Source organism: Escherichia sp. MOD1-EC6300 (assembly GCF_002965045.1).
Lineage (GTDB): Bacteria > Pseudomonadota > Gammaproteobacteria > Enterobacterales > Enterobacteriaceae > Escherichia > Escherichia coli_F.
In genome coordinates, this window is record NZ_PTRH01000005.1 from 173015 (window position 1) to 285982 (window position 112968).

Annotated in this window: 107 protein-coding genes, 1 tRNA gene and 3 pseudogenes (1 of these 111 running past the window's edge); 70 read left to right on the forward strand and 41 right to left on the reverse strand. The window is 52.7% G+C overall.

Annotated elements, in window-relative coordinates; all coding sequences use genetic code 11:
- The 3 genes from ybaK to copA form a co-directional block, all read right to left on the reverse strand.
- Nucleotides 1-228, reverse strand: partial view of a Cys-tRNA(Pro)/Cys-tRNA(Cys) deacylase YbaK gene (gene ybaK / locus BGE37_RS10335; RefSeq protein WP_000186628.1) — the beginning only. 252 nt of this gene lie to the left of the window's left edge; only the first 228 of its 480 coding nucleotides appear in the window; it begins with the start codon at nucleotides 226-228; its stop codon lies off the left edge, out of view.
- A 203-nt stretch (nucleotides 229-431) separates the two neighbouring features.
- Complete coding sequence (locus tag BGE37_RS10345) at nucleotides 432-1226, reverse strand: TraB/GumN family protein (protein ID WP_032183493.1); 795 nt, start codon at nucleotides 1224-1226, stop codon at nucleotides 432-434.
- Between the two features lie 428 nt (nucleotides 1227-1654).
- On the reverse strand, nucleotides 1655-4159 hold the full coding sequence (gene copA / locus BGE37_RS10355; RefSeq protein WP_105287997.1) for a copper-exporting P-type ATPase CopA: 2505 nt from the start codon (nucleotides 4157-4159) through the stop codon (nucleotides 1655-1657).
- A gap of 261 nt (nucleotides 4160-4420) precedes the next feature.
- Between copA and glsA the strand changes: the two genes are divergently transcribed.
- The 7 genes and pseudogenes from glsA to cueR all read left to right on the forward strand — a co-directional run bounded on the left by glsA (nucleotide 4421) and on the right by cueR (nucleotide 32970).
- Nucleotides 4421-5353, forward strand: a complete 933-nt coding sequence (gene glsA / locus BGE37_RS10360; protein ID WP_105287998.1) for a glutaminase A — start codon at nucleotides 4421-4423, stop codon at nucleotides 5351-5353.
- A 2-nt stretch (nucleotides 5354-5355) separates the two neighbouring features.
- Nucleotides 5356-6648: an APC family permease gene (locus tag BGE37_RS10365; RefSeq protein WP_105287999.1), complete on the forward strand. Its 1293-nt coding sequence runs from the start codon at nucleotides 5356-5358 to the stop codon at nucleotides 6646-6648.
- A gap of 337 nt (nucleotides 6649-6985) precedes the next feature.
- Nucleotides 6986-8341, forward strand: coding sequence for a TolC family outer membrane protein (locus BGE37_RS10370; protein ID WP_105288000.1), 1356 nt, complete (start codon nucleotides 6986-6988; stop codon nucleotides 8339-8341).
- A gap of 108 nt (nucleotides 8342-8449) precedes the next feature.
- A pseudogene (siiEA, locus tag BGE37_RS10375) lies at nucleotides 8450-29228 on the forward strand (BapA-related adhesin SiiEA).
- 3 nt (nucleotides 29229-29231) lie between these two features.
- Entirely contained in the window at nucleotides 29232-31394 is a 2163-nt protein-coding gene (locus BGE37_RS10380) for a type I secretion system permease/ATPase (RefSeq protein ID WP_105277215.1), read from the forward strand.
- Nucleotides 31391-32566: an HlyD family type I secretion periplasmic adaptor subunit gene (locus tag BGE37_RS10385; RefSeq protein WP_001014326.1), complete on the forward strand. Its 1176-nt coding sequence runs from the start codon at nucleotides 31391-31393 to the stop codon at nucleotides 32564-32566. The genes BGE37_RS10380 and BGE37_RS10385 overlap by 4 nt, the downstream gene beginning before the upstream one ends.
- Nucleotides 32563-32970 (forward strand): Cu(I)-responsive transcriptional regulator, encoded by a 408-nt coding sequence (gene cueR, locus BGE37_RS10390; RefSeq protein WP_001026747.1) that lies wholly within the window; start codon nucleotides 32563-32565, stop codon nucleotides 32968-32970. The genes BGE37_RS10385 and cueR overlap by 4 nt, the downstream gene beginning before the upstream one ends.
- 3 nt (nucleotides 32971-32973) lie before the next feature.
- On the opposite strand, the gene BGE37_RS10395 is transcribed toward cueR, so the two are convergent.
- The 3 genes from BGE37_RS10395 to BGE37_RS10405 are packed head-to-tail and all read right to left on the reverse strand — an operon-like array spanning nucleotide 32974 to nucleotide 34654.
- On the reverse strand, nucleotides 32974-33165 hold the full coding sequence (locus BGE37_RS10395) for a hypothetical protein (RefSeq protein WP_105288001.1): 192 nt from the start codon (nucleotides 33163-33165) through the stop codon (nucleotides 32974-32976).
- Nucleotides 33162-33584, reverse strand: coding sequence for a hypothetical protein (locus tag BGE37_RS10400; RefSeq protein ID WP_105288002.1), 423 nt, complete (start codon nucleotides 33582-33584; stop codon nucleotides 33162-33164). The genes BGE37_RS10395 and BGE37_RS10400 overlap by 4 nt, the downstream gene beginning before the upstream one ends.
- A gap of 53 nt (nucleotides 33585-33637) precedes the next feature.
- The gene (locus tag BGE37_RS10405; RefSeq protein ID WP_105288003.1) at nucleotides 33638-34654 is read right to left on the reverse strand and encodes a YadA C-terminal domain-containing protein; all 1017 of its coding nucleotides are present in this window, start codon (nucleotides 34652-34654) and stop codon (nucleotides 33638-33640) included.
- A gap of 366 nt (nucleotides 34655-35020) precedes the next feature.
- Here BGE37_RS10405 and BGE37_RS10410 point away from each other — a divergent pair, with 366 nt between their 5' ends.
- The gene (locus tag BGE37_RS10410) at nucleotides 35021-35383 is read left to right on the forward strand and encodes a hypothetical protein (RefSeq protein WP_001001644.1); all 363 of its coding nucleotides are present in this window, start codon (nucleotides 35021-35023) and stop codon (nucleotides 35381-35383) included.
- Nucleotides 35384-35485: 102 nt separating this feature from the next.
- Here BGE37_RS10410 and BGE37_RS10415 read toward each other — a convergent pair whose 3' ends face one another.
- Complete coding sequence (locus BGE37_RS10415; RefSeq protein ID WP_000970315.1) at nucleotides 35486-35944, reverse strand: NfeD family protein; 459 nt, start codon at nucleotides 35942-35944, stop codon at nucleotides 35486-35488.
- Nucleotides 35941-36858, reverse strand: coding sequence for an SPFH domain-containing protein (locus BGE37_RS10420; protein ID WP_000904502.1), 918 nt, complete (start codon nucleotides 36856-36858; stop codon nucleotides 35941-35943). The genes BGE37_RS10415 and BGE37_RS10420 overlap by 4 nt, the downstream gene beginning before the upstream one ends.
- 145 nt (nucleotides 36859-37003) lie before the next feature.
- On the opposite strand from BGE37_RS10420, the gene fetA reads away from it, so the two are divergent.
- Together fetA and fetB are read left to right on the forward strand one after the other, a co-directional pair.
- The gene (fetA, locus tag BGE37_RS10425; protein WP_001157551.1) at nucleotides 37004-37681 is read left to right on the forward strand and encodes an iron efflux ABC transporter ATP-binding subunit FetA; all 678 of its coding nucleotides are present in this window, start codon (nucleotides 37004-37006) and stop codon (nucleotides 37679-37681) included.
- Nucleotides 37668-38447 carry an iron efflux ABC transporter permease subunit FetB gene (gene fetB / locus BGE37_RS10430; protein ID WP_001353389.1) on the forward strand — a complete coding sequence of 260 codons (780 nt, stop codon included), beginning with the start codon at nucleotides 37668-37670 and terminating at the stop codon, nucleotides 38445-38447. Before fetA ends, fetB begins: the two co-directional genes overlap by 14 nt.
- A 134-nt stretch (nucleotides 38448-38581) precedes the next feature.
- Here fetB and cnoX read toward each other — a convergent pair whose 3' ends face one another.
- Genes cnoX through tesA form a run of 3 tightly spaced genes read right to left on the reverse strand, consistent with a single transcriptional unit; the run spans nucleotide 38582 to nucleotide 40919 of the window.
- Complete coding sequence (cnoX, locus tag BGE37_RS10435) at nucleotides 38582-39436, reverse strand: chaperedoxin (RefSeq protein WP_001295322.1); 855 nt, start codon at nucleotides 39434-39436, stop codon at nucleotides 38582-38584.
- A gap of 60 nt (nucleotides 39437-39496) precedes the next feature.
- The gene (ybbO, locus tag BGE37_RS10440) at nucleotides 39497-40306 is read right to left on the reverse strand and encodes an NADP(+)-dependent aldehyde reductase (protein WP_105288004.1); all 810 of its coding nucleotides are present in this window, start codon (nucleotides 40304-40306) and stop codon (nucleotides 39497-39499) included.
- Nucleotides 40296-40919: a multifunctional acyl-CoA thioesterase I/protease I/lysophospholipase L1 gene (gene tesA / locus BGE37_RS10445; protein WP_157944752.1), complete on the reverse strand. Its 624-nt coding sequence runs from the start codon at nucleotides 40917-40919 to the stop codon at nucleotides 40296-40298. Before tesA ends, ybbO begins: the two co-directional genes overlap by 11 nt.
- On the opposite strand from tesA, the gene ybbA reads away from it, so the two are divergent.
- On the forward strand, nucleotides 40890-41576 hold the full coding sequence (ybbA, locus tag BGE37_RS10450; protein ID WP_001110573.1) for a putative ABC transporter ATP-binding protein YbbA: 687 nt from the start codon (nucleotides 40890-40892) through the stop codon (nucleotides 41574-41576). The two genes, tesA and ybbA, sit on opposite strands and share 30 nt — an antisense overlap.
- A complete protein-coding gene (gene ybbP / locus BGE37_RS10455; RefSeq protein ID WP_105288006.1) occupies nucleotides 41573-43987 on the forward strand; it encodes a putative ABC transporter permease subunit YbbP in 2415 nt (804 codons plus the stop codon). The genes ybbA and ybbP overlap by 4 nt, the downstream gene beginning before the upstream one ends.
- Nucleotides 43988-44192: 205 nt before the next feature.
- Here ybbP and dinQ read toward each other — a convergent pair whose 3' ends face one another.
- The 3 genes from dinQ to allS all read right to left on the reverse strand — a co-directional run bounded on the left by dinQ (nucleotide 44193) and on the right by allS (nucleotide 46777).
- Nucleotides 44193-44348 (reverse strand): damage-inducible type I toxin DinQ, encoded by a 156-nt coding sequence (gene dinQ, locus BGE37_RS25960; RefSeq protein WP_001308457.1) that lies wholly within the window; start codon nucleotides 44346-44348, stop codon nucleotides 44193-44195.
- 339 nt (nucleotides 44349-44687) lie between these two features.
- Nucleotides 44688-45782, reverse strand: coding sequence for a tRNA 2-selenouridine(34) synthase MnmH (mnmH, locus tag BGE37_RS10460; protein WP_105288007.1), 1095 nt, complete (start codon nucleotides 45780-45782; stop codon nucleotides 44688-44690).
- A 68-nt stretch (nucleotides 45783-45850) separates the two neighbouring features.
- On the reverse strand, nucleotides 45851-46777 hold the full coding sequence (allS, locus tag BGE37_RS10465) for an HTH-type transcriptional activator AllS (protein WP_105288008.1): 927 nt from the start codon (nucleotides 46775-46777) through the stop codon (nucleotides 45851-45853).
- A 228-nt stretch (nucleotides 46778-47005) separates the two neighbouring features.
- On the opposite strand from allS, the gene allA reads away from it, so the two are divergent.
- The 9 genes from allA (at nucleotide 47006) to glxK (ending at nucleotide 57590) form a co-directional block, all read left to right on the forward strand.
- Complete coding sequence (gene allA, locus BGE37_RS10470; RefSeq protein WP_000776388.1) at nucleotides 47006-47488, forward strand: ureidoglycolate lyase; 483 nt, start codon at nucleotides 47006-47008, stop codon at nucleotides 47486-47488.
- A 77-nt stretch (nucleotides 47489-47565) separates the two neighbouring features.
- Complete coding sequence (allR, locus tag BGE37_RS10475) at nucleotides 47566-48381, forward strand: HTH-type transcriptional repressor AllR (protein ID WP_000141275.1); 816 nt, start codon at nucleotides 47566-47568, stop codon at nucleotides 48379-48381.
- An 89-nt stretch (nucleotides 48382-48470) separates the two neighbouring features.
- Entirely contained in the window at nucleotides 48471-50252 is a 1782-nt protein-coding gene (gene gcl, locus BGE37_RS10480) for a glyoxylate carboligase (RefSeq protein ID WP_105288009.1), read from the forward strand.
- 12 nt (nucleotides 50253-50264) lie between these two features.
- Nucleotides 50265-51041 (forward strand): hydroxypyruvate isomerase, encoded by a 777-nt coding sequence (hyi, locus tag BGE37_RS10485; RefSeq protein WP_000943561.1) that lies wholly within the window; start codon nucleotides 50265-50267, stop codon nucleotides 51039-51041.
- A 99-nt stretch (nucleotides 51042-51140) separates the two neighbouring features.
- Complete coding sequence (gene glxR / locus BGE37_RS10490) at nucleotides 51141-52019, forward strand: 2-hydroxy-3-oxopropionate reductase (protein WP_000765850.1); 879 nt, start codon at nucleotides 51141-51143, stop codon at nucleotides 52017-52019.
- A 169-nt stretch (nucleotides 52020-52188) separates the two neighbouring features.
- On the forward strand, nucleotides 52189-53643 hold the full coding sequence (locus BGE37_RS10495) for an allantoin transporter (protein WP_000401151.1): 1455 nt from the start codon (nucleotides 52189-52191) through the stop codon (nucleotides 53641-53643).
- Between the two features lie 60 nt (nucleotides 53644-53703).
- Nucleotides 53704-55065, forward strand: a complete 1362-nt coding sequence (allB, locus tag BGE37_RS10500) for an allantoinase AllB (RefSeq protein ID WP_000006898.1) — start codon at nucleotides 53704-53706, stop codon at nucleotides 55063-55065.
- A 56-nt stretch (nucleotides 55066-55121) separates the two neighbouring features.
- A complete protein-coding gene (locus tag BGE37_RS10505; RefSeq protein WP_032302608.1) occupies nucleotides 55122-56423 on the forward strand; it encodes a uracil/xanthine transporter in 1302 nt (433 codons plus the stop codon).
- A 21-nt stretch (nucleotides 56424-56444) separates the two neighbouring features.
- Nucleotides 56445-57590, forward strand: coding sequence for a glycerate 3-kinase (gene glxK, locus BGE37_RS10510; protein ID WP_105288010.1), 1146 nt, complete (start codon nucleotides 56445-56447; stop codon nucleotides 57588-57590).
- A gap of 129 nt (nucleotides 57591-57719) precedes the next feature.
- On the opposite strand, the gene allE is transcribed toward glxK, so the two are convergent.
- From allE to allD, 3 genes are read right to left on the reverse strand one after another with little or no spacing between them, the layout of a single operon-like run.
- Nucleotides 57720-58505: a (S)-ureidoglycine aminohydrolase gene (gene allE / locus BGE37_RS10515; RefSeq protein WP_000540959.1), complete on the reverse strand. Its 786-nt coding sequence runs from the start codon at nucleotides 58503-58505 to the stop codon at nucleotides 57720-57722.
- Nucleotides 58506-58515: 10 nt separating this feature from the next.
- Nucleotides 58516-59751 (reverse strand): allantoate deiminase, encoded by a 1236-nt coding sequence (allC, locus tag BGE37_RS10520; protein ID WP_105277225.1) that lies wholly within the window; start codon nucleotides 59749-59751, stop codon nucleotides 58516-58518.
- A gap of 21 nt (nucleotides 59752-59772) precedes the next feature.
- Nucleotides 59773-60822 carry an ureidoglycolate dehydrogenase gene (gene allD, locus BGE37_RS10525; RefSeq protein ID WP_105288011.1) on the reverse strand — a complete coding sequence of 350 codons (1050 nt, stop codon included), beginning with the start codon at nucleotides 60820-60822 and terminating at the stop codon, nucleotides 59773-59775.
- 316 nt (nucleotides 60823-61138) lie between these two features.
- Between allD and BGE37_RS10530 the strand changes: the two genes are divergently transcribed.
- From BGE37_RS10530 to BGE37_RS10545, 4 genes are read left to right on the forward strand one after another with little or no spacing between them, the layout of a single operon-like run.
- Nucleotides 61139-62806 carry an acyl-CoA synthetase FdrA gene (locus BGE37_RS10530; RefSeq protein ID WP_105288012.1) on the forward strand — a complete coding sequence of 556 codons (1668 nt, stop codon included), beginning with the start codon at nucleotides 61139-61141 and terminating at the stop codon, nucleotides 62804-62806.
- A gap of 9 nt (nucleotides 62807-62815) precedes the next feature.
- Complete coding sequence (locus BGE37_RS10535) at nucleotides 62816-64075, forward strand: DUF1116 domain-containing protein (protein WP_000495348.1); 1260 nt, start codon at nucleotides 62816-62818, stop codon at nucleotides 64073-64075.
- 10 nt (nucleotides 64076-64085) lie between these two features.
- Entirely contained in the window at nucleotides 64086-64901 is an 816-nt protein-coding gene (locus BGE37_RS10540; protein ID WP_105288013.1) for a DUF2877 domain-containing protein, read from the forward strand.
- On the forward strand, nucleotides 64898-65794 hold the full coding sequence (locus BGE37_RS10545; RefSeq protein WP_105288014.1) for a carbamate kinase: 897 nt from the start codon (nucleotides 64898-64900) through the stop codon (nucleotides 65792-65794). The genes BGE37_RS10540 and BGE37_RS10545 overlap by 4 nt, the downstream gene beginning before the upstream one ends.
- Before the next feature lie 334 nt (nucleotides 65795-66128).
- Here the strand turns inward: BGE37_RS10545 and purK are convergent, their stop codons facing one another.
- The 4 genes from purK to ppiB all read right to left on the reverse strand — a co-directional run bounded on the left by purK (nucleotide 66129) and on the right by ppiB (nucleotide 69038).
- On the reverse strand, nucleotides 66129-67196 hold the full coding sequence (gene purK, locus BGE37_RS10550) for a 5-(carboxyamino)imidazole ribonucleotide synthase (protein ID WP_105288015.1): 1068 nt from the start codon (nucleotides 67194-67196) through the stop codon (nucleotides 66129-66131).
- Nucleotides 67193-67702, reverse strand: coding sequence for a 5-(carboxyamino)imidazole ribonucleotide mutase (gene purE / locus BGE37_RS10555; protein WP_001295318.1), 510 nt, complete (start codon nucleotides 67700-67702; stop codon nucleotides 67193-67195). Before purE ends, purK begins: the two co-directional genes overlap by 4 nt.
- 116 nt (nucleotides 67703-67818) lie before the next feature.
- Entirely contained in the window at nucleotides 67819-68541 is a 723-nt protein-coding gene (gene lpxH / locus BGE37_RS10565) for a UDP-2,3-diacylglucosamine diphosphatase (protein WP_105288016.1), read from the reverse strand.
- A 2-nt stretch (nucleotides 68542-68543) separates the two neighbouring features.
- A complete protein-coding gene (gene ppiB, locus BGE37_RS10570) occupies nucleotides 68544-69038 on the reverse strand; it encodes a peptidylprolyl isomerase B (RefSeq protein WP_000256002.1) in 495 nt (164 codons plus the stop codon).
- Between the two features lie 173 nt (nucleotides 69039-69211).
- On the opposite strand from ppiB, the gene cysS reads away from it, so the two are divergent.
- Entirely contained in the window at nucleotides 69212-70597 is a 1386-nt protein-coding gene (cysS, locus tag BGE37_RS10575) for a cysteine--tRNA ligase (protein ID WP_000912345.1), read from the forward strand.
- Between the two features lie 35 nt (nucleotides 70598-70632).
- On the opposite strand, the gene BGE37_RS10580 is transcribed toward cysS, so the two are convergent.
- The 3 genes from BGE37_RS10580 to folD all read right to left on the reverse strand — a co-directional run bounded on the left by BGE37_RS10580 (nucleotide 70633) and on the right by folD (nucleotide 72342).
- Nucleotides 70633-71154: a metal-dependent hydrolase gene (locus BGE37_RS10580; protein ID WP_001143548.1), complete on the reverse strand. Its 522-nt coding sequence runs from the start codon at nucleotides 71152-71154 to the stop codon at nucleotides 70633-70635.
- A gap of 107 nt (nucleotides 71155-71261) precedes the next feature.
- Nucleotides 71262-71474: a ribosome-associated protein YbcJ gene (gene ybcJ, locus BGE37_RS10585; protein ID WP_000190288.1), complete on the reverse strand. Its 213-nt coding sequence runs from the start codon at nucleotides 71472-71474 to the stop codon at nucleotides 71262-71264.
- 1 nt (nucleotide 71475) lies between these two features.
- Nucleotides 71476-72342 (reverse strand): bifunctional methylenetetrahydrofolate dehydrogenase/methenyltetrahydrofolate cyclohydrolase FolD, encoded by an 867-nt coding sequence (gene folD / locus BGE37_RS10590; protein WP_000729155.1) that lies wholly within the window; start codon nucleotides 72340-72342, stop codon nucleotides 71476-71478.
- Nucleotides 72343-72813: 471 nt separating this feature from the next.
- Between folD and fimA the strand changes: the two genes are divergently transcribed.
- From fimA to sfmF, 5 genes are all read left to right on the forward strand, one after another.
- A complete protein-coding gene (gene fimA, locus BGE37_RS10595) occupies nucleotides 72814-73356 on the forward strand; it encodes a type 1 fimbrial major subunit FimA (protein WP_000776555.1) in 543 nt (180 codons plus the stop codon).
- A 219-nt stretch (nucleotides 73357-73575) separates the two neighbouring features.
- Nucleotides 73576-74268, forward strand: coding sequence for a type 1 fimbria chaperone FimC (gene fimC, locus BGE37_RS10600; protein WP_000988389.1), 693 nt, complete (start codon nucleotides 73576-73578; stop codon nucleotides 74266-74268).
- Between the two features lie 30 nt (nucleotides 74269-74298).
- Nucleotides 74299-76908: a fimbrial biogenesis usher protein gene (locus BGE37_RS10605; RefSeq protein ID WP_105288017.1), complete on the forward strand. Its 2610-nt coding sequence runs from the start codon at nucleotides 74299-74301 to the stop codon at nucleotides 76906-76908.
- A gap of 12 nt (nucleotides 76909-76920) precedes the next feature.
- Nucleotides 76921-77928 carry a type 1 fimbria D-mannose specific adhesin FimH gene (gene fimH / locus BGE37_RS10610; RefSeq protein ID WP_105277233.1) on the forward strand — a complete coding sequence of 336 codons (1008 nt, stop codon included), beginning with the start codon at nucleotides 76921-76923 and terminating at the stop codon, nucleotides 77926-77928.
- Nucleotides 77929-77938: 10 nt separating this feature from the next.
- Nucleotides 77939-78454 carry a fimbria assembly protein gene (gene sfmF / locus BGE37_RS10615; protein WP_105288018.1) on the forward strand — a complete coding sequence of 172 codons (516 nt, stop codon included), beginning with the start codon at nucleotides 77939-77941 and terminating at the stop codon, nucleotides 78452-78454.
- A 2-nt stretch (nucleotides 78455-78456) separates the two neighbouring features.
- Here sfmF and fimZ read toward each other — a convergent pair whose 3' ends face one another.
- Nucleotides 78457-79089, reverse strand: a complete 633-nt coding sequence (gene fimZ, locus BGE37_RS10620) for a fimbria biosynthesis transcriptional regulator FimZ (protein ID WP_000805428.1) — start codon at nucleotides 79087-79089, stop codon at nucleotides 78457-78459.
- Between the two features lie 242 nt (nucleotides 79090-79331).
- Between fimZ and BGE37_RS10625 the strand changes: the two genes are divergently transcribed.
- Nucleotides 79332-79408: transfer RNA gene (locus tag BGE37_RS10625), tRNA-Arg, on the forward strand.
- A gap of 15 nt (nucleotides 79409-79423) precedes the next feature.
- On the opposite strand, the gene BGE37_RS10630 is transcribed toward BGE37_RS10625, so the two are convergent.
- The 13 genes and pseudogenes from BGE37_RS10630 to BGE37_RS10700 all read right to left on the reverse strand — a co-directional run bounded on the left by BGE37_RS10630 (nucleotide 79424) and on the right by BGE37_RS10700 (nucleotide 86299).
- Nucleotides 79424-80587 carry an integrase gene (locus tag BGE37_RS10630; protein ID WP_052892382.1) on the reverse strand — a complete coding sequence of 388 codons (1164 nt, stop codon included), beginning with the start codon at nucleotides 80585-80587 and terminating at the stop codon, nucleotides 79424-79426.
- A 161-nt stretch (nucleotides 80588-80748) separates the two neighbouring features.
- A pseudogene (locus BGE37_RS25965) lies at nucleotides 80749-80814 on the reverse strand (helix-turn-helix domain-containing protein); the annotation flags it as partial.
- Nucleotides 80786-81064 carry a DUF4222 domain-containing protein gene (locus tag BGE37_RS10640; RefSeq protein WP_000488407.1) on the reverse strand — a complete coding sequence of 93 codons (279 nt, stop codon included), beginning with the start codon at nucleotides 81062-81064 and terminating at the stop codon, nucleotides 80786-80788. The gene BGE37_RS10640 and the pseudogene BGE37_RS25965, both read right to left, overlap by 29 nt.
- A 47-nt stretch (nucleotides 81065-81111) precedes the next feature.
- Nucleotides 81112-81330, reverse strand: a complete 219-nt coding sequence (locus tag BGE37_RS10645) for a TraR/DksA family transcriptional regulator (RefSeq protein WP_000763385.1) — start codon at nucleotides 81328-81330, stop codon at nucleotides 81112-81114.
- Between the two features lie 98 nt (nucleotides 81331-81428).
- Nucleotides 81429-81644 carry a hypothetical protein gene (locus BGE37_RS10650; RefSeq protein ID WP_000188859.1) on the reverse strand — a complete coding sequence of 72 codons (216 nt, stop codon included), beginning with the start codon at nucleotides 81642-81644 and terminating at the stop codon, nucleotides 81429-81431.
- A gap of 76 nt (nucleotides 81645-81720) precedes the next feature.
- Complete coding sequence (locus BGE37_RS10655) at nucleotides 81721-81912, reverse strand: DUF1382 family protein (RefSeq protein WP_000548537.1); 192 nt, start codon at nucleotides 81910-81912, stop codon at nucleotides 81721-81723.
- Entirely contained in the window at nucleotides 81885-82067 is a 183-nt protein-coding gene (locus BGE37_RS10660) for a DUF1317 domain-containing protein (RefSeq protein WP_000149544.1), read from the reverse strand. The genes BGE37_RS10655 and BGE37_RS10660 overlap by 28 nt, the downstream gene beginning before the upstream one ends.
- Nucleotides 82064-82744 carry a lambda exonuclease family protein gene (locus BGE37_RS10665; protein WP_047088572.1) on the reverse strand — a complete coding sequence of 227 codons (681 nt, stop codon included), beginning with the start codon at nucleotides 82742-82744 and terminating at the stop codon, nucleotides 82064-82066. The genes BGE37_RS10660 and BGE37_RS10665 overlap by 4 nt, the downstream gene beginning before the upstream one ends.
- Nucleotides 82741-83526, reverse strand: a complete 786-nt coding sequence (bet, locus tag BGE37_RS10670) for a phage recombination protein Bet (RefSeq protein ID WP_000100847.1) — start codon at nucleotides 83524-83526, stop codon at nucleotides 82741-82743. The genes BGE37_RS10665 and bet overlap by 4 nt, the downstream gene beginning before the upstream one ends.
- Before the next feature lie 5 nt (nucleotides 83527-83531).
- On the reverse strand, nucleotides 83532-83828 hold the full coding sequence (locus BGE37_RS10675; protein ID WP_000995433.1) for a host-nuclease inhibitor Gam family protein: 297 nt from the start codon (nucleotides 83826-83828) through the stop codon (nucleotides 83532-83534).
- Nucleotides 83829-83903: 75 nt separating this feature from the next.
- Nucleotides 83904-84110, reverse strand: coding sequence for a phage encoded cell division inhibitor protein (locus BGE37_RS10685; protein WP_000233576.1), 207 nt, complete (start codon nucleotides 84108-84110; stop codon nucleotides 83904-83906).
- A gap of 481 nt (nucleotides 84111-84591) precedes the next feature.
- Entirely contained in the window at nucleotides 84592-85533 is a 942-nt protein-coding gene (locus tag BGE37_RS10695; RefSeq protein ID WP_000338655.1) for a hypothetical protein, read from the reverse strand.
- A 73-nt stretch (nucleotides 85534-85606) separates the two neighbouring features.
- Nucleotides 85607-86299 carry an XRE family transcriptional regulator gene (locus BGE37_RS10700; RefSeq protein WP_000712396.1) on the reverse strand — a complete coding sequence of 231 codons (693 nt, stop codon included), beginning with the start codon at nucleotides 86297-86299 and terminating at the stop codon, nucleotides 85607-85609.
- Between the two features lie 110 nt (nucleotides 86300-86409).
- On the opposite strand from BGE37_RS10700, the gene BGE37_RS10705 reads away from it, so the two are divergent.
- The 17 genes from BGE37_RS10705 (at nucleotide 86410) to quuD (ending at nucleotide 94639) form a co-directional block, all read left to right on the forward strand.
- Entirely contained in the window at nucleotides 86410-86637 is a 228-nt protein-coding gene (locus BGE37_RS10705; RefSeq protein ID WP_000184665.1) for a helix-turn-helix domain-containing protein, read from the forward strand.
- A 30-nt stretch (nucleotides 86638-86667) separates the two neighbouring features.
- A complete protein-coding gene (locus BGE37_RS10710; protein ID WP_001182869.1) occupies nucleotides 86668-87207 on the forward strand; it encodes a toxin YdaT domain-containing protein in 540 nt (179 codons plus the stop codon).
- A gap of 86 nt (nucleotides 87208-87293) precedes the next feature.
- Nucleotides 87294-88223 (forward strand): replication protein, encoded by a 930-nt coding sequence (locus BGE37_RS10715; protein ID WP_001498951.1) that lies wholly within the window; start codon nucleotides 87294-87296, stop codon nucleotides 88221-88223.
- The gene (locus tag BGE37_RS10720; protein ID WP_047088570.1) at nucleotides 88220-88921 is read left to right on the forward strand and encodes a replication protein P; all 702 of its coding nucleotides are present in this window, start codon (nucleotides 88220-88222) and stop codon (nucleotides 88919-88921) included. The genes BGE37_RS10715 and BGE37_RS10720 overlap by 4 nt, the downstream gene beginning before the upstream one ends.
- On the forward strand, nucleotides 88918-89220 hold the full coding sequence (locus BGE37_RS10725; RefSeq protein WP_000145915.1) for a protein ren: 303 nt from the start codon (nucleotides 88918-88920) through the stop codon (nucleotides 89218-89220). Before BGE37_RS10720 ends, BGE37_RS10725 begins: the two co-directional genes overlap by 4 nt.
- A 67-nt stretch (nucleotides 89221-89287) precedes the next feature.
- Entirely contained in the window at nucleotides 89288-89620 is a 333-nt protein-coding gene (gene emrE / locus BGE37_RS10730; RefSeq protein WP_001070446.1) for a multidrug efflux SMR transporter EmrE, read from the forward strand.
- Nucleotides 89621-89684: 64 nt separating this feature from the next.
- Nucleotides 89685-89807 (forward strand): hypothetical protein, encoded by a 123-nt coding sequence (locus BGE37_RS25140; RefSeq protein ID WP_123004444.1) that lies wholly within the window; start codon nucleotides 89685-89687, stop codon nucleotides 89805-89807.
- A gap of 57 nt (nucleotides 89808-89864) precedes the next feature.
- Nucleotides 89865-91391 (forward strand): recombinase family protein, encoded by a 1527-nt coding sequence (locus BGE37_RS10735; RefSeq protein ID WP_001297093.1) that lies wholly within the window; start codon nucleotides 89865-89867, stop codon nucleotides 91389-91391.
- Between the two features lie 111 nt (nucleotides 91392-91502).
- Entirely contained in the window at nucleotides 91503-91826 is a 324-nt protein-coding gene (locus tag BGE37_RS10740) for a P22AR C-terminal domain-containing protein (RefSeq protein WP_042815056.1), read from the forward strand.
- A gap of 238 nt (nucleotides 91827-92064) precedes the next feature.
- Nucleotides 92065-92571, forward strand: coding sequence for a hypothetical protein (locus tag BGE37_RS25585; protein ID WP_042815059.1), 507 nt, complete (start codon nucleotides 92065-92067; stop codon nucleotides 92569-92571).
- Nucleotides 92572-92667: 96 nt separating this feature from the next.
- Entirely contained in the window at nucleotides 92668-92769 is a 102-nt protein-coding gene (locus tag BGE37_RS10750; RefSeq protein WP_072186465.1) for a hypothetical protein, read from the forward strand.
- Entirely contained in the window at nucleotides 92766-93221 is a 456-nt protein-coding gene (gene ybcN, locus BGE37_RS10755; RefSeq protein ID WP_001010744.1) for a DNA base-flipping protein YbcN, read from the forward strand. The genes BGE37_RS10750 and ybcN overlap by 4 nt, the downstream gene beginning before the upstream one ends.
- The gene (locus BGE37_RS10760) at nucleotides 93221-93391 is read left to right on the forward strand and encodes a NinE family protein (RefSeq protein ID WP_000224907.1); all 171 of its coding nucleotides are present in this window, start codon (nucleotides 93221-93223) and stop codon (nucleotides 93389-93391) included. The genes ybcN and BGE37_RS10760 overlap by 1 nt, the downstream gene beginning before the upstream one ends.
- The gene (locus BGE37_RS10765) at nucleotides 93384-93674 is read left to right on the forward strand and encodes a DUF1364 domain-containing protein (RefSeq protein ID WP_000774478.1); all 291 of its coding nucleotides are present in this window, start codon (nucleotides 93384-93386) and stop codon (nucleotides 93672-93674) included. The genes BGE37_RS10760 and BGE37_RS10765 overlap by 8 nt, the downstream gene beginning before the upstream one ends.
- Nucleotides 93671-94033, forward strand: a complete 363-nt coding sequence (gene rusA / locus BGE37_RS10770) for a crossover junction endodeoxyribonuclease RusA (protein ID WP_001297087.1) — start codon at nucleotides 93671-93673, stop codon at nucleotides 94031-94033. Before BGE37_RS10765 ends, rusA begins: the two co-directional genes overlap by 4 nt.
- Nucleotides 94030-94170 carry a YlcG family protein gene (locus BGE37_RS10775; protein ID WP_000971068.1) on the forward strand — a complete coding sequence of 47 codons (141 nt, stop codon included), beginning with the start codon at nucleotides 94030-94032 and terminating at the stop codon, nucleotides 94168-94170. The genes rusA and BGE37_RS10775 overlap by 4 nt, the downstream gene beginning before the upstream one ends.
- An 85-nt stretch (nucleotides 94171-94255) precedes the next feature.
- Nucleotides 94256-94639: an antitermination protein QuuD gene (gene quuD / locus BGE37_RS10780; protein WP_001204780.1), complete on the forward strand. Its 384-nt coding sequence runs from the start codon at nucleotides 94256-94258 to the stop codon at nucleotides 94637-94639.
- A 188-nt stretch (nucleotides 94640-94827) separates the two neighbouring features.
- On the opposite strand, the gene ompC is transcribed toward quuD, so the two are convergent.
- Nucleotides 94828-95910: a porin OmpC gene (gene ompC, locus BGE37_RS10785; protein WP_000737275.1), complete on the reverse strand. Its 1083-nt coding sequence runs from the start codon at nucleotides 95908-95910 to the stop codon at nucleotides 94828-94830.
- Nucleotides 95911-96499: 589 nt separating this feature from the next.
- On the opposite strand from ompC, the gene essD reads away from it, so the two are divergent.
- The 3 genes from essD to rzpD are packed head-to-tail and all read left to right on the forward strand — an operon-like array spanning nucleotide 96500 to nucleotide 97670.
- Entirely contained in the window at nucleotides 96500-96715 is a 216-nt protein-coding gene (gene essD, locus BGE37_RS10790) for a phage lysis protein EssD (protein ID WP_000839596.1), read from the forward strand.
- Nucleotides 96715-97212 carry a lysozyme RrrD gene (gene rrrD, locus BGE37_RS10795; RefSeq protein ID WP_001135277.1) on the forward strand — a complete coding sequence of 166 codons (498 nt, stop codon included), beginning with the start codon at nucleotides 96715-96717 and terminating at the stop codon, nucleotides 97210-97212. Before essD ends, rrrD begins: the two co-directional genes overlap by 1 nt.
- On the forward strand, nucleotides 97209-97670 hold the full coding sequence (gene rzpD / locus BGE37_RS25970) for a prophage endopeptidase RzpD (protein WP_001082739.1): 462 nt from the start codon (nucleotides 97209-97211) through the stop codon (nucleotides 97668-97670). The genes rrrD and rzpD overlap by 4 nt, the downstream gene beginning before the upstream one ends.
- Nucleotides 97671-97701: 31 nt before the next feature.
- On the opposite strand, the gene iss is transcribed toward rzpD, so the two are convergent.
- A complete protein-coding gene (gene iss, locus BGE37_RS10805) occupies nucleotides 97702-97995 on the reverse strand; it encodes an increased serum survival lipoprotein Iss (RefSeq protein ID WP_000738421.1) in 294 nt (97 codons plus the stop codon).
- A 360-nt stretch (nucleotides 97996-98355) separates the two neighbouring features.
- Entirely contained in the window at nucleotides 98356-98550 is a 195-nt protein-coding gene (locus tag BGE37_RS10810; protein WP_001307652.1) for a YlcI/YnfO family protein, read from the reverse strand.
- 388 nt (nucleotides 98551-98938) lie between these two features.
- Here BGE37_RS10810 and BGE37_RS10820 point away from each other — a divergent pair, with 388 nt between their 5' ends.
- The 18 genes and pseudogenes from BGE37_RS10820 to BGE37_RS25435 all read left to right on the forward strand — a co-directional run.
- Entirely contained in the window at nucleotides 98939-99484 is a 546-nt protein-coding gene (locus tag BGE37_RS10820; protein ID WP_000453611.1) for a DNA-packaging protein, read from the forward strand.
- Nucleotides 99459-101384, forward strand: coding sequence for a phage terminase large subunit family protein (locus tag BGE37_RS10825; RefSeq protein WP_001519677.1), 1926 nt, complete (start codon nucleotides 99459-99461; stop codon nucleotides 101382-101384). Before BGE37_RS10820 ends, BGE37_RS10825 begins: the two co-directional genes overlap by 26 nt.
- A complete protein-coding gene (locus BGE37_RS10830) occupies nucleotides 101381-101587 on the forward strand; it encodes a phage head-tail joining protein (protein ID WP_000198149.1) in 207 nt (68 codons plus the stop codon). Before BGE37_RS10825 ends, BGE37_RS10830 begins: the two co-directional genes overlap by 4 nt.
- Nucleotides 101584-103185, forward strand: a complete 1602-nt coding sequence (locus BGE37_RS10835; protein WP_001676384.1) for a phage portal protein — start codon at nucleotides 101584-101586, stop codon at nucleotides 103183-103185. The genes BGE37_RS10830 and BGE37_RS10835 overlap by 4 nt, the downstream gene beginning before the upstream one ends.
- The gene (locus tag BGE37_RS10840) at nucleotides 103166-104485 is read left to right on the forward strand and encodes a S49 family peptidase (RefSeq protein WP_000123317.1); all 1320 of its coding nucleotides are present in this window, start codon (nucleotides 103166-103168) and stop codon (nucleotides 104483-104485) included. Before BGE37_RS10835 ends, BGE37_RS10840 begins: the two co-directional genes overlap by 20 nt.
- A gap of 9 nt (nucleotides 104486-104494) precedes the next feature.
- Nucleotides 104495-104827 carry a head decoration protein gene (locus BGE37_RS10845; RefSeq protein WP_001299443.1) on the forward strand — a complete coding sequence of 111 codons (333 nt, stop codon included), beginning with the start codon at nucleotides 104495-104497 and terminating at the stop codon, nucleotides 104825-104827.
- Nucleotides 104828-104882: 55 nt separating this feature from the next.
- Nucleotides 104883-105908: a major capsid protein gene (locus tag BGE37_RS10850; RefSeq protein ID WP_000063272.1), complete on the forward strand. Its 1026-nt coding sequence runs from the start codon at nucleotides 104883-104885 to the stop codon at nucleotides 105906-105908.
- A 41-nt stretch (nucleotides 105909-105949) separates the two neighbouring features.
- Nucleotides 105950-106348 (forward strand): DNA-packaging protein FI, encoded by a 399-nt coding sequence (locus BGE37_RS10855; protein WP_000158862.1) that lies wholly within the window; start codon nucleotides 105950-105952, stop codon nucleotides 106346-106348.
- A gap of 11 nt (nucleotides 106349-106359) precedes the next feature.
- Complete coding sequence (locus BGE37_RS10860; RefSeq protein WP_021514936.1) at nucleotides 106360-106713, forward strand: head-tail joining protein; 354 nt, start codon at nucleotides 106360-106362, stop codon at nucleotides 106711-106713.
- 11 nt (nucleotides 106714-106724) lie between these two features.
- The gene (locus BGE37_RS10865; protein ID WP_096968257.1) at nucleotides 106725-107303 is read left to right on the forward strand and encodes a phage tail protein; all 579 of its coding nucleotides are present in this window, start codon (nucleotides 106725-106727) and stop codon (nucleotides 107301-107303) included.
- Nucleotides 107300-107695, forward strand: a complete 396-nt coding sequence (locus BGE37_RS10870; RefSeq protein ID WP_000683105.1) for a phage minor tail U family protein — start codon at nucleotides 107300-107302, stop codon at nucleotides 107693-107695. Before BGE37_RS10865 ends, BGE37_RS10870 begins: the two co-directional genes overlap by 4 nt.
- Before the next feature lie 7 nt (nucleotides 107696-107702).
- On the forward strand, nucleotides 107703-108443 hold the full coding sequence (locus BGE37_RS10875) for a phage tail protein (RefSeq protein ID WP_001345558.1): 741 nt from the start codon (nucleotides 107703-107705) through the stop codon (nucleotides 108441-108443).
- Between the two features lie 15 nt (nucleotides 108444-108458).
- On the forward strand, nucleotides 108459-108881 hold the full coding sequence (gpG, locus tag BGE37_RS10880; protein WP_000479153.1) for a phage tail assembly chaperone G: 423 nt from the start codon (nucleotides 108459-108461) through the stop codon (nucleotides 108879-108881).
- On the forward strand, nucleotides 108863-109297 hold the full coding sequence (locus BGE37_RS10885) for a phage tail assembly protein T (RefSeq protein ID WP_000459457.1): 435 nt from the start codon (nucleotides 108863-108865) through the stop codon (nucleotides 109295-109297). The genes gpG and BGE37_RS10885 overlap by 19 nt, the downstream gene beginning before the upstream one ends.
- Entirely contained in the window at nucleotides 109290-111869 is a 2580-nt protein-coding gene (locus BGE37_RS10890; RefSeq protein WP_105288020.1) for a phage tail tape measure protein, read from the forward strand. The genes BGE37_RS10885 and BGE37_RS10890 overlap by 8 nt, the downstream gene beginning before the upstream one ends.
- Nucleotides 111866-112195, forward strand: coding sequence for a phage tail protein (locus BGE37_RS10895; RefSeq protein ID WP_000847401.1), 330 nt, complete (start codon nucleotides 111866-111868; stop codon nucleotides 112193-112195). Before BGE37_RS10890 ends, BGE37_RS10895 begins: the two co-directional genes overlap by 4 nt.
- Nucleotides 112195-112893 (forward strand): phage minor tail protein L, encoded by a 699-nt coding sequence (locus BGE37_RS10900; RefSeq protein ID WP_061336346.1) that lies wholly within the window; start codon nucleotides 112195-112197, stop codon nucleotides 112891-112893. Before BGE37_RS10895 ends, BGE37_RS10900 begins: the two co-directional genes overlap by 1 nt.
- Nucleotides 112894-112897: 4 nt before the next feature.
- Nucleotides 112898-112968: pseudogene (locus tag BGE37_RS25435) on the forward strand (C40 family peptidase); the annotation flags it as partial.

The following is a 112968-nucleotide window of genomic DNA, read 5'->3' on the forward strand; positions in this document are numbered from 1 at the left end:
TGCTACTTTTTTAAGATCCAGTTGACCTGCGACCGGCGTAACGGCCACTGCAAGGTGCTTCATATCACCGTTCACTGCCACCAGCAGCGTTTTGTAGACCTGATCCGGATTCAAACCTAATTTTTTGACGACTTCATCGCCAAAATTGGTTTCAGCCGGATCGTGCTCGTAGGTGTGGATTTGAAACGAAATCTTGTTTTTTTCGAGTAATTTAACTGCGGGTGTCATGGTAATTTTCCTGCCTTAAACAAAAAAACGAAGCAAGCATACGCCTGATGGCGGTCCAAAAAAAAGAGTCATCTTGCCTAAGAGTATTGGCAGGATGGTGAGATTGAGCGACAATCGAGTTACACCGTCGCTTAAAGTGACGGCATAATAATAAAAAAATGAAATTCCTCTTTGACGGGCCAATAGCGATATTGGCCATTTTTTTAGCGCAACATCTGCGGCAAATTCCCTTCTCCATACAGATGTAAAGCTCCGACCGCGACCACATAGCGTCCCGGCGGCATGGCGCGTAATTTGTCCCGCCAGGCGAGATTTCGCTGATGCATCAGCACATCGTACAGCGACTGACTGAACGTATTGGGCAGCGTTATTTCATTATTTTGCGGCGGCGCATTCAGCCACCAGCTCATCATTTGTTGCAGCAAACGAGCGTTGGTGTGCCAGTGGGTCAGCGTATCGTCCAGCAGCGCCAGTCCTTTGTCAGGGAGCTGGAGCAACATGGCAATCTGGTTTTCTGCCCCTTCCAGTTCAATCACGGGTTTATGTTGTTGCTTCGCCACCTGCAATAGCTGGTAATCGATACCATATTCTGCCCGCAGCCCCAGTTTTTGCGCTTGCGTTGCCTGAAGAACCATCGCGATTTGCCACAGCGGTTGGGTAGAAAAGAGCGATGGAGAAATACCCATCTCCTGGCTTATGTTTTGCAGATTTTGTAATTGCTCCTCGCTAATGCGCTCTTCCAGCGCCTCGCAGGCAGGCAAATTGGCAAAAGGCGTATCGCTGGTGGAAACATCCGCCTCGACGATCAGCGCATCGGCGTTTTTGAGCTTTTTGAGCAAACGGGGGGGCAGGGGAGCCATATCGTGGCTGCCCATATGAATACTGCCAATCAGATGAAAATGGCGATTGCCGGGAAGAGAGATATCGATAGCAGGCCAGGTGTAATGATTGCCGCGCAGCGCGGCCCAAAGCGTTTTTACCCGGTACAACAGATCCATACGACCTCCCTTTGTGAAATATCATGCTAGCGCGCGGTGAGGGATGGCGCAAATGGAGTTATGAGGCTTGTTCAGTGGTAGCTTAAATATGATCGAAAAATTGTTTTTGCTTTGAAACGAAAGACTGCACGGGTGTTGGTGGCGTCAAAATCGCCGAGGCGTTCCCTGAAGGCCGGGGCAGCCCACATGGATGTGGGCTGAGGGCGCGTTTTACAGGGATGTTACCTCGCGCCCGACCCGGTAGCCGCAAGGGATAAGCCGAGGGTACCGCGCAGCGGCGATTTTGTTCGCCAGAGCCCGGGGGTGCAGGGGGCGGCGGCGATTGGCCGCCCCCTGCGCGCTCCTTGCGCCAGTCACTTTATATGGCATGACTCATAAAAGGAGCGCAACAAGAACTGGATCTCACAAACGCATTAAGTAAATAACAATCACTCTTTCGGTTTAAACCGCAGCAACCGGTTGGCGTTACTCACTACGGTAATCGACGAGAGTGCCATTGCTGCCCCGGCTACTACCGGGTTAAGCAGTGTTCCCGTGAACGGCCACAAAATACCGGCGGCGACCGGAATACCAATGCTGTTGTAGATAAACGCACCGAGCAGGTTCTGCTTCATGTTGCGCAGCGTTGCGCGGGAAATTGCGAGCGCATCCGCAACACCCATCAGGCTATGGCGCATCAGGGTAATCGCCGCGGTTTCAATGGCAACATCACTGCCGCCACCCATAGCAATACCGACATCCGCCTGAGCCAGTGCTGGCGCGTCGTTAATGCCGTCACCCACCATTGCCACCTGACGTCCTTCACTTTGCAGACGTTTGATCGCTTCGGCTTTACCGTCTGGCAGCACCCCGGCTATCACCTCATCAATCCCTGCCTCTTTGGCGATCGCATTGGCGGTGGTCGGGTTATCCCCGGTTAGCATCACCAGACGATATCCCGCTTTATGCAGACGTTGCAGCGCCGCCACGCTATCACTACGCAATGGATCGCGTACAGCCAGCAGGGCTACCGCTTTCCCGTCAACCGCCAGCAGCACAGGCGTTGCCCCTTGCGATGCCTGGGCTGAAATATCTGCTTCAATCGCTTTAGTATCGACTTGCTGGTCATTTAACAACGCCTGATTACCCAGCAATAACGCATGACCTTCTGCTTCACCGCTCACGCCCAGCCCACGCAATGTACGGAAGCTGTTGACCTGCGGCAGCTGCATATCGCCTGCTTTATCGAGGATCGCCCGTGCCAGCGGATGGCTGGAACCTTGTTCCAGTGCCGCCGCCAGACGCAGCGCCTGCGCTTCGTCAACATCAGCAAATGTTTTCACCGCGACAACCTGCGGTTTACCTTCCGTCAGCGTCCCGGTTTTATCGAATACTACGGTATCGAGCGTACTGGCGCGCTGCAGCGCGTCGGCGTCCCGCACCAGCACGCCAAATTCAGCCGCACGCCCTACGCCGGAAATAATCGACATTGGCGTTGCCAGCCCCAGCGCACACGGGCAGGCGATAATCAGTACCGTAGTGGCAATCACCAGGGTATAAACAATTTGCGGTGCCGGACCAAAGAAGTACCAGATTGCCGCACTGACCAGCGCAATCACCACCACTACCGGCACAAATACGGCAGAGATTTTATCCGCCAACTGGCCGATTTCCGGTTTACTGCTCTGGGCCTGGCGCACCATACGAATGATCCGTGACAGCGTAGTATGGCTGCCAACCGCACTGGCACGAAACAGCACGCTACCGTCCTGCACCACGGTACCGGCATGAACGCTATCGCCTTCGCCTTTTTGTTGTGGGATAGGTTCGCCCGTCAGCATTGCTTCATCCAGCCACGCTTCGCCCTGGGTAATTTCACCATCTACCGGTACACGATCGCCGGTCGTCAGGCGTAGTAACATACCAGGCTGAACATCTGCCAGCGGCACGCTTTTTTCACCTTCGTCAGTGACCAGGCGCGCCGTCGGCGGGGTTAAATCGAGTAATTTCTCCAGCGCCTTTGAAGAACGCTGACGTGCGCGCGCTTCCAGCATATGACCGAGATTAATCAGACCGATAATCATCGCACTGGCTTCGTAATAAAGATGTCGCGCTTCCATCGGGAACCACTGCGGCCACAGGTTGACGCTCATTGAATAGAGCCACGCCACGCCAGTACCCAGCGCCACCAGCGTATCCATTGTCGCCGCACCGTTCAGCAGGCTTTTCCATGCGCTACGGTAAAAATGCCCGCCGGCGAAAACCATTACCGCCAGCGTTATCAGGCCGATAACTAACCACAGGCTGCGGTTGTCAGCGGTGACCATCATGTTATCGCCAATCATCCCCCAGACCATCACCGGGATACCCACCGCCAGTGCGACAATTGCCTGCCAGCGGAAGCGCTTCATGGTAGCGACGGCGGTTTCCTGCTGGCGCTCACGGCGTTTCGCGTCATCTTCAATCGCTTCCGCGCCGTAGCCCGCTTTTTCCACCGCCTGCACTAAATCTTGTGGGGAGGCACTGCCCATCACCAGCGCAGTACGCTCCGCCAGGTTTACCCGTGCCTGAGTGACGCCCGGTACGCTTTGCAGCGCATTTTGTACGCGGGTGACACAGCTGGCGCAGCTCATGCCGCTCAGCAGCAACTGCTGGCTGTCATCGTCATCGGCGGTCGCTGCCGGAAGCGCCTCAGAAACCGCTGTCAGTGCTTCCGACGGGATTGATGACTCCGCCAGCGGTTTAGCCTTTGGGTGGCTTACAGATGCGTCATAACCCGCTTGTTTGATGGTTTCGATCAGCTGTTCTGCACTGGCAGTCCCGGTAACGTGCGCTTCAGTGACAGACACATCCGCCTGTTCAACATCCGGGCGCTGTTCGAGACTTTCTTTCACGCGTTTAACGCAGTGACCGCAGGACAGGCCGTCCAGGGTCAGGTCGATAGTTTGTGACATAACGTACTCCTTTGAGACAGTTTTGACTGGCTGTGATAAAGGTTAAACCTTCCAGCAAGGGGAAGGTCAAGAAATTAATAAACCAGGCGGGTAAAAGTCCGTAAAGATTAAAAAATCGGCTCAATTTGCATCAGGATTAGACATTTATCTCTTTGTTTTCCTGTAGTTAAGTCGCGGGTGCTAAGTTAAATCAGGATGCCTGAAAATCGGCACCGGGGTGAGGAATCCCCTCCCGCATCTATAAAAAGGAGTTAACAAAAGATGTTAGATGCAAACACATTACAGCAGGCAGTGGATCAGGCTTACACCCAATTTCACTCACTTAACGGCGGACAAAATGCCGATTACATTCCCTTTCTGGCGAATGTGCCCAGTCAACTGGCGGCAGTGGCTATCGTGACCTGCGATGGTAAAGTCTTTAGCGCGGGTGACAGTGATTACCGCTTTGCGCTGGAATCCATCTCAAAAGTCTGTACGTTAGCCCTTGCGTTAGAAGATGTCGGCCCGCAGGCGGTACAGGACAAAGTTGGCGCTGACCCGACCGGATTGCCCTTTAACTCCGTTATCGCCTTAGAGTTGCATGGCGGCAAACCGCTTTCGCCACTGGTAAATGCTGGCGCTATTGCCACCACCAGCCTGATTAACGCTGAAAATACTGAACAACGCTGGCAGCGAATTTTACATATCCAACAACAACTGGCTGGTGAGCAGGTAGCGCTCTCTGATGAAGTCAACCAGTCGGAACAAACAACCAACTTCCATAACCGGGCCATAGCCTGGCTGCTGTACTCCGCCGGATATCTCTATTGTGATGCAATGGAAGCCTGTGACGTGTATACCCGTCAGTGCTCCACGCTCCTCAATACTATTGAACTGGCAACGCTTGGCGCGACGCTGGCGGCGGGTGGTGTGAATCCGCTGACGCATAAACGCGTTCTTCAGGCCGACAACGTGCCGTGCATTCTGGCCGAAATGATGATGGAAGGGCTGTATGGTCGCTCCGGTGACTGGGCATATCGCGTTGGTTTACCGGGCAAAAGCGGTGTAGGTGGCGGTATTCTGGCGGTTGTCCCTGGCGTGATGGGAATTGCCGCGTTTTCACCACCACTGGACGAAGAAGGCAACAGTGTTCGCGGTCAAAAAATGGTGGCATCGGTCGCTAATCAACTCGGCTATAACGTGTTTAAGGGCTGATCATGATGAACACGGAAGGTAATAACGGTAACAAACCCCTCGGTCTATGGAACGTCGTTTCCATTGGCATTGGGGCAATGGTGGGGGCGGGGATCTTCGCGCTGCTGGGGCAGGCTGCGTTGCTAATGGAAGCCTCGACCTGGGTCGCCTTTGCTTTTGGTGGTATTGTGGCGATGTTTTCTGGTTATGCCTATGCGCGTCTGGGGGCGAGCTATCCCAGCAATGGCGGTATTATCGACTTCTTTCGTCGCGGATTAGGCAACGGCGTCTTTTCGCTGGCGCTCTCGTTACTGTACCTGTTGACGCTGGCGGTAAGCATCGCCATGGTCGCCCGTGCTTTTGGCGCTTATGCCGTGCAGTTTTTGCATGAAGGCAGCCAGGAGGAGCACCTTATTCTGCTCTACGCGTTGGGGATCATTGCGGTGATGACGCTTTTCAACTCCTTAAGCAACCATGCGGTAGGGCGGCTGGAAGTGATCCTCGTCGGCATTAAAATGATGATCCTGTTATTGCTGATTATTGCCGGTGTCTGGTCGCTACAACCGGCGCATATTTCCGTCTCTGCGCCTCCCAGCTCCGGTGCGTTCTTCTCCTGTATCGGGATAACCTTCCTTGCCTATGCGGGCTTTGGCATGATGGCGAACGCGGCGGATAAAGTGAAAGATCCGGCGGTCATTATGCCACGGGCGTTTCTGGTGGCGATTGGCGTTACCACACTGCTTTACATCGCGCTGGCGCTGGTACTGCTTAGCGATGTATCGGCATTAGAGTTAGAAAAATATGCCGATACCGCCGTAGCGCAGGCCGCATCTCCGCTCCTCGGGCATGTGGGTTATGTGATCGTTGTCATCGGTGCTTTACTGGCGACGGCTTCAGCCATCAACGCGAACCTGTTCGCCGTGTTTAACATCATGGACAACATGGGAAGCGAACGCGAACTGCCGAAGCTAATGAATAAATCTCTGTGGCGGCAGAGTACCTGGGGCAACATCATCGTCGTGGTGTTGATTATGCTGATGACGGCGGCGCTAAATTTAGGCTCACTCGCCAGCGTTGCCAGTGCCACCTTTTTGATCTGCTACCTGGCGGTGTTTGTGGTGGCGATCCGCCTGCGTCATGATATCCATGCCTCGTTGCCGATTCTTATCGTTGGCACGTTGGTTATGTTGTTGGTGATCGTTGGCTTCATCTACAGTCTGTGGTCCCAGGGCAGTCGTGCGCTGATATGGATTATTGGCGCGCTCTTACTCAGCCTTATTGTGGCAATGGTCATGAAGCGCAATAAAGCCGTATAAAACCTCTTTGGGCGCAGTACTTTCTGTACTGCGCCTTTGTCTTTAATTCAAATTTCCTTTCTTATTCCTTTAATAAATAAGTCACAAAAAAATGATATATACGCGATAAATCTGTGATGCTAATCACTTATTGCTGTGGATTATTCTTAATGCGTATGATGGTAATCTAAAAGTCGTAGTGTATTCTAAATAAATAACGTATAAGCTTTTTAACTGCATTTCTTTTCCAATCTCAATGTTCGACAAAAGAGGTGCACAAGTTATTACCCTTCTTAATAAAATGAGACTGGTTATAAAAACCAGTTAAAATAATGACCTGGAAGGAAGTGACTTATCTATGGCGCGATTCCAGTTTAAAAGCCGTAAAAATAATGGGTTTATTTTTTTAATAAGTTTTATGGTGATGGGAGAAGCTACAATTGCTGCACCGCTGCCACAATGGGCGAACGCCCCAGCGGTAACGCCAGTTGCCCGATTATCTTTACAGGAAAGTATATTACGCGCCTTTGCGCGAAATCCCGACGTCACTCAACAGGCGGCGCAGATAGGTATTGGCGAAGCACAAATTGATGAAGCCAAAAGTGCCTGGTATCCGCACGTTGGATTAACCGGCAACGCGGGGCCGTCCCGACAAACGGACTCCAGCGGCAGGCTTGATAACAACGTTTCGTATGGCATAACCCTGACACAGCTGGTGTATGACTTCGGTAAAACAGATAACGATATCAAACTGCAAACCGCCGCTCGTGACAGCTACCGCTTTAAATTGATGGCAACTTTAACCGATGTTGCCGAAAAAACGGCGACTGCCTATATGGAGGTCAGTCGTTATCAGGCGTTGTGCGATGCGGCTCAACGCAATATCCACTCGCTGGAAAACGTCTACAACATGGCGGCGCTGCGCGCTAACGCTGGCCTGAACTCATCGTCGGATGAATTACAGGCCCAGACGCGTATTGCCGGAATGCGCTCAACGCTGGAGCAATATCAAGCGCAGATGGCGAGCGCCAAAGCGCAACTGGCGGTGCTCACTGGCGTCCAACCGGAGGCGATAGCCGAGCCACCTGCTGAATTAGCCGAGCAGCCGGTATCGTTGAAAAATATTGATTACCAGTCCATCCCGCTGGTACTGGCGGCAGAAAACTTACGCCAGTCTGCACAGTACGGCGTGGAAAAAACGAAAGCGCAATACTGGCCGACGCTCAGTATTCAGGGCGGCAAAACGCGCTACCAGACCAGCGACCGCTCGTACTGGGACGACCAGTTACAACTGAACGTTAACGCGCCGCTGTATCAGGGCGGCGCAGTTTCAGCCCAGGTGCAACAGGCTGAAGGGCAACAAAAAATCTCTGCCTCGCAGGTCGAACAGGCAAAACTGGATGTGCTGCAACGAGCGTCTGTGGCATATGCGAACTGGACCGGCGCACGGGGTCGCGAAGAAGCCGGTTTAGCACAATCCGAAAGTGCGCACAAAACGCGAGATGTGTACCAAAATGAATATAAATTGGGCAAACGCAGCCTGAATGATCTATTAACCGTCGAGCAAGATGTCTTTCAGGCGCAATCGGCTGAAATAAATGCCAATTATGATGGCTGGGTCGCCGCCGTAAATTATGCCGCTGCGGTGAATAACCTTATTCCATTAGCGGGAATTAAACAGGGCTTATACAACGACTTACCCGACTTGAAATAATCCTGCCATTATTAATATCAGGTATGCATCGTTGTTAAGTGATTACCTTTGTCTTATTTAGATAAATGGACTCGCTAAGGATATGCGCCATTTATCAGGAATGCCATTATGAGCCTGATTATTGATGTTATTTCGCGAAAAACATCCGTCAAACAAACGCTGATTAATCCTGGCGACGTTACGGTTGTCATTTATGAGCCCTCCGTGGTGCAGGTTCATGCTCAGGCCTCTGCCGTTGCGCGTTACGTCCGTGAAGGAAATGACCTGCTGATCTATATGCAGGACGGCACGGTGATCCGCTGCAACGGTTATTTCCTGCAAGCGGCGAATACAGCTGAACAATCGGAACTGGTGTTTGCCGATGGGCAACAGCTAACCCATGTCACCTTCGCCGATACTGCTGTGGGTGGATTAGCCCCCGTAGAACTGACTGCCCAGACCACTGCGATTGAAAGCATTGCGCCATTTCTTGATACTGTTGCTCAGACCAGCGCCTTCCCGTGGGGTTGGCTGGCGGGGGCGGCGGTAGGTGGTGGTGCGCTTGGTGCACTGCTGGCAAGCGGTGGTGATGGCGACTCGAAAACGGAAGTGATTAATAACCCTACGCCACCCGCTGAGCCTGGCAACGCCACACCATCATTTTTAGTTACCGATAATCAGGGCGATCAGCGCGGCATTCTCGCCACCAATGACATCACCGATGATACCACGCCAACCTTTAGCGGCAGCGGGCAGGCGGGGGCGACTATTCAGATTAAAGACAGTAACGGCAATACTATTGCCAGTACTCAGGTAGACAACAACGGTCAGTGGAGTGTCTCGTTACCCACGCAAAGTGCAGGTGAACATACCTGGTCAGTGGTGCAAATTGTCGGCAGTACCATCACTGACGCCGGTTCGATAACGTTAACCATCGACAATAGTCAGGCCAGCGTGCAGGTTGCCACCACCGCAGGCGATAACATTATTAACGCCAGCGAACAGGCCGCCGGGTTTACGCTTTCTGGCACCAGTAGCCATCTGGCGCAGGGAACAGAACTCACCGTTACGCTAAACGGCAAAACCTACACCACCAGCGTAGGCGCTAACGGTGCCTGGAGCGTGCAGGTGCCGACCGCCGATGCACAGGCGTTAGGCGAAGGGAATCAGGCGGTGCTGGTCAGTGGGAAAGACGCCACAGGCAATACGGTCACTGGCGCGCAGCTGCTAACGGTCGATACCCAACCGCCAACGCTTGCCATCAACACTATCGCTCAGGACAACATCGTCAGTGCTGCGGAACATAACGCCGCGCTGGTACTGAGCGGCACTTCGAATGCAGAAGCGGGGCAAACCGTAACCCTGACCGTCAACGGGAAAAGCCATTCAGCAACCGTCGGTAGCGACGGAACCTGGCAAGTGACGCTGCCTGCCACGGAGGTCCAGGCACTGGCGGAGGGGAACTACGCTGTCAATGCCAGTGTCAGCGATCGGGCAGGGAACACCACCAGCAACAGCGCGAATTTCACGGTAGACACCTCAGCACCCGTGGTCAGCGTTAACACCGTGGCGGGCGACGATATTCTTAATAATGCCGAGCAGGCCGTCGCGCAGATCATCTCCGGACAAGTCAGCGGTGCTTCTCCAGGCGATACGGTAACGGTGAAATTGGGCACTCATGTCCTGACGGGCATCGTGCTGGCAGATGGCAGCTGGAATGTGGCACTGGACCCGGCGGTAACCCGCACGCTGGATCGCGGAGCCAATACGATTTTCGTCACCGTGACAGATGCTGCAGGAAATACCGGCGCGGCGTCTCGAGCAATCACGCTGGTCGGTGTTTCTCCGTTGATCACCATTAACACCGTCTCCGGCGATGACATTATCAGTGGCGCGGAAAAAGGTGCGCCACTGACCCTTACCGGTAGCACTCAACAGGCCGAGACAGGACAAACCGTCACAGTAACCCTGGCTGGACAGAGTTTTACCACTACCGTACAGGCCGATGGCTCCTGGAGTCTGACGGTACCTGCCGCCGCGATGGGAAATCTGCCTGACGGCGCGGTGGCGATTACCGCTTCAGTGACGGATCTCAGCGGCAATACCGGCAACACCTCCCGCACCATTACTGTCGACAGCCAGGCCCCGGCCTTAAGCATCGACTCGCTGACGGCCGATAACATCATCAACGCCGCCGAAAGTGGTCAGGATCTGCAAATCACGGGCACCACCGACGCTCAGCCGGGGCAGACGGTGACCGTCACGCTTAATGGGCAGACCTATCAGGGCGTCGTGCAGTCAGATGGCACCTGGAGCGTGACCGTTCCCGCCGCCAACGTGGGCGCGCTGGCTGACGGCAACGCCACGGTGACCGCGAGCGTGAACGATGTCGCGGGTAACCCGACCAGCGTTTCACGCGTGGCGCTGGTCGATGCCACGCCGCCGGTGGTAACCATTAATCCGGTGGCGACCGATAACGTCATTAACACGCCGGAACATACCCAGGCGCAAATCATCAGCGGCACGGTTACTGGCGCTCAGGCGGGCGATATCGTCACCGTTACGCTGAATGATGTGGATTACACCACGGTGGTGGATGCTTCCGGCAACTGGAGCCTGGGCGTTCCGGCTTCCGTTGTCAGCGGACTGGTGGACGGCAGTTATCCTGTCAGCGTCTCGGTAACCGACCGCGCAGGAAACACGGGCAGCCAGTCACTGACTGTCACGGTCAATACCGCTGCGCCCCTTATCGGCATTAACAGCATTGCGGGCGATGATGTGATCAACGCCAGCGAAAAAGGAGCCGATCTCCAGATTACCGGCACCAGCGATCAGCCTGTTAATACCGCCATCACCGTGACGCTGAACGGGCAAAATTACACCACCACGACCGACGCCTCCGGCAACTGGAGCGTCACCGTTCCGGCATCGGCGGTAACCGCACTGGGCCAGGCCAACTATACGGTAACGGCGGCGGTGACCAGCGATATCGGCAACAGCGCCACCGCCAGCCATAACGTGCTGGTCGACAGCGCGCTGCCCGGCGTGACCATTAACCCGGTGGCAGCCGACGATGTTATTAACGCCGCCGAAGCGGGCGTAGTGCAAACCATCAGCGGGCAGGTTACCGGAGCTGCCGTTGGCGACACGGTAACCGTTACGCTGGGCGGTAATACTTACACCGCCACCGTGCAGGCCAATTTAAGCTGGAGCGTGAGCGTTCCGGCGGCGGATATTCAGGCGCTGGGTAATGGTGATTTAACGGTGAGCGCCTCGGTCACCAATCAAAACGGCAACACCGGCAGCGGCACGCGGGATATCACCATCGACGCCAATCTGCCCGGTCTGCGGGTCGATACGGTAGCGGGCGATGATGTGGTCAATATCATCGAACACGGGCAGGCGCTGGTGGTCACCGGCAGCAGCTCGGGGCTGGCTGAAGGCACCCCGCTTACAGTTACGATTAATAATGTGGAATACACCACTGCGGTGCAGGCCGATGGTAGCTGGAGCGTGGGCGTCACGGCGGCGCAGGTTAGCGCCTGGCCTGCGGGGACGGTGTCTATTGCTGTATCCGGGGAAAGTAGCGCCGGAAATCCGATAAGCATTACGCATCCGGTAACGGTGGATCTCACGCCGGCGGCGATCACAATCAACACCATCGCCACGGACGACGTGATTAACGCCGCAGAAAAAGGCGCTGATTTAACCCTTTCCGGCACCACCACTAATGTAGAGCCAGGACAAACCGTCACCGTCAACTTTGGCGGGAAAAATTACACCGCCAGCGTGGCGAGCGATGGTAGCTGGACTGCCACCGTTCCTGCCGCCGATCTGGCAGCATTACCTGAGGGCAGCGCCTCCGCGCAGGCCAGCGTCAGCAATATCAATGGCAATAGCGCCTCGGCGGTGCATAACTACAGCGTCGACAGCAGCGCGCCAACCATCATTATCAATACCGTTGCCAGCGACAATATCGTTAACGCCAGCGAAGCCGATACGGGCGTGACGGTGAGCGGCAGCACCACCGCTGAAGCGGGGCAGATTGTTACGGTAACGCTTAACAGCCCAACTGTGCAGACCTATCAGGCAACGGTACAGGCCGACGGCAGCTGGAGTATTAATATTCCGGCGGCAGATCTTGCCGCTCTGACCGATGGCAGCCATACCCTGACGGCGACGGTCAATGACAAAGCGGGCAACCCGGCGAGCACCACGCATAATCTGGCGGTGGATCTCACCGTTCCGGTACTGACCATTAACACCATTGCGGGCGATGATATTATTAACGCCGCCGAACACGGGCAGGCGCTGGTGATTTCCGGTTCCAGCACCGGCGGAGAAGCGGGCGATGTTGTCAGCGTCACGCTAAATAGTAAAACCTACACCACGACGCTGGATGCCTCCGGAAACTGGAGCGTCGGCGTTCCGGCTGCGGATGTCTCTGCGCTGGGCAGCGGCCCGCAAACCGTGACAGCCACCGTTACCGATGTGGCAGGTAACAGCGACAACGAGACGCATACGGTCACCGTCAACCTTACCGTGCCGACTATTGGCATTAATACCATCGCTACCGATGACATAATTAACGCCACCGAAAAAGGCGCGGATCTGCAAATTTCCGGCACCAGTAATCAGCCAACAGGCACCACAATAACGGTGACGCTTAACGGGCAAAATTACTCCGCCACGACGGACGCCGCAGGCAACTGGAGCACCACGGTGCCAGCCTCTGCCGTCGGTGCGCTGGGCGAAGCCAGCTACACGGTGACGGCGAACGTCACCGACAGCGCGGGCAATAGCAATTCCGCCAGCCATAACGTGCAGGTGAATACCGCGCTGCCGGGTGTCACCATTAATCCGGTGGCGACCGACGATATTATTAACGCGGCGGAATCGGGCGTGGCGCAGACCATCAGCGGCCAGGTGACGGGCGCGGCGGCGGGCGATACGGTTACCGTAACGCTTGGCGGGAAAACCTACACCGCTACCGTGCAGGGCAATTTTAGCTGGAGCGTGGACGTTCCGGCGGCGGATATTCAGGCCATCGGTAATGGCGACCTGACAGTTAACGCCTCGGTAACCAACGGCGTGGGTAATACTGGCAGCGGTTCGCGCGATATTGTGATAGACGCCAACCTGCCGGGTCTGCGCGTCGATACCGTGGCGGGCGATGATGTGGTCAACAGCATCGAGCACGGTCAGGCACTGGTGATAACCGGTAGCAGCAGCGGGCTGGCGGCGGGCGCGGCGCTGACGGTGGTGATCAATAACGTCACCTATGGCGCGACAGTATTAGCCGATGGCACATGGAGCGTTGGCGTTCCGGCGGCAGACGTGGGCAACTGGCCTGCGGGGACGGTGGATATCACGGTAAGCGGCACTAACACTGCCGGAACAACCTCCACCATCACCCATCCGGTCACCGTCGATCTGGCGGCGGTGGCGATCTCCATTAACACCGTTTCCGGCGACGATGTGATTAACGCCGCCGAAAAAGGGGCAGATTTAACCCTTTCCGGCAGCACTTCCGGCGTGGAAGCGGGGCAAACCGTCACCGTCACCTTTGGCGGCAAAACCTATACCGCTACCGTAGCGGGCGATGGCAGCTGGACAACCACCGTACCCGCCGCCGATCTCAGCGCGTTACGTGACGGCGACGCCACGGTACGGGCCAGTGTCAGCAATATTAACGGCAACACGGCTTCGGCAACCCACGCCTATAGCGTCGATGCCACGGCACCGACGCTTGCCATTAACACCATCGCCACCGACGATATTCTTAACGCCGCTGAGGCGGGCAATCCGTTAACCATCAGCGGCACCAGCACCGCCGAAGCGGGGCAAACGGTAACCGTCACGCTTAATGGTGTGGCTTACATCGGCACCGTTCAGGCGGGCGGTAGCTGGAGCGTCAGCGTGCCGACAACAGATCTCAGCAATCTGACCGCCAGCCCGTACACGGTCAGCGCCTCGGTAAGCGACAAAGCGGGTAACCCGGCGACCGCCACTCACGGCCTGGCGGTGGATCTCACCGTGCCAGTTTTAACCATTAACACCGTCTCCGGCGATGACATCATTAATGCCGCCGAACACGGGCAGGCGCTGGTGATCTCCGGTTCCAGTACTGGCGGGGAAGCGGGCGATGTCATCACCATCACGTTAAACAGTAAAACCTACACTACCACGCTGGACGCCTCCGGCAACTGGAGCGTCGGCGTTCCGGCAGCAGACGTCACTGCGCTGGGCAGCGGCCCGCAAACCATCACTGCGGCAATTACCGATACGGCAGGCAACAGCGATGATGCCAGCCGCACGGTCACCGTAAATCTCACCGCGCCAACCATTGGCATCAACACTATCGCCAGCGATGACGTGATTAACGCCACAGAAAAAGGCGCGGATCTGCAAATCACCGGCACCAGTAATCAGCCCGCAGGCACCACAATAACGGTGACGCTGAACGGGCAAAATTACACCGCTACCACCGATAGCAGTGGCAACTGGAGCGCTACGGTTCCAGCCTCGGCAGCTAGCGCGTTGGGTGAAGCCAACTACACGGTAACGGCGAGCGTTACCGACACGGCAGGCAACAGTAATTCCGCCAGCCATAATGTGCTGGTCAACAGCGCCTTACCTGGCGTTACCATTAACGCAGTGGCAACCGATGACATTATTAATGCCGCCGAAGCGGGCAGTGCGCAAACCATCAGCGGGCAGGTGACGGGCGCGGCGGCGGGCGATACGGTCACCGTCACGCTGGGCGGCAACACCTACACCGCTACGGTGCAGGCTAATTTAAGCTGGAGTGTCAGCGTTCCAGCGGCGGATATTCAGGCGCTGGGTAACGGCGACCTGACAGTTAACGTCTCGGTCACCAATGACGTTGGTAATACCGGCAGCGGCTCGCGCGATATTACGATCGATGCCAATCTGCCTGGTTTGCGGGTCGATACCGTGGCGGGCGATGATGTTATTAACAGCCTTGAGCACAATCAGGCGCTGGTGATAACAGGTAGCAGCACCGGGCTGACGGCAGGAACGGCATTAACGGTCGTGATTAACAACGTCACTTACGCTGCCACGGTGTTAGCTGACGGTACATGGAACCTCGGCGTTCCGGCGGCAGACGTCAGCAACTGGCCTGCGGGTACGGTGGATATCACGGTAAGCGGCACCAACAGCGCCGGAACAACCTCCACCATTACCCATCCGGTTACCGTCGATCTGGCGGCGGTCGCCATAACCATTAACACTCTCTCCGGCGATGATGTGATCAATGCCGTCGAAAAAGGCGAAACGCTGGTGGTGAGCGGCAGTACCAGCGGTGTAGAAGCCGGGCAGACGGTGACCGTCACCTTTGGCGGTAAAAATTACACCACCACTGTGGAAGCCAACGGTAGCTGGACGGTGAATGTGCCGCCTGCCGATCTCGCTGCGTTGCCGGACGGCGCGGGCAACGTGCAGGCGAGTGTCAGCAACATTAACGGCAACAGCGCCCAGGCCGATCGCGCGTACAGCGTCGATGCCACCGCGCCGCTTGTGACCATCAACACCATCGCCAGCGACGATATTCTCAACGTGAGTGAAGCGGGCGCGGGGATAACCATCAGCGGCACCACCACGGCGCAGGCCGGGCAGACGCTGACTGTCACGCTCAATAACAACACGTACCAGACTACCGTCCAGGCCGATGGCACCTGGAGTGTGAACGTTCCGGCGACAGATTTAAGCGGATTAACCGCCAGCAGTTATACCGTGACCGCCACGGTGAGCGACAAAGCGGGCAACCCGGCAAGCGCGGATCATGCACTGGCGGTGGACGTTACCGCGCCGGATCTCACCATTAATACCGTCGCGGGCGATGACATTATCAACGCCATCGAACATGGTCAGGCGCTGGTGGTGAGCGGCACCAGTACGGGCGCGGCGGCGGGCGATGTGGTCACGGTTAATCTGAACGGTAAAAACTACACCACAACGCTGGACGCCTCCGGTAACTGGAGTGTGGGTATTCCGGCGGCGGATGTCACGGCACTGGCAACCGGTAGCCAGACCATCACCGCCAGCCTGAGCGATCGCGCGGGCAACAGCGACAGCACGACTCACGACGTGACCGTTGATCTCAGTGGCCCGACGCTGACCATTAACACTGTCTCCGGTGATGACATTATTAATAATGCGGAGAAGACCCAGGATCTGATCATCAGCGGCGTCTCCAGCGGCCTGGCGGCAGGCACTACGGTCACCGTGATGTTGAACGGCCTGGCGTACAGCGCCACCACCGACGGCTCCGGCAACTGGAGCGTTACCGTGCCGGCTTCGGCGGTCGGCGCACTGGGCGAGGCGGTTTATTCGATTAGCGCCAGCGCCACCGACAGCGCGGGTAACAGCGGTAGTACTACCCATACGGTGAATGTCGAATCGCTCCTGCCAGGGGTAATCATTAATACTGTGGCGGGTGATGACATTATCAACGCCGCTGAAATCGCCGTTAACCAGACCCTCAGCGGACAGGTTACGGGGACGGCAGCAGCAGGAGATTCGGTCACTGTCACGCTCGGCGGTAATCAATACATTGCCACCGTGCAGCCAGATTTAAGCTGGAGCGTCAGCGTGCCTGCGGCAGATTTGCAGGCGCTGGGTAACGGTGAACTGACCATCAGCGCCTCGGTGACCAATTCCGCAAATAATACCGGCACCGCGACGCACGATATCGTGATAGACGCCAACTTGCCAGGTCTGCGGGTCGATACCGTGGCAGGCGATGATGTGATTAACAGCATTGAGCACACTCAGGCACTGGTGGTCACCGGTAGCAGTAGCAGACTGGCGGCGGGGGCGGCGTTGACGGTAGTTATCAACGGCGTCACCTATGGCGCAACGGTACTCGCCGATGGCACCTGGAGCGTCGGTGTTCCGGCGGCAGATGTCACAAACTGGCCTGCGGGGACGGTCAATATTGCCGTCTCTGGCACTAACACTGCCGGAACCACAACCAGCATTACTCATCCGGTGACCGTCGATCTTGCGGCCGTGGCGATTACCATCAACACCCTTTCCACTGACGATGTGATAAACGCCGCCGAGAAAGGCACTGATTTGCAGCTTTCCGGCACCACCTCAGATGTGGAAGCGGGGCAGACTATTACCGTTATTTTCGGTGGCAAAAGCTACACCACCACGGTTGCCGCGGATAATACCTGGGGGCTGACGATCCCAGCCGCCGATCTCGCAACCTTGCCGGATGGCGCAGCAAACATCCAGGCCAGCGTCAGCAACGTCGCGGGTAACAACGCCCAGGCAACGCATGTTTATAGCGTCGATGCCACCGCGCCCTCCGTTACTATCAACACCATCGCCAGCGACGATATTCTTAATGCCGCCGAAGCGGGATCGGCGCTGACCATCAGCGGCACCAGCACCGCAGAAGCCGGGCAGACAGTGACCGTGACGCTAAACGGCGTCAATTACAGCGGCAACGTGCAGGCAGACGGGAGCTGGAGCGTCAGCGTACCAACTGGCGATTTAGCCGACCTTACCGCCAGCCCCTATACGGTGAGCGCGGCGGTCAGCGACAAAGCGGGCAACCCAACCTCGGCAACGCATAACCTGACGGTGGATCTTGCCGCTCCGGTCGTCACCATTAACACGGTAGCGGGCGATGACATCATTAACGCCACGGAACATGCTCAGGCGCAGATTATCAGCGGCTCGGCAACGGGCGCGACGACGGGTAACACGGTTTCCGTGACGATTGGCACGACCACCTACACCACCGTGCTGGACGCCAACGGCAACTGGAGCATCGGTGTGCCTGCCAGCGTGATTTCCGCGCTGGCCCAGGGCGATGTGACCATTACCGCCACGGTTACCGACTCCGCAGGCAACAGCGGCACGGCCTCGCACACTGTCAGCGTGGCGCTCGGTGCACCGATACTCGCCATTAACACCATCGCCGTCGATGACATCATCAACGCCACGGAGAAAGGCGCGGATCTGTCGATTTCCGGCACCAGCAACCAGCCTGCGGGCACGCAGGTAACTGTTACGCTCAACGGGCAAAATTACACCACCACTGCCGATGCTTCCGGGAACTGGAGCGTGACTGTTCCGGCGTCTGCGGTTGGTACGCTCGGTGAAGCGACTTATACGGTGACTGCCGCCGCAACCGATGTTGATGGCAATAGCGGTTCCGCCAGCCATAACGTGCAGGTTAATACCGCGCTACCGGGCGTCACCATTAACGTTGTGGCAACGGACGATATTATTAACGCCGCCGAAGCGGGGGCAACTCAAACTATCAGCGGGCAGGTCACGAGGGCCGCGGCGGGCGATACGGTGACCGTGACGCTCGGTGGGGCGACTTACACCGCTACGGTACAGGCAGACTTAAGCTGGAGTGTCGATGTTCCGGCTTCGGCGTTACAGGCGTTGGGCAACGGAGAGCTGACCATTTCGGCTTCGGTAACGAACAGCGTAGGCAATACCGGTAACGGCACGCGCGAAATCACCATAGACGCGAATCTCCCCGGTCTGCGGGTCGATACCGTGGCGGGCGATGATGTGGTCAATATCATCGAGCATGGTCAGGCGCTGGTGATAACCGGCAGCAGCTCTGGGCTGGCGGTGGGTAGCAATGTCACGCTGACCATTAACGGGCAAACCTATGTTGCGGCAGTGCTGGCGGATGGCACCTGGAGCGTCGGCGTTCCGGCGGTGGATGTCAGCGCCTGGCCTGCGGGGGCGGTGACGATTACGGCGAGCGGCAGCACTACAGCCGGAAACCCGGTGAGCGTTACGCATCCGGTGACAGTCGATCTCTCGGCGGTGGCGGTCAGCATCAACGCCATTACCGCCGATGATGTGATTAACGCAGCTGAAAAAGGCGCGGCATTAACGCTCTCCGGCAGCACCTCTGGCGTGGAGGCCGGGCAAACGGTCACCGTGACCTTTGGCGGTAAAACCTATATTGCAAGTGTCGCGGCGAATGGTTCCTGGAGCACCACGGTTCCGGCGGCGGATATGGCAGCCCTGCGTGATGGTGATGCCAGCGCGCAGGCCAGCGTCAGCAACGTTAACGGCAACAGTGCCACCACTACCCACGCTTACAGCGTCGATGCCACCGCGCCAACGGTGACCATTAACACCATTGCGGGCGACGATATTCTTAACGCCGCCGAAGCGGGTGCGGCGCTGACCATCACCGGCAGCAGCACGGCGGAAGCCGGGCAGACGGTGACCGTCACGCTCAATGGCGCAAACTATACTGGCACGGTACAAACGGACGGCAGCTGGAGTATCAGCGTACCGCCAGCCGACTTAAGCGCCCTGACCGCCAGCAACTACACCGTCAGCGCGGCGGTGAGCGACAAGGCCGGAAACCCGACCTCGGTTAACCACAACCTGACGGTGGATACTTCCGTTCCGGTCGTCACCATCAACACGGTGGCAGGCGATGATGTGATCAATGCGACGGAACACGCCCAGGCGCAGATCATCAGTGGCTCTTCCACGGGAGCGGCAACCGGTAGCACCGTGACGGTGACTATCGGCTCAAATACCTTCACCACGGTGCTGGATGCCAGCGGCAACTGGAGCGTCGGCGTCCCGGCAAGCGTTGTTTCGACACTGGCAAACGGCACGGTGACCATTAACGCCAGCGTCACTGATGTCGGAGGAAACAGCGGCAGCGCCAGCCATCAGGTGACAGTCAATACCGGGCTGCCGACCATTACCTTTAACGCCATCAGCAGCGATAACGTCCTGAACGCCGATGAAAAAGGCCAGCCGTTGACCATCAGCGGCGGCAGTACGGGGTTGACGACCGGCGCACAGGTCACCGTCACGCTCAACGGTCACAACTATAACGCTACCACCGACGCGGCGGGCAACTGGACGTTAACCGTGCCGGTGAGCGATCTGGCGGCCTTAGGCCAGGCTAACTATACGGTCAGCGCCAGCGCCACCAGTGCGGCAGGCAACACCGCCAGCAGCCAGGCGAATTTACTGGTCGACAGCGGCCTGCCAGGCGTCACCATCAATACCGTGGCAGGCGACGATATTATCAACGCCGCCGAAGCCGGGGCCGATCAAACCATCAGCGGGGGGGGTGACCCGCGCCGCCGCTGGCGATACGGTTACCGTCACGCTGGGCGGCAACACTTACACCACCACGGTACAGGGCAACTTAAGCTGGAGTATCAGCGTTCCGGCAGCCGATCTCCAGGCGCTGGGAAATGGTGATTTGACCATTACCGCCTCGGTCACCAACGCGAATGGCAACACCGGCAGCGGCACGCGGGATATCACCATTGATGCCAACCTGCCGGGGCTGCGGGTGGATACCGTGGCGGGCGATGATATCGTCAACAGCATCGAGCATGGTCAGGCACTGGTGATCGCTGGTGGCAGTAGTGGCCTGAATGCAGGTGCTGTGCTGACGGTTACCATCAACAGTGTGGCTTATTCTGCCACGGTACAGGCAGACGGGAGCTGGAGCGTCGGCATTCCAGCAGCAAGCGTCGGTGCATGGCCTGCGGGGCCGTTAACCGTTGACGTAACAGGCCAGAGCAGCGCCGGAAACCCGGTCAGCGTCAGCCATCCGTTCACCGTCGATTTAACGGCGGTGGCAATCAGCATCAACACCGTTGCCAGCGACGACGTGATTAACGCCGCCGAAAAAGGCACCAATCTGACCCTTTCTGGCAGCACCAGTGGGATTGAAAACGGGCAAACCGTCACCGTCACTTTTGGCGGCAAAACCTACACCGCAAGCATCGCCGCCAACGGAAGCTGGAGCGTGAATGTTCCGGCGGCAGATCTGGCATCTCTGCCAGACGGCGCGGCGAATGTACAGGCCAGCGTTAGCAGCGCGAGCGGCAACAGCGCCTCGGCGACCCATGCGTATAGCGTTGACGCCAGCGCACCGACGCTCACCATAAACACCATCGCCAGCGACGATATCCTTAACGCCACAGAGGCCGGAAGCCCGCTCACCATCAGCGGTACCAGCACCGCCGAAACCGGGCAGACGGTCACCGTCACTCTTAACGGTGCAACCTACAGCGGCACTGTACAGGCGGATGGTAGCTGGAGCGTCAGCGTTCCCACTTCAGCCCTGGGCGCTCTGACTGCAAGCAATTACACTGTCAGCGCCACGGTCAACGACAAAGCGGGCAACCCCGGCAGCGCCAGCCATAATCTGGCGATAGACACCACCGCGCCGGTTCTCACCATTAACACCGTGGCGGGCGATGACATCCTTAACGACGCCGAACACGCCCAGGCGCTGGTGATCTCCGGTACCAGTACGGGCGGGGAAGCGGGCGATGTGGTGAGCGTTGTGCTCAATGGCAAAACATATACCACGACGCTGGATGCCTCCGGTAACTGGAGCGTTGGCGTTCCAGCAGCGGATGTTGCGGCACTCAGTAGCGGCGCACAGACCATCACCGCCAGCGTCAGCGATCGGGCGGGCAACAGCGACGACGCCAGCCGAACCGTCACCGTTAACCTCACCGCGCCAGCGATTAGCATCAACACCATCGCGGGCGATGACGTGATCAACGCGACGGAAAAAGGATCGAATCTGGCGCTTTCCGGCACCAGCGATCAGCCTGCGGGCACGGCGATCACCGTCACGCTGAATGGACAAAACTACAGCGCCACTACCGACGCCTCCGGCAACTGGAGCGTTACCGTGCCTGCCTCGGCGGTCAGTGCACTGGGCGAAGCGACATATAGCGTGACGGCGAGCGTCACCAACGCCCAGGGCAACAGCAGCACCGCCAGCCATAACGTACAGGTCAATACCGCGCTGCCGGGCGTCACCATTAATCCGGTGGCGATGGACGATATTATCAACGCTTCAGAGGCGGGCAGCGCGCAAACTATCAGCGGCCAGGTAACCGGTGCGGCGGCGGGCAGCACCGTCACCGTTGAACTGGGTGGTAAAACTTACACCGCCACCATCCAGGCTGATTTAAGCTGGAATGTAAGCGTACCAGCCGCTGACTGGCAGGCGTTAGGTAACGGTGAATTAACGGTTAATGCCTCGGTGACCAACGCCGTTGGCAACACCGGCAGCGGCATGCGTGATATCACCATCGATGCCAGTCTGCCCGGTCTGCGGGTGGATACCGTCGCAGGCGATGATGTGGTCAATATCATCGAACACGCTCAGGCGCAGGTGATTACCGGGAGCAGCTCCGGCTTTACGGCAGGCACGGCGCTGACCGTGGTGATAAATAACCAAACTTATGCCGCCACGGTGTTGGCGAACGGCACCTGGAGCGTCGGCGTTCCGGCGGCGGATGTCAGTAACTGGCCTGCGGGAACGCTGAATATTAGCGTTAGCGGCGCGAACAGTGCCGGAACGCAAACCAGCATTATCCATCCGGTGAGCGTTGATCTCACTACCGTTGCCATCAGCATTAACGCTATTACCCCTGATGATGTGATTAACGCCGCCGAAAAAGGCGCGGCGCTAACGCTTTCCGGCAGCACGTCCGGCGTCGAAGCGGGGCAAACCGTTACTATTACCTTTGGCGGCAAAACCTACACCACCACGGTGGCGGCAAACGGTAGCTGGAGCACCACCGTTCCGACTGCGGATTTGGCGGCTCTGCGTGACGGCGATGCCAGCGCCCAGGTGCGGGTGACTAACGTCAACGGCAACAGCGCCACGGCAACGCATGAATACAGCGTCGATAGCGCCGCGCCAACGGTGACCATCAACACCATTGCCAGCGATAACATCATCAACGCCAGCGAAGCGGCGGCGGGCGTCACGGTGTCCGGCACCAGCACCGCGGAAACCGGGCAAACGCTCACCGTCACGCTAAACGGCACTAACTACCAGACCACGGTGCAGGCAGACGGCAGCTGGAGCTTAACGCTGCCTGCCAGTGACTTAACCGCACTTGCCAATAACGGCTACACCCTGACCGCCACGGTCAGCGATCTGGCGGGTAACCCTGGCAGCGCCAGCAAAGGCGTCACCGTCGATACCACCGCGCCCGTCATCAGCTTCAACACCGTGGCAGGCGATGACGTGATTAACAACGTCGAACACTCTCAGGCGCAGATTATCAGCGGCACCGCCACGGGCGCGGTGGCGGGTGACCGCCTGGTGGTGACCATCGCCGGGCAGCAGTATGTCACCAGCACCGATGCCAGCGGCAACTGGAGCGTTGGCGTGCCAGCCAACGTGGTTTCCGGCCTTGCAGACGGCACGGTGACCATCAGCGCCACCATCACCGACAGCGCAGGCAACAGCAGCACGCAGACGCACAACGTGCAGGTCAATACGGCGGTGGTGTCGCTCTCAGTCAGCACCATCAGTGGCGATAATATTATTAACGCCGCCGAAGCAGGCAGTGCGCTGACCCTGAGCGGCACTGGCACTAATTTCGCGACAGGCACGGTGGTGACCGTGTTGCTTAATGGCAAGGGCTACAGCGCCACCATTCAGAACAACGGGAGCTGGAGCGTGAATGTGTCGGCGGCAGACGTCGCGGCACTGGCGGATGGCACCAGCTACACGGTTAGCGCCTCCGCCCAGGACAGCGCAGGAAACAGCGCCACGGCCTCGCGCAGCGTGGCGGTAGATCTCACCGCGCCGGTTATCAGCATCAACACCGTTTCGACGGACGATCGACTCAACGCCGCCGAACAGCAGCAGCCGTTAACCCTTAACGGCTCGACCAGCGCGGAAGTGGGACAGACGGTCACTGTCACCTTTGGCGGCAAAACCTATACCGCTACGGTTGCCGCCAATGGCACCTGGGCGCTGAACGTGCCTGTGGCGGATCTGGCAGCACTCGGGCAAGGCGCGCAGACCATCACCGCCAGTGTGAACGACCGTGCGGGTAACCCCGGTCAAACCACGCACGCCCTGACTGTTGACACCGTTGCGCCGACGGTCACCATCGCTACGGTGGCGGGTGACGATATTATCAACAACGCCGAACAGCTTGCCGGGCAGACTATCAGCGGCACCACCACCGCCGAAGTAGGTCAGACTGTCACCGTCACCTTTAACGGACAGAGCTGGACTGCAACGGTCGGCAGTGGCGGAAGCTGGTCGGTATTTATTCCGGCGCAGCAGTTTGCCGGATTAAGCGACGGCAGCTACATCATCAGCGCGACGGTCAGCGATCAGGCCGGAAACCCCGGTAGCGCCAGCCGTGGCGTGACGTTGAATGGCGACGTCCCCACCGTCACCATTAACACCCTTGCGGGCGATGATGTAGTGAACGCGGCGGAACACGGCGCGTCTTTGGTTATCAGCGGCACCACGACCGCACCGGTCGGGCAGACGCTGACCCTGACCTTAAATGGCAAAACCTACACCACCACGGTACAGACCGGTGGTAGCTGGAGCTACACCCTCGGCAGCGCCGATGTCACCGCGCTGGCGGACGGCAATGCCTATGTGATTAACGCTTCGGTGAGCAATGCCATTGGCAACATCGGTAGCAGCAATCACACCATTACCGTCGATCTCAGCGCCCCGGCGATGGGCATTAATATTGATTCCCTGCAAGCCGACACTGGCCTTAGCGCCAGCGACTTTATCACCAGCGTCAGCCCGGTGGTGGTCAACGGCTCACTCACCGCCGCGCTTGCCAGTAACGAGACGGCGCAAATCAGTATCGACGGCGGTGTAACCTGGAGCACGCTTACCGTTACTGGCACGACCTGGCGCTATAACGACAGCCGCACGCTGACCGATGGTAACTATCTCTATCAGGTGCGGGTGATTGATGCGGCGGGCAACGTCGGGGCGACTGATAGCCAGAATGTGGTGATCGACACTACTGCGCCAGATCCCGCGGTGAAAACCATCGCCATTAGCGCGATCACCACCGATACAGGTCTGATTACTAATGATTTTGTCACCAGCGACACGACGCTTGCGGTGAGTGGTACGCTCGGCGCGGCGCTCTCTGCTGGTGAGTTTGCGCAAATCAGTATCGATGGCGGCACCACCTGGCAGAATCTGGCGGTAAATGGATTAACCTGGACTTATCTTGACGGGCGCACGCTGACCGACGGTAACTACAACTATCAGGTACGGGTGATCGACACCGCCGGAAATATCGGCGCGACCGCCAGCCAGATAGTCACCGTGGATACCACCGCGCCGCTGGCGAGCAAAACCATCGTCATTGCGGGCATCAGCGATGACACCGGGTTAAGCAGCAGCGATTTTGTGACCCGTGACACTACGCTGACCGTGCGCGGGACGCTCGGCGCGGCGCTGGCGGCAGATGAACGGGCGCAAATCAGCCTTGATGGTGGCGTTACCTGGACTACGTTAACCGTTATCGGCACCAGCTGGAGCTATGCCGATGGTCGCACGCTCACCGACGGCACATGGAACTACACGGTGCGGGTGGTGGATCTGGCGGGGAATGTCGGGCAGACCGCGACGCAAAACGTGGTGGTTGACACCATCAGCCCGGAAGCGGCGAAAAGCATCACTATTACCGGTATCAGCGATGACACCGGAGCCAGCAGCAGCGATTTTATTACCAGCGACACCACGCTTACCGTGCGCGGCGTGCTGGGCGCGGCGCTCGGCGCTAATGAGTTCGCGCAAATCAGTACCGACAACGGCGCAACCTGGGTGAACGTGACCGTTGCCGCAGACGGTCTGAACTGGACATATGTGGACGGGCGTACGCTGACCAACGGCACCACCACCTGGCAGGTGCGGGTGGTTGATTTAGCGGGCAACGTTGGCGCAACCGGCAGCCAGTCGGCGCAGATTGACACCGTTAACCCGGCGCAGGTGCTCACCATCGCCAGCATCAGCACCGATACGGGGAGTTCGGCCACCGACTTTATCACCAGCGATACCACGCTCACGCTGACCGGTTCGCTGGGGGCGGGGCTTGCCAGCGGCGAAGTGGCGCAGATTAGCCTCGATGGCGGCGCGACCTGGACCACGCTCACCACCAACGGTACGCAGTGGACTTACACTGACAGCCGCACGCTGACCGACGGCAGCTACATTTATCAGGTACGGGTGCTGGATCTGGCGGGAAATACAGGCCCGGTGGTATCGAAAACGGTGGTGGTCGATACGATTAACCCCACCGCCACGCCGACCATTGTGTCGTATACCGATGATGTCGGGCAGCGGCAGGGGACGTTTAGCAATTCGCAGGCCACCGACGACACCACGCCGTTGCTCAATGGCGTGCTCTCTGCGCCGCTTGCCAGCGGTGAAGTCGTTTACCTCTACCGTAACGGTCTGCTGTTAGGTGCGGTAACGATGGTCGGCGCGCTGAACTGGACTTACAGCGACAGTGGTCTGGTCAGCGGTGCCTATACCTACAGTGCGCGTGTGGTGGATCTGGCGGGGAATATCACCTCCTCCAGCGATTTTGTTCTGACGGTCGATACCTCTATTCCGACGACGCTTGCGCAAATCACCAATCAAACCACACGCGATACCACGCCGATTATCAGCGGCGTACTCACCGCGGCACTCGCCAGCGGACAGTATGTTGAAGTGGTGATCAACGGCAAAACCTACACCTCGCAGCCGGGCGGTGCGGTGGTGGTCGATCCGGCGCACAACACCTGGTATGTGCAACTGCCGGATACCGACGCGCTGGCGGCGTCTGCGACCGCCTATAACGTCACCGCGCAGGTGAAAAGCTCGGCGGGTAACGGTAACACCGCTAACGTCAGCACTGGCACGGTAACGGTTAACGCAGCGATTGATTACACACCGACCTGGACCACCGCCAGCAAATCCACCGCATGGGGGCTGACCTACGGCCTCGACACACACGGGATGTGGACAGTGCTGGCCAACCAGCAAATTATGCAATCCACCGATCCGCTCACCTGGTCGAAAACCGCCCTGACGCTGGTGCAAAGTGGCAACAACTATGCCACCAGCTCCATCGCCGATTACAACCGTAACGGTACGGGCGATCTGTTTATTACCCGTGATGACTACGGCACGGGGTATATCAACGGCTTTACTAATAACGGCGATGGTACGTTTTCCAGCGCCATCCAGGTGAACGTTGGCACCCTGACGTGGTATGGCTCGATTGTGGCGTTTGATAAAGAGGGCGACGGTTATCTTGATTTCTGGATTGGCGACGCCGGGGGGCCGGACTCCAACACTTTCCTGTGGAACAACGCCGGCACCCTGACAGGCAACTCGACCACTGCTAATAACGGGGGGAGTGCTACGGTCGGTGGGGCGGTGACGGGGTATCTGTCACTCAACGAAGGTTCCGGTGTCGATCTGAACAATGACGGCAGAATTGATCTGGTTCAGCACACTTTCAACCTGAACAACAACTTCACCCTCTCATCGTTGATAAGTCAGGGCAATGGCACCTTCGTCTGGGGACAAAACACCGTCAATACTTTCCTCAGTAGTCCCGGCTCGGGGGGGAACTCGACATCCGTTTCCATGACATGGGCCGATTTCGATGGTGACGGCGATATGGATCTCTTCCTGCCCGCCAGCCAGGGAAGAGCTAACTACGGCTCGCTGTTATTCAACACCAACGGCGTGCTGGGTAGCCCGGTGGCGGTCGGCGCGACGGCAACCACCTACGCCAGTCAATTCAGCCTGGCCGTCGACTGGGATCATGACGGGTTAATGGACATCGCCCGTATCGCCCAGACCGGGCAGTCGTATCTTTATACCAACGTCAGTAACGCCAGTAACTGGACACAATCGGCACTCGGTGGCAGCCAGAGCGGCACCACCAGCGGCGTGGCGGCAATGGACTACGACTGGGACGGCGCGGTGGATGTGCTGGTAACCAAACAGTCGGGCAGCGTGTTCCTGATCCGTAACACTAACACGGTGAGCTACGGCACCTCGCTGCACCTGCGTATCACCGATCCTAACGGTATTAACGTCTATTACGGCAATACCGTGAAGCTGTACAACTCGGCGGGCGTGCTGGTTGCCACACAAATCATCAACCCGCAGTCGGGGATGGGCGTTAACGACACCTCGGCGCTGGTCAACTTCTACGGACTTAACGCGGGAGAAACCTACAACGCGGTGCTGATCAAATCCACCGGCACTACCGCCAGCAATATCGACCAGACGGTGAATACCAGCTGGGGCGGCTTACAGGCCACCGATGCTACTCACGCTTACGACCTCAGTGCTGAAGCAGGTACGGCGAGCAACAACGGCAAGTTTGTCGGCACTGGCTATAACGACACCTTCTTCGCCACCGCAGGCACCGACACCTACGACGGCTCCGGCGGCTGGGTGTACAGCTCCGGCACCGGAACGTGGCTTGCGAACGGCGGCATGGACGTGGTCGATTTCCGTCTCTCAACGGTGGGCGTCACCGCTAACTTAAGCGTCACTACCGCCCAGGCCACCGGTTTTAATACCTCGACATTTACCAATATCGAAGGGATTTCCGGCTCGAATTTTAATGACACTCTGACCGGCAGCAGCGGCGATAACCAACTGGAAGGGCGCGGCGGCAACGACACGCTCAACATCGGCAACGGCGGCCATGACACCTTGCTCTATAAACTGCTCAGCGCCAGTGACGCCACCGGGGGCAACGGTTCGGACGTGGTGAATGGCTTTACGGTAGGCACTTGGGAAGGCACCGCCGACACCGATCGCATAGATATTCGTGAACTGTTACAGGGCAGCGGCTACACCGGAAACGGCAAAGCCAGCTATGTCAACGGTGTGGCAACGCTGGATGCGCAGGCCGGAAACATCGGTGATTTTGTCAAAGTTACCCAGAGCGGCAGCGACACCATCGTGCAGATCGACCGTGACGGCACGGGCGGCGGCTTTGCGACAACTAACGTGGTCACGCTGACGGGCGTGCATACCGACCTCGCCACCTTACTGGCGAATCATCAGTTGATGGTGGTGTAGAGAATGAAAAAAAATGCCCAGTCCGTGGAAGCCTGGCTGGAGGCGATGATCGCCGTGGCGCGTTATTACCGCCTCGATTTTTCCCAGGAGAACGTGCGCGCGACCGTCAACTGGGAGCGCGACAGCAAACGGGAAGAGTTACTCACTGATATGGCGCGGCAGTTAGGGATGGGGCTGCGGCTGGTGGAATTTTCCGCCGACTCGCTTAACCCGTGGCGGCTGCCGCTGATCGCGGTGTTTGATAATCAACAGATTGGCGTGATCACCCGCCGCGACAGCCACGACAATATCAGCGTTCAGTTCAGCGGTGACGAAGGGCTGGAAACCACGCTAAATGTTGCGGATATTGAAGATAAAATCGTCGAACTGGCGCTGCTGCGCCCGCTCAGCGCAATTCCCGATGCGCGGGTGGATGACTATATTCGCCCGTATCAGGCGAACTGGTTCTGGAATCTTTCGCTAAAAGACTGGCGGCGCTACGGCGATATTATGCTGGCCTCGCTGGTGGCGAACGTGCTGGCGCTGGCGGCGATGATTTTCTCGATGCAGGTTTACGACCGGGTGGTTCCGGCGCAGTCCTACCCGACGCTATGGGTGCTGTTCGCCGGGGTGATGATGGCGATCCTGTTTGAGTTCTGTATGCGAATGGTGCGCACGCACCTTTCCGATGTGATTGGTAAGCGGGCAGATCTGCGTATTTCGGATCGCGTGTTTGGTCACGCATTACGGCTGAAAAATAACGTGCGATCGAAATCCACCGGATCGTTTATCTCACAGATCCGCGAACTGGAATCGGTGCGGGAACTGATCACTTCTACCACCATCGGCGCGGTGGCGGATCTGCCGTTCTTCCTGCTGTTTGTTTTTATTTTGTGGATGATCGGCGGCTGGCTGGTGCTGGTGGTTTTGCTGGCGCTGCCGTTGCTGGTGATCCCCGGCCTGCTGGTGCAACGCCCGCTGGCGCGGCTGGCGAACGAAGGGATGCGCGAGTCAGCGGTACGCAACGCTACGCTTGTCGAGGCCGTGCAGTCGATTGAAGACATTAAACTGCTGCGTGCCGAACAGCGTTTCCAGAATCAGTGGAATCACACCAACGACGTGGCCTCGTCCATCAGTATGAAGCAACGTTTTCTCACCGGGCTGCTGCTCACCTGGACGCAGGAAGTGCAATCCATCGTCTATGTGGTGGTGCTGTTGGTGGGCTGCTTCATGGTGATGAACGGCGACATGACCACCGGCGCACTGGTGGGGACGACGATCCTGGCTTCGCGCACCATTGCGCCGCTGTCGCAGATATCCGGCGTGCTTTCGCGCTGGCAGCAGGCGAAAGTGGCGCGTAACGGGCTTGATGAACTGATGAAGCGCCCGGTGGATCAGCCGGAACACGGCAAACTGGTGCATAAAGCAGTGCTGCACGGCAATTATCAGTTCAGCAACGCGGTGTTTTATTACGACGAAGAAGAGAAGATTGCCGATGTGGCGATCGGCAAACTCAACATTCAGGCCGGAGAGAAAATCGCCATTCTCGGGCGCAACGGCGCGGGTAAATCAACGCTACTGCAAATGCTCGCCGGAATGCGTATCGCCCAGCAGGGGCAGGTGCTGCTGGATAACATCAGCATCGGGCAGCTTGATCCGGCGGATCTGCGCCGCGACATGGGGCTGCTCAGCCAGACCGGGCGACTGTTCTTCGGTTCGCTGCGGGAAAACCTCACCATGGGGATGCCAGAAGCCAGCGATGAAGATATCGAACGCGCGTTAACCCTCAGCGGGGCGCTGCCCTTTGTGCAGAAGCAGAAAAACGGCCTTAACTACATGATTCAGGAAGGGGGATTTGGTCTTTCTGGCGGCCAGCGGCAAACGCTGCTGCTGGCGCGGCTGCTCATCTCTCAACCCAATATCGTCCTGCTCGACGAACCCAGCGCCTCGCTGGACGAAATGGCGGAAGCGTATTTAATTGAACAACTAAAACAGTGGATTGGGCATCGCACGCTGGTCATCGCCACTCACCGCACGGCGATGCTGCAACTGGTTGACAGGATAATCGTGATGGATCAGGGGCGCATTGTGATGGATGGCGCGAAAGAGGCTATTTTGCGTGAACAAGGCGAACCCACGACGCGACGCGTGGTGTTGCAGGAGAAGAATAAGGGGTCTGCCGCATGAACGGACAACTGCAATACAACCGTGGCCTGACTGAACCCCGCCTGCCACGTTCGGCGCTGGCGGTGCGCGTTACCGCTGTGATGCTGCTCTGTTTTCTCGGCTGGGCGTGGTACTTCCAGCTTGATGAAGTCACCACCGGCAGCGGCACGGTAGAACCTTCTGGACGCGAACAGGTGGTGCAGTCGCTGGAAGGCGGGATTTTGTATCATCTCGACGTGAAGGTTGGCGATATTGTCGAACAGGGGCAGCCGCTGGCGCAGCTTAACCGCACCAAAACGGAATCCGACGTCCAGGAAGCGATGTCGCGGCTGTACGCGGCGCTGGCAACCTCGGCGCGGCTGCGGGCAGAAGTGAGCAATAAACCGCTGGTCTTTCCTGACGAACTGAATAAATTCCCCGAACTTATCGAGTCGGAAACGGCGTTATATAACACTCGCCGCGACGGGTTGAACAAAGCCACCACCGGGCTGACGCAGGGGATTAGCCTGGTCAACCGCGAACTGGCGATGACCCAGCCGCTGGTGAAACAGGGGGCGGCGAGCAGCGTTGAAGTGCTGCGCCTGCAACGCCAGGCCAATGAACTGGAAAACAAACTTAGCGACGTGCGCACGCAATATTACGTTCAGGCGCGCGAAGAGTTAGCGAAAGCCAATGCGGAAGTGGAAACCCAGCGTTCGGTGATCCGCGGGCGGGAAGATTCTCTCACCCGGCTCAACTTTACCGCGCCGGTGCGAGGCATTGTTCAGGACATTGACGTCACCACGGTTGGCGGCGTCATCGCCCCCGGTGGTAAACTGATGACCATCGTGCCGCTGGATGAGCAACTGCTGATCGAGGCAAAAATCTCCCCCCGCGATGTGGCATTTATCCATCCGGGGCAAAAATCGCTGGTGAAAATAACCGCTTACGACTACTCCATCTACGGCGGCCTGCCGGGGGAAGTGGCGGTGATATCACCAGACACCGTGCAGGATGAAGTGCGACGCGATGTTTATTACTATCGGGTGTACATTCGCACTTTCAGCAACCATCTGGAAAATAAACATAAACAGCAGTTTCCGATATTTCCCGGCATGGTGGCGACGGTCGATATCCGCACCGGCAAAAAAAGCGTGCTGGATTATCTGTTGAAACCCTTTAACAAAGCACAGGAGGCGTTGCGCGAACGATGAACATTAGCGATGTAGCAAAAATTACCGGCCTGACCAGCAAAGCCATTCGCTTCTATGAAGAAAAGGGGCTGGTGACGCCGCCGATGCGCAGCGAAAATGGTTATCGAACCTACACGCAGCAGCATCTCAACGAACTGACCTTACTGCGCCAGGCGCGCCAGGTGGGCTTTAACCTGGAAGAGAGCGGCGAACTGGTAAATCTGTTTAACGACCCGCAGCGGCATAGCGCCGATGTAAAACGGCGCACGCTGGAGAAGGTGGCGGAGATCGAACGGCACATTGAGGAGCTGCAATCCATGCGCGACCAGCTACTGGCGCTGGCGAATGCCTGCCCCGGTGATGACAGCGCCGATTGCCCGATTATCGAAAATCTCTCTGGCTGCTGTCATCATCGGGCAGGGTGAAAATCAGTTAATCCCCGTTTGCACCGAAAGAATATGCTGCAAACTTTCTACCATAATGCGCCCCGACTGAAATAAGCCTTCCTGGATTTCGTTGTTAACATTCATAGCGTGAACCAGGGAGGCTAATAATACCACTTGCAAGAATGCAAAGATAAAAGCGCCAATAATCATAATATGTATAAGCGTGAGTTTCATTTTAAATAACCCACAAACTGGCCTTCTTTCATTAAGGCGATTTTTCCTGTGTGATGATAAACAATGACGTTATACAGACCCGACTGATAAACCGTGGCATCGGCATTATCTTCATCTATGGCACATAATGAATCATTGAGATAAGCAAAGTTCTTACTGCTCATTCTGAAGGTGACGCCAAATCCTTTATAAATGGCTTTCTTTGCCGCCTGGGCATGTTGTGCGGCTTCTGCATTTTTAAATGCCTGCGCCTCGGATGCACTTAAAATAGCCGTCTGACGCTGCTGTTCTGCGAGATAACAGGTATCATGACTGACGCCCTGCGCCTGGCAATCTGCGATGCCGGAAGTGGGTGAACTACAGCCAGCCAGTAATATAACCGCCAGCAGGGAAAACGATTTAATGGAGCTATTCATCATTGTTAACCTTAAATAATGTGCGGAAAATTGCGAATAAGAAATTGCTGTTAAAATTAGAACGAATATCCCACGCCGACACCCGCACCGAAATCAGATTGTGTATCCGCAGAAATACCTGCTTTAAGTACCGTATGCGTTCCGGCATTAAAAGATGTTCCTACAGACACCGCAGATTCACCGTTGAACGTTCCCGCTCCCGCTGACACCATCATCAAGTCACCGGTTTTCACCTGTGGTTGTGAGGCGATAGCGATGGCAGATGCAGTTCCCGCATTGGCTTCTTTACGATTGTCCTCAACTTCGTTTTTCAGAGAATCGAAATGGTTATTGAGCGTGTTAATTTGCTGGCTGTTATCAGCGACCCGGTTTTGGGTGTTGGTTAACTGTTGCTGCGTTTGTGCGGAATCTTGTCTCAGACTTTCAATTTGCTCATGTGCCTGGACAGACTTCTGCGCCAGACTTTGCATTTGTTTATCGTATTGAGTCCTTTCATATTGCTGTTGTGCTGCCACATCGGTTGTCAGCGCATTCATTTTCTGCCCTTGTTCAGTGGTAGTGCGCTGATTAGCCTCATTTTGAGCCGCCAGCCTGGCATTAATCATCTCCTGATAATGCGCGGTATTTTGCGTATCTCCAGTCGCGGCGAGCGTTTTTTGTGTGGCTACGATCTGCGCCTGTTGCTCTGTAATTTGCGTTTGCTGGGCATCAGTTACCGCAGACTGTCGGGCGTTGATCATGCTCTGATAACGGGCGGTTGTCTGTACATCACCTGTAGCGGCAACGGTTTTTTGTCCTGCGTCAGGATCTGTCTGGACAGGGGGAGTCAGAGTGGTATCAGGTGTTTCAGAAGGGATGTAGTGATGTTCAGTCAAATAGGTATATGCAGCGGGGCTGTTGTCGGTGCGTTCTAAAAAGCGGGTAATCTTCTGCTCAATCTCCGATTGCGACATGCCAGAGTTAATGGCTGAAAGCTCTGTTGCCGCCGCTTCAATGGTATCACCAGCTAAAACAATAGGGCTGGATGTTGCTGAAATTATGAGTGCCAGTAAAGCTACGTTTACAGTTTTCATTCATTTTCTCTTGTTCAAAATAAGTCGCATTAATGTTTCCATAAGAAACAAATAATATTGTTTTAAGAAATAAACTACGTTGCAATTTAATCGAAATCTACGCCGCCATTTGTGTGATGTAAAGCGCATTTTTGTCTGGTGTAAGCGTAAACACCATCAATAAGAAACAAAAATGGTTTCTTATATAAATAAAAAAGGAAATCATTTCGTGCTCTTTCAATGTAAAAAAGAGTAAAGACTTGTTTTGATAAGCGAAATAAATTCTGTTTCTGGACTAAACGTGAAGCAGTTCCTGATGTGTGCTAAAATGCGTTTCTTTGATAAATCTCAATTTTTAAGAGGTTTACGCCAGGCAGGAAAATTTAAATGAATGAATTTGAGAAGATTTTTAATGAAATGAATCTGGACCGGGCATTGCTACCGATCCTTTTTCGTTCGAACCGGTCAACAGTGTGGAAATATTTAAGTGGCGATAGTACGGCTCCTGCCTCAGCTATGTCACTGATTATGCTGTTGCAGTTAATCCAGAAACGAAACCCCGATCTATTAGCCGAATGGTTAACGCTTTCTGATTTCACCATTCCGCCAGAAGTTTACCTGGACCAGCCTGATTACTGGAAAGGGTGGGTGTATACGCAACACAAGGTCAATAAAAACGTCCTGGAATATCTAAAAAAACATTATCCGGATGAAGACCAAAAAAGTATGGGTAAAGGCCGGGAAGAGTAATTTTGCCTCTACTCGGCTATATGCCGGATGCGGCGCAAGCACCTTATCTGGCCTACGATTCGGGCATATTTTGTAGGCATGATAAGACGCGCCAGCGTCGCATCAGGCGATGACCGCACGGATAATCAGCGTTATCCCTTCTATCGCAATCACCTCAACATGCGTACCTGCACTGAGATCCTCGCTGGCGCTGACAGGCCATGAACTGTCGCCGACGCGCATATGACCTCGCCCATTGACCAGCGGTGATTCCAGCACAAAACGTCGGCCAATCAGCTGCTGCCCGCGCTGGTTAAGATGACTGTCGCTGTGCTTTTGTTCGCGAACCCGTCGCGACAACCATTTCCACCACAGCCAGGCGGCGAGCAGCGTCAGGATGGCAAACATCACCCCTTGCCACTCCCAGCCCAGCGGCAGCAACCAGACCACCAGGCCGGTAATCACCGCTGCCACGCCGCTCCACAACAGATAACCATTGCCGCCCAGCATTTCGGCAGCCAGCAGCAACCCGCCGAGACTGAGCCAGAAAATATGTGGGTGAACGACCATTAACTCCATCATGGCTGAGTCCGCTTGTTGGCGCTGTCTTTCACCAGCTCGGCAATCCCGGCTATCGACCCCATCAGGCTGCTGGCCTCTAATGGCATCATCACCACTTTGCTGTTACTGGAAGAACCGATCTGCTGCAACGCTTCGGTGTATTTCTGTGCTACGAAGTAGTTCACTGCCTGAATATCACCAGAGGCGATGGCTTCCGACACCATTTTAGTGGCACGGGCTTCTGCTTCAGCGGAACGTTCACGCGCTTCAGCTTGCAAAAATGCCGACTGACGTTCACCTTCCGCTTTCAGGATTTGCGACTGTTTTTCACCTTCGGCTTTGAGGATTTCCGCCTGACGGATCCCTTCCGCTTCAAGGATGTAAGCGCGTTTGGTACGTTCCGCTTTCATCTGCGCGTTCATCGAAGAGATAAGCTCTGCCGGTGGGCGCACGTCGCGAATTTCAATACGGGTGACTTTAATCCCCCACGGGTTGGTGGCCTCATCGACAATACGTAGCAAACGTGAGTTGATGCTATCGCGCTGAGAGAGCATTTCGTCAAGTTCCATTGAACCCAGTACGGTACGGATGTTAGTCATGGTCAGATTGATGATCGCCAGCTCCAGATTGCTGACTTCATAAGCCGCGCGCGGGGCATCAATCACCTGAATAAAGCACACGGCGTCGATGGTAACGTTGGCGTTATCTTTCGAGATAACTTCCTGGGAAGGGATATCGAGCACTTGTTCCATCATATTGATCTTGCGACCAATGCGATCCATAAACGGCACCACCAGACTGAGCCCCGGCTGTAACGTTTTGGTATAGCGACCAAAACGTTCTACTGTCCACTGATAGCCCTGCGGCACGATTTTAACACCCGCGCCGACAATGACCAGCGCGACAAAAATGAGAATCGGGATAAAGATAAGCATCGGAAAAACCTCCTGTTGTACCGTCCATAATCAGCAAAATTGCTGCTTGATTAAACAAATTATACCTGATTACTGAAAGAGAGTTCCCCCTTATTCCTGCGAAGGATAAACTGTTTTTAGTAAAAATCAGAAAAAGGGAACAGCGATGCAGGAAAATAGTCCTTTGCTTCAGCTACAAAACGTAGGATATCTGGCGGGTGATACGAAGATTCTTAATAACATCAATTTTTCGCTACGTGCTGGCGAATTTAAGTTAATTACCGGCCCTTCCGGTTGTGGCAAAAGTACGCTGCTGAAAATTGTTGCTTCATTAATCAGCCCAACCAGCGGAACGTTGCTGTTTGAAGGTGAGGATGTCAGTACACTCAAGCCAGAAATCTACCGCCAGCAAGTATCTTACTGCGCCCAGACGCCGACGCTGTTTGGCGATACGGTATACGATAATCTGATCTTTCCCTGGCAGATCCGTAACCAGCAGCCTGACCCAGCCATTTTTCTCGATTTTCTCGAACGCTTCGCTTTGCCGGACAGCATTTTGACAAAGAATATCGCCGAGCTATCTGGTGGTGAAAAACAACGCATCTCATTGATTCGTAACCTGCAATTTATGCCAAAGGTATTATTGCTGGATGAAATCACCAGTGCACTGGATGAAAGTAATAAACATAACGTTAATGAGATGATCCACCGTTATGTGCGCGAGCAAAATATTGCCGTGCTGTGGGTGACACACGATAAAGACGAAATTAATCATGCGGATAAAGTGATTACACTGCAACCGCATGCCGGAGAAATGCAGGAAGCACGCTATGAACTCGCATAATATTACTAACGAATCATTGGCACTGGCATTAATGCTGGTGGTGGTAGCAATCTTAATTAGCCATAAAGAAAAACTGGCGCTGGAGAAAGATATTCTCTGGAGCGTCGGGCGGGCGATAATTCAGCTGATTATTGTCGGCTATGTGCTGAAGTATATTTTCAGCGTGGATGATGCCAGCCTGACATTATTGATGGTGTTATTTATCTGCTTTAATGCGGCGTGGAATGCGCAAAAACGCAGTAAATATATTGCTAAAGCTTTTATCTCATCGTTTATTGCTATTACGGTCGGGGCGGGAATTACCCTGGCGGTGCTGATTCTCTCAGGGTCGATTGAGTTTATCCCGATGCAGGTGATTCCTATTGCCGGGATGATTGCCGGTAACGCGATGGTGGCGGTAGGGCTGTGTTACAACAATTTAGGGCAACGGGTGATTAGCGAACAACAACAGATTCAGGAGAAACTGAGTCTTGGCGCGACGCCGAAACAGGCTTCAGCGATATTGATTCGCGACAGTATTCGCGCGGCTTTAATTCCGACGGTCGATTCAGCAAAAACGGTTGGCTTAGTGAGTTTACCGGGAATGATGTCCGGGCTGATATTTGCCGGGATTGATCCGGTGAAGGCGATTAAATATCAGATTATGGTGACCTTTATGCTGCTCTCCACCGCCAGCTTGTCGACCATTATTGCCTGCTATTTAACCTATCGTAAGTTTTATAATTCGCGCCACCAGTTGGTGGTGACGCAATTGACGAAGAAATAAATATTGAATTAGCACGGTTTGGTAGGCCGGATAAGGCGTTCACGCCGCATCCGGCGGCTATGCGCGGATGCCTGATGCGACGCTGGCGCGTCTTATCAGGCCTACAAACCAGCACATCGCATTTCAACGGAAAATCAATACAACAACGCATACAGTTGGCGGCGATACTTCGACGCAAGTGCATCACCTGTACCCAGCGCAGCAAGGATCTCCTGGAACGTTTTACGTGTCTGACCGTCTGCTGCGGTGAGATCTTTACGCAGATGCCCAAACAGCAACTCCAGTGCCTCTTCATTGCGCCCAACCTGATGCAGTTGCAGTGCCAGTTGCGTCGCCAGTGCGGCATCTTCTGGATTCTCTGCCACCTGCTGTTGCAACTGTTGAATTTCCGGCGTATCAGCCGCCTGCTTCAGCAGTTCGATTTGCGCTACCAGCCCCTGGTAGCGGGTGTCCTGATCCTGTAACGGAATGGTTTTCAGCACGGCTTCAGCATCTTCAGAACGGTTCAGCGCAATCAGCGTTTCTGCCAGCAGCAGGCCGATCTCCCCGTTCTGATTCGACAACTGCCAGGCGTCTTTCAGCAATGGCAGGGCGTCGGTGTAATTGCCTTCCTGCATCAGCTGCATCGCCTGCTGCGCTTTCAGTTCTTCTTCGCGCGGCAGCACTTTATCCAGCAGGGCGCGGATCGCCTCTTCCGGTTGCGGCCCCTGGAAGCCGTCTACCGGTTGCCCGTTCTGGAACAGATACACGGTCGGAATCGCGCGCAGACCAAACTGGGCGGCAATCATCTGCTCCGCGTCGCAGTCCAGCTTCGCCAGAATAAATTGCCCGTTGTACTGCGCCGCGAGGCTTTCCAGAATTGGGGTTAACTGCAAACAGTGCTGGCTACGTTCAGACCAAAAATAGAACAGCACCGGAGTGGTCATCGACTGTTCAAGAACCTGTTGCAGGTTAGATTCGTTAATGTTGACAATATTTTCTACGGACATGGAGTCGCTCTCTGTTGTCGATATTTTCTTTGACATGGGGGCTTAAGCGCGGGCTTCAACTCACCCCTGCAATATTTTGTCCATCAAGCGCCCCGGCAGCAGGCGTTTGAGCACCATTACCGCCCAGGTCACCAGCGTCACCGGATAGCGCATCTTCGGCTTCTCGCTAATAAAAGCATGGCGCACTTTGTCGACCACTGCTTCCGGCCCCAACGTAAAGCGGGCGGCGATGCCGGGGTTTTCGACCGGCTTATCGCTTTGCGTCTGGTTGACGTTGTCGGTGAAGCGAGTGCGAATAGGACCGGGTTCGATCAGACTAACTTTAATTCCGCTGTGGCGCAGCTCCATGCGCAGTGCGTCTGACCACGCCTCCAGCGCATATTTACTGGCTGCGTAAGCGCCGCGACCCGGCGTGGAGATTAATCCCATGACCGATGAGGTCATCACAATACGCCCTTCACCGTGCGGTAACATCGCGGGTAACAGGCGCATGGTGAGCTGGTGTGCGCCGAAAAAGTTGGCAGAAAACTGCTGTTCCATCTGCGCACGGCTGATGGTGGAAAGGGGGCCATACATGCCGAATCCAGCATTGTTAAAGATCCCATACAGACAATTATCGGTCAGGGCGATCACTTCGTCGGCTGCGCGATCAATATTTTCTGGCGAATCCAGATCGATCAACACGCCGGTGAATCCCATATTGTTCATGCGCTCAACATCATCCGGTTTCCGGCAACCGGCCAGCACATGAAAACCCTGGCGTTTTAATTCGAGCGCGCTTTCCAGGCCAATTCCACTGGAACATCCGGTAATTAAGACCGATTTTTGCATAACTTTACCTGTCAGGATCTCCGTTGCTTTATGAGTCATGATTTACTAAAGGCTGCAACTGCTTCGCCATCCAGTCGGCAATAAACGGCTGGGCGTCGCGGTTGGGATGAATACCGTCATCCTGCATCCATTGTGGCTTGAGGTAGACCTCTTCCATAAAAAAGGGCAGCAGCGGAACATCAAACTCTTTGGCGAGTTTGGGGTAAATGGCGCTAAAGGCTTCATTATAACGGCGACCATAGTTTGCAGGCAGACGTATTTGCATTAACAATGGTTCAGCGTTGGCGGCTTTGACATCCTGCAAAATCTGGCGCAGCGTTTGCTCGGTTTGTTGTGGCTGAAAACCACGCAAACCGTCATTGCCGCCCAGTTCAACCAGCACCCAGCGCGGCTGATGCTGTTTCAGCAGAGCCGGAAGGCGCGCCAGCCCTTGTTGCAAGGTGTCGCCGCTGATGCTGGCATTGACTACCGACGTTTTACTCTGCCACTTATCATTCAACAAGGCAGGCCAGGCCGCGCTGGCAGACATTCGATACCCGGCGCTCAGGCTATCACCCAGAATCAATAACGTGTCCGCTGCGGCGGCACGGAAGGTTAACAGGACCAGGAACAGGAAGGGCAAATGCCAGCGGAAAACATTGTTGAAGTTCATCATCTTAAGAAGTCCGTCGGTCAGGGGGAGCATGAACTCTCCATCCTCACCGGAGTTGAGCTGGTTGTCAAACGTGGCGAGACCATCGCGCTGGTGGGCGAGTCGGGATCGGGTAAGTCAACCTTGCTGGCGATCCTCGCCGGGCTGGATGACGGCAGCAGTGGCGAAGTGAGTCTGGTGGGACAACCGCTACATAATATGGACGAAGAAGCGCGGGCAAAGTTGCGCGCGAAGCACGTAGGCTTTGTTTTTCAGTCGTTTATGTTAATTCCTACCCTTAACGCGCTGGAAAACGTCGAGCTTCCGGCGCTGCTGCGCGGTGAAAGTAGCGCGGAAAGTCGTAATGGGGCGAAAGCGTTGCTCGAACAGTTAGGGCTGGGTAAACGTCTTGATCATCTTCCGGCACAGCTTTCCGGCGGTGAACAGCAACGAGTGGCGCTGGCCCGAGCCTTTAACGGTAGACCTGATGTGCTGTTTGCCGACGAACCCACCGGCAACCTTGACCGCCAGACGGGCGATAAAATTGCCGACCTGCTGTTTTCCCTCAACCGTGAACATGGCACCACGTTGATTATGGTGACCCACGACCTGCAACTGGCGGCACGCTGCGACCGCTGCTTACGGCTGGTGAACGGGCAGTTGCAGGAGGAAGCATGATTGCACGTTGGTTCTGGCGGGAATGGCGCTCGCCGTCGCTATTAATTGTCTGGCTGGCGCTAAGCCTGGCGGTGGCCTGCGTGCTGGCGCTGGGCAACATCAGCGATCGCATGGAGAAGGGCTTAAGCCAGCAAAGCCGGGAGTTTATGGCGGGCGATCGGGCGTTGCGCAGTTCACGCGAAGTGCCGCAAGCGTGGCTGGAGGAAGCGCAAAAGCGCGGCCTGAAAGTCGGCAAGCAGCTGACTTTCGCCACGATGACTTTTGCGGGCGACACACCGCAGCTGGCGAACGTCAAAGCGGTGGATGATATCTACCCGATGTATGGCGATCTGCAAACCAATCCTCCAGGCCTGAAACCGCAGGCGGGCAGCGTATTGCTGGCCCCACGCTTGATGGCACTGCTTAACCTGAAAACGGGCGACACCATTGACGTGGGCGATACCACCTTGCGGATTGCCGGAGAAGTGATTCAGGAACCGGATTCCGGTTTTAACCCCTTCCAGATGGCCCCGCGTCTGATGATGAATCTGGCGGATGTCGATAAAACCGGAGCCGTGCAGCCGGGGAGTCGGGTCACCTGGCGTTATAAATTCGGCGGCAACGAGAACCAGCTCGACGGCTATGAGAAATGGTTGTTACCTCAGCTTAAACCCGAACAACGCTGGTACGGTCTGGAACAGGACGAAGGCGCGCTGGGGCGATCGATGGAACGCTCGCAACAGTTTCTGCTGCTTTCGGCGCTTCTGACCTTGCTGCTGGCGGTGGCGGCGGTGGCGGTGGCGATGAATCATTACTGTCGTAGTCGCTACGATCTGGTGGCGATCCTCAAAACGCTGGGGGCTGGGCGAGCGCAACTGCGTAAGCTAATCGTCGGTCAGTGGCTGATGGTGCTGGCGCTTTCAGCCGTTACCGGCGGGGCGATAGGCCTGTTGTTCGAAAACGTGTTGATGGTGCTGCTCAAGCCCGTTCTGCCTGCCGCACTACCGCCTGCCAGCCTCTGGCCATGGCTGTGGGCGCTTGGCACCATGACGGTCATCTCGCTGCTGGTGGGGCTGCGACCATACCGCCTGTTGTTGGCAACGCAGCCTTTACGCGTGTTACGTAATGATGTGGTTGCAAACGTCTGGCCGCTGAAGTTTTATCTGCCGATTGTCAGTGTGGTGGTTGTGCTACTGCTCGCCGGACTGATGGGCGGCAGTATGCTGCTCTGGGCGGTGCTGGCGGGCGCGGTAGTACTGGCTTTGCTGTGCGGTGTCCTGGGCTGGATGCTGCTGAATGTACTTCGCCGCATGACGCTGAAATCGCTACCTCTGCGCCTGGCGGTTAGCCGCCTGTTACGTCAGCCGTGGTCAACGTTAAGCCAGCTTTCGGCATTTTCGCTCTCCTTTATGCTGCTGGCACTGTTGCTGGTGTTGCGTGGCGATCTGCTCGACCGCTGGCAACAGCAGCTACCGCCAGAAAGCCCGAACTACTTTTTAATCAACATCGCCACAGAACAGGTTACGCCGCTAAAAGCGTTCCTCGCGGAACATCAAATAGTCCCGGAATCGTTTTATCCGGTAGTGCGGGCGCGGTTGACGGCGATTAACGATAAGCCGACAGAAGGCAATGAAGATGAGGCGCTCAATCGCGAACTCAATCTCACCTGGCAAAATACGCGGCCCGATCATAATCCAATTGTCGCCGGTAACTGGCCGCCAAAAGCCGATGAAGTATCGATGGAAGAGGGGCTGGCGAAACGCTTAAACGTTGCCCTCGGCGATACCGTGACTTTTATGGGCGATACCCAGGAGTTCCGCGCTAAAGTGACCAGCCTGCGCAAAGTGGACTGGGAAAGTCTGCGGCCTAATTTCTATTTTATTTTCCCGGAAGGGGCATTAGACGGGCAACCGCAGAGCTGGCTTACCAGTTTCCGCTGGGAGAATGGCAACGGCATGTTGACGCAACTCAACCGCCAGTTCCCGACCATTAGCCTGTTAGACATTGGCGCGATTTTAAAACAGGTCGGTCAGGTGCTGGAGCAGGTAAGTCGGGCGCTGGAAGTGATGGTGGTGCTGGTCACCGCCTGCGGTATGTTGCTGTTGCTGGCACAGGTGCAGGTGGGAATGCGTCAGCGTCATCAGGAGCTGGTGGTGTGGCGCACACTCGGTGCGGGGAAAAAGCTGCTGCGCACGACATTATGGTGTGAGTTCGCCATGCTCGGGTTTGTATCCGGCCTGGTGGCCGCAATTGGTGCGGAAACGGCGCTGGCGGTACTGCAGGCGAAAGTGTTTGATTTCCCGTGGGAGCCAGACTGGCGATTGTGGATTGTGTTGCCGTGTAGCGGTGCGCTGCTGCTGTCACTTTTCGGCGGCTGGCTGGGCGCGCGACTGGTTAAGGGTAAGGCGCTGTTCAGGCAGTTTGCGGGGTGATGACAGGCGTTAGATTGCCTGATGCGACGCTGGCGCGTCTTATCAGGCCTACAAAACTGCACTTAACCGTAGGCCGGATAAGGCGTTCACGCCGCATCCGGCATGAACAGTGTGCATTTTGGCAATAAATCTGAAACCAACTGTCATGTCGGTTTTTTTAAAGGCCGAAGGTGGTAAACCTTCGGCCTTAGCTACGTTTCCTCAGTTATTCAATAAACTGACGGATCAGTTCCAGCAGCGCGATTAGCGCCTTAAGAACGATGAGAACTTTATCGAGAAAAGTTTTCATCCGTTGCTCCCTTAAGGGAGAAAGACAATCACAGCTTACCCTTACGTTGCCTGTAACTATGATTTTCTTCATGTGCTAGATGAGGACTGCCTCTCTCCAAATTAGAGCACCAGAATCAGCACCACCTGTATCCTGACCAGGACTTAAAAGTACTTTTCCGCACTGCGGTAATCCCTTGAGGCAGTATCACTACTAGCGTCGGGATTGTATCGCCAACATAGCTGTTTGAATATGTAGGCATCCTGACTTATAATTCACTTGCTAGATGAGGACTGTTTCATTTCTGCCCGGAACCACCAAGTCTTGGGCGGAAAAAATAAAAAAACCGACTGTCATGTCGGTTTTTTTATATCTGTATTCTGATGCAACCATTCTGTTCTCACGACAATCGCCGTTTCAGAATATCGCCCATTAACGCGCCTTAACCCACTCCGCCACTTCCGCCCACTCACCTCGAAAGACAACTTTTTCCGCTTTTTTCTCAAGCTGATAGCGATACATCGGGTCGTAATATTCTTCAAGTAACGGCACCAGCCAGGCCAGATGACCGTCGGTACTGCTGGTTGCGAGTTGCGTTGTCAGCGCTGCATCCAGCCTTGCAGCCAGTTCGTTATAGCGTTGTAGCCCCAGCCGACGCTTAATCGCCGAAAGTCCGTGATGCAGGTATTCGCAATACTCCTGCCAGCCCTGTTCGTCGCCGTACGCATGGGTAAAATCATGATGCATACGCAAGAAATACTCTTCGTTCAGGCGTTCAAGACGGATCTCAAACGGATCTTCTACCACCGCAATCGCCGCCTGAGTCATTCGCTCGCGCAGGCATTCCGGCAGGTGATTCGAACCGATCATCCGGCTTTCATCTTCCAGCACCCACAGCCGTAGCTCCTGACGGGCGTCGGTTTTTAGCATTTCGGCAGCCAGCAGATTTTCAAAACTTGTCTGGCTAAGTTGTGGTTGTAACGTGCGACCAAACGCCGAACCGCGGTGACGCGCCAGCCCTTCCAGATCAACACCGTTCGGTTGCTGTTGCACTAACAGCGTTTTGCCGCTGCCGGTACAACCGCCAATCAGCACTATCGGTTTGTGTGACAGTTCAATGGTCGCCTGAATCGCGGCCTGGCGCAGCGCCTTATAACCGCCTGCCACCAGTGGATAATCAATCCCCGCATCATGCAGCCAGCGTTGCACAATGTGCGAACGTTGACCGCCACGGGCGCAGCAGAGAATACCTTGCGGGTTTTGTAGGCACGCAGCCCGCCAGGCGTCCATGCGCTGCTGACGAATTTCACCCGCCACCAGTTTATGCCCCAGCGCCAGCGCCGCGTCTGACCCTTGCTGTTTATAGCAGGTGCCAACGGCGGCGCGTTCATCGTTATTCATTAACGGCAGGTTGATAGCGGCGGGCATTGCGCCTTGCTCAAACTCGATGGGGGCGCGAACATCAATAATGGGCGTATCAGCAATCAGCAGGGCACGATAGTCCTGTTCCGTGTGTCTCTCTTGCATAGTTAAAAGTGAACCTCAAATCAGCTTGCACGCTATTTTACGCGCCAACGCGCAAGGAAACTTGATTTTTAACTGCGTGGGTTGCCGAAAATTTCTAAAAATCCGCTGATTTCCGGCCTGCGCTGAGTAAACAAGGTCACAATATCTTCTACCGCTTTGCCACTGCCAAATTTGCGCCATGCCAGACTCAATGGCGAAGGAGGGCGCATCGTTGGGATTGCCCGGCAGATCAATTGTTGATTATCGATCATTGACTGGCAAAGTGATTTTGGCAAAAAACCAATGCCAACGCCCGCCAGATGGGCGGCGATTTTCGTTTCCATATCGGGAACAATAATCTCTTTTTGCCCCGGCAAACGCCAGGCGACGCGCTTGGTTAAGGTGCGGGCGCTGTCTTCAATATTAACCGCCGGAAAGCGCCGTAACTGCGCTTCTGTGAGTGGCTCTTCAACTTTCGCCAGCGGGTGATCCGCCGCCATGACAAAGCGCCATTGCACCGAACCTAAGGGATCAAGGCTAAAAGTATTTGCCAGAGCTTCGGTTCCCGTGACGCCGATAGCCAGTGAAAAACCTTCGTACAATAGCGAGTCCCAGACGCCCATATAGATTTGTCGGGAGATGTGAAACTGGGTAAAGGGGTAACGTTCATTCAGCCACGCCAGCAGCTGGGCGACGGCCTGGGGGTTGTAGAGCAGGTTGTTGATGACAATATTCACCTGGCGTTCCACGCCATCATTCACCTGTTGCAGCTCGCTGGGCATACTTTCCAGCCAGCTCAGCCAGTCTCTGGCCTGAGAAAGTAGATGCTCGCCAGCCGCTGTCAACGTCACGCTGCGAGTCGTGCGGAAAAACAGCGCCACTCCGGTATTCTCTTCCAGAAGTTTAATGCGATAACTGATCGTCGCCGTGGTTTTACATAATCGTTCTGCCGCTTTTGAAAAACTTCCTGTTTCAGCAACCGCAATGAAAGTCCGCAAGGTTTCTGGATCGAACATCTTCAGGTATCCCCTTTTAAATCCGCAAGTTGCGTGATTTTCTTATCCTCTGATTTATCAGTATTTTTACATGATAACCCTGTGTGATTTGTGGACTAAATCTAGTTTTGGAAAAATATTCCAACTTTTGTGTTGATGTTGTTCTCTTAAGGTTTTAGATTGCCTGTTATTGAACCACATTGACCGGTCGGCGGTGGTTGAACGGAATTATGTTACAAGGACAAAAAGATGAAACTTCAGGTATTACCGTTAAGTCAGGAAGCCTTTAGTGCTTATGGCGACGTAATCGAAACGCAGCAACGGGATTTTTTCCATATTAACAATGGCCTGGTGGAGCGTTACCACGATTTGGCGCTGGTTGAGATTCTTGAGCAAGACCGTACGCTTATCAGCATTAACCGCGCGCAACCGGCGAATCTGCCGCTGACCATTCACGAACTCGAACGTCATCCGCTGGGCACTCAGGCCTTTATTCCGATGAAAGGGGAAGTGTTTGTGGTGGTCGTGGCCTTAGGTGACGACAAACCAGACCTGTCAACCCTGCGGGCGTTTATTACCAACGGTGAACAGGGAGTGAATTACCATCGTAACGTCTGGCATCACCCACTTTTCGCCTGGCAGCGCGTCACCGATTTTCTGACCATCGATCGCGGCGGCAGTGACAACTGTGATGTTGAAAGTATTCCTGAACAGGAACTCTGTTTTGCGTGACGCCTGCAACCGACTTGCATAAGATAAACTAATTGTTCATTGTTTATGCTCACTTGTAGGTCGGAGTTAACGTAGGTATGACGGAAGTTAGACGGCGCGGCAGGCCAGGACAGGCGGAGCCTGTGGCACAAAAGGGCGCACAGGCGTTAGAGCGGGGAATTGCGATTCTGCAATATCTGGAAAAAAGTGGGGGAAGTTCGTCGGTTAGCGATATTTCTCTCAATCTGGATTTGCCGCTCTCCACGACCTTTCGCTTGCTGAAGGTTTTACAGGCAGCGGATTTTGTCTATCAGGACAGTCAGTTAGGCTGGTGGCATATAGGATTAGGTGTCTTTAACGTCGGTGCGGCGTACATCCATAACCGCGATGTCCTCTCCGTCGCTGGGCCATTTATGCGCCGCCTGATGTTACTTTCCGGCGAAACGGTCAATGTCGCGATTCGTAACGGCAATGAAGCAGTATTAATTGGTCAGTTAGAATGTAAATCGATGGTCAGGATGTGTGCGCCGCTGGGCAGTCGTCTGCCGCTGCATGCTTCCGGTGCGGGCAAAGCGCTGCTTTATCCGCTGGCGGAAGAGGAGTTGATGAGCATCATTCTGCAAACCGGTTTGCAGCAGTTTACGCCAACTACGCTTGTGGATATGCCCACCTTGCTGAAGGACCTGGAACAAGCGCGTGAACTGGGCTATACCGTAGATAAAGAAGAGCATGTTGTAGGTCTGAATTGCATAGCTTCAGCAATTTACGATGATGTAGGTAGCGTTGTTGCCGCTATCTCCATCTCCGGGCCTTCTTCAAGACTGACAGAAGATCGTTTTGTCAGTCAGGGTGAGCTGGTCAGAGACACCGCCCGCGATATCAGCACGGCGTTGGGACTGAAAGCACATCCATAGTGTCTGTCGCATCCCGCTCTGCGGAGCGGGTTTTTTTGACAAAATTTGAAAGTTGGAAAATTTTTCCAATTAATAGAGGTAGGAATAAAATGGCAAAAATGAGAGCCGTTGACGCGGCAATGTATGTGCTGGAGAAAGAAGGTATCACCACCGCCTTCGGCGTTCCGGGAGCTGCAATCAATCCGTTCTACTCAGCGATGCGTAAGCACGGCGGTATTCGTCACATTCTGGCGCGTCATGTGGAAGGTGCTTCGCACATGGCGGAAGGTTATACCCGCGCAACGGCAGGGAATATCGGCGTATGTCTGGGGACTTCCGGTCCTGCGGGCACGGACATGATCACCGCGCTCTATTCCGCTTCTGCTGATTCCATTCCTATTTTGTGCATCACTGGTCAGGCACCGCGTGCTCGTCTGCATAAAGAAGATTTCCAGGCTGTTGATATCGAAGCTATCGCCAAGCCGGTAAGTAAAATGGCGGTTACAGTACGTGAAGCGGCGCTCGTGCCTCGTGTGCTGCAACAGGCATTTCACCTGATGCGTTCTGGTCGTCCGGGTCCGGTACTGGTGGATTTACCGTTCGACGTTCAGGTGGCGGAAATCGAGTTTGATCCTGACATGTACGAACCGTTGCCGGTCTACAAACCAGCGGCCAGCCGTATGCAGATTGAAAAAGCGGTCGAAATGTTAATCCAGGCTGAACGTCCGGTAATTGTTGCCGGGGGCGGAGTCATCAATGCTGACGCAGCTGCACTGTTACAACAGTTTGCTGAACTGACCAGCGTTCCGGTGATCCCAACGCTGATGGGCTGGGGCTGTATTCCGGATGACCACGAACTGATGGCCGGGATGGTGGGGCTGCAAACCGCACATCGTTACGGTAATGCAACGCTGCTGGCGTCCGATATGGTGTTTGGTATCGGTAACCGTTTCGCCAATCGTCATACCGGTTCGGTAGAGAAATACACCGAAGGGCGCAAAATCGTCCATATCGATATTGAGCCGACGCAAATTGGCCGCGTGCTGTGCCCGGATCTGGGGATTGTCTCTGATGCTAAAGCTGCCCTGACTTTACTGGTTGAAGTGGCGCAGGAGATGCAAAAAGCGGGTCGTCTGCCGTGTCGTAAAGAATGGGTCGCCGACTGCCAGCAGCGCAAACGCACTTTGCTGCGCAAAACCCACTTCGACAATGTGCCGGTGAAACCGCAGCGCGTGTATGAAGAGATGAACAAAGCCTTTGGTCGCGATGTTTGTTATGTCACCACCATTGGTCTGTCACAAATCGCTGCGGCACAAATGCTGCATGTCTTTAAAGACCGCCACTGGATCAACTGTGGGCAGGCAGGCCCGTTGGGCTGGACCATTCCGGCGGCGCTGGGCGTGTGTGCCGCTGATCCAGAGCGCAATGTGGTGGCGATTTCCGGTGACTTCGACTTCCAGTTCCTGATTGAAGAATTAGCCGTTGGCGCACAGTTCAACATTCCGTACATCCATGTACTGGTCAATAACGCCTATCTGGGTCTGATTCGCCAGTCGCAGCGCGCGTTTGATATGGATTACTGCGTACAGCTCGCATTCGAAAATATTAACTCCAGCGAAGTGAACGGTTACGGCGTCGACCACGTAAAAGTAGCGGAAGGTTTAGGTTGTAAAGCTATTCGGGTCTTCAAACCGGAAGATATTGCACCGGCATTTGAACAGGCGAAAGCATTAATGAATCAATACCGTGTACCTGTGGTAGTGGAAATCATTCTCGAGCGCGTAACCAATATTTCAATGGGCAGCGAACTCGATAATGTGATGGAATTTGAAGATATCGCCGATAACGCAGCGGACGCACCGACTGAAACCTGCTTCATGCACTATGAATAAGGGAGATAAATAATGTTACGTTTCTCTGCGAATTTATCGATGTTATTTGGTGAATATGATTTTCTCGCCCGTTTTGAGAAAGCAGCGCAGTGTGGTTTTCGCGGCGTTGAATTTATGTTTCCTTATGACTACGACATTGAAGAATTAAAACAGGTGCTGGCGAGTAATAAACTCGAACATACTCTGCACAATTTACCGGCGGGTGACTGGGCGGCGGGGGAGCGCGGTATTGCTTGTATTCCTGGCCGTGAAGAAGAGTTTCGGGATGGCGTAGCAGCAGCGATTCGTTATGCTCGTGCGCTGGGTAATAAAAAAATTAACTGTCTGGTCGGTAAAACGCCGGCTGGTTTCAGCAGTGAACAGATTCACGCAACGCTTGTAGAAAACCTGCGTTATGCCGCGAATATGCTGATGAAAGAAGATATTTTATTACTGATTGAACCTATTAACCATTTTGATATTCCTGGTTTCTATCTCACCGGAACTCAACAGGCGCTGAAATTGATTGATGATGTTGGTTGCTGCAATTTGAAAATTCAGTATGACATTTATCATATGCAGCGGATGGAAGGTGAATTAACCAACACTATGACTCAATGGGCCGATAAAATTGGTCACCTGCAAATTGCCGATAATCCGCATCGCGGCGAACCGGGAACCGGAGAAATTAATTATGAGTATCTCTTTACGGTAATTGAAAATTCTGACTACAACGGTTGGGTTGGGTGTGAATATAAACCCCAAACCACCACGGAAGCCGGTTTACACTGGATGGATCCGTACCGTTAAAACGTAACGCTGTTCAGGCAATGCTTTTTTAGGCCGCTAAGTTGGCAGGGGATCGTGTTGTCTGAATTCAGGAAAAGCGAAATTTAAAAGAGGTTAATTATGAAACTGGGATTTATTGGCTTAGGCATTATGGGTACACCGATGGCCATTAATCTGGCGCGTGCCGGTCATCAACTGCATGTCACAACCATTGGTCCGGTTGTTGATGAATTACTGTCACTGGGTGCCGTCAGTGTTGAAACTGCGCGCCAGGTAACGGAAGCATCGGACATCATTTTTATTATGGTGCCGGATACGCCACAGGTTGAAGAAGTTCTGTTTGGTGAAAATGGTTGTACCAAAGCCTCACTGAAGGGCAAAACCATTGTTGATATGAGCTCCATTTCCCCGATTGAAACTAAGCGTTTCGCTCGTCAGGTGAATGAACTGGGCGGCGATTATCTCGATGCGCCCGTCTCCGGCGGTGAAATCGGCGCGCGTGAAGGGACGTTGTCGATTATGGTTGGCGGCGACGAAGCGGTATTTGAACGTGTTAAACCGCTGTTTGAATTGCTCGGTAAAAATATCACCCTCGTGGGCGGTAACGGCGACGGCCAGACCTGCAAAGTGGCAAATCAGATTATCGTGGCGCTCAATATTGAAGCGGTTTCTGAAGCCCTGCTGTTTGCTTCAAAAGCCGGAGCGGATCCGGTACGGGTGCGGCAGGCGCTGATGGGCGGCTTTGCTTCCTCACGTATTCTGGAAGTTCACGGTGAGCGCATGATTAAACGCACCTTTAATCCAGGTTTTAAAATTGCGCTGCACCAGAAAGATCTCAACCTGGCACTGCAAAGTGCGAAAGCACTGGCGCTGAACCTGCCAAACACCGCGACCTGCCAGGAGTTATTTAATACCTGTGCGGCAAACGGTGGCAGCCAGTTGGATCACTCTGCGTTAGTGCAGGCGCTGGAATTAATGGCTAACCATAAACTGGCCTGATACCCGCAATAAAAATGGCCGATATCAGAAAATGAATCGGCCAGCAATATTAAAAAAGAAAGCAGCCAAAGATGTTGCTTCAGTATTAAAAATAATATTTTTATTTTATTTGTTCCTCATAGCTAGATTAAAAACAGCGTTATTCGATACGTGAAATTAAGAGGGATTTATGGAACATCAGAGAAAACTATTCCAGCAACGCGGCTATAGCGAAGATCTATTGCCGAAAACGCAAAGCCAGCGGACCTGGAAAACATTTAACTATTTTACCTTATGGATGGGTTCGGTTCATAACGTTCCCAATTATGTGATGGTCGGCGGCTTTTTTATTCTCGGCTTGTCTACCTTTAGTATTATGCTGGCCATTATTCTTAGCGCCTTTTTTATTGCTGCGGTAATGGTATTGAACGGTGCTGCGGGCAGTAAATACGGCGTACCATTTGCCATGATCCTGCGTGCTTCTTATGGCGTACGTGGTGCACTGTTTCCCGGATTATTAAGAGGCGGGATTGCTGCCATTATGTGGTTTGGCCTGCAATGTTACGCCGGATCGCTGGCCTGCTTGATCCTGATTGGCAAAATCTGGCCGGGATTTTTAACTCTCGGTGGTGATTTTACCCTGTTAGGGCTTTCTCTACCGGGCTTAATCACTTTCTTACTCTTCTGGCTGGTGAACGTCGGAATCGGTTTCGGTGGTGGCAAAGTTTTAAATAAATTCACCGCCATTCTTAACCCGTGTATCTATGTTGTCTTCGGCGGTATGGCGATTTGGGCGATTTCGCTGGTCGGGATCGGTCCAATCTTTGACTACATTCCGAGCGGTATTCAGAAAGCAGAAAACGGTGGCTTCCTGTTCCTGGTGGTGATTAACGCGGTAGTTGCGGTCTGGGCGGCACCGGCGGTGAGCGCATCCGACTTTACGCAAAACGCCCACTCGTTTCGTGAGCAGGCGCTGGGGCAAACGCTGGGTTTAGTTGTGGCCTATATTCTGTTTGCGGTCGCCGGGGTATGTATTATTGCCGGAGCCAGTATTCACTACGGCGCTGACACCTGGAACGTGCTGGATATTGTTCAGCGTTGGGATAGCCTGTTTGCCTCGTTCTTTGCGGTACTGGTTATTCTGATGACGACTATCTCCACTAACGCCACCGGTAATATTATTCCGGCTGGTTATCAGATAGCCGCTATTGCACCGACGAAACTGACCTATAAAAACGGCGTACTGATTGCCAGTATTATCAGTTTGCTGATCTGTCCGTGGAAATTAATGGAAAATCAGGACAGCATTTATCTGTTCCTCGATATTATCGGCGGAATGCTGGGTCCAGTAATTGGTGTGATGATGGCGCATTATTTTGTGGTGATGCGCGGACAAATTAATCTTGATGAACTGTATACCGCAGCAGGGGATTTCAAATATTACGATAACGGCTTTAACCTTACCGCGTTCTCAGTAACTTTGGTCGCCGTTATTTTATCTCTCGGTGGTAAATTTATTCCGTTCATGGAGCCTTTATCACGCGTTTCATGGTTTGTCGGCGTTATTGTCGCCTTTGCGGCCTACGCCTTATTAAAGAAACGTACTGCAGCAGAAAAAACAGGAGAACAAAAAGTCACAGGTTAATTAATCCCGATATTGAACATTGAGTTAAAAAACCAATCTGTATTTTACAAGGAGTTTGTTATGTCTTTTGATTTAATCATTAAAAACGGCACCGTTATTTTAGAAAACGAAGCTCGCGTTGTAGATATCGCCGTTAAAGGCGGAAAAATTGCTGCTATCGGTCAGGATCTGGGCGATGCAAAAGAAGTTATGGATGCGTCTGGTCTGGTGGTTTCGCCAGGCATGGTTGATGCGCACACCCATATTTCTGAACCGGGTCGTAGCCACTGGGAAGGTTATGAAACGGGTACTCGCGCAGCGGCAAAAGGGGGTATCACCACCATGATCGAAATGCCGCTCAACCAGCTGCCTGCAACGGTTGACCGCGCATCGATTGAACTGAAGTTTGATGCCGCTAAAGGCAAGCTGACTATCGATGCGGCGCAACTCGGTGGCCTGGTGTCTTACAACATCGACCGTCTGCATGAGCTGGATGAAGTGGGCGTTGTCGGCTTCAAATGCTTCGTTGCGACCTGTGGCGATCGCGGTATCGACAACGACTTCCGTGACGTCAATGACTGGCAGTTCTTCAAAGGTGCGCAGAAGCTGGGCGAACTGGGTCAGCCAGTGCTGGTGCACTGCGAAAATGCGCTGATCTGTGACGAACTGGGAGAAGAAGCGAAGCGCGAAGGTCGCGTAACCGCTCATGACTATGTGGCTTCGCGTCCGGTGTTTACCGAAGTGGAAGCGATTCGCCGCGTACTGTACCTGGCGAAAGTCGCCGGTTGCCGTCTGCACGTTTGCCACATCAGCAGCCCGGAAGGTGTTGAAGAGGTGACTCGTGCGCGTCAGGAAGGCCAGGACGTTACCTGTGAATCCTGCCCGCATTACTTTGTACTGGATACCGATCAGTTCGAAGAAATCGGTACTCTGGCGAAGTGTTCACCGCCGATCCGCGATCTGGAAAACCAGAAAGGCATGTGGGAAAAACTGTTTAACGGTGAAATCGACTGCCTGGTTTCCGACCACTCTCCATGCCCGCCGGAAATGAAAGCAGGCAACATCATGAAAGCATGGGGCGGTATCGCCGGTCTGCAAAGCTGCATGGACGTGATGTTCGATGAAGCAGTACAGAAACGTGGTATGTCTCTGCCGATGTTCGGCAAATTAATGGCAACTAACGCAGCAGATATTTTCGGTTTGCAGCAAAAAGGCCGGATCGCCCCAGGAAAAGATGCCGACTTCGTCTTCATTCAGCCGAATAGCAGCTATGTTCTTACCAATGACGATCTGGAATATCGCCACAAAGTCAGCCCGTATGTTGGCCGTACCATTGGCGCGCGTATCACGAAAACCCTCTTACGTGGTGATGTGATTTACGACATCGAACAGGGTTTCCCTGTTGCGCCGAAAGGTCAATTTATCCTTAAACATCAGCAGTAATCTGGCCCCTGCAATGCCCGTCCTTGCGGCGGGCATTCTCCGGTTAAGGTGTGTTTATGTTCAATTTTGCAGTGAGCCGTGAAAGCCTGTTATCAGGATTTCAGTGGTTTTTCTTTATTTTTTGTAACACGGTTGTGGTTCCTCCTACGCTACTTTCGGCTTTTCAGTTGCCGCAAAGTAGCCTGCTTACGCTCACGCAATATGCTTTTCTTGCTACCGCGCTAGCCTGTTTCGCTCAGGCGTTCTGCGGCCATCGTCGCGCTATTATGGAAGGTCCGGGCGGCCTGTGGTGGGGAACCATCCTTACTATTACCCTTGGCGAAGCATCGCGCGGGACCCCGATCAACGATATCGCTACCAGTCTGGCGGTAGGGATTGCGATTTCTGGCGTGCTGACGATGTTGATTGGTTTTAGCGGATTAGGTCATCGCCTGGCGCGGTTATTTACGCCGTCTGTGATGGTCTTGTTTATGTTGATGCTGGGCGCGCAGCTGACCACTATCTTTTTCAAAGGTATGCTCGGCCTGCCGTTTGGCATAGCCGACCCAAATTTTAAAATTCAGTTACCGCCGTTCGCGCTCTCGGTGGCGGTGATGTGCCTGGTACTGGCGATGATTATCTTCCTGCCGCAACGTTTTGCCCGTTATGGCCTGCTGGTCGGTACGATAACCGGCTGGTTGTTGTGGTACTTTTGCTTTCCTTCTTCGCACTCGCTTTCCGGTGAGTTGCACTGGCAGTGGTTCCCGCTCGGCAGTGGCGGTGCTTTGTTGCCGGGGATTATTCTGACGGCGGTGATTACAGGTCTGGTAAATATCAGCAATACCTACGGTGCGATTCGTGGCACGGATGTTTTTTATCCGCAACAGGGCGCGGGGAATACGCGTTATCGTCGCAGCTTTGTGGCGACCGGATTTATGACGCTGATAACCGTGCCGCTGGCGGTAATTCCATTTTCACCGTTTGTTTCATCCATTGGTTTATTAACCCAGACTGGCGATTACACGCGGCGTTCGTTTATTTATGGCAGCGTTATTTGCCTGCTGGTGGCACTGGTTCCGGCACTCACGCGACTGTTTTGTAGTATCCCCTTACCGGTGAGTAGCGCGGTCATGCTAGTTTCTTATCTGCCTTTACTCTTTTCCGCGCTGGTATTTAGCCAACAAATAACATTTACTGCTCGCAATATTTATCGACTCGCATTGCCGTTATTTGTCGGCATATTTTTAATGGCATTACCGCCTGTGTATCTGCAAGACCTTCCATTAACGCTTCGCCCTCTGCTCAGTAACGGCTTACTGGTCGGAATTTTACTGGCTGTTCTTATGGATAATCTTATTCCGTGGGAACGTATCGAATAATTTTTTGAAAAAGGATTGATAATGAAGATTGTCATTGCGCCAGACTCGTTTAAAGAGAGCTTAAGTGCAGAAAAATGTTGTCAGGCAATTAAAGCCGGGTTTTCGACCCTCTTTCCCGATGCGCACTATATCTGTTTGCCGATAGCGGATGGCGGCGAAGGGACGGTGGAGGCGATGGTCGCAGCGACGGGCGGCAAAATCGTAACACTTGAAGTCTGTGGACCGATGGGCGAAAAAGTGAATGCTTTTTATGGCCTTACCGGCGACGGGAAAACGGCGGTGATTGAGATGGCGGCGGCAAGTGGCCTGATGCTGGTCGCGCCTGAGAAGCGTAATCCGTTGCTGGCGTCAAGTTATGGCACTGGCGAGCTGATTCGTCATGCGCTGGATAACGGTATTCGCCATATTATTCTCGGCATTGGTGGTAGCGCGACGGTCGACGGCGGTATGGGCATGGCGCAGGCGCTTGGTGCGAGTTTCCTTGATGCCGACGGTCAGGCGCTGGCGGCTAACGGTGGCAATTTAGCGCGCGTGGCAAGCATTGAGATGGAGGAGTGCGATCCGCGCCTGGCGAACTGCCATATTGAAGTAGCGTGCGATGTAGATAATCCGTTAGTAGGGGCACGCGGCGCGGCGGCGGTGTTTGGCCCGCAAAAAGGGGCAACGCCAGAAATGGTCGAAGAGCTGGAACAGGGGCTGCAAAATTACGCCCGTGTTTTACAACAGCTAACTGAAATCAACGTCTGCCAGATGGCGGGCGGCGGTGCTGCCGGAGGCATGGGCATTGCGGCGGCGGTATTCCTCAATGCGGATATTAAACCGGGTATTGAGATTGTGTTGAATGCGGTCAATCTTGCGCAGGCGGTGCAGGGTGCAGCACTGGTGATCACCGGGGAAGGGCGCATCGACTCGCAAACGGCAGGCGGTAAAGCGCCGCTGGGTGTGGCATCGGTGGCGAAGCAGTTTAATGTACCGGTGATTGGGATTGCTGGCGTATTGGGTGATGGCGTGGAAGTGGTGCACCAGTACGGCATTGACGCGGTATTCAGCATTTTGCCACGTCTGGCACCTTTAGCCGAAGTGCTCGCAAGCGGTGAAACCAATCTCTTCAACTGTGCGCGAAATATTGCCTGCGCCATTAAAATAGGTCAGGGAATTAAAAACTGACTCTTACCTTTAAAGCGGATGCGATTTATATCGCATCTTTTTTTTACCTGAATTGACTACAAAAAAAGCCACGGTATAAACCGTGGCAAAATCCAACATAGCTAAAAATAATCAGGCGTGTGGTATGACTTAAATCTCAACGTCGCGGTTACAATCTTTCGAGTAAATATAACTAAACGCTTCACCACGCCCTACGCCATAACCGGCCTGTAAGGAATAAGCGCCCATAAAGATGTAATCGCCTTTTTTCACCGGGATCCAGTTATTGTCGAGGTTATAAACCCCCTGACCGGAAAGAATATAGGCACCGTGTTCCTGGACGTGAGTTTCGATATAACCGTGGCTGGCACCTGGCGCAAAAGAGAGGATATGCATGTTCATATCAAAACCTAACTCTTTGGGCAGAAAATCCAGCAGAATAACATCGTCCATGCCTTCATAATGAATGCGTTCCAGTTCGCTGGCATTGCCAGAAACCAGCCACGGCGCATGACCTTCTACCGGAACATAGCGACGCTTATATAAAAAGATTTGGCTGTCTTCGGCCTGGGCGTTAACAAAAGTCATTAAGGAGCCTGGCGGGCAATAAAGATAACCACCTTCGCTTAAGGTAAATGTTTTCCCTTCGGCTTTGGCAGTGATATTTCCAGAGATCACATACAGGAACGTTTCAATTCCTTCACCACCGAAGCCCTGTTGGTTGCCGCCGTTTTGATGCAGTGTGACCAGATAATCAACAAAAGAGGCCCCCAGCTTTGGCGTGGAGAGGATTGTCGCGTCACAATTTTCAAAGCCCGGAATAATATTTTTTACCAGACCGTCCGGGGTTAGCAGCGCGAAATTACCGTGTTTAACAATCGCACGGTTAGCCAGTAAATCATCGCGGTAACCGGTGACGTTATTTAAATATCCCATTTATGACTCCTTATTTCTGCCAGGCAAGTTGATAAAGCATGAGTGCCAACGTTTTGACCCCTTCGGCAAGGTCGTTAATATTAGTGCGTTCCGCCGGGTTATGGCTGATCCCGTTGATGCTGGGAATGAAAATCATGCAGGTCGGCACGCGAGGCGCGAAAATTTGTGCGTCGTGCCCGGCACCACTGTGCATTACCCGGTAATTCAGTTTTTCGCTTTCACACAATTCTGTCAGGGTGACGACAAGCTCCTTGTTCATCGGCACGGGTTCTTCGTCCATCCATAAATCGATATCAATACCAATGTCCATTTCATCGCAAATCGCCCGCATGTCGTTTTCTAACTGTTGGGTAAAATCGCGCAACACGGCAGTGTCGGTATGACGACAATCAATAGTGAACGTGGTTTTACCCGGCACTACATTCACCGTATTCGGGCGCGGCTCCACCTTGCCAAAGGTCAGCACCAGCGGATCGCCCATCTTTTTCGCTTTCTCAACTGACTGATGGCAAATGCGACTGAAAGCGTAAACCGTATCACGACGATAACCCATCGGCGTGGTGCCTGCATGGTTTGATTCGCCGTTCAGCGTCACCGTGTAGCGACGTTGCCCGACAATCGCATTCACCACGCCAATTGACTGACCATTACTTTCCAGCACACAACCCTGTTCGATATGCAGTTCGACAAAGGCTTTGATGTCCAGGCGCGGAGTTAGTGGGGCGTTCGGCAGAGTAAATCCGCAAGCCTTCATTGCATCGACAAAACTATTTCCTTTGGCATCACAGATATTCCGCACGTCGTCAGGATTCGCCAGCCCAAAGATATTTTTACTGCCCCAGAAGACATACGGGAAGCGGCTGCCTTCTTCTTCCGCCATTGCCACCACTTCGACCGTTCGCAGCGGCGCGCCGTATTGCGTTTTCAGCCAGTCAATCGCCAGCCACGCCGCCAGTGCGCCGAATTGTCCGTCGAGGTTACCGCCGTTAACCACGGTATCAATATGCGAACCGCTCAGAATCACTTCCTGAGGGTATTCGCTGCCGTTCAGGCGGCCGTATAAATTCCCCACTTCATCGAAACGTGTTTCCAGCCCACTTGCTGCCATTCTTTTTTTAAATTGCTGCTGGGTTTCCAGCCACTCCGGCGAATAAAGTAAACGGGTCATCCCACCCGCTGGGTCAGCGCCAAAAGAGGAAAGCCAGGGCAGCGTTTCTTCTATAGCTTGACGGAAATGTGTAATCATAAGAAAGTCCTGTCTCAACAATTATTGCGCAAAGGGATTTTTCGTTTCGTATGACGTGTTATAAAGCGCGTCGGAAATTAAATACTGGTAAATATCATCAACAATTTCGATGCCTTCGACGGCGGTTTTGTGTTGTTTAATATCCTGATCCTGTCCGGGATAATAAACCTGGTTAAAACCGGGCGCGGGGGTAATGGCATTTAATTCGCGCATGGTCTGGCTAAGATGTTGACGGAATAATTCGCTGGAGGAGAAAAAGTTCGGATTAATAACTACATGTAATTGCCCCAAATTACGTCCGGCGTGTAAATCGTCATACATCGAACTGACCTGACGCCCGAACGGTAAGCCGAGTAAGACGCCTGAGAGGACGTCAATCATCATCATCAGGCCATAACCTTTCGGTCCGGCAGCCGGGAGCAGGGCGTTAACCGCGAAGGGATCGGTTGTTGGTGCACCGTTTTTATCGACCGCCCAGGTATCCGGGATAGACATATTGCGCGAGCGGGCGTCGAGCACTTTTCCCCATGCCTGTACGGTAGTCGCCATATCAAAAGTAAGAATCTCGTCGCCTTCTCCCGGCGCGGCAAAGGCCAGTGGGTTAGTGCCGTAGTAAATTTCCGCGCCGCCAAACGGCACCACCATTGGATCGGACTGGCACATCGAAATGCCAATCAATCCGGCGCGGGCTGCCTGCTGCACAAAATAAGAGATTGCGCCGCTGTGACCCATTCGGCTGATGCCAACCACCGCCACGCCATGTTGTTGTGCTGTTTTAATGGCATGTTCCATACCCATTTTTGCCGCGACCTGTCCGGCGGCATTGTCGGCATGTAAAATTGCCGAGCACGGTCCGGTTTCTTCAAGACGAAACTCTGGTTCGCGGTTGGTGCCGCCTTTTGATATGCGCTCTGCGTAGTATTCAACGCGCACCGCGCCATGAGAGTGGATCCCTCTGGCATCGGCGTAAACCAATACTTCAGCCACGGTTGCAGCGTGCTCACGTTTTAACCCAGCCTGACAGAGTTTATTCTCAATTAACTGGTGGAGTGTTTCCCGACTGATTTTCATCTGTCTTCCTTTTTAACGATGGTGTGAAGCATGACTGCAATTAACATACAGGGAAAATATCTGGATTATGTGATCCAGACAGGCAAAAAAATATAGTTAGAATTTATTTGATAATCCGCTCGCTTTTAACCTGGTTTTTAAAACAACTATGCTTATTAAAAAATAACGTGTAATAGTCTGGCGGTTATTTGAATTCTTTTGTTAATAATGTCTGTGTGATATTCATCACCTTATTTACTCGTTGTCATCGATACCGTAATCGCCACATTAACACTGCTCGTGCAATTGCCATGGGTGCAATTTTTAAGGAGTTGTTATGATCCACGCCTTTATTAAAAAAGGGTGTTTTCAGGATTCAGTCAGTTTAATGATTATTTCACGAAAACTCAGCGAATCAGAAAATGTTGATGATGTTTCCGTAATGATGGGTACGCCCGCCAATAAAGCGTTACTAGAGACTACAGGTTTCTGGCATGACGATTTTAATCACGCCACGCCGAACGATATTTGCGTGGCAATTCGTAGCGAAGCTGCGGATGCGGGGATCGCGCAGGCGATTATGCAGCAGCTTGAAGAGGCGCTAAAGCAACTGGCGCAGGGAACGGGCAGCAGCCAGGCGTTGACGCAGGTACGTCGCTGGGACAGTGCCAGTCAGAAATTACCCAATGCCAATCTGGCGCTGATTTCAGTGGCTGGCGAGTATGCGGCGGAACTGGCGAACCAGGCGCTGGATCGCAACCTCAACGTGATGATGTTCTCCGATAACGTCACGCTGGAAGATGAAATCCAACTTAAAACCCGCGCGCGGGAAAAAGGTTTGCTGGTGATGGGGCCGGACTGCGGTACATCGATGATTGCCGCCACGCCGCTGGCTTTTGCTAACGTGATGCCGGAAGGCAACATTGGCGTCATTGGCGCTTCCGGTACCGGGATTCAGGAGCTGTGCTCACAGATTGCGCTGGCAGGTGAGGGAATTACTCACGCGATTGGTCTTGGCGGGCGCGATCTCAGCCGTGAAGTGGGCGGCATCAGTGCGCTAACGGCGCTGGAAATGCTCAGTGTAGACGAGAAAAGCGAAGTGCTGGCGTTTGTTTCAAAACCGCCTGCCGAAGCTGTGCGTCTGAAAATTGTTAATGCCATGAAAGCAACCGGCAAACCGACGGTGGCGCTGTTTTTAGGTTATATCCCGGCGGTGGCCCGCGACGAGAATGTCTGGTTTGCCTCCTCGCTGGATGAGGCTGCGCGCCTGGCTTGCCTGCTTTCACGCGTTACGGCGCGACGTAACGCGATAGCGCCTGCCAGCAGCGGATTTATTTGCGGCTTGTATACCGGCGGTACGTTAGCCGCCGAAGCGGCGGGATTACTTGCCGCGCATCTTGGCGTGGTAGCCGACGATACCCATCATCACGGCATGATGCTCGACGCCGATGGTCACCAGATTATTGACCTCGGCGATGATTTCTACACCGTCGGGCGTCCCCATCCGATGATTGACCCAACCTTACGCAACCAGTTAATTGCCGATCTCGGCGCTAAACCGCAAGTGCGCGTATTGCTGCTTGATGTGGTGATTGGCTTCGGTGCGACCACCGATCCTGCTGCCCCGCTGGTAAGCGCCTGGCAAAAAGCCTGTGCCGCGCGTCCAGACAATCAACCACTGTATGCCATTGCCACGGTGACAGGCACTGAACGTGACCCGCAATGCCGCTCGCAGCAAATCGCCACGCTGGAAGATGCGGGGATCGCGGTAGTGAGTTCGCTACCGGAAGCCACCTTGCTGGCGGCGGCGTTAATTCATCCGCTCTCGCCTGCCGCACAGCAACATACACCGTCATTACTGGAAAACGTCGCCGTGATTAACATCGGATTACGCAGCTTTGCGCTGGAGCTACAAAGCGCCAACAAACCGGTTGTGCATTACCAATGGTCGCCAGTCGCTGGCGGCAATAAAAAACTGGCTCGTTTATTAGAACGTTTGCAATAAGGGGTTCCCATGTTTACATCAGTGGCGCAAGCCAATGCTGCGGTTATCGAACAAATTCGTCGCGCTCGTCCACACTGGCTGGATGTGCAACCGGCTTCTTCACTCATTAATGAATTAAATCAGGGTAAAACACTGCTTCACGCCGGGCCGCCGATGCGCTGGCAGGAGATGACCGGACCCATGAAAGGGGCATGTGTGGGCGCATGTCTGTTTGAAGGCTGGGCGAAAGATGAAGCGCAGGCACTGGCAATGCTGGAGCAGGGGGAAGTGAACTTCATTCCTTGTCACCATGTGAATGCTGTCGGGCCAATGGGCGGCATTACTTCTGCCAGTATGCCGATGCTGGTGGTCGAGAACGTGACCGACGGCAATCGGGCGTACTGCAACCTCAACGAAGGTATCGGCAAAGTGATGCGTTTTGGCGCTTACGGCGAAGATGTCCTGACTCGCCATCGCTGGATGCGCGATGTGTTAATGCCAGTATTAAGCGCGGCGCTGGGGCGCATGGAGCGCGGTATCGATCTCACCGCGATGATGGCGCAGGGCATTACCATGGGCGATGAGTTCCATCAGCGCAATATTGCTTCCTCAGCACTGTTAATGCGTGCGCTGGCCCCACAAATTGCTCGCCTCGATCATGATAAACAACACATCGCGGAAGTGATGGATTTCCTCAGCGTGACCGATCAGTTCTTCCTTAACCTCGCGATGGCTTACTGCAAGGCGGCGATGGATGCTGGTGCGATGATCCGCGCAGGCAGCATCGTCACGGCTATGACCCGCAACGGCAATATGTTCGGGATTCGGGTCAGCGGGCTGGGCGAACGCTGGTTTACTGCGCCTGTAAACACTCCCCAAGGTCTATTTTTCACCGGCTTCTCGCAGGAGCAGGCGAACCCGGATATGGGCGATAGCGCGATTACCGAAACCTTTGGTATCGGTGGTGCGGCAATGATCGCCGCCCCTGGCGTAACACGCTTTGTCGGTGCGGGTGGTATGGAAGCAGCCAGAGCAGTATCTGAAGAGATGGCAGAAATCTTCCTTGAGCGCAATATGCAGTTGCAGATCCCTGGCTGGGATTTCCAGGGCGCGTGTCTGGGGCTGGATATTCGTCGCGTGGTAGAAACCGGCATTACGCCGCTCATCAATACCGGTATCGCCCATAAAGAAGCGGGGATCGGGCAGATTGGTGCAGGCACTGTGCGGGCACCGCTGGCGTGCTTTGAACAGGCGCTGGAAGCACTGGCTGAAAGCATGGGTATTGGTTGAGGAACGCGCAATGACGATCATCCATCCTCTGCTTGCCAGCCGTAGTTCACCGAATTATCGCCAGCCCTGGCGGTTAGCGGGCGTGTGGCGGCGGGCGATTAACCTGATGACGGAAAGCGGTGAATTGTTAACGCTGCATCGTCAGGGTAGTGGTTTCGGTCCCGGAGGATGGGTGCTTCGCCGCGCACAATTCGATGCGTTATGCGGTGGATTATGCGGCAATGAACGACCACAGGTTGTGGCTCAAGGGATTCGCCTCGGGCGTTTCACGGTTAAACAGCCACAGCGTTATTGTTTGCTGCGTATTACGCCGCCTGCGCATCCCCAACCGCTTGCAGCGGCATGGATGCAACGCGCGGAGGAAACCGGGCTTTTCGGGCCGCTGGCGTTGGCGGCAGGCGATCCGCTTCCCGCTGAATTACGCCAGTTTCGTCACTGTTTTCAGGCCGCGCTCAATGGCGTTAAGACCGACTGGCGGCACTGGCTGGGTAAAGGGCCGGGATTAACGCCGAGTCATGATGACACGCTAACGGGAATGCTGCTGGCAGCCTGGTATTATGGCGCTTTAGATGCGCGCTCCGGTCGCCCGTTTTTTGCCTGTTCCGACAATCTTCAACTCGTTACCACAGCGGTGAGCGTTAATTATTTACGTTATGCCGCGCAAGGATATTTCGCCTCGCCACTCCTGCACTTTGTTCATGCTCTGAGTTGCCCGAAACGTACCGCTGTGGCGATTGATTCGCTGCTGGCGCTGGGGCATACGTCAGGGGCTGATACGCTGCTGGGGTTCTGGCTTGGTCAACAATTATTACAAGGAACACCATGAAAACACTGGTTGTAGCTCTTGGGGGCAATGCCTTACTCCAGCGCGGTGAGGCGCTGACGGCAGAAAATCAATATCGCAACATTGCCAGTGCTGTTCCCGCGCTGGCGCGCCTGGCGCGTACTTATCGGCTGGCGATTGTTCACGGCAACGGGCCGCAGGTGGGATTGTTGGCGTTACAGAATCTGGCGTGGAAAGAGGTCGAACCGTATCCACTGGATGTGCTGGTGGCGGAAAGCCAGGGGATGATTGGCTATATGCTGGCGCAGAGCTTGAGCGCACAGCCGCAGATGCCGCCTGTCACGACGGTGCTGACGCGCATTGAGGTTTCGTCTGATGATCCGGCGTTTTTGCAGCCAGAGAAGTTTATCGGCCCGGTTTATCAGCCAGAAGAACAAGAGGCACTGGAAACGGCTTACGGCTGGAAAATGAAGCGTGATGGCAAATATTTACGCCGGGTGGTGGCATCTCCCCAGCCTCGTAAAATTCTCGACAGCGAAGCCATCGAGTTGTTGCTCAAAGAGGGGCATGTGGTGATTTGCAGTGGCGGCGGCGGTGTTCCGGTGACGGATAACGGAGCAGGGAGTGAAGCGGTGATTGATAAAGATCTCGCCGCGGCGTTGCTTGCCGAGCAGATTAATGCCGATGGACTGGTGATCCTCACCGATGCTGACGCGGTTTATGAAAACTGGGGAACGCCGCAGCAACGCGCCATTCGCCATGCCACACCGGATGAGTTAGCGCCATTTGCCAAAGCCGATGGGGCGATGGGACCGAAGGTAACGGCGGTGAGTGGCTATGTCAGAAGCCGTGGTAAACCTGCGTGGATTGGGGCGTTATCGCGGATTGAAGAGACGCTGGCGGGCGAAGCGGGGACCTGTATTTCGCTGTCGTGATGGGAGCATCCAGCATATGGCGCACCATGCCTGATGCGACGCTTGACGCGTCTTATCAGGCCTACAATGGGTACCGGATTGGTAGTAGGATAAGGCGTTCACGCCGCATCCGGTAATCGGCGCACCATGCCTGATGCGACGCTTGACGCGTCTTATCAGGCCTACAATGGGTACCGGATTAGTAGGCCGGATAAGGCGTTCACGCCGCATCCGGTAATCGGCGCACCATGCCTGATGCGATGCTTGACGCGTCTTATCAGGCCTACAATGGGTACCGGATTAGTAGGCCGGATAAGGCGTTCACGCTGCATCCGGCAAGAATATGAGCACCAGGTTAACTGAACTTATTCTGCGCCCACATCACGCCGCTGGCATACTCTGGCGGCAGCAGCGGGATTAAGGCTTCCAGCGTTGCGGTCAGACGCGATGTGTCGCTGTCGGTCAAATTCAGATGCCCCACCTTACGGCCCGGACGCACTTCTTTGTCGTACCAGTGCAGATGCACCAGCGGCAGTTTCAGCCAGTCATAGTTCACATCGCTACCAATCAGGTTGATCATCACTGACGGGCTATTTACCACCGGTTGCGGTAACGGCAGATCGGTAATCGCCCGCAGATGCAGCTCAAACTGGCTGATGCTGGCACCGTTTTGTGTCCAGTGACCACTGTTATGCACACGCGGAGCCAGTTCGTTGATCAGCAGACCTTGCGGAGTGATAAAACACTCCATCGCCATCACGCCCACATAGCCCAGATCCTGCATAATCGCCGACAGCATCTCTTCGGCCTGCGCCTGCTGCTGTGCGTTGGCCTGCGGGAAAGCGACGCTGGTGCGCAAAATACCGTCCTGATGCAGGTTATGCGTCAGCGGATAAAACACAGTGCTGCCATCAAAGCCGCGCGCGCCAACCAGCGATACTTCGCCAGAGAAGTTAATGCCCTGCTCGACAATACATTCGCCGTAGCATTCAGTCGGTAACTGTGCGGTTTCATCGGCGCGTAAACGCCATTGACCGCGACCGTCATAGCCACCAGTACGACGCTTAACAATCGCCAGTTCACCTAAACGATCAAACACCGCAGGCCACTCACTGCGATCGGCAAGTAACTGCCACGGTGCAGTCGGCAGGTGAAGCTTGTCGAAAAGCTGCTTCTGAGTCAGACGGTCGGCAATAATTGGGAACACATCGCGGTTCACAAAGGCTGGATGGCGTGCCAACTCGCGCGTTAATGCGGTTTCCGGCCAGCGTTCGATCTCAGCGGTAATCACGCTTTGTTGAAAGGGCACCGCCGCCGGTTCAGCGTCCAGCCCGACCGGCCAGACAGCAATGCCTAACGGTTCGCCTGCCTGGCGCAACATACGGCCTAACTGCCCGTTACCGAGGACGCAAACCTGTTTCATGCCGCACCTCGCGGGTCCGGGTTTTCCAGCACTTCATCAGTTTGTGCTTTGCGCCAGTCATTCAGACGCTGGTGCAGTTCTTTATCATGAGTCGCAAGAATTTGTGCTGCCAGTAACGCCGCGTTTGCCGCGCCAGCTTTACCAATCGCCAGCGTACCCACCGGAATGCCGCGCGGCATTTGTACGATGGAGTAGAGGCTATCGACACCGCTCAGTGCGGCGCTCTGTACTGGCACACCCAGCACTGGCACCAGCGTTTTGGCGGCAATCATGCCCGGCAGGTGCGCTGCGCCGCCTGCGCCCGCAATAATCACCTGATAACCGTTCTCTTCGGCACTTTCGGCGAAGCTGAACAGTTTATCGGGGGTGCGGTGAGCAGAAACCACTTCAACGTGGTGCGGGACATTCAGGATTTCGAAGATTTCGGCGGCGAACTGCATGGTAGCCCAGTCGCTTTTGGACCCCATCACGATGGCGACACGCGCCGGATTATTGCGGGAAGACATGCGTCTTAAAACTCCTGTGGTGCACAACTCTCGGCTTTAGAGGGCACAGAGAATAGCACGGAAAGAGAGCAAGGAAAACGGTTGCGTGGCTATGAAATCAGCAAGGTTGCGGGTTTTTAAAATGGAAAATGGATCAGCTCAACGTCATCCGCCGTGACTTTCACCATCGACCCTTCTGTATGCCAGGCACCGAGTACCACGCGAAAAGCAGGTTGCTGATTGGCGATAAGTTCATGGACCGCCGGGCGATGGGTATGCCCGTGAATCAACCATTGCACCTGATGTTTTTCCATCGTACTAACCACCGCGTTTTGGTTAACGTCCATGATCGCCAGCGATTTACTGCTGTTTGCTTCTTTGCTGTTCGCTCGCATTCGCGCAGCAATGCGTTTGCGCACAAACAACGGCAGGGCGAGGAATAGCGTTTGCAGCCACGGCTTGTGGACTTTGGCGCGAAATGCCTGATAACCGATGTCATCGGTGCACAGCGTGTCGCCATGCATAATCAACACCCGACGACCATAAAGTTCGAGCACTTTTTCTTCCGGCAATAACGTCATGCCACTCTCACGGGCAAAGCGTTTGCCGAGCAGAAAATCACGGTTGCCATGAATGAAATAGCAGGGAACGCCGGAATCGGATACCGCTTTGATCGCTGCGGCCATCTGGCGATGGAGTGGGTTGGGATCGTCATCGCCAATCCATGCTTCAAACAGATCGCCAAGAATATACAGTGCGTCGGCCTTGCGGGCTTCCCCCGCTAAAAAACGCAGAAAACCGGCGGTGATCGCCGGTTCTTCCGCGCAGAGATGAAGATCTGCAATAAAGAGTGTCGCCACGATTACTCGCTAACGGTCACGCTTTCAATGATAACGTCTTCTTTTGGCACGTCCTGGTGCATACCGCTACGACCGGTTGCAACACCTTTGATTTTGTCTACCACGTCCATGCCTTCAACCACTTCAGCAAACACGCAGTAACCCCAACCTTGCAGGCTTTCGCCAGAGAAGTTCAGGAAGTCGTTATCAACCACGTTGATGAAGAACTGTGCAGTTGCAGAGTGCGGTGCCTGAGTACGGGCCATTGCCAGCGTACCGCGGGTGTTTTTCAGACCGTTGTTGGCTTCGTTTTTGATCGGTTCTTTGGTGGCTTTTTGCTTCATGCCTGGCTCAAAACCGCCGCCCTGAATCATAAAGCCGTTGATAACACGGTGGAAAATGGTGTTGTTGTAAAAACCTTCGCGGCAGTAGTCCAGGAAGTTTTTAACTGTTTCAGGTGCTTTATCGTCAAAAGTTTTGATGACAATATCGCCGTGATTGGTGTGGAAAGTAACCATTTTTGCATCCTGTTCCGTTTGATTGGTGCTTCAACCCGATTCGGGTCATATATAGGGTGGTGTTATAGCATAACCGCACGATCGGATCATCACGCAATGTATGCTGATTCGCGCGGGAAATATGGGTATTATACGCAACTCAATTACCCACACATGTCTAAACGGAATCTTCGATGCTAAAAATCTTCAATACTCTGACACGCCAAAAAGAGGAATTTAAGCCTATTCACGCCGGGGAAGTCGGCATGTACGTGTGTGGAATCACCGTTTACGATCTCTGTCATATCGGTCACGGGCGTACCTTTGTTGCCTTTGACGTGGTTGCGCGCTATCTGCGTTTCCTCGGCTATAAGCTGAAGTATGTGCGCAACATTACTGATATCGACGACAAAATCATCAAACGCGCCAATGAAAATGGCGAAAGCTTTGTAGCGCTGGTGGATCGCATGATCGCCGAAATGCACAAAGATTTTGATGCTTTGAATATTCTGCGCCCGGATATGGAACCGCGTGCGACGCACCATATCGCAGAAATTATTGAACTCACTGAACAACTGATCGCCAAAGGTCACGCTTATGTGGCGGACAATGGCGACGTGATGTTCGACGTACCGACCGATCCGACCTATGGCGTGCTGTCGCGTCAGGATCTCGACCAGCTGCAGGCAGGCGCGCGCGTTGACGTGGTCGACGACAAACGCAACCCGATGGACTTCGTTCTGTGGAAGATGTCGAAAGAGGGCGAACCGAGCTGGCCGTCTCCGTGGGGCGCGGGCCGTCCAGGCTGGCACATTGAATGTTCGGCAATGAACTGCAAGCAGTTGGGTAACCACTTTGATATCCACGGCGGTGGTTCAGACCTGATGTTCCCACACCACGAAAACGAAATCGCTCAGTCCACCTGTGCCCATGATGGTCAGTATGTGAACTACTGGATGCACTCGGGGATGGTAATGGTTGACCGAGAGAAGATGTCCAAATCGCTGGGTAACTTCTTTACCGTGCGTGATGTGCTGAAATACTACGACGCGGAAACCGTGCGTTACTTCCTGATGTCGGGCCACTATCGCAGCCAGCTGAACTACAGCGAAGAGAACCTGAAGCAGGCGCGTGCGGCGCTGGAGCGCCTCTACACTGCGCTGCGTGGCACAGATAAAACCGTTGCGCCTGCCGGTGGCGAAGCGTTTGAAGCGCGCTTTATTGAAGCGATGGACGACGATTTCAACACCCCGGAAGCCTATTCCGTGCTGTTTGATATGGCGCGTGAAGTGAACCGTCTGAAAGCAGAAGATATGGCAGCGGCGAACGCAATGGCGTCTCATCTGCGTAAACTTTCTGCCGTGCTGGGCCTGCTGGAGCAAGAACCAGAAGCATTCCTGCAAAGCGGCGCGCAGGCAGACGACAGCGAAGTGGCTGAGATTGAAGCCTTAATTCAACAGCGTCTGGATGCCCGTAAAGCGAAAGACTGGGCGGCGGCAGATGCGGCGCGTGACCGTCTTAACGAGATGGGGATCGTGCTGGAAGATGGCCCGCAAGGGACCACCTGGCGTCGTAAGTAATTGCGCTATTGCCGGATGCGAGTTTTCGCATCCGGTTATCGTCTGCGCCACCACAACATTCCCATCAGTAGCATCCCCGGCAACCACACCCACATCAATTCAGAAATAATCACCTGATGCCCGTACGGCGTGGTGTAACGAGACAATGCAAACGGCGCGACTTTAATCACCTGCCAGGGAGCGAAAAAGCGTTCATCTGACCACGGCCACAGCCAGCCAACGCCTTTACCGCCAGTGGTTACCGAATCCAGCAAGCTGTGCGATAGCAACGAAACGGTTAAAAACAGCCAGCAGCGAATCAGCCCAGCCCTGAACCATCGACGTCCAATCAGCACACATAACAGCGGGACAACAAACGCAAACACCAGCGAATGGGTAAACCCGCGATGACCAAAAACATTGCCGTAAGCAACGCCAAATTTAAACGACAATACGTCGGCATCGGGCAGCATCGCCAGGATGATTCCGGCAAATAACAGGCGCGGAGGGATGACTTTCGAACCCAACCCTAAACCAATGCAAAGGGGAACGGCGGCGTGCGTAATAACGGTTGGCATGATGGTCGCTTCGGCAAAATGTCGATGCTATCAGCATGGATGAACGGGGCGTAGAGGGCAAAAGTCTGAAAAGAGAACCGGCCTGTTGATACAGGCCGGGAAAGGGATCAGGCAACAACCTGTACGCTGTGACCTGCAAAACTCACTGTCTGACCGGCGACGATTTTGCAGCGTTTGCGCGTTTCAACCGCGCCGTCGACTTTCACCTGGCCTTCGGCAATCGCGATTTTCGCCTGCGCGCCGCTTTCGCTCCAGCCTTCCAGTTTCAGCAAGTCGCACAGCTCAACGTGCGGATGTTTACCTAAAGAAAATGTCGCCATGTTACTCACCCTGTGGATCATGATATTCAACGCACGCCTGTAGCGTGTTTTCGATCAGCGTGGCAACCGTCATCGGGCCAACGCCGCCCGGAACAGGCGTAATGTATGAGGCGCGTTTAGCCGCGTCTTCAAACACCACGTCGCCCACAACTTTGCCATTTTCCAGACGGTTGATGCCAACATCAATCACAATCGCGCCTTCTTTGATCCAGTCACCAGGAATAAAGCCCGGTTTACCGACGGCAACGATCAACAGATCGGCATTTTCTACGTGATGACGCAGATTTTTAGTGAAGCGGTGAGTCACGGTGGTGGTGCAACCTGCAAGCAGCAGTTCCATACTCATTGGGCGACCGACGATATTCGATGCGCCAATCACCACGGCGTTGAGACCGAAGGTATCGATGTTGTATCGCTCAAGCAGTGTGACGATACCACGCGGGGTGCAGGGGCGCAGACGTGGCGCGCGCTGGCACAGACGACCGACGTTATAAGGATGGAAACCGTCAACGTCTTTGTCCGGGTGAATTCGTTCCAGCACTTTGACGTTATCAATACCCGCCGGTAACGGCAGTTGGACCAGAATGCCATCAATGGTGTTGTCGGCATTCAGCGCATCGATAAGCTCCAGCAGCTCCGCTTCGCTGGTGGTTTCCGGGAGGTCATAAGAACGGGAGACGAACCCGACTTCTTCACAAGCTTTGCGTTTGCTTGCGACATAAATTTGCGATGCAGGGTTGCTACCCACCAGTACTACGGCCAGTCCTGGTGCCCGCAGTCCAGCTGCAATACGTGCCTGAACTTTTTGAGCAACTTCAGAGCGCACCTGCTGCGCAATCGTTTTACCGTCAATAATCTTTGCTGCCATCAGAGAGAGGATTCCATCTGTTACGTAGGTCGAAGGGGATGCGCCTATTTTGTCAGAAGCGGGGCGCGCTGTCAGTTTTCGTTTCAGATTTATCGCGTGAAGCGACCTCTTGTGAAGGTGAGGCGCACCGTCGCTGAGATTGAAAGCTTCATTTTTCGTCCATGATGACGTTGTAAATCTGGAACTGATTTATTTCCTTGTCTAAGGATTAAGATAATTTAAGAAATACCTGACAATATAAAAAGAATTTTCAGCCTAGTAATTTACCGCTTCAGGTCTATATTTGTGTTGAATATATTTTGCGCGGGAATATTCATCTAACGGGGCTCTCTATTTTTTAGAATAGAGTGCATATTTTCAATTAAGACATTCTTAGAGGATAAAAAGGAATTTTACTACTATCAGTGTCTTAAATAAAGTAATCGGTTATATACGGATGTGGAGTCGATAAATGAGATTGAAGGAATATATATGAAATTAAGATTTATTTCGTCTGCGCTGGCTGCCGCACTATTCGCCGCTACGGGTAGTTATGCTGCCGTTGTAGATGGCGGTACAATTCACTTTGAAGGCGAACTGGTGAATGCTGCCTGTTCAGTGAATACTGACTCGGCAGACCAGGTTGTCACACTCGGTCAATATCGTACCGATATTTTCAATGCTGTTGGTAATACCTCTGCATTAATTCCATTCACTATACAGTTGAACGACTGCGATCCTGTTGTTGCCGCTAATGCTGCCGTTGCATTTTCTGGTCAGGCGGATGCAATCAATGATAATTTATTGGCCATTGCATCCAGTACCAATACAACAACAGCAACGGGTGTCGGTATTGAAATACTTGATAATACATCCGCAATTCTCAAACCTGATGGGAATAGCTTCTCAACCAACCAGAACTTGATCCCCGGGACCAACGTTCTTCATTTTTCTGCGCGTTATAAAGGCACCGGTACAAGTGCATCAGCAGGGCAAGCAAATGCTGACGCGACTTTTATTATGAGATACGAATAATCAAAACTACGTAGTTTTGAATTATATATCACGTCTTATAACAAAGTAATGTACCGGTTGTCTGAAGCGGTATGGTGGCAATGTAAATCGAAATCACGCTCACTTTGTATCATGCCGCTTTATTAAATGAAAAGGGAATGATGTGTTGTAATAAACCAAAGCAATCATTTCTTTACACTCCTTATTTTTGCCGTCAGGAATACACAAGGCGTATTAACTATGATGACTAAAATAAAGTTATTGATGCCCATTATATTTTATTTAATCATTTCGGCCAGCGCCCATGCTGCCGGAGGGATCGCATTAGGTGCCACGCGTATTATTTATCCCGCTGATGCTAAACAGACTGCGGTATGGATTAGAAATAGCCATACCAATGAGCGCTTTCTGGTCAATTCGTGGATTGAAAACAGTAGCGGTGTAAAAGAAAAGTCATTCATCATTACACCGCCACTGTTTGTTAGTGAACCCAAAAGCGAAAATACCTTGCGTATTATTTACACCGGTCCACCGCTGGCGGCAGATCGTGAGTCTTTGTTCTGGATGAATGTTAAGACGATCCCTTCGGTAGATAAAAATGCATTGAACGGCAGGAATGTTTTGCAACTGGCGATTTTATCGCGCATGAAGTTATTTCTCCGTCCAATTCAACTACAAGAATTACCCGCAGAAGCGCCGGACACACTCAAGTTTTCGCGATCCGGTAACTATATCAATGTTCATAATCCATCACCTTTTTATGTCACCCTGGTTAACCTGCAAGTGGGCAGCCAAAAGTTGGGGAATGCTATGGCTGCACCCAGAGTTAATTCACAAATTCCCTTACCCTCAGGAGTACAGGGAAAGCTGAAATTTCAGACCGTTAATGATTATGGTTCAGTAACCCCGGTCAGAGAAGTGAACTTAAACTAACCGAATCATCTGACAATATCAGAGCTAATTATGAAAATACCCACTACTACGGATATTCCGCAGAGGTATACCTGGTGTCTGGCCGGAATTTGTTATTCATCTATTGCCATTTTACCCTCCTTTTTAAGCTATGCGGAAAGTTATTTCAACCCGGCATTTTTATTAGAGAATGGTACATCCGTTGCTGATTTATCGCGCTTTGAGAAAGGTAATCATCAACCTGCGGGTGTGTATCGGGTGGATCTCTGGCGTAATGATGAGTTCATTGGTTCACAGGATATCGTATTTGAATCGACGACAGTAAATACAGGTGATAAATCAGGTGGGTTAATGCCTTGTTTTAACCAGGCACTCCTTGAACGAATTGGCCTTAATAGCAGTGCATTCCCCGAGTTAGCCCAGCAGCAAAATAATAAATGCATTAATTTACTGAAAGCTGTACCTGATGCCACAATTAACTTTGATTTTGCAGCGATGCGCCTGAACATCACTATTCCTCAGATAGCGTTGTTGAGTAGCGCTCACGGTTACATTCCGCCTGAAGAGTGGGATGAAGGTATTCCTGCTTTACTCCTGAATTATAATTTTACCGGTAACAGAGGTAATGGTAACGATAGCTATTTTTTTAGTGAACTCAGTGGGATTAATATTGGCCCGTGGCGTTTACGCAACAATGGTTCCTGGAACTATTTTCGCGGAAATGGATATCATTCAGAACAGTGGAATAATATTGGCACCTGGGTACAGCGCGCCATTATTCCGCTGAAAAGTGAACTGGTAATGGGAGACGGTAATACAGGGAGTGATATTTTCGATGGCGTCGGATTTCGAGGTGTACGGCTTTATTCTTCTGATAATATGTATCCAGATAGCCAGCAAGGGTTTGCCCCAACGGTACGTGGGATTGCCCGTACGGCGGCCCAGCTAACGATTCGGCAAAATGGTTTTATTATCTATCAAAGCTATGTTTCCCCCGGCGCTTTCGAAATTACAGATTTGCACCCGACATCTTCAAATGGCGATCTGGACGTCACCATCGATGAGCGCGATGGTAATCAGCAGAATTACACTATTCCGTATTCAACAGTGCCAATTTTACAACGCGAAGGGCGTTTCAAATTTGACCTGACGGCGGGCGATTTTCGTAGCGGTAATAGTCAGCAATCGTCGCCTTTCTTTTTTCAGGGCACGGCACTCGGCGGTTTACCACAGGAATTTACTGCCTACGGCGGGACGCAATTATCTGCAAATTACACCGCCTTTTTGTTAGGGCTGGGGCGCAACCTCGGGAACTGGGGCGCAGTGTCGCTGGATGTAACGCATGCGCGCAGTCAGTTAGCCGACGACAGTCGTCATGAGGGGGATTCCATTCGCTTCCTCTATGCGAAATCAATGAACACTTTCGGCACCAATTTTCAGTTAATGGGTTACCGCTATTCGACACAAGGTTTTTATACCCTTGATGATGTTGCGTATCGTCGAATGGAGGGGTACGAATATGATTACGATTATGACGGTGAGCATCGCGATGAACCGATAATCGTGAATTACCACAATTTACGCTTTAGTCGTAAAGACCGTTTGCAGTTAAATATTTCACAATCACTTAATGACTTTGGCTCGCTTTATATTTCTGGTACCCATCAAAAATACTGGAATACTTCGGATTCAGATACCTGGTATCAGGTGGGGTATACCAGCAGCTGGGTTGGCATCAGTTATTCACTCTCATTTTCGTGGAATGAATCTGTAGGGATCCCCGATAACGAACGTATTGTCGGACTTAATGTTTCAGTGCCTTTCAATGTTCTGACCAAACGTCGCTACACCCGGGAAAATGCGCTCGATCGCGCTTATGCCTCCTTTAACGCCAACCGTAACAGCAACGGGCAAAATAGCTGGCTGGCAGGCGTTGGAGGGACCTTACTGGAAGGCCACAACCTGAGTTATCACGTAAGCCAGGGCGATACCTCGAATAATGGGTACACGGGCAGCGCCACGGCAAACTGGCAGGCCGCTTACGGTACGCTGGGGGTCGGGTATAACTACGACCGCGATCAACATGACGTTAACTGGCAGCTGTCTGGCGGTGTGGTCGGGCATGAAAATGGTATAACGCTGAGCCAGCCTTTAGGGGATACCAATGTTTTGATTAAAGCGCCTGGCGCAGGCGGTGTACGCATTGAAAATCAAACTGGAATTTTAACCGACTGGCGCGGCTATGCGGTGATGCCGTATGCCACGGTTTATCGGTATAACCGTATCGCGCTTGATACCAATACGATGGGGAATTCCATTGATGTTGAAAAAAATATTAGCAGCGTTGTGCCGACGCAAGGCGCGTTGGTTCGTGCCAATTTTGATACCCGCATAGGCGTGCGGGCGCTCATTACCGTTACCCAGGGCGGAAAACCGGTGCCGTTTGGATCACTGGTACGGGAAAACAGTACCGGAATAACCAGTATGGTGGGTGATGACGGGCAAGTTTATTTAAGTGGTGCGCCATTGTCTGGTGAATTACTGGTTCAGTGGGGAGACGGCGCGAACTCACGTTGCATTGCGCACTATGTATTGCCGAAGCAAAGCTTACAGCAAGCCGTCACTGTTATTTCGGCAGTTTGCACACATCCTGGCTCATAAAGGAAATTATCAATGAAGATAATCTGCAGGTCATTATTGGCAATGGCATGTTTGTGGTTAACAAACATATCCTGGGCTACTGTTTGTGCAAATAGTACTGGCGTAGCAGAAGATGAACACTATGATCTCTCAAATGTCTTTAATAGCACCAATAACCAGCCAGGTCAGATTGTTGTTTTACCGGAAAAATCCGGCTGGGTAGGTGTGTCAGCAATTTGCCCACCCGGCACGCTGGTGAATTATACATACCGTAGTTATGTCACCAACTTTGTTGTTCAGGAAACTATCGATAATTATAAATATATGCAATTAAATGATTATCTATTAGGTGCGATGAGTCTGGTTGATAGCGTGATGGATATTCAGTTTCCCCCGCAAAATTATATCCGTATGGGAACAGATCCTAACGTTTCGCAAAACCTTCCGTTCGGGGTGATGGATTCTCGTTTGATATTTCGTTTAAAGGTTATTCGTCCTTTTATTAACATGGTGGAGATCCCCAGACAGGTGATGTTTACCGTGTATGTGACATCAACGCCTTACGATCCGTTGGTTACACCTGTTTATACCATTAGTTTTGGTGGCCGGGTTGAAGTACCGCAAAACTGCGAATTAAATGCCGGGCAAATTGTTGAATTTGATTTTGGTGATATCGGTGCATCGTTATTTAGTGCGGCAGGGCCGGGGAATCGACCTAATGGTGTCATGCCACAAACCAAGAATATTGCGATCAAATGTACGAATGTTGCTGCGCAGGCTTATTTAACAATGCGTCTGGAAGCCAGTGCCGTTTCTGGTCAGGCGATGGTGTCGGACAATCAGGATTTAGGTTTTATTGTCGCCGATCAGAACGATACGCCGATCACGCCTAACGATCTCAATAGCGTTATTCCTTTCCGTCTGGATGCAGCTGCGGCAGCCAATGTCACACTTCGCGCCTGGCCTATCAGTATTACTGGTCAAAAACCTGCCGAAGGACCGTTTAGCGCGCTGGGGTATTTACGCGTCGATTATCAATGAGGTACGGAGAATGAGAAGAGTAATCTTTAGCTGTTTCTGCGGGCTACTGTGGAGTTCCAGTGGATGGGCAGCTGACCCTTTAGGAACGATTAATATCAATTTGCACGGTAACGTTGTTGATTTCTCCTGTACCGTAAACACAGCGGATGTTGATAAGACGGTAGATTTAGGCAGATGGCCCACGACACAATTGCTGGCCGCTGGCGATACCACGGCACTTGTTCCTTTTAGTCTGCGCCTGGAAGGATGTCCTCCGGGATCAGTCGCGATTTTATTTACGGGAACGCCGGCATCCGATGCCAACCTGCTGGCCCTGGACGATCCCGCAATGGCACAAACCGTCGCCATCGAATTACGCAAGAGCGATCGCTCCCGGCTTGCGCTGGGCGAGGCGAGCCCGACTGAGGAGGTAGATGCAAATGGCAATGTAACGCTAAACTTTTTTGCCAATTATCGAGCGTTAGCCAGCGGTGTCCAACCAGGTGTGGCGAAAGCGGATGCGATATTCATGATCAATTATAATTAATATTATATTAATTCATATAATTTGGCGTAGTCGATAAGCTCTACAATTGAATGCAAACCTAGCTTGCCATAAATATTAGATTTATGCGCACTAACTGTTTTATTGCTAAGTAATAACTTATCGGCAATTTCTTTATTAGATAATCCACTAACCAGATAACGTAATATGGTCACTTCACGATTAGATAGCACAGTGACCGTTGAACTATTCGTACTGCATTTATTGCTTTTTATATAGTTGAGCGTTTCGCTGGGAAAAAAAGTGTATCCAGAGAGAATCATCTGAACGGCATGAAAAATATCATTCTGATCATTGCATTTACTGACAAAACCGTTAGCACCAGCTTGTATCGCTCTGCCAGCATAAAAGCATTCTGATTTCGATGATAAAAATAATACTTTCACTGTACTCTGGATTTGTTTGATCCTTTTCAGGAAGGTAAAACCGTCTGTACCGGGCAAGTCTATATCCATAATGATTAAATCAACAGGACGGGTTCGGAGATAGTCGATGGTTATGCGGTAATCATCCGTTTTCAGGACAATCTGCAATTCACTGTTTTTTTGCAACAGAACTTCAATAGACATTCTGATGATAGGATGAGTATCCATAATGATCACCGACGTTGGTTTCATAGTTATCAGTCTCATAGGATCGGACAATTTTCCGTTAGGGCGGGAAATTGTACTTTGATACATGAAAATACGGGTTTTCTTGATTCAGACGCGCAGCGGTGTACGTTTGTTTGCCGCTATAGCGAAATAAATCAGAAAATCAGACGCGGTCGTTCACTTGTTCAGCAACCAGATCAAAAGCCATTGACTCAGCAAGGGTTGACCGTATAATTCACGCGATTACACCGCATTGCGGTATCAACGCGCCCTTAGCTCAGTTGGATAGAGCAACGACCTTCTAAGTCGTGGGCCGCAGGTTCGAATCCTGCAGGGCGCGCCATTACAATTCAATCAGTTACGCCTTCTTTATATCCTCCATAATTCCACAGTGGGACATATTTGGGACATGATCACCAAAAATGTCGTCTATTTTCCTTGCATGCTCTGTCAAATGATTAGGCGCAAGGTGAGCATACCTACGAACCATTTCTATGGACTCCCATCCGCCCATTTCCTGAAGCACAGATAATGGGACGCCTGACTGGATCAGCCAGCTTGCCCAGGTGTGTCTGAGGTCATGGAAACGGAAATCTTCAATTCCTGCACGACGACAAGCTGATAGCCATGATGTCTTGCTGTCGATGCGCATCTTCCTGACCGCAGGCGTTGATGTTCCATCTGCTCGCTTAGCCGCCTTGGTATGTACAAACACCCATTTGTGATGCTTGCCTATTTGATCACGCAACACTTTACAGGCGGTATCGTTCAGCGCCACACCAATGGCGCGGTTTGATTTGCTCTCTTCTGGATTCACCCAGGCAACTCGTCGCTGCATGTCGATTTGTTGCCATTCCAGATTTATGATGTTCGACTTTCTCAGACCAGTTGCCAGCGCAAACTTGACGACAGATTTCAGTGGTTCGGGGCACTCATCAATAAGGCGTTTTGCTTCCTCCTTTTCCAGCCATCTGACTCGCTTGTTTCTGACCGCTGGTATCTTGATGACAGGCGCTTTTTCCAGCCACTTCCAGTCGCGTTCTGCAGCACGGAGAATGGCCTTTATCATGGCAAGATGCTTTGCCTTTGTCTGAGTTGATACTGGCTTTGGTTCATAAACAGGCGGTTCTTTACCTTTCCTGATGGCGGCCTGAACTTTCTGTTTCCATATTTCTTTCGTCTTTCTGTTATGCATTCTGCTTACAGCAGAGTAAATCTTTGCCTCCGAGATATCTTTAAGCCTTATACCCTCAAAATGTTCAAGCCAGAACTCAATCCGGCTTTTATCTGAATCGAGAGATTTTTTATCAGCTTTTTCCTCAAGCCATCTTAGGCAGGCCTCTTCAAAAGTGACATCAGGTAAATCCCCTAGCTTTTCTACTCGCCAGAGTTCTGCTTTTCGCTTGTCGTGCAACTCCTGAGCTTGCCGCTTGTCCTTTGTGCCAAGAGATTCCTTAATTCGTTTCCCGCCCGGGAGCGAATACGAGGCATACCATATTTCATTTCTGCGGAAGAGTGACATTTTCTTTCCTCTGTTATGCCATCACCCGCGCTCACCTGGACAGTATGCAGCGGAGACTGAAGCGCCGCAATGCAGGCTTGCCGTGTTGTGAGGTAAGGAGATTTTGGCTTGGTTGGATCTTTACGTGTTGCCTGTAGGCGGCCTGTTCGTATCCAGTTGGTGGCGGTTGGTCTGGATATCTTAAGAAACTGACAGGCCTCATCGAGTGTGAGGCTGTATGATTCCATGGTTACCTCTGCTTTTTGAACGCATGTCACGTAACTTCTTAATGTGTTCTGCCGTTTCGATCTCTTCTGCTATCCGATCTGCATCAGCTTTATTCACAGGTTCAAAGTCATGATTAAAGCGGAACATGCTGGCGATACATGTTCTGCCTTTTCGGATGTAGTGAACTTTGTTGTGGGTAGAACGCAGGATTTTGCAGGGAGTGCCGTGGTGGTCGACGTACCAGGTGTTAGGAAAAATGATTCTGAACATTTTTACACCTCAGTTGGACGATGTTGAAATTTGCTGCTTTGAGGCCATCACAGTCCCCATTGTTTGTTCTTAAGTTCGATCTCCTCCTGGCAACTCGCACAAGTCCGACAACCCTGAACAGCCAGGCGTCTTCGCTCATCTATCGGATCGCCACACTCACAACAATGAGTTGCGGATACAGTCTGGTAGTTCAGACGACGCATTTTTATTGCTGTATTGCGCTGTAATTCTTCGATTTCTGATGCTGAATCAATGATGTCTGCCATCTTTCATTAATCCCTGAATTGTTGGTTAATACGCTTGAGGGTAAATGCGAATAATAAAAAAGGAGCCTGTAGCTCCCTGATGATTTTGCTTTTCATGTTCACCGTTCCTTAAAGACGCCGTTCAACATGCCGATCGCCAGGCTTAAATGAGTCGGTGTGAATCCCATCAGCGTTACCGTTTCGCGGTGCTTCTTTAGTACGCTACGGCAAATGTCATCGACGTTTTTATCCGGAAAATGCTGTCTGGCTTTTTTGATTTCAGAATTAGCCTGACGGGCAATGCTGCGAAGGGCGTTTTCTTGCTGAGGTGTCATTGAACAAGCCCCATGTCGGCAAGCATAAGCACACAGAATATGAAGCCCGCTGCCAGAAAAATGCATTCAGTGGTTGTCATACCTGGTCTCTCTCATCTGCTTCTGCTTTCGCCACCATCATTTCCAGCTTTTGTGAAAGGGATGTGGCTAACGTATGAAATTCTTCGTCTGTTTCTACTGGTATTGGCACAAACCTGACTCCAATTTGAGCAAGGCTATGTGCCATCTCAATACTCGTTCTTAACTCAACAGGAGATGCTTTGTGCATACCGCCTCCCGTTTATTATTTATCTTCTCAGCCAGCCGCTGTGCTTTCAGTGGATTTCTGATAACAGAAAGGCCGGGAAATACCCAGCCTCGCTTTGTAACGGAGTAGACGAAAGTGATCGCGCCTACCCGGATATTATCGTGAGGATGCGTCATCGCCATTGCTCCCCAAATACAAAACCAATTTCAGCCAGTGCCTCGTCCATTTTTTCGATGAACTCCGGCACCATCTCGTCAAAACTCGCCATGTACTTTTCATTCCGCTCAATCACGACATAATGCAGGCCTTCACGCTTCATGCGCGGGTCATAGTTGGCAAAGTACCAGGCATCTTTTCGCGTCACCCACATGCTGTACTGCACCTGGGCCATGTAAGCCGATTTTATGGCCTCGAAACCACCGAGCCGGAACTTCATGAAATCCCGGGAGGTAAACGGGCATTTCAGTTCAAGGCCGTTGCCGTCACTGCATAAACCATCGGGAGAGCAGGCGGTGCGCATACTTTCGTCGCGATAGATGATCGGGGATTCAGTAACATTCACGCCGGAAGTGAATTCAAACAGGGTTCTGGCGTCGTTCTCGTACTGTTTTCCCCAGGCCAGCGCCTTAGCATTAACTTCCGGAGCCACACCGGTGCAAACCTCAGCCAGCAGGGTGTGGAAGTAGGACATTTTCATGTCAGGCCACTTCTTTCCTGAGCGGGGCTTTGCTATCACGTTGTGAACTTCTGAAGCGGTGATGACGCCGAGCCGTAATTTGTGCCATGCATCATCCCCCTGTTTGACAGCTCTCACGTCGATCCCGGTACGCTGCAGGATAATGTCCGGTGTCATGCTGCCACCTTCTGCTCAGTGGCTTTCTGTTTCAGGAATCCAAGAGCTTTCACTGCTTCGGCCTGTGTCAGTTCTGACGATGCGCGAATGTCGCGGCGAAATATCTGGGAACAGAGCGGCAATAAGTCGTCATCCCATGTTTTATCCAGGGCGATCAGCAGAGTGTTAATCTCCTGCATGGTTTCATCGTTAACCGGAGTGATGTCGCGTTCTGGCTGACGTTCTGCAGTGTATGCAGTATTTTCGACAATGCGCTCGGCTTCATCCTTGTCATAGATACCAGCAAATCCGAAGGCCAGACGGGCACACTGAATCATGGCTTTATGCCGTAACATCCGTTTGGGATGCGACTGCCACGGCCCCGTGATTTCTCTGCCTTCGCGAGTTTTGAATGGTTCGCGGCGGCATTCATCCATCCATTCGGTAACGCAGATCGGATGATTACGGTCCTTGCGGTAAATCCGGCATGTACAGGATTCATTGTCCTGCTCAAAGTCCATGCCATCAAACTGCTGGTTTTCATTGATGATGCGGGACCAGCCATCAACGCCCACCACCGGAACGATGCCGTTCTGCTTATCAGGGAAGGCGTAAATTTCTTTCGTCCACGGATTAAGGCCGTACTGGTTGGCGACGATCAACAATGCGATGAACTGCGCATCGCTGGCATCACCTTTAAATGCCGTCTGGCGAAGAGTGGTGATCAGTTCCTGTGGGTCGACAGAATCCATGCCGACACGTTCAGCCAGCTTCCCTGCCAGCGTTGCGAGTGCTGTACTCATCCGTTTTATACCTCTGAATCAATATCAACCTGGTGGTGAGCAATGGTTTCAACCATGTACTGGATGTGTTCTGCCATGCGCTCCTGAAACTCAACATCGTCATCAAACGCACGGGTAATGGCTTTTTTGCTGGCCCCGTGGCGTTGCAAATGATCGATGCATAGCGATTCAAACAGGTGCTGGGGCAGGCCTTTTTCCATGTCGTCTGCCAGTTCTGCCTCTTTCTCTTCACGGGCGATCTGCTGGTAGTGACGCGCCCAGCTCTGAGCCTCAAGACGATCCTGAATGTAATAAGCGTTCATGGCTGACCTCCTGAAAATGGCTGTGAAAATATCGCCCGCGAAATGCCAGGCTGATTAGGAAAACAGGAAAGGGGATTAGTGATTCAGGCCGTTACCGCGTCCGTCGAGAAAAACTTCCACGAGCAAATCACGGGTATAAGTGCGCTCGATGCCGCGATGCAGATAAAGCCGTCCGCGTAAATTAGCTGATGCAGTCCAGGTACCATCTTTGTGTTTGACCAGCATTCCTGGCATGACCGCGCCGCGATTAACGGTCTGCGTTCCGTAATGTTGATGAACCATAAAAACTCCTGCCCGTAAGCTGGGCTGCTGAACATATAAAGACTTCTGCGCGTATTCAGGCGGTGGATGGCCGCCGGTTGTCATAACTAAGCCGCCTCGTTGAAGCGACTGAGGTATGAAGTGTGGAGTTGATTTCAGCTGGTCACACCGACGTTCACGCGTCCGCTTCACCCCTCGCACTTCCCGTAGCCTGCTGAAATTCAAGCTGCGGATCTAAGCGGTCATCGCAACGGTGAATCAGGTGGTTGCCGTATCGTTGTGTTGTTGCGACATGGTGATAATAGCTATTGCTATTGGTGATATCAATACTTATAGCTATTGATTGATGTGTTTTGATATTAACTGTTTGATAGCAAAAAGAATTAATTTTGTGACTTGCATCGCATAGCGATAACTGAAGGGAGGTTGTGGTGGTTTTTCGAACGGTTTGTGTGATGAGGGGAGGGGACAAAAGAAAACCCGGCACGGTGGCCGGGTATCTTTATTCGAATGGAAGATCTATTTGCCTTTGAGGATTCAACTGTTTTTTTACATGCTCAATTTCGAATATGGTTTTTATGGCATCTCCGATCATATATTGAGTTACTTTTAAATCTACAAGTAACATATCACCTTTAGAAAAATTTAAGGTGTTGTTATCAATATCGCTGATGAATTTCTGGTCTTTTATTTCAGCCAAAAAGCTACTGGCACCATCAGAAAACCGCCACCGGCTTCCTTCATTGAAGGAAATATTTTTAATTTGAAGGGCTTTCTCTACTGTGTACTCTGAAATTATTGATTCTGCTGGTAGATTGACTTTGAAATAATGTGCTTCTTGCTTGTTGATCGTCATGAATGTCAAACCATCATCGACAGTAGAGGCAAAGCTGTCAATGCCTTCCTGCTCTAATGGCTTACTTATAACTTCTTGTAATGAAGAGCGAAGTTTAATATTTTTATAAAGTTCAATAACGTTACTGTCGTAGATCTCGCTTTCGTCATCAACAAAGACTTCGATGTTGCTATCAGGCAAATTGTGTAATTTTTTTATTTTCCTTGGGCCTATCCATTTTATCAGTTGAATTAGGCCTTTGCATATTTTTTCTTTAGAACCAGGACAGAGTCCAATAAAAGCAATCAAATTCGCAGCGGCTGTTGCTGAATCGCCGGATAAAAAATCAACAGCCTGTTTGAACCAAGATGTAGATGAGGCAACCAGATCTATTCCAAATGAGCCAGCTTTAAATGATGCATTGACTTTTACAGAAACAACAGTCTTGTTTCCGTAGAGAGTTTTACCGGCTTCCTCTAATGCATCTGATAGTGATAGAAGGGCAGGAGCAAGGTCTCGCACGTTCATTTCATGCGTTTCCAGTGCCGGACCGTCGTATACTATCCTGAACTTCATATCATTGGTTTCCGAATTGTTGCCCGCATCCATTATGGCATTCACCTGATCACATATACAGTTAATTTACGATATTGTCTTAAATCTTAAAACTTCTATTGTATGGCTACCCATGCTTCCTATACGTCTGCGGCATGCTCCCAATAACCTTACCGAAGATGAACACCCGGTTCATCTCGTCTTTCTCGATCGGGTCCCACGGCGAGTAGCTCTTGTTATCAGAGATAACCAGCAGCTTATCCTTCATCATTTGCAGACGCTTTACATGGGCTGTGTCGTCGTACAGAAACGCATAGATACCATCACCGTCGAAAGATTTAACAGTGATATCAACGAACAGAAGATCACCTGGTTCGATCGTTCCTGACATGCTGTCACCACGTACGTTAATGATGCGGATATTTTCTGCCTTCCTGCCATCGAACATGTGACGAGCATCGTCAAACGAGTACTCAACCGAGCGTAGAACTTCTACAAACTCACGGTTGATGACTCCCGGCCCGGCACTCACTTCTATATCAAGAACGTCAATCTTGAAGTATTTGGGATGGTTGGCAGTAGGCTTCCCTAATTGTTGACCGTCATTTCTCATCGGGCCTATGCCTGATGAGAGCCACTCTGTTCGAACACCCAATGCATTAGCTATTTCAACAATTTTTGTTGAGCCGCGCGCGTTGCCGCTTGTCAGTCTCCAGATTGTGGGTTGAGCTACGCCAGACGCCTTTGCAAGAGCGCCTTGAGACATTCCAGATTGTTCCATCGCTAGGTTTAAGCGATCAGCAAGAGTTTCTTTTTTCATAAGTTTTAATTTATACGCTTGCGTATTGATGGTCAAAACACGTTTTGCTATTGTTATGATTAATACGCATTGCTATTATTTATTCGTTGCAATACCAATAGGAATTGATAATGACAAATCAAACCATTCAACTCGCAATCAGTATTACAGGTAGTCAAAAACGACTGGCAGATCTATGCGGTGTAGCCCAACCCACTGTTTGGCGTTGGCTACACGGTGGCGGAATTGATGCCCGCTATGTAATGAAAATTGTCTCAGCCACTGGTGGAAAGATTAAACCAGCAGATATTCGTCCCGACCTCGCACCATTGTTTAACGCGAGTAACTCTGCCGCCTAAACTGCGGCGTTAACTGATAAGGCAATGACTATGCAACCACTTACATACCAACAGACTAGCGGATTTAGCCCGATTGCGGTGATAAATCGTTCTCAAACAAAACAAGCTCCAGGCCACGAAAAAATCCGTGATGCCGTCCGTGCCTGGTCGGCTGCAGATAATCAGGATGTTGTTGCCGCACTCATTGTGAATGAGTATCGGGAGCAGGGCGGCGGCACCATCGATTTCCCTGATGATGTCAGCCGTGCACGCCAGAAGCTGTTCCGCTTCCTCGATAACAAATTCGATTCTGAAAAATACCGAAATAACGTGCGTGAACTGACCCCGGCAATTCTGGCGGTACTACCGCTGGAATATCGCGGCCACCTGGTTGAGCAGGATAGCTTCATGGCTCGGCTGGCTGAAATGGAAAAGGAACTCAGTGAGGCAAAACAGGCTGTCATTCTCAACGCACCACGCCACCAGAAACTGAAGGAGATGAGTGAAGGCATTGTGTCGATGTTTCGTGTGGACCCGGATCTGGCTGGTCCACTGATGGCGATGGTTACCACCATGTTGGGGGCAATATGACAGGCTCAGAAATGGCGAAAGCCGGTCTGCGGGAACAGAGCCGACTTTCAGGTGCAAATCGTAACGCACTCATTGCGGGAGGAATTATGGCAAACACTGCTGAGATATTCAATTTTCCAGTGCCGGATGTGGCACAAAAGGAGCCGCGCGTGGCAGATCTCGATGATGGTTATACGCGCATTGCAAATGAGTTGCTGGAAGCTGTGATGCTGGCCGGATTAACACAGCACCAGCTTCTGGTCTTCCTGGCTGTCATGCGCAAAACATATGGCTTTAATAAAAAACTGGATTGGGTGAGCAACGAGCAACTTTCCGAGTTGACCGGGATATTGCCGCACAAGTGTTCTGCTGCAAAAAGTGTTCTGGTAAAGCGTGGGATTTTTATTCAGAGCGGGCGGAATATCGGCATTAATAATGTGATCAGTGAATGGTCAACATTACCCGAATCAGGTAAGAAAAATAAAGTTTACCTGAAAGAGGTAAATTTACCTGAATCAGGTAAGAAAAGTTTACCCAAATCAGGTAAAGGCGTTTACCCGAATCAGGTAAACACAAAAGACAAACTAACAAAAGACAATATAAAACCTTTTTCGTCCGAGAATTCTGGCGAATCCTCTGACCAACCAGAAAACGATCTTCCTGTGGTGAAACCAGATGCTGCAATTCAGAGCGGCAGCAAGTGGGGGACAGCAGAAGACCTGACCGCCGCAGAGTGGATGTTTGACATGGTGAAGACCATCGCGCCATCAGCCAGAAAACCGAATTTTGCAGGGTGGGCTAACGATATCCGCCTGATGCGTGAACGTGACGGACGTAACCACCGCGACATGTGCGTGCTGTTCCGCTGGGCATGCCAGGACAACTTCTGGTCCGGTAACGTGCTAAGTCCGGCCAAACTCCGCGACAAGTGGACCCAACTCGAAATCAACCGTAACAAGCAACAGGCTGGCGTGACAGCCGGCAAACCAAAATTCGACCTGACGAACACTGACTGGATTTACGGGGTGGAGCTATGAAAAACATCGCCGCACAGATGGTTAACTTTGACCGTGAGCAGATGCGCCGGATCGCCAACAACATGCCGGAACAGTACGACGAAAAGCCGCAGGTACAGCAGGTAGCGCAGATCATCAACGGTGTGTTCAGCCAGTTACTGGCAACTTTCCCGGCGAGTCTGGCTAACCGTGACCAGAACGAACTGAACGAAATCCGCCGCCAGTGGGTTCTGGCTTTCCGGGAAAACGGGATCACCACAATGGAACAGGTTAACGCAGGAATGCGCGTAGCCCGTCGGCAGAATCGACCATTTCTGCCATCACCCGGGCAGTTTGTTGCATGGTGCCGGGAAGAAGCATCCGTTATCGCCGGACTGCCAAACGTCAGCGAGCTGGTTGATATGGTTTACGAGTATTGCCGGAAGCGAGGCCTGTATCCGGATGCGGAGTCTTATCCGTGGAAATCAAACTCGCACTACTGGCTGGTTACCAACCTGTATCAGAACATGCGGGCCAATGCGCTTACTGATGCGGAATTACGCCGTAAGGCCGCAGATGAGCTTGTCCATATGACTGCGAGAATTAACCGTGGTGAGGCGATCCCTGAACCAGTAAAACAACTTCCTGTCATGGGCGGTAGACCTCTAAATCGTGCACAGGCTCTGGCGAAGATCGCAGAAATCAAAGCTAAGTTCGGACTGAAAGGAGCAAGTGTATGACGGGCAAAGAGGCAATTATTCATTACCTGGGGACGCATAAGAGCTTCTGTGCACAGGACGTTGCCGCGGTAACAGGCGCAACCGTAACCAGCATAAATCAGGCTGCGGCTAAAATGGCGCGGGCAGGAATCCTGGTCGTTGATGGTAAGGTCTGGCGAACGGTGTATTACCGGTTCGCTACCAGAGAAGAACGGGAAGGAAAGGTGAGCACGAATCTGATTTTTAAGGAGTGTCGCCAGAGTGCCGCGATGAAACGGGTATTGAGGGTATATAAAAGAACATCAATGGGTACACAATGATGAAACAGGTGAGTTGAGTTCAAACTGTAGTACAATTCTCTCCAGTTTGAACAGGAAAGAATATGCTATGAACCCTTATATTTATCTTGGTGGTGCAATACTTGCAGAGGTCATTGGTACAACCTTAATGAAGTTTTCAGAAGGTTTTACACGGTTATGGCCATCTGTTGGTACAATTATTTGTTATTGTGCATCATTCTGGTTATTAGCTCAGACGCTGGCTTATATTCCTACAGGGATTGCTTATGCTATCTGGTCAGGAGTCGGTATTGTCCTGATTAGCTTACTATCATGGGGGTTTTTCGGCCAACGGCTGGACCTGCCAGCCGTTATAGGCATGATGTTGATTTGTGCCGGTGTGTTGGTTATTAATCTATTGTCACGAAGCACACCACATTAAAAATAATTTCTTTTAAAAGAATGAAATATGGCGGTTCATATCTTTACATGGGCCGCTTTTGTTAATGTTTTTAGTTTTTGTGTATTCTTTTGTGCCTTCAAGATTATTGCGTAAGCAAATTGCAATACGATTATTGTTGTATATTCAAGAGAATGTGATCGTAATTGTCTTTTTAAATAAAAATTAAACAAAAATTATATCTCACCACTAAGGTTTATAAAAGCATACGTTAGCAGGTGTCACCATGAAAAAAGCCATAGCATATATGCGATTTTCATCACCAGGTCAGATGTCTGGCGACTCATTAAACCGACAGAGAAGACTTATTGCTGAATGGTTAAAGGTAAATAGTGATTATTATCTTGATACCATAACATATGAAGATTTAGGATTAAGTGCATTCAAAGGAAAGCATGCACAATCAGGAGCTTTTTCGGAATTTTTAGATGCTATAGAGCATGGTTATATATTGCCAGGAACTACATTGTTAGTTGAAAGTCTGGACAGACTTTCAAGAGAAAAAGTCGGTGAAGCGATTGAACGTCTGAAATTGATTTTGAATCACGGTATTGATGTTATAACTCTTTGCGACAATACAGTCTATAATATTGACTCTTTGAATGAGCCATATTCATTAATAAAAGCCATACTTATAGCACAAAGGGCAAATGAAGAAAGCGAGATAAAGTCAAGTCGGGTTAAATTATCATGGAAGAAAAAACGGCAGGATGCACTGGAGTCAGGCACGATTATGACGGCGTCTTGTCCGAGATGGCTCTCATTGGATGACAAAAGAACAGCTTTTATTCCAGACCCCGACAGGGTGAAAACGATTGAGCTAATTTTTAAACTCAGGATGGAAAGGCGATCATTGAATGCAATAGCCAAGTATTTAAATGATCATGCTGTAAAAAATTTCTCAGGAAAAGAAAGTGCATGGGGGCCTTCTGTAATTGAAAAATTATTAGCGAATAAAGCTCTGATAGGTATATGCGTACCTTCATATCGTGCAAGAGGTAAAGGAATAAGTGAAATCGCTGGCTATTATCCCAGAGTCATATCAGATGATTTGTTTTACGCTGTGCAGGAAATTCGATTGGCACCTTTTGGTATTAGCAATAGTAGCAAAAATCCTATGTTGATAAATCTACTTCGAACAGTTATGAAGTGCGAGGCTTGTGGTAATACCATGATTGTTCATGCGGTATCTGGAAGTTTGCATGGCTATTATGTTTGTCCGATGAGAAGACTGCATCGATGTGACAGGCCATCAATAAAGAGAGATTTGGTTGATTATAATATCATTAATGAGTTGCTTTTTAATTGTAGTAAAATCCAACCAGTTGAAAACAAGAAAGATGCTAATGAAACTTTAGAGTTGAAAATTATTGAGCTCCAGATGAAAATTAATAATTTAATTGCTGCATTATCTGTTGCGCCTGAAGTTACCGCTATAGCAGAAAAAATCAGAGTATTAGATAAGGAATTACGAAGGGCTTCTGTATCATTAAAAACTTTGAAGAGTAAAGCGGTGAGCTCACTTGGTGATTTTCATGCTATTGACTTAACCAGTAAAAATGGGCGAGAGCTATGTCGTACACTTGCCTATAAAACATTCGAAAAAATCATAATCAATACAGATAATAAAACCTGTGATATCTATTTTATGAATGGCATTGTTTTTAAACACTATCCTTTAATGAAAACAATATCCGCCCAGCAGGCGATAAGTACTCTCAAATATATGGTTGATGGTGAGGTTTATTTTTGAGTAATAATCACTTTTTCAACCGTGCTATAGTAAGAAAGTTAGGGAAGTACAATAAAATTATCTATCCTGAACGAAGCGTCCTGAGCTATGGTTTTACTATAGGGACTGCCAATGGATGCTGGCGTTCTCGTTCTAGCAGTTCAACAATTCCCAATCACAAAACAATTCACTGATAACGAACTTTGCACACTCGCCTGGTTATGGCGAGCAGGGGATGCGATGTTAACCGCCTGCCAGAACGTTACTCCCCTTCTTCAGGTTGCGGAGCATCGTGAAGCTGGTCGCTTCACTTCCATCGAGCAAGAATATTCCCAGATACTCACCAGAGCGCGAGCAATCCTCGCCAGAGAAACGGCACATGTAAAATTCCAGCCGTGGCTGGATGATAAGTGGAGTCGAGTGTTACCATATTTCCGTCAGAATCTGTTGCAATAAAGTCACTGGTTAGAAATACTGCCAGCATTCTACGATGACGGAAGTGCTGGCATTTTTTGGGGTAATGTGCGAGTCCATTTCATAAAATACGGGTGCTGTAAACTGGACGAAATAATCTAAAAGACACCATTACCAGTAGCATTCAAATCGCTATGTGCCGATACGGATAAAATTATATTGATTGTTCACATACCTTATTGGATATTACTGAGGGGTATTTATATAAGGTGTAACGATAATGTGGAACTTTGACAGTGCCGACTTAAGTGCAATAGCAGCAGGCATTTCTGCGTTTGGCACATTAGCCGCAGCGGGGTCGGCGCTTGCAAGTTGGTACACGTCAAAAAAAGCGCTGCAGCTACAAAATAGAGTTTACCTTTATGAGTCTTTAAAGGCTTGCGCTGAGAGAGCCAATACATCAGCTAAAGATAAGCGCGGATCTGAATGGAGCGTTAATGATGCAGCGGATATCATCAGGTGCCTGGTACGGGCGATGGAGATCATCAAGCAGGATAGCCAGCAGAAAGAAGGTAATCAGGCATTAATGTTGAAACAGTACTTTGTTAATCTGCTAATAATGGAACTGTACGAGGAAGTTCATAACGGTGATGTGGCTGATTCTGTTTTTAAAAGTACGGAACCTACACAAGTACTTGATAATTTATGGAACAAATGGCAGGAGGCTATAGCTTTTTTTGATATTTGGAATTACCCAGTTGTGACTGAGGAAGACTTGGCAGACTAATTTTCAGCACATTTGATTTCCCATAATCAACCAGCCATAATCATGCCATTGGAGCTTGAACAACTCCGGTGACTTCTGCGCTAAACGGGGACGTTTATGCGCACATACAATCCAAACTATCTTCTCCCTTCACAGATGCAGAAATGCACCTGCGATATCTTGCATCCAGCGTTTGATCTCTGCGGAGGTGAAGCGTGAACTTCCCACAAGATGGCATCAAACTGCATCGCGGTAACTTCACCGCTATCGGTCGGCAGATCCAGCCTTATCTGGAGGACGGCAAATGCTTTCGCATGGTGCTTAAACCATGGCGCGAGAGACGCAGTCTTTCCCAGAATGCACTCAGCCACATGTGGTACAGCGAAATCAGTGAATACCTCATCAGCAGGGGTAAAACGTTCGCCACTCCAGCTTGGGTAAAAGATGCTCTCAAACACACTTATCTCGGTTATGAAACCAAAGAACTGGTTGATGTCGTAACCGGTGAAATCACCACCATTCAGTCATTACGTCATACCTCCGATCTCGATACCGGAGAGATGTATGTCTTCCTGTGTAAGGTTGAAGCCTGGGCGATGAATATTGGCTGCCACCTGACTATTCCGCAGAGCTGCGAGTTCCAGCTGCTGCGCGACAAGCAGGAGGCGTAATGGCTACACCGCTTATTCGTGTCATGAACGGACACATCTACAAAGTACCAAATCGTCGTAAGCGTAAACCTGAGCTGAAGCCATCCGAAATACCAACTCTGCTCGGATATACCGCCAGCCTGGTTGATAAAAAATGGTTGCGACTGGCAGCAAGGAGGAATCATGGCTGATTTGAGAAAAGCAGCGCGTGGTCGGGAATGCCAGGTAAGAATCCCTGGCGTATGTAATGGCAATCCTGAAACGTCAGTACTGGCACATATCCGGCTGGCTGGATTGTGCGGTACCGGTATCAAACCGCCAGACCTGATTGCCACCATTGCATGTTCTGCCTGCCACGACGAAATCGACCGTCGCACGCATTTTGTTGACGCTGGATATGCAAAAGAATGCGCGCTGGAAGGTATGGCGAGAACACAGGTTATCTGGTTGAAAGAGGGGGTTATTGAGGCGTGAATACCTACAGCATCACATTACCCTGGCCGCCGAGCAATAACCGCTACTACCGGCATAATCGCGGGCGCACGCACATCAGCGCAGAAGGGCAGGCATACCGTGATAACGTCGCCCGAATCATTAAAGGCTCAATGCTGGATATCGGCCTGGCTATTCCTGTGAAAATCCGCATAGAGTGCCACATGCCGGATCGCCGTCGCCGTGACCTGGATAATCTGCAAAAAGCCGCTTTTGACGCACTCACCAAAGCAGGTTTCTGGCTGGATGATGCTCAGGTCGTTGATTACCGCGTTGTGAAGATGCCTGTTACCAAAGGTGGGAGGCTGGAACTGACCATCACCGAAATGGGGAATGAATGATGTTTGAGTTTTATATGGCAGAACTTCTTCGCCACCGCTGGGGGCATCTGCGCTTATATCGTTTCCCCGGTTCTGTTTTGACCGATTACCGAATACTGAAGAATTACGCCAAAACCCTGACAGGAGCAGGAGTATGAAGTCAGAGATAACAATCAACTAATACTGTTTTGTTGATTTTTGCTTGTAATTGGCGTTCTGGTCTGATTTTTGTGGAGTAAGTTGATGCGTGATATTCAGATGGTTCTTGAGCGTTGGGGAGCGTGGGCGGCTAATAATCATGAAGATGTGACCTGGTCGTCCATTGCCGCCGGTTTTAAGGGATTAATTCCTTCAAAAGTAAAATCTCGCCCGCAATGTTGTGACGATGACGCGATGATCATTTGCGGGTGCATGGCCCGTCTGAAAAAGAACAACAGCGATTTGCACGATTTATTAGTAGATTATTATGTAGTCGGTATGACATTCATGTCACTGGCAGGTAAGCATTGCTGCTCTGATGGTTATATCGGGAAAAGGTTACAGAAGGCTGAGGGCATAATTGAAGGGATGTTAATGGCATTAGATATCCGGTTAGAGATGGATATCGTTGTTAATAACTCTAATTAATATGCCAATTGTTTACTAAAAATTATTAAAAATGGGGCGTTGCAACGCCCCCAAAAATAAAGGGTAATATATAACAGAAGGTTTATATAGTTAGAAACAAGGTTGTGCTCCTAAAGGAAGTGGCTTGAGGGAGCCACTTATATGTTGGGGAGGCAAAGCCTCCCGCAACATATCTTTTAGTAATCAAATTAGAACTGGTAAACCATACCTACAGCAACGATATCATCGGTAGCAACGCCAGATGCTTTCGTGAAATCGCTCTTATCAATCAGGTTGATTTTGTAATCAACAAAAGTGGACATATTTTTGTTGAAGTAATAGGTTGCACCTACATCAATATATTCAACCAGGTCCTGATCACCCCACGCACCCAAGTCTTTTCCTTTAGATTGCAGGTAAGCAACGGACGGACGCAGACCGAAGTCGAACTGGTATTGTGCAACTACTTCGAAGTTTTGTGCTTTGTTGGCAATATGGTTATTACCAAAAACAGTCATGTTCTGGGTTTCAGAATAGGTGGTAGCCAGATAGATGTTGTTCGCATCATATTTCAGACCAGCTGCCCATACTTCAGCATTTTGACCAGATGCATTCAGGCTGTTGTTACCGTAGATAACCTGATTATTAGTGCGGTCAGATTTAGCATAGGTTGCACCTACACCGAATCCTTCATACTCATAAGTAGTGGAGAAACCGAAACCATCACCATTAGCTTCAGTTACGTCAGTGCGGTCATTTTTACCCTGATACTGAGCAGCAAAGTTCAGACCATCAACCAGACCAAAGAAGTCGTTGTTACGATAAGTTGCAACACCAGTGGTGCGACCAGTCATGAACACATCTGTTTGGGTCCAGGTATCGCCACCGAATTCTGGCAGAACGTCAGTCCACGCACCGATGTCATATGCTACACCGTAGTTACGGCCGTAATCGATTGAGCCGTAGTCCCCGAATTTCAGGCCTGCAAATGCAAGACGGGTTTTGTCTTTGGAGGAGCCTTGAGATTCAGCGCGGTTGCCTTTGAATTCATATTCCCACTGACCGAAACCAGTCAGTTGATCGTTGATTTGGGTTTCACCTTTGAAGCCAAGACGGGCATAAGTAGTATCACCATCATCTGCATCATTAGAGGAGAAGTAGTGCTTGGCATTAACTTTCCCATATAGATCCAGCTTGTTACTGTCTTTATTATAAATTTCAGCTGCCTGAGCAGACATCGCCATCAGTACTGATGCAGCTACAGCAGAAATTGCCACTGTTAATTTTTTCATCGTGAGCCCTTTTTTTTGAACTATTATTAAAAAATGATGTCACTGCGCGATAAATATTCATCTAATCAATGTGATTATTTCAAGATGTAAGTTTTGGTTTCTCGTTTGATTTGTGAAGTAGATCTCTATTTTTATCTGAACTTTTTTCTATCGAATCCTATTCATGGATCTTGGCTGAATAAAAATAAATCTATTAGCCAATTTATATTAACGGCTGTTATTTATAAGTGCTCTGTAATTTGAAGGTTCAATTTAAATCGGCTAAAAATAACACTGGAAATTATTTGTTGGTTATTTGTTGAGATTTGCTTATGTATTTGTAGTGGTGTTTTCAATACTCGGTAGCATTCTCGCAAATATCATTTTGTGGTTTACGTACGTAAAAAATTGGTTATGCTGTTAAGAGTGGTTACTTCGTCACACAGCTTAAACCCGCCGTCGAGCGGGTTTTTCCATTTTTTGAGTCTCGATATTAGCTGATAACCCAATACCTGAGTTATTCACTGACTCCGAGTCTGTTACGTTTCTGCTTTTTTGCGATACGTTGTATTCCCTCAATTTACACCCGCTTTGTCTGCGAGGTGGGGTTATGAAATCCATGGATAAGTTAACAACGGGTGTCGCCTATGGCACCTCAGCAGGTAGTGCCGGTTACTGGTTTTTACAGCTGCTCGATAAAGTCACGCCCTCACAGTGGGCAGCAATAGGTGTGCTGGGTAGCCTGGTATTTGGCCTGCTGACGTACCTGACAAACCTTTATTTCAAGATTAAAGAAGATAAGCGCAAGGCTGCGAGAGGTGAATAATGCCTCCATCATTACGAAAAGCCGTTGCTGCTGCTATTGGTGGCGGAGCAATTGCTATAGCATCAGTGTTAATCACTGGCCCAAGTGGTAACGATGGTCTGGAAGGTGTCAGCTACATACCATACAAAGATATTGTTGGTGTATGGACTGTATGTCACGGGCATACAGGAAAAGACATCATGCTCGGTAAAACGTATACCAAAGCAGAATGCAAAGCCCTCCTGAATAAAGACCTTGCCACGGTCGCCAGACAAATTAACCCGTACATCAAAGTCGATATACCGGAAACAATGCGCGGCGCTCTTTACTCATTCGTTTACAACGTGGGTGCTGGCAATTTCAGAACATCGACGCTTCTTCGCAAAATAAACCAGGGCGATATCAAAGGCGCATGTGATCAGCTACGTCGCTGGACATATGCTGGCGGTAAGCAATGGAAAGGTCTCATGACTCGTCGTGAGATTGAGCGTGAAATCTGTTTGTGGGGTCAGCAATGAACAGAGTAACCGCGATTATCTCCGCTCTGGTTATCTGCATCATCGTCTGCCTGTCATGGGCTGTTAATCATTACCGTGATAACGCCATTACCTACAAAGCCCAGCGCGACAAAAATGCCAGAGAACTGAAGCTGGCGAACGCGGCAATTACTGACATGCAGATGCGTCAGCGTGATGTTGCTGCGCTCGATGCAAAATACACGAAGGAGTTAGCTGATGCGAAAGCTGAAAATGATGCTCTGCGTGATGATGTTGCCGCTGGTCGTCGTCGGTTGCACATCAAAGCAGTCTGTCAGTCAGTGCGTGAAGCCACCACCGCCTCCGGCGTGGATAATGCAGCCTCCCCCCGACTGGCAGACACCGCTGAACGGGATTATTTCACCCTCAGAGAGAGGCTGATCACTATGCAAAAACAACTGGAAGGAACCCAGAAGTATATTAATGAGCAGTGCAGATAGAGCTGCCCATATCGATGGGCAACTCATGCAATTATTGTGAGCAATACACACGCGCTTCCAGCGGAGTATAAATGCCTAAAGTAATAAAACCGAGAAATCCATTTACGAATGTTTGCTGGGTTTCTGTTTTAACAACATTTTCTGCGCCGCCACAAATTTTGGCTGCATCAACAGTTTTCTCCTGTCCAATTCCCGAAACGAAGAAATGATGGGTGATGGTTTCCTTTGGTGTTACTGCTGTCGGTTTGTTTCCAACAGTAAACGTCTGTTGAGCACATCCTGTAATAAGCATTGCCAGAGCGGCAGAAAACAACATTTTTTTCATCTTATTATCCTGCATTGTTAAAAACGGCAGAATCCTATGTGACAACAATTAAACGATAGTTAAATGGATTGATGAAAATTAAAACTATATAGGTGGATGCTCAGCCTATTGGAGGAGGGGGGGCACTCAGAATCCTGTGGAATGAAATAAACCGCTCTATCTGTCCATTACCCTTTTAGCTGCGCTGTATCGTCGCCGTATTCCCGCATTAACCATGACCGTAGCCCGACGGGGAATTCCTTCTGCGTGAGTGTGCGGGAATAATCAAAAACGATGCACACCGGGTTTTACTGTGCTGACAGACGCAGGGTTACCCTCATAGTCGCTTTTCCGGTGCGATGGTGGAAGAAACCGGGATGTTCATCCATCATCACTTTGGATTGATGTATATGCTCTCTTTTCTGACGTTAGTCTCCGACGGCAGGCTTCAATGACCCAGGCTGAGAAATTCCCAGACCCTTTTTGCTCAAGAGCGATGTTAATTTGTTCAATCATTTGGTTAGGAAAGCGGATGTTGCGGGTTGTTGTTCTGCGGGTTCTGTTCTTCGTTGACATGAGGTTGCCCCGTATTCAGTGTCGCTGATTTGTATTGTCTGAAGTTGTTTTTACGTTAAGTTGATGCAGATCAATTAATACGATACCTGCGTCATAATTGATTATTTGACGTGGTTTGATGGCGTAGATGCACGTTGTGACATGTAGATGATAATTATTATCATTTTGCGGGTCCTTTCCGGCGATCCGACAGGTTACGGGGCGGCGACCTCGCGGGTTTTCGCTATTTATGAAAATTTTCCGGTTTAAGGCATTTCCGTTCTTCTTCGTCGTAACTTAATGTTTTTATTTAAAATACCCCCTGAAAAGAAAGGAAACGACAGGTGCTGAAAACGAGCTTTTGGGCCTCTGTCGTTTCCTTTCTCTGTTTTTGGCCGTGGAATGAACAATGGAAGTCAACAAAAAGCAGCTGGCTGACATTTTCGGTGCGAGTATCCGTACCATTCAGAACTGGCAGGAACAGGGAATGCCCGTTCTGCGAGGCGGTGGCAAGGGTAATGAGGTGCTTTATGACTCTGCCGCCGTTATAAGATGGTATGCCGAAAGGGATGCTGAAATTGAGAACGAAAAGCTGCGCCGGGAAGTTGAAGAACTGCGGCAGGCCAGCGAGACAGATCTCCAGCCAGGGACTATTGAGTACGAACGCCATCGACTTACGCGTGCGCAGGCCGACGCACAGGAGCTGAAAAATGCCAGAGACTCCGCTGAAGTGGTGGAAACCGCATTCTGTACTTTCGTGCTGTCGCGGATCGCAGGTGAAATTGCCAGTATTCTCGACGGGATCCCCCTGTCGGTGCAGCGGCGTTTTCCGGAACTGGAAAACCGACATGTTGATTTCCTGAAACGGGATATCATCAAAGCCATGAACAAAGCAGCCGCGCTGGATGAACTGATACCGGGGTTGCTGAGTGAATATATCGAACAGTCAGGTTAACAGGCTGCGGCATTTTGTCCGCGCCGGGCTTCGCTCACTGTTCAGGCCGGAGCCACAGACCGCCGTTGAATGGGCGGATGCTAATTACTATCTCCCGAAAGAATCCGCATACCAGGAAGGGCGCTGGGAAACACTGCCCTTTCAGCGGGCCATCATGAATGCGATGGGCAGCGACTACATCCGTGAGGTGAATGTGGTGAAGTCTGCCCGTGTCGGTTATTCCAAAATGCTGCTGGGTGTTTATGCCTACTTTATAGAGCATAAGCAGCGCAACACACTTATCTGGTTGCCGACGGATGGTGATGCCGAGAACTTTATGAAAACCCACGTTGAGCCGACCATCCGCGATATTCCGTCGCTGCTGGCGCTGGCTCCGTGGTATGGCAAAAAGCACCGGGATAACACGCTCACTATGAAGCGTTTTTCCAATGGTCGTGGCTTCTGGTGCCTGGGCGGTAAAGCGGCAAAAAACTACCGTGAAAAGTCGGTGGATGTGGCGGGTTATGATGAACTTGCTGCCTTTGATGAGGATATTGAACAGGAAGGCTCTCCGACGTTCCTTGGCGACAAACGTATTGAAGGCTCGGTCTGGCCAAAGTCCATCCGTGGCTCCACGCCCAAAGTGAGAGGCACCTGCCAGATTGAGCGTGCAGCCAGTGAATCCCCGCATTTTATGCGTTTTCATGTTGCCTGCCCGCACTGCGGGGAGGAGCAGTATCTTAAATTTGGCGACAAAGAGACGCCGTTTGGCCTCAAATGGACGCCGGATGACCCCTCCAGCGTGTTTTATCTCTGCGAGCATAATGCCTGCGTCATCCGCCAGCAGGAGCTGGACTTTACTGATGCCCGTTATATCTGCGAAAAGACCGGGATCTGGACCCGTGATGGCATTCTCTGGTTTTCGTCATCCGGTGAAGAGATTGAGCCACCTGACAGTGTGACCTTTCACATCTGGACAGCGTACAGCCCGTTCACCACCTGGGTGCAGATTGTCAAAGACTGGATGAAAACGAAAGGGGATACGGGAAAACGTAAAACCTTCGTAAACACCACGCTCGGTGAGACGTGGGAGGCGAAAATTGGCGAACGTCCGGATGCTGAAGTGATGGCAGAGCGGAAAGAGCATTATTCAGCGCCCGTTCCTGACCGTGTGGCTTACCTGACCGCCGGTATCGACTCCCAGCTGGATCGCTACGAAATGCGCGTATGGGGATGGGGGCCGGGTGAGGAAAGCTGGCTGATTGATCGGCAGATTATTATGGGCCGCCACGACGATGAACAGACGCTGCTGCGTGTGGATGAGGCCATCAATAAAACCTATACCCGCCGGAATGGTGCAGAAATGTCGGTATCCCGTATCTGCTGGGATATTGGCGGGATTGACCCGACCATTGTGTATGAACGCTCGAAAAAGCATGGGCTGTTCCGGGTGATCCCCATTAAAGGGGCATCCGTCTACGGTAAGCCGGTGGCCAGCATGCCTCGTAAGCGAAACAAAAACGGGGTTTACCTTACCGAAATCGGTACGGATACCGCGAAAGAGCAGATTTATAACCGCTTCACACTGACGCCGGAAGGGGATGAACCGCTTCCCGGTGCCGTTCACTTCCCGAATAACCCGGATATTTTTGATCTGACCGAAGCGCAGCAGCTGACTGCTGAAGAGCAGGTCGAAAAATGGGTGGATGGCAGGAAAAAAATACTGTGGGACAGCAAAAAGCGACGCAATGAGGCGCTCGACTGCTTCGTTTATGCGCTGGCGGCGCTGCGCATCAGTATTTCCCGCTGGCAGCTGGATCTCAGTGCACTGCTGGCGAGCCTGCAGGAAGAGGATGGTGCAGCAACCAACAAGAAAACACTGGCAGATTACGCCCGTGCCTTATCCGGAGAGGATGAATGACGCGACAGGAAGAACTTGCCGCTGCCCGTGCGGCACTGCATGACCTGATGACAGGTAAACGGGTGGCAACGGTACAGAAAGACGGACGGCGAGTGGAGTTTACGGCCACTTCCGTGTCTGACCTGAAAAAATACATTGCGGAGCTGGAGGTGCAGACCGGCATGACACAGCGACGCAGGGGACCTGCAGGATTTTATGTATGAAAACGCCCACCATTCCCACCCTTCTGGGACCGGACGGCATGACATCGCTGCGTGAATATGCCGGTTATCACGGCGGTGGCAGCGGATTTGGTGGGCAGTTGCGGGCGTGGAACCCACCGGGTGAAAGTGTGGATGCAGCCCTGCTGCCCAACTTTACCCGTGGCAATGCCCGCGCAGACGATCTGGTACGCAATAACGGCTATGCTGCCAACGCCATCCAGCTGCATCAGGATCATATCGTCGGGTCTTTTTTCCGGCTCAGTCATCGCCCAAGCTGGCGCTATCTGGGCATCGGGGAGGAAGACGCCCGTGCCTTTTCCCGCGAGGTTGAAGCGGCATGGAAAGAGTTTGCCGAGGATGACTGCTGCTGCATTGACGTTGAGCGAAAACGCACGTTTACCATGATGATTCGGGAAGGTGTGGCCATGCACGCCTTTAACGGTGAACTGTTCGTTCAGGCCACCTGGGATACCAGTTCGTCGCGGCTTTTCCGGACACAGTTCCGGATGGTCAGCCCGAAGCGCATCAGCAACCCGAACAATACCGGCGACAGCCGGAACTGCCGTGCCGGTGTGCAGATTAATGACAGCGGTGCGGCGCTGGGATATTACGTCAGCGAGGACGGCTATCCTGGCTGGATGCCGCAGAAATGGACATGGATACCCCGTGAGTTACCCGGCGGACGCGCCTCGTTCATTCACGTTTTTGAACCCGTGGAGGACGGGCAGACCCGCGGTGCAAATGTGTTTTACAGCGTGATGGAGCAGATGAAGATGCTCGACACGCTGCAGAACACGCAGCTGCAGAGCGCCATTGTGAAGGCGATGTATGCCGCCACCATTGAGAGTGAGCTGGATACGCAGTCAGCGATGGATTTTATTCTGGGCGCGAACAGTCAGGAGCAGCGGGAAAGGCTGACCGGCTGGATTGGTGAAATTGCCGCGTATTACGCCGCAGCACCGGTCCGGCTGGGAGGCGCAAAAGTGCCGCACCTGATGCCGGGGGACTCACTGAACCTGCAGACGGCTCAGGACACGGATAACGGCTACTCCGTGTTTGAGCAGTCACTGTTGCGGTATATCGCTGCCGGGCTGGGTGTCTCGTATGAGCAGCTTTCCCGGAATTACGCCCAGATGAGCTACTCCACGGCACGGGCCAGTGCGAACGAGTCGTGGGCGTACTTTATGGGGCGGCGAAAATTCGTCGCATCCCGTCAGGCGAGCCAGATGTTTCTGTGCTGGCTGGAAGAGGCCATCGCTCGCCGCGTGGTGACGTTACCTTCAAAAGCGCGCTTCAGTTTTCAGGAAGCCCGAAGTGCCTGGGGGAACTGCGACTGGATAGGCTCCGGTCGTATGGCCATCGATGGTCTGAAAGAAGTACAGGAAGCGGTGATGCTGATAGAAGCCGGACTGAGTACCTACGAGAAAGAGTGCGCAAAACGCGGTGACGACTATCAGGAAATTTTTGCCCAGCAGGTCCGTGAAACGATGGAGCGCCGTGCAGCCGGTCTTAAACCGCCCGCCTGGGCGGCTGCGGCATTTGAATCCGGGCTGCGACAATCAACAGAGGAGGAGAAGAGTGACAGCAGAGCTGCGTAATCTCCCGCATATTGCCAGCATGGCTTTTAATGAGCCGCTGATGCTTGAACCCGCCTATGCGCGGGTTTTCTTTTGTGCGCTTGCAGGCCAGCTTGGGATCAGCCGCCTGACGGATGCGGTGTCCGGCGACAGCCTGACTGCCCAGGAGGCACTCGCGACGCTGGCATTATCCGGTGATGATGACGGACCACGACAGGCCCGCAGTTATCAGGTCATGAACGGCATCGCCGTGCTGCCGGTGTCCGGCACGCTGGTCAGCCGGACGCGGGCGCTGCAGCCGTACTCGGGGATGACCGGTTACAACGGCATTATCGCCCGTCTGCAACAGGCTGCCAGCGATCCGATGGTGGACGGCATTCTGCTCGATATGGACACGCCCGGCGGGATGGTGGCGGGGGCATTTGACTGCGCTGACATCATCGCCCGTGTGCGTGACATAAAGCCGGTATGGGCGCTGGCCAATGACATGAACTGCAGCGCAGGTCAGCTGCTTGCCAGTGCCGCCTCCCGGCGTCTGGTCACGCAGACCGCCCGGACAGGCTCCATCGGCGTCATGATGGCTCACAGTAATTACGGCGCTGCACTGGAGAAACAGGGCGTGGAAATCACGCTGATTTACAGCGGCAGCCATAAGGTGGATGGCAACCCCTACAGCCATCTACCGGATGATGTCCGGGAAACATTGCAGTCCCGGATGGATGCAACCCGCCGGATGTTTGCACAGAAGGTGTCGGCATATACCGGCCTGTCCGTGCAGGCTGTGCTGGATACCGAGGCTGCAGTGTACAGCGGTCAGGAGGCCATTGATGCCGGACTGGCTGATGAACTTGTCAACAGCACCGATGCGATCACCGTTATGCGTGATGCACTGGATGCACGTAAATCCCGTCTCTCAGGAGGGCGAATGACCAAAGAGACTCAATCAACAACTGTTTCAGCCACTGCTTCGCAGGCTGACGTTACTGACGTGGTGCCAGCGACGGAGGGCGAAAACGCCAGCGCGGCGCAGCCGGACGTGAACGCGCAGATCACCGCTGCGGTTGCGGCAGAAAACAGCCGCATTATGGGGATCCTCAACTGTGAGGAGGCTCACGGACGCGAAGAACAGGCCCGCGTGCTGGCAGAAACCCCCGGTATGACCGTGGAAACGGCCCGCCGCATTCTGGCAGCTGCACCACAGAGTGCACAGGCGCGCAGTGACACTGCGCTGGATCGTCTGATGCAGGGGGCACCGGCACCGCTGGCTGCAGGTAACCCGGCATCTGATGCCGTTAACGATTTGCTGAACACACCAGTGTAAGGGATGTTTATGACGAGCAAAGAAACCTTTACCCATTACCAGCCGCTGGGCAACAGTGACCCGGCTCATACCGCAACCGCGCCCGGCGGATTGAGTGCGAAAGCGCCTGCAATGACCCCGCTGATGCTGGACACATCCACCCGTAAGCTGGTTGCGTGGGATGGCACCACCGACGGTGCTGCCGTTGGCATTCTTGCGGTTGCTGCTGACCAGACCAGCACCACACTGACGTTCTACAAGTCCGGCACGTTCCGTTATGAGGATGTGCTCTGGCCGGAGGCTGCCAGCGACGAGACGAAAAAACGGACCGCGTTTGCCGGAACGGCAATCAGCATCGTTTAACCTTACCCTTCATCACTAAAGGCCGCCTGTGCGGCTTTTTTTACGGGATTTTTTTATGTCGATGTACACAACCGCCCAGCTGCTGGCGGCAAATGAGCAGAAATTTAAGTTTGATCCGCTGTTTCTGCGTCTCTTTTTCCGTGAGAGCTATCCCTTCACTACGGAGAAAGTCTATCTCTCACAAATTCCGGGACTGGTAAACATGGCGCTGTACGTTTCGCCGATTGTTTCCGGTGAGGTTATCCGTTCCCGTGGCGGCTCCACCTCTGAATTTACGCCGGGATATGTCAAACCCAAGCATGAGGTGAATCCGCAGATGACCCTGCGTCGCCTGCCGGATGAAGATCCGCAGAATCTGGCGGACCCGGCTTACCGCCGCCGTCGCATCATCATGCAGAACATGCGTGACGAAGAGCTGGCCATTGCTCAGGTCGAAGAGATGCAGGCAGTTTCTGCCGTGCTCAAGGGCAAATACACCATGACCGGTGAAGCCTTCGATCCGGTTGAGGTGGATATGGGCCGCAGTGCGGCGAACAACATCACACAGTCCGGCGTCACGGAGTGGAGCAAGCGTGACAAGTCCACGTATGACCCGACCGACGATATCGAAGCCTACGCGCTGAACGCCAGCGGTGTGGTGAATATCATCGTGTTTGACCCGAAAGGCTGGGCGCTGTTCCGTTCCTTCAAAGCCGTCAAGGAGAAGCTGGATACCCGTCGCGGCTCTCATTCCGAGCTGGAGACAGCGGTGAAAGACTTGGGCAAAGCGGTGTCCTATAAGGGAATGTATGGCGATGTGGCCATCGTCGTGTATTCCGGACAGTACGTGGAAAACGGCGTCAAAAAGAACTTCCTGCCGGACAACACGATGGTGCTGGGGAACACTCAGGCTCGCGGTCTGCGCACCTATGGCTGCATTCAGGATGCGGACGCACAGCGCGAAGGCATTAACGCCTCTGCCCGTTACCCGAAAAACTGGGTGACCACCGGCGATCCGGCGCGTGAGTTCACCATGATTCAGTCAGCACCGCTGATGCTGCTGGCTGACCCTGATGAGTTCGTGTCCGTTCAACTGGCGTAATCATGGCCCTTCGGGGCCATTTTCTCTCTGTGGAGGAGTTCATGACGAAAGATGAACTGATTGCCCGTCTTCAGGAGCTGGGTGAGCAACTGAACCGCGATGTCAGCCTGACGGGAACGAAAGAAGAACTGGCGCTTCGTGTGGCAGAGCTGGAAGAAGAGCTTGATGACACGGATGAAACTGCCGGTCAGGACACCCCTCTCAGCCGGGAAAATGTGCTGACCGGGCATGAAAATGAGGTGGTATCAGCGCAGCCGGATACCGTGATTCAGGATACGGCTGAACTGGTCACGGTCGTGGCACTGGTGACGCTGCATACTGATGCACTTCACGCCACGCGGGATAAACCTGTGGCATTTGTGCTGCCGGGAACGGCGTTTCGTGTCTCTGCCGGTGTGGCAGCCGAAATGACAGAGCGCGGCCTGGCCAGAATGCAATAACGGGAGGCGCTGTGGCTGATTTCGATAACCTGTTCGATGCTGCCATTGCCCGCGCCGATGAAACGATACGCGGGTACATGGGAACGTCAGCCACCATGACATCCGGTGAGCAGTCAGGTGCGGTGATACGTGGTGTTTTTGATGACCCTGAAAATATCAGCTATGCCGGACAGGGCGTGCGCGTTGAAGGCTCCAGCCCGTCCCTGTTTGTCCGGACTGATGATGCGCGGCAGCTGCGGCGTGGAGACACGCTGACCATCGGTGAGGAAAATTTCTGGGTAGATCGGGTTTCGCCGGATGATGGCGGAAGTTGTCATCTCTGGCTTGGACGGGGCGTACCGCCTGCCGTTAACCGTCGCCGCTGAAAGGGGGATGTATGGTCATAAAAGGTCTTGAGCAGGCCGTTGAAAACCTCAGCCGTATCAGCAAAACGGCGGTGCCTGGTGCCGCCGCAATGGCCATTAACCGCGTTGCTTCATCCGCGATATCGCAGTCGGCGTCACAGGTTGCCCGTGAGACAAAGGTACGCCGGAAACTGGTAAAGGAAAGGGCCAGGCTGAAAAGGGCCACGGTCAAAAATCCGCAGGCCAGAATCAAGGTTAACCGGGGGGATTTGCCCGTAATAAAGCTGGGTAACGCGCGGATTGTCCTGTCCCGACGCAGGCGTCGTAAAAAGGGGCAGCGTTCAGCCCTGAAAGGTGGCGGCAGCGTGCTTGTGGTGGGAAACCGTCGTATTCCCGGCGCGTTTATTCAGCAACTGAAAAATGGCCGCTGGCATGTCATGCAGCGTGTGGCCGGGAAAAACCGTTACCCCATTGATGTGGTGAAAATCCCGATGGCGGTGCCGCTGACCACGGCGTTTAAACAGAATATTGAGCGGATACGGCGTGAGCGTCTTCCGAAAGAGCTGGGCTATGCGCTGCAGCATCAACTGAGGATGGTAATAAAGCGATGAAACATACTGAACTCCGTGCAGCCGTACTGGATGCACTGGAGAAGCATGACACCGGGGCGACGTTTTTTGATGGTCGCCCCGCTGTTTTTGATGAGGCGGATTTTCCGGCAGTTGCCGTTTATCTCACCGGCGCTGAATACACGGGCGAAGAGCTGGACAGCGATACCTGGCAGGCGGAACTGCATATCGAAGTTTTCCTGCCTGCTCAGGTGCCGGATTCAGAGCTGGATGCGTGGATGGAGTCCCGGATTTATCCGGTGATGAGCGATATCCCGGCACTGTCAGATTTGATCACCAGTATGGTGGCCAGTGGCTATGACTACCGGCGCGACGATGATGCGGGCCTGTGGAGTTCTGCCGATCTGACTTATGTCATTACCTATGAAATGTGAGGACGATATGCCTGTACCAAATCCAGCAATACCGGTGAAAGGTGCCGGAACCACCCTGTGGGTTTATAACGGGAGCGGCGACCCTTATGCGAACCCGCTTTCAGACGTTGACTGGTCGCGTCTGGCTAAAGTTAAAGACCTGACGCCCGGCGAACTGACCGCTGAGTCCTATGACGACAGTTATCTCGATGATGAAGATGCGGACTGGACCGCGACCGGGCAGGGGCAGAAATCCGCCGGAGATACCAGCTTCACGCTGGCGTGGATGCCCGGAGAGCAGGGGCAGCAGGCGCTGCTGGCGTGGTTTAATGAAGGCGATACCCGTGCCTATAAAATCCGCTTCCCGAACGGCACGGTCGATGTGTTCCGTGGCTGGGTCAGCAGTATCGGTAAGGCGGTGACGGCGAAGGAAGTGATCACCCGCACGGTGAAAGTCACCAATGTGGGACGTCCGTCGATGGCAGAAGATCGCAGCACGGTAACAGCGGCAACCGGTATGACTGTGACGCCTGCCAGCTCCTCGGTGGTGAAAGGGCAGAGCACCACGCTGACCGTGGCATTCCAGCCGGAGGGCGCAACTGACAAGAGCTTCCGTGCGGTGTCAGCGGATAAAACAAAAGCCACCGTGTCGGTCAGTGGTATGACCATCACCGTGAAAGGCGTTGCTGCAGGTAAGGTCAACATTCCGGTTGTATCCGGTAATGGTGAACTTGCTGCGGTTGCAGAAATCACTGTCACCGACAGTTAATCCGGAGAGTCAGCGATGTTCCTGAAAACCGAATCATTTGAACATAACGGCGTGACCGTCACGCTTTCTGAACTGTCAGCCCTGCAGCGTATTGAGCATCTCGCCCTGATGAAACGGCAGGCAGAACAGGCGGAGTCAGACAGCAACCGGAAGTTTACTGTGGAAGACGCCATCAGAACCGGCGCGTTTCTGGTGGCGATGTCCCTGTGGCATAACCATCCGCAGAAGACGCAGATGCCGTCCATGAATGAAGCCGTTAAACAGATTGAGCAGGAAGTGCTTACCACCTGGCCCACGGAGGCAATTTCTCATGCTGAAAACGTGGTGTACCGGCTGTCTGGTATGTATGAGTTTGTGGTGAATAATGCCCCTGAACAGACAGAGGACGCCGGGCCCGCAGAGCCTGTTTCTGCGGGAAAGTGTTCGACGGTGAGCTGAGTTTTGCCCTGAAACTGGCGCGTGAGATGGGGCGACCCGACTGGCGTGCCATGCTTGCCGGGATGTCATCCACGGAGTATGCCGACTGGCACCGCTTTTACAGTACCCATTATTTTCATGATGTTCTGCTGGATATGCACTTTTCCGGGCTGACGTACACCGTGCTCAGCCTGTTTTTCAGCGATCCGGATATGCATCCGCTGGATTTCAGTCTGCTGAACCGGCGCGAGGCTGACGAAGAGCCTGAAGATGATGTGCTGATGCAGAAAGCGGCAGGGCTTGCCGGAGGTGTCCGCTTTGGCCCGGACGGGAATGAAGTTATCCCCGCTTCCCCGGATGTGGCGGACATGACGGAGGATGACGTAATGCTGATGACAGTATCAGAAGGGATCGCAGGAGGAGTCCGGTATGGCTGAACCGGTAGGCGATCTGGTCGTTGATTTGAGTCTGGATGCGGCCAGATTTGACGAGCAGATGGCCAGAGTCAGGCGTCATTTTTCCGGTACGGAAAGTGATGCGAAAAAAACAGCGGCAGTCGTTGAACAGTCGCTGAGCCGACAGGCGCTGGCTGCACAGAAAGCGGGGATTTCCGTCGGGCAGTATAAAGCCGCCATGCGTATGCTGCCTGCACAGTTCACCGACGTGGCCACGCAGCTTGCAGGCGGGCAAAGTCCGTGGCTGATCCTGCTGCAACAGGGGGGGCAGGTGAAGGACTCCTTCGGCGGGATGATCCCCATGTTCAGGGGGCTTGCCGGTGCGATCATCCTGCCGATGGTGGGGGCCACCTCGCTGGCGGTGGCGACCGGTGCGCTGGCGTATGCCTGGTATCAGGGCAACTCAACCCTGTCCGATTTCAACAAAACGCTGGTCCTTTCCGGCAATCAGGCGGGACTGACGGCAGATCGTATGCTGGTCCTGTCCAGAGCCGGGCAGGCGGCAGGGCTGACGTTTAACCAGACCAGCGAGTCACTCAGCGCACTGGTTAAGGCGGGGGTAAGCGGTGAGGCTCAGATTGCGTCCATCAGCCAGAGTGTGGCGCGTTTCTCCTCTGCATCCGGCGTGGAGGTGGACAAGGTCGCTGAAGCCTTCGGGAAGCTGACCACAGACCCGACGTCGGGGCTGACGGCGATGGCACGCCAGTTCCATAACGTGACGGCGGAGCAGATTGCGTATGTTGCTCAGTTGCAGCGTTCCGGAGATGAAGCCGGGGCATTGCAGGCGGCGAACGAGGCCGCAACGAAAGGGTTTGATGACCAGACCCGCCGCCTGAAAGAGAACATGGGCACGCTGGAGACCTGGGCAGACAGGACAGCACGGGCATTCAAATCCATGTGGGATTCGGTGCTGGATATTGGTCGCCCGGACACTGCCCAGGGAATGCTGGAGAAAGCAGAAAAGGCTTTTGATGAGGCGGACAAAAAATGGCAGTGGTATCAGAGCCGAAGCCACCGGCGCGGTAAAACCTCAGCATTTCTTGCCAATCTCCGGGGAGCATGGGAGGACAGAGCGAATGCGCAACTTGGGCTTTCAGCCGCCACGTTGCAGGCCGATCTTGAAAAGGCCAGAGAGATGGCAGCAAAGGACTGGGCCGAGTCTGAGGCATCACGGCTGAAATATACCGAAGAGGCGCAGAAGGCTTACGAACGCCTGCAGACGCCGCTGGAGAAATATACCGCCCGTCAGGAAGAACTGAACAAGGCACTGAAAGACGGGAAAATCCTGCAGGCAGATTACAACACGCTGATGGCGGCGGCGAAAAAGGATTATGAAGCGACGCTGAAAAAGCCGAAACAGTCCGGCGTGAAAGTGTCTGCGGGCGATCGTCAGGAAGACAGTGCTCATGCTGCCCTGCTGACGCTTCAGGCTGAACTCCGGACGCTGGAGAAGCATGCCGGAGCAAATGAGAAAATCAGCCAGCAGCGCCGGGATTTGTGGAAGGCAGAAAGTCAGTTCGCGGTACTGGAGGAGGCGGCACAACGTCGCCAGCTGTCCGCACAGGAGAAATCCCTGCTGGCGCATAAAGATGAGACGCTGGAGTACAAACGCCAGCTGGCTGCACTTGGCGACAAGGTTACGTATCAGGAGCGCCTGAACGCGCTGGCGCAGCAGGCGGATAAATTCGCACAGCAGCAACGGGCAAAACGGGCCGCCATTGATGCGAAAAACCGGGGGCTGACTGACCGGCAGGCAGCGCGGGAAGCCACAGAACAGCGTCTGAAGGAACAGTATGGCGATAATCCGCTGGCGCTGAATAACGTCATGTCAGAGCAGAAAAAGACTTGGGCGGCTGAAGACCAGCTTCGCGGGAACTGGATGGCAGGCCTGAAGTCCGGCTGGAGTGAGTGGGAAGAGAGCGCCACGGACAGTATGTCGCAGGTAAAAAGTGCAGCCACGCAGACCTTTGATGGTATTGCACAGAATATGGCGGCGATGCTGACCGGCAGTGAGCAGAACTGGCGCAGCTTCACCCGTTCCGTGCTGTCCATGATGACAGAAATTCTGCTTAAGCAGGCAATGGTGGGGATTGTCGGGAGTATCGGCAGCGCCATTGGCGGGGCTGTTGGTGGCGGCGCATCCGCGTCAGGCGGTACAGCCATTCAGGCCGCTGCGGCGAAATTCCATTTTGCAACCGGAGGGTTTACGGGAACCGGCGGCAAATATGAGCCAGCGGGGATTGTTCACCGTGGTGAGTTTGTCTTCACGAAGGAGGCAACCAGCCGGATTGGCGTGGGGAATCTTTACCGGCTGATGCGCGGCTATGCCACCGGCGGTTATGTCGGTACACCGGGCAGCATGGCAGACAGCCGGTCGCAGGCGTCCGGGACGTTTGAGCAGAATAACCATGTGGTGATTAACAACGACGGCACGAACGGGCAGATAGGGCCACAGGCGCTGAAGGCTGTTTATGACGTAGCCCGTAAGGCGGCAATGGATGTTGTGACCGGGCAGATGCGCGATGGTGGTCTGTTCTCCGGAGGTGGACGATGAAAACCTTCCGCTGGAAAGTGAAACCCGGGATGGATGTGACATCGGCTCCTTCCGTCAGGGAGGTGCGCTTTGGTGATGGCTATTCCCAGCGTGCGCCTGCCGGGCTGAACGCTGACCTGAAAACGTACAGCGTGACGCTGTCTGTCTCCCGTGAGGAGGCCACGGCGCTGGAGTCGTTTCTGGCAGAGCACGGAGGCTGGAAGGCCTTTCTGTGGACGCCGCCTTATGGTTACAGGCAGATAAAGGTGACCTGCGCAAAATGGTCGTCGCAGGTCAGTATGTTGCGTGTTGAGTTCAGCGCAGAGTTTAAACAGGTGGTGAACTGATGCAGGATATCCGGCAGGAAACACTGAATGAATGCACCCGTGCGGAGCAGTCGGCCAGCGTGGTGCTCTGGGAAATCGATCTGACAGAGGTCGGTGGAGAACGTTATTTTTTCTGTAATGAGCAGAACGAAAAAGGTGAGCCGGTCACCTGGCAGGGGCGACAGTATCAGCCGTATCCCATTCAGGGGACGGGATTTGAACTGAACGGCAAGGGCAGTGCTGCCCGTCCGACACTGACGGTCTCTAACCTGTACGGTATGGTCACCGGGATGGCGGAAGATCTGCAGAGTCTGGTTGGCGGAACGGTGGTCCGGCGTAAGGTTTACGCCCGTTTTCTGGATGCGGTGAACTTCGTCAACGGAAACAGTGACGCCGATCCGGAGCAGGAGGTGATCAGCCGCTGGCGCATCGAGCAGTGCAGCGAACTGAGCGCGGTGAGTGCCTCCTTTGTACTGTCCACGCCGACGGAAACGGATGGCGCTGTTTTTCCGGGACGTATCATGCTGGCCAACACCTGCACCTGGACCTATCGCGGTGACGAGTGCGGTTATAGCGGTCCGGCTGTCGCGGATGAATATGACCAGCCGACGTCCGATATCACGAAGGATAAATGCAGCAAATGCCTGAGTGGCTGTAAGTTTCGCAATAACGTCGGCAACTTTGGCGGCTTCCTTTCCATTAACAAACTTTCGCAGTAATCCCATGACAGAGACAGAATCAGCGATTCTGGCGCACGCCCGGCGATGTGCGCCAGCGGAGTCGTGCGGCTTCGT

Excerpts from the sequence above, each read along its gene's own strand:
- BGE37_RS10895 (WP_000847401.1), top strand. The coding sequence starts at position 111,866 with ATGAAAACCTTCCGCTGGAAAGTGAAACCCGGGATGGATGTGACATCG.
- ybcJ (WP_000190288.1), bottom strand. The coding sequence starts at position 71,474 with ATGGCGACATTTTCTTTAGGTAAACATCCGCACGTTGAGCTGTGCGAC.
- BGE37_RS10385 (WP_001014326.1), top strand. The coding sequence starts at position 31,391 with ATGAACGGACAACTGCAATACAACCGTGGCCTGACTGAACCCCGCCTG.
- BGE37_RS10410 (WP_001001644.1), top strand. The coding sequence starts at position 35,021 with ATGAATGAATTTGAGAAGATTTTTAATGAAATGAATCTGGACCGGGCA.
- fimH (WP_105277233.1), top strand. The coding sequence starts at position 76,921 with ATGAAGATAATCTGCAGGTCATTATTGGCAATGGCATGTTTGTGGTTA.
- BGE37_RS10775 (WP_000971068.1), top strand. The coding sequence starts at position 94,030 with ATGATGTTTGAGTTTTATATGGCAGAACTTCTTCGCCACCGCTGGGGG.
- glxK (WP_105288010.1), top strand. The coding sequence starts at position 56,445 with ATGAAGATTGTCATTGCGCCAGACTCGTTTAAAGAGAGCTTAAGTGCA.
- BGE37_RS10650 (WP_000188859.1), bottom strand. The coding sequence starts at position 81,644 with ATGACACCTCAGCAAGAAAACGCCCTTCGCAGCATTGCCCGTCAGGCT.
- tesA (WP_157944752.1), bottom strand. The coding sequence starts at position 40,919 with ATGAACTTCAACAATGTTTTCCGCTGGCATTTGCCCTTCCTGTTCCTG.
- BGE37_RS10365 (WP_105287999.1), top strand. The coding sequence starts at position 5,356 with ATGATGAACACGGAAGGTAATAACGGTAACAAACCCCTCGGTCTATGG.
- folD (WP_000729155.1), bottom strand. The coding sequence starts at position 72,342 with ATGGCAGCAAAGATTATTGACGGTAAAACGATTGCGCAGCAGGTGCGC.
- allB (WP_000006898.1), top strand. The coding sequence starts at position 53,704 with ATGTCTTTTGATTTAATCATTAAAAACGGCACCGTTATTTTAGAAAAC.
- BGE37_RS10870 (WP_000683105.1), top strand. The coding sequence starts at position 107,300 with ATGAAACATACTGAACTCCGTGCAGCCGTACTGGATGCACTGGAGAAG.
- rrrD (WP_001135277.1), top strand. The coding sequence starts at position 96,715 with ATGCCTCCATCATTACGAAAAGCCGTTGCTGCTGCTATTGGTGGCGGA.
- ppiB (WP_000256002.1), bottom strand. The coding sequence starts at position 69,038 with ATGGTTACTTTCCACACCAATCACGGCGATATTGTCATCAAAACTTTT.
- BGE37_RS10820 (WP_000453611.1), top strand. The coding sequence starts at position 98,939 with ATGGAAGTCAACAAAAAGCAGCTGGCTGACATTTTCGGTGCGAGTATC.
- BGE37_RS10535 (WP_000495348.1), top strand. The coding sequence starts at position 62,816 with ATGTTTACATCAGTGGCGCAAGCCAATGCTGCGGTTATCGAACAAATT.
- bet (WP_000100847.1), bottom strand. The coding sequence starts at position 83,526 with ATGAGTACAGCACTCGCAACGCTGGCAGGGAAGCTGGCTGAACGTGTC.
- essD (WP_000839596.1), top strand. The coding sequence starts at position 96,500 with ATGAAATCCATGGATAAGTTAACAACGGGTGTCGCCTATGGCACCTCA.
- BGE37_RS10400 (WP_105288002.1), bottom strand. The coding sequence starts at position 33,584 with ATGATGAATAGCTCCATTAAATCGTTTTCCCTGCTGGCGGTTATATTA.
- BGE37_RS10540 (WP_105288013.1), top strand. The coding sequence starts at position 64,086 with ATGACGATCATCCATCCTCTGCTTGCCAGCCGTAGTTCACCGAATTAT.
- allE (WP_000540959.1), bottom strand. The coding sequence starts at position 58,505 with ATGGGATATTTAAATAACGTCACCGGTTACCGCGATGATTTACTGGCT.
- BGE37_RS10765 (WP_000774478.1), top strand. The coding sequence starts at position 93,384 with ATGGCTGATTTGAGAAAAGCAGCGCGTGGTCGGGAATGCCAGGTAAGA.
- BGE37_RS10660 (WP_000149544.1), bottom strand. The coding sequence starts at position 82,067 with ATGACGCATCCTCACGATAATATCCGGGTAGGCGCGATCACTTTCGTC.
- quuD (WP_001204780.1), top strand. The coding sequence starts at position 94,256 with ATGCGTGATATTCAGATGGTTCTTGAGCGTTGGGGAGCGTGGGCGGCT.
- BGE37_RS10495 (WP_000401151.1), top strand. The coding sequence starts at position 52,189 with ATGGAACATCAGAGAAAACTATTCCAGCAACGCGGCTATAGCGAAGAT.
- BGE37_RS10710 (WP_001182869.1), top strand. The coding sequence starts at position 86,668 with ATGCAACCACTTACATACCAACAGACTAGCGGATTTAGCCCGATTGCG.
- BGE37_RS10345 (WP_032183493.1), bottom strand. The coding sequence starts at position 1,226 with ATGGATCTGTTGTACCGGGTAAAAACGCTTTGGGCCGCGCTGCGCGGC.
- glxR (WP_000765850.1), top strand. The coding sequence starts at position 51,141 with ATGAAACTGGGATTTATTGGCTTAGGCATTATGGGTACACCGATGGCC.
- BGE37_RS10835 (WP_001676384.1), top strand. The coding sequence starts at position 101,584 with ATGAAAACGCCCACCATTCCCACCCTTCTGGGACCGGACGGCATGACA.
- BGE37_RS10505 (WP_032302608.1), top strand. The coding sequence starts at position 55,122 with ATGTTCAATTTTGCAGTGAGCCGTGAAAGCCTGTTATCAGGATTTCAG.
- fimZ (WP_000805428.1), bottom strand. The coding sequence starts at position 79,089 with ATGAAACCAACGTCGGTGATCATTATGGATACTCATCCTATCATCAGA.
- BGE37_RS10760 (WP_000224907.1), top strand. The coding sequence starts at position 93,221 with ATGGCTACACCGCTTATTCGTGTCATGAACGGACACATCTACAAAGTA.
- BGE37_RS10370 (WP_105288000.1), top strand. The coding sequence starts at position 6,986 with ATGGCGCGATTCCAGTTTAAAAGCCGTAAAAATAATGGGTTTATTTTT.
- BGE37_RS10580 (WP_001143548.1), bottom strand. The coding sequence starts at position 71,154 with ATGCCAACCGTTATTACGCACGCCGCCGTTCCCCTTTGCATTGGTTTA.
- fetA (WP_001157551.1), top strand. The coding sequence starts at position 37,004 with ATGCAGGAAAATAGTCCTTTGCTTCAGCTACAAAACGTAGGATATCTG.
- BGE37_RS10530 (WP_105288012.1), top strand. The coding sequence starts at position 61,139 with ATGATCCACGCCTTTATTAAAAAAGGGTGTTTTCAGGATTCAGTCAGT.
- cysS (WP_000912345.1), top strand. The coding sequence starts at position 69,212 with ATGCTAAAAATCTTCAATACTCTGACACGCCAAAAAGAGGAATTTAAG.
- fetB (WP_001353389.1), top strand. The coding sequence starts at position 37,668 with ATGAACTCGCATAATATTACTAACGAATCATTGGCACTGGCATTAATG.
- glsA (WP_105287998.1), top strand. The coding sequence starts at position 4,421 with ATGTTAGATGCAAACACATTACAGCAGGCAGTGGATCAGGCTTACACC.
- BGE37_RS10640 (WP_000488407.1), bottom strand. The coding sequence starts at position 81,064 with ATGTTCAGAATCATTTTTCCTAACACCTGGTACGTCGACCACCACGGC.
- BGE37_RS10725 (WP_000145915.1), top strand. The coding sequence starts at position 88,918 with ATGACGGGCAAAGAGGCAATTATTCATTACCTGGGGACGCATAAGAGC.
- BGE37_RS10865 (WP_096968257.1), top strand. The coding sequence starts at position 106,725 with ATGGTCATAAAAGGTCTTGAGCAGGCCGTTGAAAACCTCAGCCGTATC.
- emrE (WP_001070446.1), top strand. The coding sequence starts at position 89,288 with ATGAACCCTTATATTTATCTTGGTGGTGCAATACTTGCAGAGGTCATT.
- BGE37_RS10875 (WP_001345558.1), top strand. The coding sequence starts at position 107,703 with ATGCCTGTACCAAATCCAGCAATACCGGTGAAAGGTGCCGGAACCACC.
- allD (WP_105288011.1), bottom strand. The coding sequence starts at position 60,822 with ATGAAAATCAGTCGGGAAACACTCCACCAGTTAATTGAGAATAAACTC.
- BGE37_RS10395 (WP_105288001.1), bottom strand. The coding sequence starts at position 33,165 with ATGAAACTCACGCTTATACATATTATGATTATTGGCGCTTTTATCTTT.
- ybbO (WP_105288004.1), bottom strand. The coding sequence starts at position 40,306 with ATGACTCATAAAGCAACGGAGATCCTGACAGGTAAAGTTATGCAAAAA.
- allA (WP_000776388.1), top strand. The coding sequence starts at position 47,006 with ATGAAACTTCAGGTATTACCGTTAAGTCAGGAAGCCTTTAGTGCTTAT.
- sfmF (WP_105288018.1), top strand. The coding sequence starts at position 77,939 with ATGAGAAGAGTAATCTTTAGCTGTTTCTGCGGGCTACTGTGGAGTTCC.
- BGE37_RS25140 (WP_123004444.1), top strand. The coding sequence starts at position 89,685 with ATGTTTTTAGTTTTTGTGTATTCTTTTGTGCCTTCAAGATTATTGCGT.
- BGE37_RS10645 (WP_000763385.1), bottom strand. The coding sequence starts at position 81,330 with ATGGCAGACATCATTGATTCAGCATCAGAAATCGAAGAATTACAGCGC.
- BGE37_RS10845 (WP_001299443.1), top strand. The coding sequence starts at position 104,495 with ATGACGAGCAAAGAAACCTTTACCCATTACCAGCCGCTGGGCAACAGT.
- BGE37_RS10715 (WP_001498951.1), top strand. The coding sequence starts at position 87,294 with ATGGCAAACACTGCTGAGATATTCAATTTTCCAGTGCCGGATGTGGCA.
- copA (WP_105287997.1), bottom strand. The coding sequence starts at position 4,159 with ATGTCACAAACTATCGACCTGACCCTGGACGGCCTGTCCTGCGGTCAC.
- fimA (WP_000776555.1), top strand. The coding sequence starts at position 72,814 with ATGAAATTAAGATTTATTTCGTCTGCGCTGGCTGCCGCACTATTCGCC.
- BGE37_RS10700 (WP_000712396.1), bottom strand. The coding sequence starts at position 86,299 with ATGAAAAAAGAAACTCTTGCTGATCGCTTAAACCTAGCGATGGAACAA.
- BGE37_RS10405 (WP_105288003.1), bottom strand. The coding sequence starts at position 34,654 with ATGAAAACTGTAAACGTAGCTTTACTGGCACTCATAATTTCAGCAACA.
- gcl (WP_105288009.1), top strand. The coding sequence starts at position 48,471 with ATGGCAAAAATGAGAGCCGTTGACGCGGCAATGTATGTGCTGGAGAAA.
- BGE37_RS10720 (WP_047088570.1), top strand. The coding sequence starts at position 88,220 with ATGAAAAACATCGCCGCACAGATGGTTAACTTTGACCGTGAGCAGATG.
- cnoX (WP_001295322.1), bottom strand. The coding sequence starts at position 39,436 with ATGTCCGTAGAAAATATTGTCAACATTAACGAATCTAACCTGCAACAG.
- BGE37_RS10890 (WP_105288020.1), top strand. The coding sequence starts at position 109,290 with ATGGCTGAACCGGTAGGCGATCTGGTCGTTGATTTGAGTCTGGATGCG.
- BGE37_RS10900 (WP_061336346.1), top strand. The coding sequence starts at position 112,195 with ATGCAGGATATCCGGCAGGAAACACTGAATGAATGCACCCGTGCGGAG.
- cueR (WP_001026747.1), top strand. The coding sequence starts at position 32,563 with ATGAACATTAGCGATGTAGCAAAAATTACCGGCCTGACCAGCAAAGCC.
- BGE37_RS10850 (WP_000063272.1), top strand. The coding sequence starts at position 104,883 with ATGTCGATGTACACAACCGCCCAGCTGCTGGCGGCAAATGAGCAGAAA.
- purK (WP_105288015.1), bottom strand. The coding sequence starts at position 67,196 with ATGAAACAGGTTTGCGTCCTCGGTAACGGGCAGTTAGGCCGTATGTTG.
- BGE37_RS10415 (WP_000970315.1), bottom strand. The coding sequence starts at position 35,944 with ATGATGGAGTTAATGGTCGTTCACCCACATATTTTCTGGCTCAGTCTC.
- BGE37_RS10605 (WP_105288017.1), top strand. The coding sequence starts at position 74,299 with ATGAAAATACCCACTACTACGGATATTCCGCAGAGGTATACCTGGTGT.
- BGE37_RS10675 (WP_000995433.1), bottom strand. The coding sequence starts at position 83,828 with ATGAACGCTTATTACATTCAGGATCGTCTTGAGGCTCAGAGCTGGGCG.
- BGE37_RS10855 (WP_000158862.1), top strand. The coding sequence starts at position 105,950 with ATGACGAAAGATGAACTGATTGCCCGTCTTCAGGAGCTGGGTGAGCAA.
- ompC (WP_000737275.1), bottom strand. The coding sequence starts at position 95,910 with ATGAAAAAATTAACAGTGGCAATTTCTGCTGTAGCTGCATCAGTACTG.
- BGE37_RS10420 (WP_000904502.1), bottom strand. The coding sequence starts at position 36,858 with ATGCTTATCTTTATCCCGATTCTCATTTTTGTCGCGCTGGTCATTGTC.
- BGE37_RS10810 (WP_001307652.1), bottom strand. The coding sequence starts at position 98,550 with ATGTCAACGAAGAACAGAACCCGCAGAACAACAACCCGCAACATCCGC.
- ybbP (WP_105288006.1), top strand. The coding sequence starts at position 41,573 with ATGATTGCACGTTGGTTCTGGCGGGAATGGCGCTCGCCGTCGCTATTA.
- BGE37_RS10705 (WP_000184665.1), top strand. The coding sequence starts at position 86,410 with ATGACAAATCAAACCATTCAACTCGCAATCAGTATTACAGGTAGTCAA.
- mnmH (WP_105288007.1), bottom strand. The coding sequence starts at position 45,782 with ATGCAAGAGAGACACACGGAACAGGACTATCGTGCCCTGCTGATTGCT.
- BGE37_RS10545 (WP_105288014.1), top strand. The coding sequence starts at position 64,898 with ATGAAAACACTGGTTGTAGCTCTTGGGGGCAATGCCTTACTCCAGCGC.
- BGE37_RS10830 (WP_000198149.1), top strand. The coding sequence starts at position 101,381 with ATGACGCGACAGGAAGAACTTGCCGCTGCCCGTGCGGCACTGCATGAC.
- BGE37_RS10685 (WP_000233576.1), bottom strand. The coding sequence starts at position 84,110 with ATGGTTCATCAACATTACGGAACGCAGACCGTTAATCGCGGCGCGGTC.
- rzpD (WP_001082739.1), top strand. The coding sequence starts at position 97,209 with ATGAACAGAGTAACCGCGATTATCTCCGCTCTGGTTATCTGCATCATC.
- BGE37_RS10740 (WP_042815056.1), top strand. The coding sequence starts at position 91,503 with ATGGATGCTGGCGTTCTCGTTCTAGCAGTTCAACAATTCCCAATCACA.
- allR (WP_000141275.1), top strand. The coding sequence starts at position 47,566 with ATGACGGAAGTTAGACGGCGCGGCAGGCCAGGACAGGCGGAGCCTGTG.
- fimC (WP_000988389.1), top strand. The coding sequence starts at position 73,576 with ATGATGACTAAAATAAAGTTATTGATGCCCATTATATTTTATTTAATC.
- gpG (WP_000479153.1), top strand. The coding sequence starts at position 108,459 with ATGTTCCTGAAAACCGAATCATTTGAACATAACGGCGTGACCGTCACG.
- BGE37_RS25585 (WP_042815059.1), top strand. The coding sequence starts at position 92,065 with ATGTGGAACTTTGACAGTGCCGACTTAAGTGCAATAGCAGCAGGCATT.
- BGE37_RS10380 (WP_105277215.1), top strand. The coding sequence starts at position 29,232 with ATGAAAAAAAATGCCCAGTCCGTGGAAGCCTGGCTGGAGGCGATGATC.
- allC (WP_105277225.1), bottom strand. The coding sequence starts at position 59,751 with ATGATTACACATTTCCGTCAAGCTATAGAAGAAACGCTGCCCTGGCTT.
- BGE37_RS10630 (WP_052892382.1), bottom strand. The coding sequence starts at position 80,587 with ATGTCACTCTTCCGCAGAAATGAAATATGGTATGCCTCGTATTCGCTC.
- allS (WP_105288008.1), bottom strand. The coding sequence starts at position 46,777 with ATGTTCGATCCAGAAACCTTGCGGACTTTCATTGCGGTTGCTGAAACA.
- iss (WP_000738421.1), bottom strand. The coding sequence starts at position 97,995 with ATGAAAAAAATGTTGTTTTCTGCCGCTCTGGCAATGCTTATTACAGGA.
- BGE37_RS10655 (WP_000548537.1), bottom strand. The coding sequence starts at position 81,912 with ATGCACAAAGCATCTCCTGTTGAGTTAAGAACGAGTATTGAGATGGCA.
- BGE37_RS10665 (WP_047088572.1), bottom strand. The coding sequence starts at position 82,744 with ATGACACCGGACATTATCCTGCAGCGTACCGGGATCGACGTGAGAGCT.
- BGE37_RS10750 (WP_072186465.1), top strand. The coding sequence starts at position 92,668 with ATGCGCACATACAATCCAAACTATCTTCTCCCTTCACAGATGCAGAAA.
- ybbA (WP_001110573.1), top strand. The coding sequence starts at position 40,890 with ATGCCAGCGGAAAACATTGTTGAAGTTCATCATCTTAAGAAGTCCGTC.
- dinQ (WP_001308457.1), bottom strand. The coding sequence starts at position 44,348 with ATGAAGAAAATCATAGTTACAGGCAACGTAAGGGTAAGCTGTGATTGT.
- BGE37_RS10695 (WP_000338655.1), bottom strand. The coding sequence starts at position 85,533 with ATGGATGCGGGCAACAATTCGGAAACCAATGATATGAAGTTCAGGATA.
- hyi (WP_000943561.1), top strand. The coding sequence starts at position 50,265 with ATGTTACGTTTCTCTGCGAATTTATCGATGTTATTTGGTGAATATGAT.
- BGE37_RS10735 (WP_001297093.1), top strand. The coding sequence starts at position 89,865 with ATGAAAAAAGCCATAGCATATATGCGATTTTCATCACCAGGTCAGATG.
- purE (WP_001295318.1), bottom strand. The coding sequence starts at position 67,702 with ATGTCTTCCCGCAATAATCCGGCGCGTGTCGCCATCGTGATGGGGTCC.